At 64.3% G+C, this 113,508-nt stretch carries 111 protein-coding genes (1 of these 111 only partly in view); 61 read left to right on the top strand and 50 right to left on the bottom strand.

The features are described 5' to 3' along the window. A partial coding sequence (locus tag FJ418_RS21985) for a hypothetical protein (RefSeq protein ID WP_140869184.1) occupies positions 1-903 on the bottom strand: 903 nt, incomplete at its 3' end. 500 nt (positions 904-1,403) lie between these two features. Here FJ418_RS21985 and FJ418_RS21990 point away from each other — a divergent pair. Then, positions 1,404-2,147: a DUF1194 domain-containing protein gene (locus FJ418_RS21990; protein WP_181167046.1), complete on the top strand. Its 744-nt coding sequence runs from the start codon at positions 1,404-1,406 to the stop codon at positions 2,145-2,147. 598 nt (positions 2,148-2,745) lie between these two features. Here the strand turns inward: FJ418_RS21990 and FJ418_RS21995 are convergent. Both FJ418_RS21995 and FJ418_RS22000 read right to left on the bottom strand, forming a co-directional pair. Continuing rightward, positions 2,746-3,432: a hypothetical protein gene (locus FJ418_RS21995; protein WP_181167047.1), complete on the bottom strand. Its 687-nt coding sequence runs from the start codon at positions 3,430-3,432 to the stop codon at positions 2,746-2,748. A 134-nt stretch (positions 3,433-3,566) separates the two neighbouring features. Further along, a complete protein-coding gene (locus FJ418_RS22000; protein WP_140708326.1) occupies positions 3,567-4,247 on the bottom strand; it encodes a hypothetical protein in 681 nt (226 codons plus the stop codon). A gap of 207 nt (positions 4,248-4,454) precedes the next feature. On the opposite strand from FJ418_RS22000, the gene FJ418_RS22005 reads away from it, so the two are divergent. Together FJ418_RS22005 and FJ418_RS22010 are read left to right on the top strand one after the other, a co-directional pair. Beyond that, a complete protein-coding gene (locus FJ418_RS22005) occupies positions 4,455-4,958 on the top strand; it encodes a hypothetical protein (protein ID WP_140708328.1) in 504 nt (167 codons plus the stop codon). 10 nt (positions 4,959-4,968) lie between these two features. Further along, positions 4,969-5,490, top strand: coding sequence for a hypothetical protein (locus tag FJ418_RS22010; RefSeq protein ID WP_140708330.1), 522 nt, complete (start codon positions 4,969-4,971; stop codon positions 5,488-5,490). A 496-nt stretch (positions 5,491-5,986) separates the two neighbouring features. Here the strand turns inward: FJ418_RS22010 and FJ418_RS22015 are convergent, their stop codons facing one another. The 4 genes from FJ418_RS22015 to FJ418_RS22030 form a co-directional block, all read right to left on the bottom strand. Further along, the gene (locus FJ418_RS22015; RefSeq protein ID WP_140869190.1) at positions 5,987-7,057 is read right to left on the bottom strand and encodes a restriction endonuclease; all 1,071 of its coding nucleotides are present in this window, start codon (positions 7,055-7,057) and stop codon (positions 5,987-5,989) included. Between the two features lie 209 nt (positions 7,058-7,266). Continuing rightward, positions 7,267-8,028 (bottom strand): SDR family NAD(P)-dependent oxidoreductase, encoded by a 762-nt coding sequence (locus FJ418_RS22020; RefSeq protein WP_140708334.1) that lies wholly within the window; start codon positions 8,026-8,028, stop codon positions 7,267-7,269. Positions 8,029-8,096: 68 nt separating this feature from the next. Further along, entirely contained in the window at positions 8,097-8,867 is a 771-nt protein-coding gene (locus tag FJ418_RS22025; protein WP_140869193.1) for an SDR family oxidoreductase, read from the bottom strand. 95 nt (positions 8,868-8,962) lie between these two features. Further along, complete coding sequence (locus FJ418_RS22030) at positions 8,963-9,796, bottom strand: GNAT family N-acetyltransferase (protein ID WP_140869195.1); 834 nt, start codon at positions 9,794-9,796, stop codon at positions 8,963-8,965. Between the two features lie 338 nt (positions 9,797-10,134). On the opposite strand from FJ418_RS22030, the gene FJ418_RS22035 reads away from it, so the two are divergent. Further along, complete coding sequence (locus FJ418_RS22035) at positions 10,135-11,001, top strand: hypothetical protein (protein ID WP_140859617.1); 867 nt, start codon at positions 10,135-10,137, stop codon at positions 10,999-11,001. An 83-nt stretch (positions 11,002-11,084) separates the two neighbouring features. Further along, positions 11,085-11,978 (top strand): hypothetical protein, encoded by an 894-nt coding sequence (locus FJ418_RS22040; protein ID WP_140869198.1) that lies wholly within the window; start codon positions 11,085-11,087, stop codon positions 11,976-11,978. Positions 11,979-11,984: 6 nt separating this feature from the next. On the opposite strand, the gene FJ418_RS22045 is transcribed toward FJ418_RS22040, so the two are convergent. Beyond that, positions 11,985-13,187 carry an ROK family transcriptional regulator gene (locus FJ418_RS22045; protein WP_140869201.1) on the bottom strand — a complete coding sequence of 401 codons (1,203 nt, stop codon included), beginning with the start codon at positions 13,185-13,187 and terminating at the stop codon, positions 11,985-11,987. 223 nt (positions 13,188-13,410) lie between these two features. Between FJ418_RS22045 and FJ418_RS22050 the strand changes: the two genes are divergently transcribed. The 6 genes from FJ418_RS22050 to ugpC all read left to right on the top strand — a co-directional run bounded on the left by FJ418_RS22050 (position 13,411) and on the right by ugpC (position 19,486). Further along, the gene (locus FJ418_RS22050; protein ID WP_140869204.1) at positions 13,411-14,649 is read left to right on the top strand and encodes an extracellular solute-binding protein; all 1,239 of its coding nucleotides are present in this window, start codon (positions 13,411-13,413) and stop codon (positions 14,647-14,649) included. 87 nt (positions 14,650-14,736) lie between these two features. Beyond that, a complete protein-coding gene (locus tag FJ418_RS22055) occupies positions 14,737-15,621 on the top strand; it encodes a sugar ABC transporter permease (RefSeq protein ID WP_140869207.1) in 885 nt (294 codons plus the stop codon). Continuing rightward, complete coding sequence (locus FJ418_RS22060; protein ID WP_140869210.1) at positions 15,621-16,466, top strand: carbohydrate ABC transporter permease; 846 nt, start codon at positions 15,621-15,623, stop codon at positions 16,464-16,466. The genes FJ418_RS22055 and FJ418_RS22060 overlap by 1 nt, the downstream gene beginning before the upstream one ends. Continuing rightward, the gene (locus FJ418_RS22065) at positions 16,463-17,485 is read left to right on the top strand and encodes an SIS domain-containing protein (RefSeq protein ID WP_181167052.1); all 1,023 of its coding nucleotides are present in this window, start codon (positions 16,463-16,465) and stop codon (positions 17,483-17,485) included. The genes FJ418_RS22060 and FJ418_RS22065 overlap by 4 nt, the downstream gene beginning before the upstream one ends. After that, positions 17,485-18,423 carry a PfkB family carbohydrate kinase gene (locus FJ418_RS22070; protein WP_140653209.1) on the top strand — a complete coding sequence of 313 codons (939 nt, stop codon included), beginning with the start codon at positions 17,485-17,487 and terminating at the stop codon, positions 18,421-18,423. Before FJ418_RS22065 ends, FJ418_RS22070 begins: the two co-directional genes overlap by 1 nt. Further along, complete coding sequence (ugpC, locus tag FJ418_RS22075; RefSeq protein ID WP_140653208.1) at positions 18,410-19,486, top strand: sn-glycerol-3-phosphate ABC transporter ATP-binding protein UgpC; 1,077 nt, start codon at positions 18,410-18,412, stop codon at positions 19,484-19,486. Before FJ418_RS22070 ends, ugpC begins: the two co-directional genes overlap by 14 nt. Positions 19,487-19,572: 86 nt before the next feature. Here the strand turns inward: ugpC and FJ418_RS22080 are convergent, their stop codons facing one another. From FJ418_RS22080 to FJ418_RS22115, 8 genes are all read right to left on the bottom strand, one after another. Then, on the bottom strand, positions 19,573-21,087 hold the full coding sequence (locus FJ418_RS22080; protein ID WP_140653206.1) for an aldehyde dehydrogenase family protein: 1,515 nt from the start codon (positions 21,085-21,087) through the stop codon (positions 19,573-19,575). Between the two features lie 330 nt (positions 21,088-21,417). Continuing rightward, entirely contained in the window at positions 21,418-22,692 is a 1,275-nt protein-coding gene (locus tag FJ418_RS22085) for an RNA polymerase sigma factor (protein WP_140869216.1), read from the bottom strand. Beyond that, positions 22,689-23,063 carry a YciI family protein gene (locus FJ418_RS22090; protein ID WP_140645647.1) on the bottom strand — a complete coding sequence of 125 codons (375 nt, stop codon included), beginning with the start codon at positions 23,061-23,063 and terminating at the stop codon, positions 22,689-22,691. The genes FJ418_RS22085 and FJ418_RS22090 overlap by 4 nt, the downstream gene beginning before the upstream one ends. 110 nt (positions 23,064-23,173) lie before the next feature. Next, positions 23,174-24,265 (bottom strand): DNA topoisomerase IB, encoded by a 1,092-nt coding sequence (locus tag FJ418_RS22095; RefSeq protein ID WP_140645648.1) that lies wholly within the window; start codon positions 24,263-24,265, stop codon positions 23,174-23,176. Positions 24,266-24,355: 90 nt separating this feature from the next. After that, positions 24,356-25,231: a transglutaminase family protein gene (locus FJ418_RS22100; RefSeq protein ID WP_140869219.1), complete on the bottom strand. Its 876-nt coding sequence runs from the start codon at positions 25,229-25,231 to the stop codon at positions 24,356-24,358. Positions 25,232-25,331: 100 nt separating this feature from the next. Further along, positions 25,332-27,743 (bottom strand): circularly permuted type 2 ATP-grasp protein, encoded by a 2,412-nt coding sequence (locus FJ418_RS22105; protein ID WP_140869220.1) that lies wholly within the window; start codon positions 27,741-27,743, stop codon positions 25,332-25,334. 6 nt (positions 27,744-27,749) lie between these two features. Further along, a complete protein-coding gene (locus tag FJ418_RS22110) occupies positions 27,750-31,109 on the bottom strand; it encodes a transglutaminase family protein (RefSeq protein ID WP_140869223.1) in 3,360 nt (1,119 codons plus the stop codon). Positions 31,110-31,214: 105 nt separating this feature from the next. Then, positions 31,215-32,411, bottom strand: coding sequence for an acyl-CoA dehydrogenase (locus FJ418_RS22115; RefSeq protein ID WP_140869225.1), 1,197 nt, complete (start codon positions 32,409-32,411; stop codon positions 31,215-31,217). A 102-nt stretch (positions 32,412-32,513) separates the two neighbouring features. On the opposite strand from FJ418_RS22115, the gene FJ418_RS22120 reads away from it, so the two are divergent. Beyond that, entirely contained in the window at positions 32,514-33,425 is a 912-nt protein-coding gene (locus tag FJ418_RS22120; protein WP_140869228.1) for a LysR family transcriptional regulator, read from the top strand. Here FJ418_RS22120 and FJ418_RS22125 read toward each other — a convergent pair whose 3' ends face one another. From FJ418_RS22125 to FJ418_RS22160, 8 genes are all read right to left on the bottom strand, one after another. Continuing rightward, on the bottom strand, positions 33,426-35,744 hold the full coding sequence (locus tag FJ418_RS22125) for a Tex family protein (protein WP_140869231.1): 2,319 nt from the start codon (positions 35,742-35,744) through the stop codon (positions 33,426-33,428). Between the two features lie 121 nt (positions 35,745-35,865). Next, the gene (locus FJ418_RS22130) at positions 35,866-37,044 is read right to left on the bottom strand and encodes a serine hydrolase (protein WP_140869236.1); all 1,179 of its coding nucleotides are present in this window, start codon (positions 37,042-37,044) and stop codon (positions 35,866-35,868) included. Positions 37,045-37,072: 28 nt separating this feature from the next. Beyond that, a complete protein-coding gene (locus FJ418_RS22135) occupies positions 37,073-38,269 on the bottom strand; it encodes a serine hydrolase (RefSeq protein ID WP_140869239.1) in 1,197 nt (398 codons plus the stop codon). A 67-nt stretch (positions 38,270-38,336) separates the two neighbouring features. Next, positions 38,337-39,365, bottom strand: coding sequence for an extracellular solute-binding protein (locus FJ418_RS22140; protein WP_181167048.1), 1,029 nt, complete (start codon positions 39,363-39,365; stop codon positions 38,337-38,339). 44 nt (positions 39,366-39,409) lie between these two features. Further along, complete coding sequence (locus tag FJ418_RS22145) at positions 39,410-40,222, bottom strand: ABC transporter permease (protein ID WP_140869242.1); 813 nt, start codon at positions 40,220-40,222, stop codon at positions 39,410-39,412. Beyond that, positions 40,215-41,162: an ABC transporter permease gene (locus FJ418_RS22150; protein ID WP_140653182.1), complete on the bottom strand. Its 948-nt coding sequence runs from the start codon at positions 41,160-41,162 to the stop codon at positions 40,215-40,217. The genes FJ418_RS22145 and FJ418_RS22150 overlap by 8 nt, the downstream gene beginning before the upstream one ends. Then, a complete protein-coding gene (locus FJ418_RS22155; RefSeq protein WP_140648102.1) occupies positions 41,162-42,262 on the bottom strand; it encodes an ABC transporter ATP-binding protein in 1,101 nt (366 codons plus the stop codon). The genes FJ418_RS22150 and FJ418_RS22155 overlap by 1 nt, the downstream gene beginning before the upstream one ends. Positions 42,263-42,401: 139 nt before the next feature. Then, a complete protein-coding gene (locus FJ418_RS22160) occupies positions 42,402-44,069 on the bottom strand; it encodes an amidohydrolase (RefSeq protein ID WP_140869245.1) in 1,668 nt (555 codons plus the stop codon). A gap of 250 nt (positions 44,070-44,319) precedes the next feature. Between FJ418_RS22160 and FJ418_RS22165 the strand changes: the two genes are divergently transcribed. The 4 genes from FJ418_RS22165 (at position 44,320) to FJ418_RS22180 (ending at position 48,065) form a co-directional block, all read left to right on the top strand. Continuing rightward, the gene (locus tag FJ418_RS22165; RefSeq protein ID WP_140869248.1) at positions 44,320-44,973 is read left to right on the top strand and encodes a TetR/AcrR family transcriptional regulator; all 654 of its coding nucleotides are present in this window, start codon (positions 44,320-44,322) and stop codon (positions 44,971-44,973) included. A gap of 43 nt (positions 44,974-45,016) precedes the next feature. Continuing rightward, positions 45,017-46,048 carry a histone deacetylase family protein gene (locus FJ418_RS22170; RefSeq protein ID WP_140869251.1) on the top strand — a complete coding sequence of 344 codons (1,032 nt, stop codon included), beginning with the start codon at positions 45,017-45,019 and terminating at the stop codon, positions 46,046-46,048. Between the two features lie 539 nt (positions 46,049-46,587). Next, positions 46,588-47,298, top strand: a complete 711-nt coding sequence (locus FJ418_RS22175) for a helix-turn-helix transcriptional regulator (RefSeq protein ID WP_140642090.1) — start codon at positions 46,588-46,590, stop codon at positions 47,296-47,298. After that, the gene (locus tag FJ418_RS22180; RefSeq protein ID WP_140869254.1) at positions 47,295-48,065 is read left to right on the top strand and encodes a helix-turn-helix transcriptional regulator; all 771 of its coding nucleotides are present in this window, start codon (positions 47,295-47,297) and stop codon (positions 48,063-48,065) included. Before FJ418_RS22175 ends, FJ418_RS22180 begins: the two co-directional genes overlap by 4 nt. 61 nt (positions 48,066-48,126) lie before the next feature. Here FJ418_RS22180 and FJ418_RS22185 read toward each other — a convergent pair whose 3' ends face one another. From FJ418_RS22185 to motA, 6 genes are read right to left on the bottom strand one after another with little or no spacing between them, the layout of a single operon-like run. Next, positions 48,127-48,564 carry a hypothetical protein gene (locus tag FJ418_RS22185; protein WP_140642095.1) on the bottom strand — a complete coding sequence of 146 codons (438 nt, stop codon included), beginning with the start codon at positions 48,562-48,564 and terminating at the stop codon, positions 48,127-48,129. Between the two features lie 17 nt (positions 48,565-48,581). Continuing rightward, positions 48,582-49,664 carry a flagellar biosynthesis protein FlhB gene (flhB, locus tag FJ418_RS22190; RefSeq protein WP_140869257.1) on the bottom strand — a complete coding sequence of 361 codons (1,083 nt, stop codon included), beginning with the start codon at positions 49,662-49,664 and terminating at the stop codon, positions 48,582-48,584. A gap of 24 nt (positions 49,665-49,688) precedes the next feature. Further along, positions 49,689-50,711 carry a flagellar motor switch protein FliG gene (locus tag FJ418_RS22195; protein ID WP_140869260.1) on the bottom strand — a complete coding sequence of 341 codons (1,023 nt, stop codon included), beginning with the start codon at positions 50,709-50,711 and terminating at the stop codon, positions 49,689-49,691. Positions 50,712-50,754: 43 nt separating this feature from the next. Then, positions 50,755-51,147: a flagellar motor switch protein FliN gene (gene fliN, locus FJ418_RS22200; RefSeq protein ID WP_140642101.1), complete on the bottom strand. Its 393-nt coding sequence runs from the start codon at positions 51,145-51,147 to the stop codon at positions 50,755-50,757. Positions 51,148-51,177: 30 nt separating this feature from the next. Beyond that, entirely contained in the window at positions 51,178-52,116 is a 939-nt protein-coding gene (locus tag FJ418_RS22205; RefSeq protein WP_140707031.1) for a FliM/FliN family flagellar motor switch protein, read from the bottom strand. Between the two features lie 34 nt (positions 52,117-52,150). After that, positions 52,151-53,026, bottom strand: a complete 876-nt coding sequence (gene motA / locus FJ418_RS22210) for a flagellar motor stator protein MotA (protein ID WP_140642105.1) — start codon at positions 53,024-53,026, stop codon at positions 52,151-52,153. 146 nt (positions 53,027-53,172) lie between these two features. On the opposite strand from motA, the gene FJ418_RS22215 reads away from it, so the two are divergent. The 32 genes from FJ418_RS22215 (at position 53,173) to FJ418_RS22370 (ending at position 83,802) form a co-directional block, all read left to right on the top strand. Beyond that, on the top strand, positions 53,173-54,294 hold the full coding sequence (locus FJ418_RS22215; RefSeq protein ID WP_140869263.1) for a DUF1217 domain-containing protein: 1,122 nt from the start codon (positions 53,173-53,175) through the stop codon (positions 54,292-54,294). Positions 54,295-54,301: 7 nt separating this feature from the next. Beyond that, positions 54,302-55,024: a flagellar basal-body rod protein FlgF gene (gene flgF, locus FJ418_RS22220; protein ID WP_140707025.1), complete on the top strand. Its 723-nt coding sequence runs from the start codon at positions 54,302-54,304 to the stop codon at positions 55,022-55,024. A gap of 4 nt (positions 55,025-55,028) precedes the next feature. After that, positions 55,029-56,450 (top strand): flagellar protein export ATPase FliI, encoded by a 1,422-nt coding sequence (gene fliI / locus FJ418_RS22225; protein ID WP_140869266.1) that lies wholly within the window; start codon positions 55,029-55,031, stop codon positions 56,448-56,450. Then, entirely contained in the window at positions 56,431-57,210 is a 780-nt protein-coding gene (locus FJ418_RS22230; RefSeq protein ID WP_140869269.1) for a hypothetical protein, read from the top strand. Before fliI ends, FJ418_RS22230 begins: the two co-directional genes overlap by 20 nt. 85 nt (positions 57,211-57,295) lie before the next feature. Beyond that, the gene (gene flgB, locus FJ418_RS22235) at positions 57,296-57,676 is read left to right on the top strand and encodes a flagellar basal body rod protein FlgB (RefSeq protein WP_140827508.1); all 381 of its coding nucleotides are present in this window, start codon (positions 57,296-57,298) and stop codon (positions 57,674-57,676) included. 2 nt (positions 57,677-57,678) lie between these two features. Next, positions 57,679-58,095 (top strand): flagellar basal body rod protein FlgC, encoded by a 417-nt coding sequence (flgC, locus tag FJ418_RS22240; RefSeq protein WP_140642117.1) that lies wholly within the window; start codon positions 57,679-57,681, stop codon positions 58,093-58,095. Then, positions 58,095-58,424, top strand: coding sequence for a flagellar hook-basal body complex protein FliE (locus FJ418_RS22245; protein ID WP_140642120.1), 330 nt, complete (start codon positions 58,095-58,097; stop codon positions 58,422-58,424). Before flgC ends, FJ418_RS22245 begins: the two co-directional genes overlap by 1 nt. A gap of 9 nt (positions 58,425-58,433) precedes the next feature. Beyond that, entirely contained in the window at positions 58,434-59,222 is a 789-nt protein-coding gene (gene flgG / locus FJ418_RS22250) for a flagellar basal-body rod protein FlgG (protein ID WP_140642123.1), read from the top strand. 6 nt (positions 59,223-59,228) lie between these two features. Continuing rightward, a complete protein-coding gene (flgA, locus tag FJ418_RS22255; RefSeq protein ID WP_140869272.1) occupies positions 59,229-59,750 on the top strand; it encodes a flagellar basal body P-ring formation chaperone FlgA in 522 nt (173 codons plus the stop codon). Between the two features lie 149 nt (positions 59,751-59,899). Further along, positions 59,900-60,988, top strand: a complete 1,089-nt coding sequence (locus FJ418_RS22260) for a flagellar basal body P-ring protein FlgI (protein WP_226892228.1) — start codon at positions 59,900-59,902, stop codon at positions 60,986-60,988. Positions 60,989-60,996: 8 nt separating this feature from the next. Then, positions 60,997-61,602, top strand: coding sequence for a MotE family protein (locus FJ418_RS22265; protein WP_246680891.1), 606 nt, complete (start codon positions 60,997-60,999; stop codon positions 61,600-61,602). Then, entirely contained in the window at positions 61,599-62,303 is a 705-nt protein-coding gene (gene flgH / locus FJ418_RS22270; protein ID WP_140869275.1) for a flagellar basal body L-ring protein FlgH, read from the top strand. The genes FJ418_RS22265 and flgH overlap by 4 nt, the downstream gene beginning before the upstream one ends. 17 nt (positions 62,304-62,320) lie before the next feature. After that, entirely contained in the window at positions 62,321-62,815 is a 495-nt protein-coding gene (locus FJ418_RS22275; RefSeq protein WP_140869278.1) for a flagellar basal body-associated FliL family protein, read from the top strand. Then, positions 62,812-63,543 (top strand): flagellar type III secretion system pore protein FliP, encoded by a 732-nt coding sequence (gene fliP / locus FJ418_RS22280; protein WP_140869281.1) that lies wholly within the window; start codon positions 62,812-62,814, stop codon positions 63,541-63,543. The genes FJ418_RS22275 and fliP overlap by 4 nt, the downstream gene beginning before the upstream one ends. A gap of 245 nt (positions 63,544-63,788) precedes the next feature. Beyond that, on the top strand, positions 63,789-64,775 hold the full coding sequence (locus FJ418_RS22285) for a flagellin (protein ID WP_140642134.1): 987 nt from the start codon (positions 63,789-63,791) through the stop codon (positions 64,773-64,775). A gap of 358 nt (positions 64,776-65,133) precedes the next feature. Then, a complete protein-coding gene (locus FJ418_RS22290) occupies positions 65,134-66,204 on the top strand; it encodes a flagellin (RefSeq protein ID WP_140859589.1) in 1,071 nt (356 codons plus the stop codon). 174 nt (positions 66,205-66,378) lie between these two features. Further along, positions 66,379-68,037 carry a flagellar basal-body MS-ring/collar protein FliF gene (fliF, locus tag FJ418_RS22295; RefSeq protein ID WP_140869284.1) on the top strand — a complete coding sequence of 553 codons (1,659 nt, stop codon included), beginning with the start codon at positions 66,379-66,381 and terminating at the stop codon, positions 68,035-68,037. Positions 68,038-68,040: 3 nt separating this feature from the next. After that, a complete protein-coding gene (locus FJ418_RS22300; protein WP_140869288.1) occupies positions 68,041-68,667 on the top strand; it encodes a hypothetical protein in 627 nt (208 codons plus the stop codon). Then, positions 68,664-70,070 (top strand): MotB family protein, encoded by a 1,407-nt coding sequence (locus tag FJ418_RS22305; protein WP_140869291.1) that lies wholly within the window; start codon positions 68,664-68,666, stop codon positions 70,068-70,070. Before FJ418_RS22300 ends, FJ418_RS22305 begins: the two co-directional genes overlap by 4 nt. After that, the gene (locus tag FJ418_RS22310; RefSeq protein WP_140783826.1) at positions 70,067-71,497 is read left to right on the top strand and encodes a chemotaxis protein MotC; all 1,431 of its coding nucleotides are present in this window, start codon (positions 70,067-70,069) and stop codon (positions 71,495-71,497) included. Before FJ418_RS22305 ends, FJ418_RS22310 begins: the two co-directional genes overlap by 4 nt. Then, a complete protein-coding gene (locus FJ418_RS22315) occupies positions 71,494-72,858 on the top strand; it encodes a flagellar hook-length control protein FliK (protein WP_140869294.1) in 1,365 nt (454 codons plus the stop codon). The genes FJ418_RS22310 and FJ418_RS22315 overlap by 4 nt, the downstream gene beginning before the upstream one ends. After that, a complete protein-coding gene (locus FJ418_RS22320; RefSeq protein ID WP_140869297.1) occupies positions 72,788-73,378 on the top strand; it encodes a lytic transglycosylase domain-containing protein in 591 nt (196 codons plus the stop codon). Before FJ418_RS22315 ends, FJ418_RS22320 begins: the two co-directional genes overlap by 71 nt. Positions 73,379-73,599: 221 nt before the next feature. After that, a complete protein-coding gene (locus tag FJ418_RS22325) occupies positions 73,600-74,268 on the top strand; it encodes a response regulator transcription factor (protein ID WP_140869299.1) in 669 nt (222 codons plus the stop codon). A 214-nt stretch (positions 74,269-74,482) separates the two neighbouring features. Then, entirely contained in the window at positions 74,483-75,736 is a 1,254-nt protein-coding gene (locus FJ418_RS22330) for a flagellar hook protein FlgE (RefSeq protein WP_140642151.1), read from the top strand. A 29-nt stretch (positions 75,737-75,765) separates the two neighbouring features. Continuing rightward, positions 75,766-77,217, top strand: coding sequence for a flagellar hook-associated protein FlgK (flgK, locus tag FJ418_RS22335; RefSeq protein ID WP_140869302.1), 1,452 nt, complete (start codon positions 75,766-75,768; stop codon positions 77,215-77,217). A gap of 3 nt (positions 77,218-77,220) precedes the next feature. Next, entirely contained in the window at positions 77,221-78,270 is a 1,050-nt protein-coding gene (locus tag FJ418_RS22340) for a flagellar hook-associated family protein (RefSeq protein ID WP_140869305.1), read from the top strand. Between the two features lie 31 nt (positions 78,271-78,301). Beyond that, on the top strand, positions 78,302-78,649 hold the full coding sequence (gene flaF, locus FJ418_RS22345; protein WP_140642159.1) for a flagellar biosynthesis regulator FlaF: 348 nt from the start codon (positions 78,302-78,304) through the stop codon (positions 78,647-78,649). Continuing rightward, the gene (gene flbT / locus FJ418_RS22350) at positions 78,646-79,083 is read left to right on the top strand and encodes a flagellar biosynthesis repressor FlbT (protein WP_140869308.1); all 438 of its coding nucleotides are present in this window, start codon (positions 78,646-78,648) and stop codon (positions 79,081-79,083) included. The genes flaF and flbT overlap by 4 nt, the downstream gene beginning before the upstream one ends. Position 79,084: 1 nt before the next feature. Then, positions 79,085-79,492 carry a flagellar hook assembly protein FlgD gene (gene flgD, locus FJ418_RS22355; protein ID WP_027165132.1) on the top strand — a complete coding sequence of 136 codons (408 nt, stop codon included), beginning with the start codon at positions 79,085-79,087 and terminating at the stop codon, positions 79,490-79,492. A gap of 228 nt (positions 79,493-79,720) precedes the next feature. After that, complete coding sequence (gene fliQ, locus FJ418_RS22360; protein WP_140869311.1) at positions 79,721-79,987, top strand: flagellar biosynthesis protein FliQ; 267 nt, start codon at positions 79,721-79,723, stop codon at positions 79,985-79,987. Between the two features lie 154 nt (positions 79,988-80,141). Further along, entirely contained in the window at positions 80,142-82,007 is a 1,866-nt protein-coding gene (asnB, locus tag FJ418_RS22365; RefSeq protein WP_140869314.1) for an asparagine synthase (glutamine-hydrolyzing), read from the top strand. 151 nt (positions 82,008-82,158) lie between these two features. Beyond that, positions 82,159-83,802 (top strand): MFS transporter, encoded by a 1,644-nt coding sequence (locus FJ418_RS22370; protein WP_140869317.1) that lies wholly within the window; start codon positions 82,159-82,161, stop codon positions 83,800-83,802. A 56-nt stretch (positions 83,803-83,858) separates the two neighbouring features. On the opposite strand, the gene FJ418_RS22375 is transcribed toward FJ418_RS22370, so the two are convergent. The 10 genes from FJ418_RS22375 to FJ418_RS22420 form a co-directional block, all read right to left on the bottom strand. Beyond that, entirely contained in the window at positions 83,859-84,227 is a 369-nt protein-coding gene (locus FJ418_RS22375) for a cupin domain-containing protein (protein ID WP_140869320.1), read from the bottom strand. 67 nt (positions 84,228-84,294) lie between these two features. After that, positions 84,295-85,680, bottom strand: coding sequence for an FAD-binding oxidoreductase (locus tag FJ418_RS22380; RefSeq protein ID WP_140869323.1), 1,386 nt, complete (start codon positions 85,678-85,680; stop codon positions 84,295-84,297). Between the two features lie 81 nt (positions 85,681-85,761). Then, positions 85,762-86,874, bottom strand: a complete 1,113-nt coding sequence (locus FJ418_RS22385) for an ABC transporter ATP-binding protein (RefSeq protein WP_140869327.1) — start codon at positions 86,872-86,874, stop codon at positions 85,762-85,764. Beyond that, the gene (locus FJ418_RS22390) at positions 86,871-87,668 is read right to left on the bottom strand and encodes an ABC transporter permease (RefSeq protein ID WP_140642175.1); all 798 of its coding nucleotides are present in this window, start codon (positions 87,666-87,668) and stop codon (positions 86,871-86,873) included. The genes FJ418_RS22385 and FJ418_RS22390 overlap by 4 nt, the downstream gene beginning before the upstream one ends. Then, positions 87,668-88,537 carry an ABC transporter permease gene (locus tag FJ418_RS22395; protein ID WP_140642177.1) on the bottom strand — a complete coding sequence of 290 codons (870 nt, stop codon included), beginning with the start codon at positions 88,535-88,537 and terminating at the stop codon, positions 87,668-87,670. Before FJ418_RS22395 ends, FJ418_RS22390 begins: the two co-directional genes overlap by 1 nt. A 19-nt stretch (positions 88,538-88,556) precedes the next feature. Beyond that, entirely contained in the window at positions 88,557-89,630 is a 1,074-nt protein-coding gene (locus FJ418_RS22400) for a PotD/PotF family extracellular solute-binding protein (RefSeq protein ID WP_140642179.1), read from the bottom strand. Between the two features lie 37 nt (positions 89,631-89,667). Next, positions 89,668-90,336 carry an XRE family transcriptional regulator gene (locus FJ418_RS22405; protein WP_140869330.1) on the bottom strand — a complete coding sequence of 223 codons (669 nt, stop codon included), beginning with the start codon at positions 90,334-90,336 and terminating at the stop codon, positions 89,668-89,670. Positions 90,337-90,690: 354 nt separating this feature from the next. After that, on the bottom strand, positions 90,691-92,472 hold the full coding sequence (locus tag FJ418_RS22410) for a chloride channel protein (RefSeq protein ID WP_140869333.1): 1,782 nt from the start codon (positions 92,470-92,472) through the stop codon (positions 90,691-90,693). 158 nt (positions 92,473-92,630) lie between these two features. Next, positions 92,631-93,140 carry a cupin domain-containing protein gene (locus tag FJ418_RS22415; protein ID WP_140869336.1) on the bottom strand — a complete coding sequence of 170 codons (510 nt, stop codon included), beginning with the start codon at positions 93,138-93,140 and terminating at the stop codon, positions 92,631-92,633. 17 nt (positions 93,141-93,157) lie between these two features. Then, positions 93,158-93,886, bottom strand: a complete 729-nt coding sequence (locus FJ418_RS22420; RefSeq protein WP_140869339.1) for an NAD(P)-dependent oxidoreductase — start codon at positions 93,884-93,886, stop codon at positions 93,158-93,160. A gap of 62 nt (positions 93,887-93,948) precedes the next feature. Here FJ418_RS22420 and FJ418_RS22425 point away from each other — a divergent pair, with 62 nt between their 5' ends. Beyond that, entirely contained in the window at positions 93,949-94,422 is a 474-nt protein-coding gene (locus FJ418_RS22425; protein WP_140869342.1) for a MarR family transcriptional regulator, read from the top strand. Positions 94,423-94,435: 13 nt separating this feature from the next. Here the strand turns inward: FJ418_RS22425 and FJ418_RS22430 are convergent, their stop codons facing one another. Beyond that, positions 94,436-94,735 carry a putative quinol monooxygenase gene (locus FJ418_RS22430; protein WP_140642191.1) on the bottom strand — a complete coding sequence of 100 codons (300 nt, stop codon included), beginning with the start codon at positions 94,733-94,735 and terminating at the stop codon, positions 94,436-94,438. Positions 94,736-94,856: 121 nt separating this feature from the next. On the opposite strand from FJ418_RS22430, the gene flhA reads away from it, so the two are divergent. From flhA to FJ418_RS22465, 7 genes are all read left to right on the top strand, one after another. Next, entirely contained in the window at positions 94,857-96,944 is a 2,088-nt protein-coding gene (gene flhA, locus FJ418_RS22435; RefSeq protein WP_140642193.1) for a flagellar biosynthesis protein FlhA, read from the top strand. Continuing rightward, positions 96,941-97,693: a flagellar biosynthetic protein FliR gene (gene fliR, locus FJ418_RS22440; RefSeq protein WP_140783842.1), complete on the top strand. Its 753-nt coding sequence runs from the start codon at positions 96,941-96,943 to the stop codon at positions 97,691-97,693. Before flhA ends, fliR begins: the two co-directional genes overlap by 4 nt. 5 nt (positions 97,694-97,698) lie before the next feature. Continuing rightward, entirely contained in the window at positions 97,699-98,085 is a 387-nt protein-coding gene (locus FJ418_RS22445) for a hypothetical protein (protein WP_140651559.1), read from the top strand. 71 nt (positions 98,086-98,156) lie between these two features. Next, positions 98,157-98,726: a rod-binding protein gene (locus tag FJ418_RS22450; RefSeq protein WP_246680726.1), complete on the top strand. Its 570-nt coding sequence runs from the start codon at positions 98,157-98,159 to the stop codon at positions 98,724-98,726. 8 nt (positions 98,727-98,734) lie between these two features. Further along, on the top strand, positions 98,735-99,154 hold the full coding sequence (locus tag FJ418_RS22455) for a hypothetical protein (protein WP_140651557.1): 420 nt from the start codon (positions 98,735-98,737) through the stop codon (positions 99,152-99,154). A gap of 31 nt (positions 99,155-99,185) precedes the next feature. After that, entirely contained in the window at positions 99,186-99,716 is a 531-nt protein-coding gene (locus FJ418_RS22460; protein WP_140706973.1) for a hypothetical protein, read from the top strand. 192 nt (positions 99,717-99,908) lie between these two features. Next, positions 99,909-100,193 carry an SCP2 sterol-binding domain-containing protein gene (locus FJ418_RS22465; RefSeq protein WP_140856164.1) on the top strand — a complete coding sequence of 95 codons (285 nt, stop codon included), beginning with the start codon at positions 99,909-99,911 and terminating at the stop codon, positions 100,191-100,193. 117 nt (positions 100,194-100,310) lie between these two features. On the opposite strand, the gene FJ418_RS22470 is transcribed toward FJ418_RS22465, so the two are convergent. Both FJ418_RS22470 and odc2 read right to left on the bottom strand, forming a co-directional pair. Then, complete coding sequence (locus FJ418_RS22470; RefSeq protein ID WP_246680732.1) at positions 100,311-100,835, bottom strand: N-acetyltransferase; 525 nt, start codon at positions 100,833-100,835, stop codon at positions 100,311-100,313. A gap of 340 nt (positions 100,836-101,175) precedes the next feature. Beyond that, a complete protein-coding gene (odc2, locus tag FJ418_RS22475) occupies positions 101,176-102,309 on the bottom strand; it encodes an ornithine/lysine decarboxylase (RefSeq protein WP_095817118.1) in 1,134 nt (377 codons plus the stop codon). A 539-nt stretch (positions 102,310-102,848) separates the two neighbouring features. On the opposite strand from odc2, the gene FJ418_RS22480 reads away from it, so the two are divergent. The 4 genes from FJ418_RS22480 to FJ418_RS22495 all read left to right on the top strand — a co-directional run bounded on the left by FJ418_RS22480 (position 102,849) and on the right by FJ418_RS22495 (position 107,029). Next, on the top strand, positions 102,849-104,045 hold the full coding sequence (locus FJ418_RS22480) for an amidase (RefSeq protein WP_140856166.1): 1,197 nt from the start codon (positions 102,849-102,851) through the stop codon (positions 104,043-104,045). Between the two features lie 2 nt (positions 104,046-104,047). After that, entirely contained in the window at positions 104,048-104,947 is a 900-nt protein-coding gene (locus FJ418_RS22485) for a LysR family transcriptional regulator (RefSeq protein WP_140783848.1), read from the top strand. Between the two features lie 122 nt (positions 104,948-105,069). Then, positions 105,070-105,738, top strand: coding sequence for a DUF1007 family protein (locus tag FJ418_RS22490; RefSeq protein WP_140642208.1), 669 nt, complete (start codon positions 105,070-105,072; stop codon positions 105,736-105,738). A 103-nt stretch (positions 105,739-105,841) separates the two neighbouring features. Then, positions 105,842-107,029, top strand: a complete 1,188-nt coding sequence (locus FJ418_RS22495; RefSeq protein ID WP_246680727.1) for a nickel/cobalt transporter — start codon at positions 105,842-105,844, stop codon at positions 107,027-107,029. A 67-nt stretch (positions 107,030-107,096) separates the two neighbouring features. Here the strand turns inward: FJ418_RS22495 and denD are convergent, their stop codons facing one another. The 4 genes from denD to FJ418_RS22515 all read right to left on the bottom strand — a co-directional run bounded on the left by denD (position 107,097) and on the right by FJ418_RS22515 (position 110,084). Beyond that, positions 107,097-108,071, bottom strand: a complete 975-nt coding sequence (gene denD, locus FJ418_RS22500) for a D-erythronate dehydrogenase (RefSeq protein ID WP_140856170.1) — start codon at positions 108,069-108,071, stop codon at positions 107,097-107,099. A 2-nt stretch (positions 108,072-108,073) separates the two neighbouring features. After that, positions 108,074-108,280, bottom strand: coding sequence for a hypothetical protein (locus tag FJ418_RS22505; protein WP_140642214.1), 207 nt, complete (start codon positions 108,278-108,280; stop codon positions 108,074-108,076). A 51-nt stretch (positions 108,281-108,331) separates the two neighbouring features. Next, positions 108,332-109,333 (bottom strand): cation diffusion facilitator family transporter, encoded by a 1,002-nt coding sequence (locus FJ418_RS22510; protein ID WP_181167049.1) that lies wholly within the window; start codon positions 109,331-109,333, stop codon positions 108,332-108,334. Between the two features lie 64 nt (positions 109,334-109,397). Further along, positions 109,398-110,084: a GNAT family protein gene (locus tag FJ418_RS22515; RefSeq protein ID WP_140856173.1), complete on the bottom strand. Its 687-nt coding sequence runs from the start codon at positions 110,082-110,084 to the stop codon at positions 109,398-109,400. 82 nt (positions 110,085-110,166) lie between these two features. On the opposite strand from FJ418_RS22515, the gene FJ418_RS22520 reads away from it, so the two are divergent. Next, positions 110,167-111,351, top strand: a complete 1,185-nt coding sequence (locus tag FJ418_RS22520; RefSeq protein WP_140651542.1) for a pyridoxal phosphate-dependent aminotransferase — start codon at positions 110,167-110,169, stop codon at positions 111,349-111,351. Positions 111,352-111,363: 12 nt separating this feature from the next. Here FJ418_RS22520 and FJ418_RS22525 read toward each other — a convergent pair whose 3' ends face one another. From FJ418_RS22525 to FJ418_RS22535, 3 genes are all read right to left on the bottom strand, one after another. After that, a complete protein-coding gene (locus FJ418_RS22525) occupies positions 111,364-112,125 on the bottom strand; it encodes an SDR family oxidoreductase (protein WP_140856175.1) in 762 nt (253 codons plus the stop codon). A gap of 240 nt (positions 112,126-112,365) precedes the next feature. Continuing rightward, positions 112,366-113,097, bottom strand: a complete 732-nt coding sequence (locus FJ418_RS22530; RefSeq protein WP_140869345.1) for a tellurite resistance TerB family protein — start codon at positions 113,095-113,097, stop codon at positions 112,366-112,368. 123 nt (positions 113,098-113,220) lie between these two features. Then, a protein-coding gene (locus FJ418_RS22535; protein WP_140869348.1) for a rhodanese-related sulfurtransferase crosses the window boundary here: on the bottom strand, positions 113,221-113,508 show its end. 639 nt of this gene lie beyond the right edge of the window; the window shows 288 of its 927 coding nt (coding positions 640-927); its start codon lies beyond the right edge, outside the window — the gene reads right to left on this strand; its stop codon occupies positions 113,221-113,223.

Consider the following 113,508-nt stretch of genomic DNA (forward strand, 5'->3'; position numbering starts at 1 on the left):
CCAGAGTTTCAGTGCCATCATCCATCTCGCTGCCGCCGTCATAAACTCACGATGAATCTCAACAAGCCCTAGTGCAGTCATGGGCATCACCTCCGCTATGAGCCAGGGGGAACCCTGGCGTGCAATGACGACAGGTTTGGACCGAACCGACACAACCGAAACGGCGGCTCTGAGGAAGCCCTGAAGACGGGCGTCACTCGGCTGATCGATCGCGCGGATTCGGCCGTGTCGGACAACGAGGTCGGAGCCGAACAGGGCCGCTGCGCGTTCGTTAAACCGCTTCACGCATCCACGACTGTCTAGCAGCACTGCGCCACAATTGAGCCGATCAAGAGTAACTAGGCTCGGACCGACAGACAGTTCCCCGAACTTCTCTGCTGCACTGATGACCCGGCTCAAGTCCGGCGCCACCCTCAGGAAATGGTCAGCTTCGCTCGGGTAGAACGGTCCGATATGAGCATCGCGGTACAGCGACACACACCATTTGCGGTTGTTCACCACTGTGCCGACGGAGGCCCACCATTCTCGGTGTCCAGGACGGGCGATCTCTCGATAATAAGGCAGAACCTTCCGTTCCTCCGGAGTTGTGATTTCGTCCTCGACGGTGAAACTGACCGGGGGTTTCGCCAGCAGCTGCGGCCTCTCAAGATGTGGACTCGGAGCGTCTCCGATCCGCTCGTGCCAAAGAGCCGAAAATTGAGCATGTTCCGTCGAGTCCGGCACGCGGCCGACTTTATTACGCTGATCGGCCGCAAAAGGGTGCGCTTGTTCGCAGGTGCGGAGAGCGCAGCTACTCGCGCCCAGTGAATCCGCAAGTCCTTGCAGTGCTCCCGGCCACCGCTCAAATTCGAAAGCGGCGTCGTAGCAAGCCTCTATGGCAAGTGCGATTGCGTCGGCAGCCATTCGAACCCACCTTCATTTGGACGAGTTACCACTCACGCGCGACGATATCACAGATGGGTGAAATTCAGTACAGCAAGTCAATCTACGCCGCTTGCGGGACGTAACGAAGAGCGACGATAGGTACGCCTGGCCATCCTGGCCGGGCAGTAGGTAGCTTTGAATCTTTCGTAAAGAGACAATCTTCGGCGGCCGCCCTTCGCGTGCCGGTGCCAAGGGCGTCGTAACAAACTTTCATTGCCTCCTCAGGCATCCACCATCTCCGCGGTTGGACAGGCAGAAATCTCAGCACGTTGGCGCTGGATTCGGCCGACATTATAGCAGAAGCGCAGTCCTAATATTCACCCATACACCCAAACGGGTGATGGCAGACGAAGTCGCCGGCAGCATCTTCCGATCGACCATCGAGTTGACGCGCTGAGATGATGTGCTTCGTTCCACGCCGCGCTGCACAAACAGGACAGGCACGAGGCCGACTGTTCGCTGTCGCGGTAAGCTTAACAATGTCGATGTCGGCCGCGGCGGAGCCGGTTGCCTCGGTGGATCTCGAACTGGTTCTGAGCGTCGACGTATCTTCTTCAATGAGCGAGGCGGAACAACGGCTGCAGCGGCAAGGCTATATCGAAGCGTTCCAGGATGCCAAAGTTTGGCAGTCAATCAAATCCGGCCGGCGCGGCAGAATTGGCATAACCTATGTCGAATGGGCAGGCCCGAACCACCAGAGCGTGCGCATTCCATGGACTATTCTAGAAGGGCCCGAAGATGCCGCCGCCTTCGCCCAGGCGCTGCGGGCCCAACCAATCGTCAGAGGGCTCGGCACATCAATCTCGGGGGCGCTTCTGTTGGCGGGCAAGCTGCTGGCGGGTGGGCCCGCAGGCGATCGCCAAGTCATCGATGTTTCTGGAGACGGGCCCAACAATGCCGGTCTACCTCTGCAACCGGTGCACGACGCGCTCATAGCCGACGGCGTGACCATCAATGGACTGGTGATCTCGCTGCACGCACACGACACGCTCGATAGCTTTGGGCCGGGCTTTGTTGAGTTCTATTATGAGAGCTGTGTTATTGGCGGTTCCGGGACGTTCATTGTCACCGTCGCGAGCACAGCCGACTTTGCAAACGCGATCCGAAGCAAGCTCGTGAATGAAATTGCCGGCTTGCCTGCAAGCGCGCACGTTGCAGCTTATAAGGTTCACTTAGGACCGCTTGTCGATTGCGACACGGTCGGAGAGGCACCTGGACGATAATGAGCCCCTATCGGATATTTCGCAGCCACCCAATTTGTCACGGGCGTAACCAAACGGGAGCCGGAAGGCTTCACCCGTGCGCATACGCCTCGAGTCGGGCCCAAAATCGGCGCTCGCTCCCGACGGGCCGCTGACGATCACACGCCGTAGGTGCGATCCTTCGGCAGGAGAGCAAAGGCTTTGCTCCTCTCTTTCCGTTATCAACCGGTCGCTGAAAATCCGGCCCTTCTCGGACTCTCCGTCGGGAGAGCCCACTGCTCTCCTGACCAATGTGAAAAGGGCGTACAAAGTGGAGGCACCGAAATGTCCGTAAGCGCAAACAAGTCAGTTCGGTGCTGGAGCAGGTTCGTGGCCCTGAGACCGGTTCAACAGGGGCGGCCGAAGGAGCATCAGCATAGCGCCGCCGTAAGGCGGATGCGGGACCGACAGCCCCCGGCGAAGGGCGCCATATGATGACGACCAGTCCGGTTCCAGCGATACTGGTTTCGATGTGATCGATACCAAATGAAACCGGGTGAGAAATGCCGCGGAGTCGTGCGTCGCAAAGCCAATTTCTGGATGCTGATGGCATCTAAAAGCCAAATACGATAGCCTCAACTCACCCATTGCAGCGAAGCCGGAACTGGCAGCTGGATGAGTGGGGGGAAAGGCGGTAGCGCTCTCCCGCTACCATCGTTAACAACACCGAGGCTCCCAAAGCCTTGCGCTCCTTGGCGTCGGTTACCTTGCCCGTGACGTGCCCCTCCCACCTGACGCCAGAGGCGTTTAGCGCCGCGAGGGATGCTCCCAGAAGCGCTCCACGCTCCTTGATGCGGCAAAGGTGCTCGGGAAGGTCTTCGCCTGCCAGAGAGGCCCGTAACTCGGCAAGCTCATGATTGTAACTTACCGAGAGAAACAGGTCATCACTCGCCCTGCATTTCGGGGTAGCACAGAGGCGCTCGACCAGCAGCGATGCCACAACCCATTCCCCGCCAAACCGCTGACGGAAGGTCTTGCCTGCCGTGGCTGCCACGACCAATCTGACCGTCTCGACCGACGCCAGACCCACATCCTCGAAGGCGATGCCCGCCATACGCCGCCATAGCTTCGCCGGATCGGCCTTCAAGAGGGCAGCAGCGGCGCGGGTGGCAAGATCGACATCACCCCGGCGGATACCCTTCTGCATCGCGGACATAGCTACCCATGGCGACGTGTGCAGTGGCTCGATGGTCGGGGCTTTGTGATCGGACGCCAGTATCCGGAAAGTCGGATTGGCTGCGTCAAACAACGGTAGAGGTTGGAACATCTTCGGTCTCCTATTTCGAGGGAGGACCACAACCTGTTTCCCACCATCAGGCATGGCAGATTAATGCCTAGCATACGAACTAAATCGACCGCAGACCTATCGTAACAGACGGGCGCTATCGGCTAGATCGATGTCTAACTGCGGGAGATAACCAGTTCCAAGGCCGCTTTGGCATGCAATTGGTTCATCATTTCACTAAGCGCTGCTCGCTTGTTTGGTCCGGTGGGCAGAGCAAGAAATGGTGAGCCTTTGGAACATTCCAGAATTGCGTCTATATGATCCACCATATCCTCCCGCTTGAGTTTGGCGACGCTGGTCTCGCGTCGCCCGAGTATACTCGACGCCGAAAGTATGCGGACGCCTTCGGGTTCATAAATCCAGACGTAAGCTTCCGGGTTAAGCCGGGTCATTTTTGCACACTGGGTTATAAGCTTTTCCCCTCGCAGTTGATTGGCCTTCTTCGCCTGTATCAGCAAACCCTTGGAAACGTAGTCATCATCAGATATCTCGACGCCAAAATAGAGATCGATCCCGGTCGTTATCTCCTGTGACGACTTCCCCATTGCCACTGCTTCGCATCCGTAGACGGCAAGGGAATATCCCTGAATGTTCAGATCGCCACGTTGCGACATCTCTTCCAGTTTGTTTCTTATTGATGTCGTGATCACCGGCTCATGCATGCCGGAGATGATTTCGTTCGAAACGGTGGCATTGATCGCGCTTGCAATCTTTTGCGCTATCTCACCACGTCGTATTGGGTCCTCTCGAAGGGAACGGCGGCGATGAGATTTTTCCTTGAATGTTGTGTCCGGCATCCAGCCCTCGCCCCTTGTCTAATCGCCCGCTCTCTCGCGAAAGCTGAGCACCCTGAAGGGCGGGGTCATGCATACCGACCAAATTGCTTTCGCCCCGTCAAATTCCCACAAAGACATGCCCGAAAGTCGGTAGTGCATAATCCGGCGTGTGGCTTGTCCTAAACTTCTTCTACAACTAATTTCAAACCCGCTTTGAGGGAGGCGGCAATGCGTTTGCTCCGATTTTTTTACGCCACAGCGCTTGTGCTTGGGTCTTTGAACAGTGCGGTAATCGCCAAGACGTGCAAATGCGACCAGCATGAGGCAGAGGCTGCAGGTGCCGGCAGTTGCTCCCGAAGCGAGAGTGCTGATTATTGCACCATTAATTTCCCGGCATCTGACGCCTCCGGTGATTTCGCCGATCCAAGTAAGTGGCAGGCTGCGGGCTATAAGATTGATTTTGCATCTCCCAAGACAGCTTTCAGCGCGCTCGAAGCGTGGAGCAAAGAACCAGTAACTGCCAGTGTTCTTGCCACCGTGGCCGCCACAGCCGTGCCCCCGGAGCGGTTCAAGGAACTGGCCGACAAATTTGGGGCCATCTTCACGAACTCATTATTCCTCGAAGGCATGGTTCAAAATTTCAACAAGGAGGGCTGTGTTGACGCAGAATTGAACGACTTTCACATTATGATAATCGCGCAAAGCTCCAGTAAAAACGGAACTTGTAAATAGCGGTAGTCCAATGGCACAGATAGTAACTGCACTGGTCAGCTTCGGCATTCCGGGTCTCGCCCTCTACCTGTTTTATCAATACGGCAGCGACAGGCTTGGCTTTTCGTTCTCGCAGATAGGTCCCGTTTTTTCCGGACTTATTGCGGTATTATTTATACTTGTTTTCGGGGGGCTAATTTTCTATGCCTTGTACAAATTTAGCGCGCCAAGTCCGCCACGGTCAGTTTCGCATAGCGGTGAACTGAGGAACTTGGTAGCGCAGCTGGAGAAGGATAAAAACGCACATCTTTCGATACAGCTCCAAGGCTCCGATCAAGACCAAGCCTTGCTTGGGAAGCTGTTCTTTTTGGACACAAGTGCGCCAACCTATGCAGCCTTAATCGACAAGTTGTGCGCCTCGAAATCGCAGTGCATGGAGTGCAAAAAGAGCCAGAACGGCGACATTACCGTCGTCTCAACAACCAAGGTTGGGAACATCGAGCCAAAGTGCTTGGATGAGGGCCAACTGGTCTACTGTTGCACCAGCAGCTAGTCCACAACGGCCAGCAGTGTTGGCTGAGTGATATACTCCCGCGAGCATGTGAAATTGATTTCACGCCGCGACGAGCATCGCATTCGGCATGGCTTTTGTCGTCAGTGTCTCTCCGTCTCCCTGTTTTCGAGGGAGGCCAAAACCAATGCCCCGCTATCAAGGCATGGCGGATTAATGCCTAGCATGCGAACTAAAATCGAGCCGGGATCAAAGCTTCTGCATCAGAGACGTTCATGGCCACTTCCGGGACGTGCTCACGCTTGGAACGTGTCCCTACAGAGGAATGAGTTCTCATTTTCAAGCCGAGGACATGGGTCCGGTTTTACGGACATGAACTCGTCAACTCACTGGCATGCATAGGCTCTTTGACTTTGCGACGAGACCGAGCGTGCGGCTGGTCGAGAGGTCTCCGTTCCGGGTGTGCATTGTCTCGCTACATCCCCGCAACACTCAGTGCAATTCGATCTTCGCCTATCGATTGGGCACTGGCCCTCAGCTACCGAGCCTTCATTTTTGCGAGCCGCCCCTCCAACCGTCGAATGATCGTCTTGTCTGTCAGCGGTATATAGAAAACCGAATGCTTAACGTTCGTTTCCATGATCGCTGCGATCAGCTCGCCGTCCTGAAAGCTCTCAACGAGATACAAGGTAATACGATCTCCGACGACCTCGTCCACGTAGTAGTAGCGAAGGGGATGGTATAGGAAATAGAACTTTCCGGCCTCGAATGACGTCCCGCCAAGCGGCAATGTCGAAAGGTCCGTTTCAAATTTCTGGCCGGTCAACACGTTCTCGTATGAAACCTGCGCGGAAACAGCTGACAACTCCACCCTGACGTCAGCATCCAGCACACGGGCGCGGATACGCACGATCTCCGCCTCGATAGCCGCAACTATCCCGGACCTGACGAAGTAGGTGTCTGGTGAGATGACTGCGCGACCGAGCGCCACCCTACGAATGATCGATGTACCATCGGCAATCGGTTGCGCAGCTTGCGGCTGCACCACATCGAGCAAACTTCCCCCTCCCTCAACCGACGTCTTTTGGAGATAGTAGTTCATCTGCGAAGGCTCACTAGGCAGATTTGTCTTCGAGCCGTCGTCGTATTCGAGCGTAACGCGAACAACCCGATGGGCATCTGTCTCCCCTAGGTCTCGTACCTCGGGTTGTACCATGAATGGTGGCGACCCATCGCCAGCCAACACAGTGATGGGAGGGAGCCTAAAGTCATTGGTCGGGAAGGTGATCTTGAAGAGATCAACATCGTGGCGCTCTGCAACTCGAATTGCACCCTCTTGATAATCGCTGGTACTAACGAAAACCGCCTTATGGACTTTCGCATCCTTGGCCTTGGTTACAAAGGCATCCATCATCTCAACCGAGATTGATCGCTTTTTGTGCTTGACCTCGAACCCGATCAGCACGTGATAAAGTCCTGCCTGAATGGTGGCGAGAACGTCGAACTGCCGACGGTCGATCTTCACATTCCACTGGACCTCGGCGCTCTCCATTGTTAGCCGGTTTATTCCAGCTGTAATGAGTTCGATGAATTTGTCGTCTGAAATCATTGGCGTTTGCCCCAGAGCGCGAAGCGAGAATGCGTTCCTAACCCAAGCGACCGCCTCGCGCCACTCAAGACAACCGTGCTGTTACATCCTGTGCATCGGCCTCTGCTAGGCGGCGGCAAACAATTCGAATGGGATTGTGGGCAGTGTTGAAAGCGGAGAGAACGGTCTCCCGCTACCATTTCCCTACATTTTGGCTTTCGCGCACGCGGTCAGCCCTTGCGTTCCTGCAGGATGTTGCCGCCGTCCACGACGAGAACGGTGCCGTTGACATAACTGGCTGCGTCGGATGCCAGGAACAGCACGGCGGCCGCGACTTCCGCGGGGCTGCCGGCGCGGCCTAGCGGCGTGTTCCGGGCAGCGACAAGTTCCTCCGGCGTCGAGGCGCCCGTCGCGATCCACCCCGGCGCCACGGCATTGACGGTGACGCCGCTGCGGCCGACCTCCAGGGCAAGCGCATGCGTCAGGCCGACCATGCCGGCCTTGGCAGCGGAATAGGCGGCCTCGCCTTCATTGGATACGTAAGGCCCCGTCACCGAGGCCATGTTGACGACGCGCCCATGGCCGCGCTGCACCATGCCGGCCAGAAATCCGCGCGTGCTCAAAAAGGCGGTTTTCAGGCTGACATCGATGCCGCGGTCCCATTCGCTTTCGCTGAGATCGAGAAACCGCCGCTGCAACGCCGGCTGGGCGACGGTGCCCATCCCGGCATTGTTGACGAGGATATCGATTTCGCCGGTTTCGGCACGTAACCGCTCGACATCGCCGGAGAGCGTCAGGTCGGCCATGAAAGCGCGGACATCGAGCCCCTCCCCCCGCAGTTCCGCCGCTCGTTGCTCGACGCGTTTGGACGAAGCGGTGATGGTGACCGAAACACCTGCCTCGCCCAACGCACGCGCGATCGCGATACCGATGCCGTCGGCGGCGCCCGCGCCGGTCACCAGCGCCTTGCGGGATTTGCGAAACACGACCATTTGCCCTCCAGGATAAAGGTGCCGACATGCCGGCGCGGCCAATCACACCCGCGATGAACCGTACCGGTTCAATAACCGGCGGTGACGCCGAAATCGATCGAAAGCGCGGCTCCGGTGATCGGCGCCGCGCCCGGCTGGCAAAGATAGTGAATGAAGGAAGCAATCTCCTCCACCTGGATGAACCTTGCTCTGTCCCCTTGCGGATAGTGCCCGAGAAGCCGGCGCTTGTAGCCGTCGGGGTCGTCTGCGCCATAGGTTTTGGCCTGATATTCGATCATCGGCGTTGCCGTGTCGCCGGGGCAGACCGCATTGACCCTGATGCTGTGCGGGGCGAGCTCCAGCGCAAGAGCCTTGGTCAAAAGCACCAGCCCGCCCTTCGAGGCGCAATAGACGGCCGACCCATTGTTGCCGACGATGCCGGCGTCGGAGGCAATGTTGACGATCACGCCTTGCGCGGCCGACAGATGCGGAATGGCGGCCGAGATCAGGAAGAACGCGCCCTTGAGATTGACGTCCAGCACCAGGTCCCACTGCTCCTCCTCGACCTCGCTTGCCGGACCCTCGAGCCAGACTCCCGCGGCGTTGACGAGGATGTCGATGGCGCCGCCCCATTCCCTGGCCTTGGCCACCGCGTCGCGGCAGGCGGCGACGGAGCGGATGTCGAGCGGCAAACCGATCGCGTCCCCCCCGGTCGCGGCAATCTTCGCCACGGCGGCGTCGAGCTTGGGGCCGGCAAGATCGGCGAGCGCGATCCGCTCGCCGTCAGCGGCGAAGCGCAGTCCGGTCGCCAGACCCATTCCCCCGGCGCCGCCGGCGATGAGGATCGTCCTGCCAGCCATTCGATAACCTCCACGCAACGCAGCCCGGCAAAGGCAACCACGTCATCGGGCCATGTCGCATGGACCAGCCAGGCAAAACAATGATCTCAGCGCGATCATCCCAGTTCGAGCGTCGTGACGCCGAAAACCGTCGAGGGGCCGTTGCCGGGCTTGCCGCCCTTGTACATGCGTGTCGTCGTAAAGCCCGGAACCAAGCCGGCGGCTTGAAGCATGGCGGTGAATTGGACCTGGCCGGCCGGCACGTCGATATGCAATTCCTCGCCGGCCGTTGCGTCCGAGAGGTCCGCCACCATCGCCAGGGCCACGTCCGTCGCGTCGGCGAACAGCGGCCCGACCTTGAAGCCTTCCCGGCACCGGCGCGCCACGCCGAAGCCGGCAATGCCGCTCGATCCGGCTGAGAGCAACGCAATCCGCGGCTGCCGTAGCCACTCGCCAAGGAAGGCCTCGCGCGGCGCCGGGAAGCCCTGGCGATCGTAGGCGAACGTGTCGGCCATGTCGGCAACCGTCACCGGCCGAATGTCGCCACCACCGGGCAAGCCGGCGGGGCGGCCGCTGTGACGGACGGTCTCATAGGCTGGCACGAAGCCCATGCGCTGGTAGTTGGCCCGCTGCTCGGCTACCCCGTCGAGACCGATGATGCGGTTGCCGAGGCGCGCCATACCCGCGTCCCAGACCGCTTTGCCATGGCCTTCTCCACGCCGGTCGGGCCGGCAGATGTAGAGGCCGATGAAGCCGAAGCCCGAGCCGTATGCGACAGCCGAAATGCCGGCCACCATCTCGCCCCCGGTAAAGGCGCCGATGAATCCATCCGGATCGGCCGCCCGAAACGCCGTGGCATCGTCTATGCCCGGATTCCAGCCCTCCCTCGCCGCCCAGTCGACAAGCGTTTCCACTTCGCTGGCGGTCAGGGTCCGGATTGTTCTCGGCATCGTTTCACTCTGTGGCATTGGCTGCGCCATGGCCGGCCATCAACCGTCACGATAGGCCGCCGGCCGCGGGCTGCAAAGGCCGCGCGGTATCGGCCGACGCCAGCCGCCCCCCGCGGCCCCGATGGCGCGGAACCTGTGCCTGCTTGGCGGGACTCGTCGATTCAACGCAGGGCCGCGGCCCGACTATTGTCGGGACGGCTTTCCCGAACCGGTGCAAAGAGTTAGCAAGGAATGCACCACTTATTCGATCGTTGTTCCAATAGGCAACTGGACACAATCGGCGAAGACTGGGAATCTTCATTTGTCGTTGCTTGGAATCGCATGGAGTGCCGCAGGAAATGCCGCTGAGTGCCGCAGAGATCGCCCGTCATCCAGCAGCGCTTCGCGGTGTCCAGGAACAGGCCAAGGCGCTCATCCATATTTACGAAACGAGCCCGCGGCTGGCCGCCGTGTTTGCCACCCAGCAGCGCTGGCTGCTCGGCCATGTCGGCCTGGCGCTGCATTTCCGGCGCGATCCCGAAGACCGCCGCACCGAAATGACGATGGCACGTTTCATCGATGTCGTACGCCGCAATTCGGTGGCCAGCCGCAACACCGCCGAGGCGTTCGTCAAGGAGATGCTGCACTACGACATCGCCGAATATATTTCGGCCAGCGGCGATGGCCGCGCCCACCCCATGCGGGTCACGGCGGGCACCATCGAGACCTTCACCGGCTGGATTTACGCGCATCTGACGACGCTCGACCGCATAGACGGCGGAACCCGGCTGGCGGCCTTCCTCGAGCGGCCCGAAATGCTGCCTGTCTTGCAGCCGCTGATCGCCGACGGATTGCTCGCCAGCGACGGCGTGCGGGAGCCCGGACAGACTTTTTCGTTATTTATCTGGCTGAACAACGGCGGTATCGTCATGGACTGGCTGATGTGCGGCATCGATCCGGAGGACGTCCATCTCGACAAGATACCGACCGGCGTCATCTCGGTCAGCGAATTCGCGCACTGGCTGAAGCTCTCACGCACGCATCTGGCGCGCAAACTCCATGATGCCGAGGCGCTCGGCAGCATCGGCTGGGTCGGCCAGCGCGGTCATTCCGTGATGTGGGTTTCTAGGGCTTTCTTCGACGAGTACATGGCCGTCCAGGCAGCCAAGCTCGCCGTCGTCGACGAGGCGTTCGAAGCCTGTATCTCAGCTCCGCAACGCCGCTGACAGCCGGAGATCGGCGCAACTCGCGCAAAACCGGCCCGCTACTGGCAGGCGCCAGCCAAAACTGCTATCCGCAACTTGCGAGCATGACAGCATCTTTGGGTGGAAGCTGGGAGGGTGCGTTGACCTATGAAGACATTGCCGGTCACCCGGCATTGCCCGCTTGCGTGCGCGCGCAAGCCATGGCGATGCAGCAGGCTTATCAAGGAAACCCGCGAGCCTCCTCGGTCTTTGCCACCCAGCAACGCTGGCTGATGGCGCATATCGGTCTTGCCCTGCATTTCCGCCGGGATCCCAGCGACTATCGAAAGGAACTGACCGCGGCGCGTTTTGCCGACGTCACCGTTCAGCATGCGGTGGCAAGCCGAAACACGGCTCATGCCTTCATCAAGGAAATGCAGCACTATAATTTCCTCGAGACCGGGCCGACGGCCGATGACGGCCGCATTCGCCCCCTGCAACTGCCCGCCATGACCCTGGAGCCGTTGATCGGCTGGATCCAGATGCATCTGAGCACGCTCGATGCCCTTGACGGCGGGAACCGGCTGGAAATGTTCCAGGCAAGGCCGCAGATGCTTGCCAAGCTGCAGCCGCTGATCGCGGACGGTCTGATTTCCTCCGTGCCGGTGCGCGAGCCGCAACAGACTTTCTCGCTGTTCACCTGGCTCAACAATGGCGGCGTCGTCATGGACTGGCTGATCTCCGGCGTCGACCCCCGGAATGCCGGCCAGGAGCGCATCCCGACGGGCGTCCTCTCCATCGGCGACTTCGCCAAATGGCTGAAGCTGTCGCGCACCCACCTTGCGCGCAAGTTGCGCGACGCCGAGGCGCTCGGCAGCGTCGGCTGGCTCGGGCAGCGCGGCCATTCCGTCATGTGGATCTCGAACGAATTCTACGGCGAATACCTCGCCGCGCAGGCGGTCAAGCTCGCCATCATCGACGCGGCTTTCGCCGCCACCGCGACGCAAGGGATGGGTTGACCGCTTCTATCCGGCCTTCAGGATGGCGGAAAAACGCGGATCGAAGGCCCGGCTGATCGGCTCTGCCGCGGCGCCCACCGCGATCGCCCAGGGATCGGTGGTGCCGAGTTGCAGTCGAGGCAGGCGCCGGACGGGACGATCCGCGATCGACGGCAGCAGCGGATGCATGGCCTGAAGCAGGAGCCGGGCCAGCGCCTCGGGCGCGCTGCTGGTGAGGATGACGGTTTGCGGATCGAAGATCGTTTCGATCAGATGCACGCTCCAGCGCAGGTCGGACGCGGCTTTCTCGACCCAGCCCATGATCCGCGGATCCCGCGCAAGCGCCAGCGCGCCGAGCGTCTCGTAGAGACCCCTCTCGGTGGGGTCGAGGCCAAGATGCTGGTAGAGCGAGGCCAGCGATGCACGGTGTTCGAGCGGCGTGGAACCGGGGCCGGCCGGCGCAAGCAACGCCATGCCGATCTCGCCCGCATTGCCGTTGCCGCCGCTATAGAGTTCGCCGTTGAGAATCAGCCCGGCGGCTATGCCGTAACCGACATAAAGGCAGACGGCGTGATCGACGCCATGCGCCGCGCCGACGATCCGCTCCGCAGTCGCGCAGGCCGCCGCGTCGTTCTGCAGGCCGACATTGAGCCCAGTGCCGGTCGCAAGCGCCTGCACCAGGGGAAATTGCTGCCAGGCCGGCATCATCCATTTGTTGTCGGGGTTCTTCAGCCCGAACGGTCCCGGCATGGCGACCCCCAACCCGACCAGCCGCCGCTCGGACTGGGCAAACAAGGAAGCCAGCTCGCACCTGACGCGATCGACAAGGCCGAGGATGATCTTGACGCCCGCCGAAGGCTCGTCGAGCGGCAGCCCCGCCTCGGCGCGCGCGATCACCTTGCCGACGAGGTCGACCACCACGACGCGCGTCAAATGCCGGTCGATCTGCAGCCCGATGGCGAAGGCTCCCTCGGGAACCAGCCGGTAGGGTGTGAAGGGCTGCCCCCTGCCCTTGCGCACGGCATCCAGCGCGACAACCAGCCCGTCGCGCTCGAGATCCTCGATGATGTTGGAAACCGCCTGCTTGGTAAGCTGCGTCGCCCGAGCCAGGTCGGCGCGCGAAAGCGCGCCGTTGAGCCGCAGCGCCTCGATCATGACGCGGCGGTTATGCGCGCTGGTACCCTCCTGGTTGGTGCCGCTTTTGGCACGGATCGGGCTGATGTCGTGCACCGTCGTTTCCCCTCTTGACTCCATTAAAGGATTGATCGACTAATTAAGTCAAGCGAATTGACTTAATAGGTGAGACCCCTGCGGCTCTACAAAAAGACGGCAAAAGCTTTTGGGCTCCGCCGCAGGCCGTTGGGGACGGATCCGGTCAGACGCGATGCGAATTTGGGGAAGCGGCGCAGTCCTGGCCGCCCACTCGCAGTTGTCGAAAATGGGAGAAAGACAAATGCTGAAATCGATCGGTAAGACACTTCTGGGCGCGGTGTTCGTCGGCGGACTGCTCGTCCCGCACGCCTTTGCTGAAACCACCTTGAACGCGCTCTTCATGGCCCAGGCCGCCTATAGCGAGGCCGACGTGCGCTCGATGACGGAGGCCTTCACCAAGGCCAATCCGGACATCAAGGTCAATCTCGAATTCGTCCCCTATGAAGGCCTGCACGACAAGACCGTGCTCGCCCAAGGATCCGGCGGCGGCTACGACGTGGTGCTGTTCGACGTCATCTGGCCGGCCGAATATGCGACCAACAAGGTGCTGGTCGACGTGTCGTCGAAGATCACCGACGACATGAAGAAGGGCGTGCTGCCCGGCGCCTGGACCACCGTCCAGTATGACGGCAAGTACTATGGCATGCCGTGGATCCTCGACACCAAGTATTTGTTCTACAATAAGGAAATCCTCGAAAAGGCCGGCATCAAGGCGCCGCCGAAGACCTGGGAAGAACTCGGCCAGCAGGCCAAGGTCATCCAGGACAAGGGCCTGCTGAAGACGCCGATCGCCTGGAGTTGGTCGCAGGCCGAAGCCGCCGTTTGTGACTACACCACGCTGGTCAGCGCCTATGGCGGCGACTTCCTCAAGGACGGCAAGCCCGACTTCCAGAACGGCGGCGGCCTATCGGCGCTGAAATACATGGTCGACAGCTACAAGTCGGGCCTGACCAATCCGAATTCGAAGGAATTCCTGGAAGAAGACGTCCGCAAGGTGTTCGAGAACGGCGATGCCGCTTTCGCGCTGAACTGGACCTACATGTACAACATGGCCAACGATCCGAAGGACTCCAAGGTCGCGGGCAAGGTCGGCGTGGTGCCGGCGCCGGGCGTTGCCGGCACCAGCGAGGTCTCGGCCGTCAACGGCTCGATGGGCCTTGGCATCACCGCGGTGTCGAAGCACCAGGACGAAGCCTGGAAATACATCGAGTTCATGACCTCGCAGGCGACGCAGAACCAGTATGCCAAGCTCTCGCTGCCGATCTGGGCCTCGTCCTATGACGATCCGGCCGTCACCAAGGGCCAGGAAGAACTGATCGCCGCCGCCAAGCTCGGTCTCGCCGCGATGTATCCGCGCCCGACCACGCCGAAATATCAGCAGCTGTCGACGGCACTGCAGCAGGCGATCCAGGAATCGCTGCTCGGCCAGACGGCGCCGGAAGACGCGCTCAAGACCGCTGCCGAAAACAGCGGCCTCTGATCTGGCGTTCCCCGACGGGCGGGCGGCCTCATACATGAGCGCCGCCCGTGCTATTTCTGACTGGATGAAGGAAGAGAGGCGCCTCCGATGTCAGGCACCTGGATGACGACTCGCGCGTGGCTGTTGATGCTGCCGCTTCTGGTGATCATGGTCGCCGTCATCGGCTGGCCGTTGGCCGATACGGTCAGGCTCTCCTTCACCGACGCCCAGCTGGTCGGCACGGCTGGCAATTACGTCGGCTTCGACAACTACACCAAGATGCTGACGAGCTCGAACTTTAGCCGCACGCTGGTCACAACCACCTGGTTTGCGGTCATCTCGGTCGCCGCCGAGATGGTGATCGGCGTGCTTGCGGCTCTTCTGCTCAATCAGGAATTCCGTGGCCGCGCGGTCTTGCGCGGGCTGATGATCCTGCCATGGGCGCTGCCCACCGTCGTCAACGCGACGCTCTGGCGGCTGATCTACAATCCCGAATATGGCGCGCTGAATGCGGCGCTGACGCAACTCCATCTCCTCGATGACTATCGCTCCTGGCTGGGTGAGCCCGGCACGGCGCTCGCGGCGCTGATTGTCGCCGACTGCTGGAAGAATTTTCCTCTTGTCGCGCTGATCGCGCTCGCCGCCCTGCAAGCGGTGCCGCGCGACATCACCGCCGCGGCGCTTGTCGACGGCGCCGGCCCGTTCAACCGCTTTCGTTTCGTCATCCTGCCCTATCTCGCCGGTCCGCTGATGGTCGCGCTGGTGCTGCGCACCATCGAGGCCTTCAAGGTCTTCGACATCATCTGGGTCATGACCCGCGGCGGCCCGGCCAACAGCACCCGCTCGCTGTCGATCCTCGTCTATCAGGAGGCCTTCTCCTTCCAGCGCGCCGGCTCCGGCGCATCGCTGGCGCTGATCGTCACCTTGCTCGTCACCGTGCTCGCCGTCGCCTATGCGGCGCTGGTCAGGAAGACCGCGGGGAGTGCCGCCTGATGGAACGCAAGAGCCCGGTCTTCACCGCTTTTATCTATGTCTGCGCGATCCTGCTCGCCGCCGTGATCCTGGCGCCGCTTGCCTGGCTCTTCGTCATGAGCATATCGCCGGCCGCCGATCTTGCCGCCAAGCCGCTGCGCTGGTGGCCGCAGGCGGCCGACTTCTCCCGTTACGCGCAGCTTCTGTCGACGGCCGAAAACAGCGCCGGCGCCGCCTTCACCGCCTCGTTGCGCAACAGCCTGGAAGTCGCCGGCATGGCGACGCTTGCCGCTGTTGTCCTTGCCGTACCGGCCGGCTGGGCCGTTTCGCGCACGCCTTCGGTGGGCTGGTCGCTGTCCATGGTGATCGCCACCTATATGCTGCCGCCGGTAGCGCTCTCCGTGCCGCTTTACATGGGCCTGTCTTATCTCGGCCTGCTCAACAACGTCTTTGGCCTTGCGCTGATCTATCTGACGATCCTCGCGCCCTTCACCACTTGGCTGATGAAATCGGGCTTCGATTCCATTCCGCGCGAGATCGAGGCCGCGGCAATGATCGACGGGGCCGGGCTGCTCCAGACGTGGCGCATCATCACCTTGCCGCTGGCGGCGCCCGTCGTGGCGACATCGGCGCTGTTTGCCGTGCTGCTTGCCTGGGACGAGTTCTTCTATGCCCTGCTCTTCACCTCGGACCAGCGGGCAAAGACCCTGACGGTCGCCATCGCCGATCTCGCCGGCGGCCGCGTTTCCGACTACGGACTGATCGCCACCGCCGGCGTGCTCGCGGCCTTGCCGCCGGTGCTGATCGGCCTCGTCATGCAACGCGCGCTGATCTCGGGCCTCACCAGCGGCGGAGTGAAAGGATAATCATGACTGCAGAGAAGAACCGCCCGGCAGGGCTTGTCGCGATCGACCGCGAGATGGCGCGCCAGCATGAGGATGCGCTTGCCTCGTTCGAGAGCAATCGAGAGGCCGCCGCCGAGGTCGCCGCCTCGATCAGGAAGAACGGCAGGCTCGTCCTGCTCGGCATGGGCGCCTCGCATGCCGTCGCGCGCGCCGTCGAGCCGCTCTATCGCGCGCATGGCATCGATGCCATCGCCATGCCGCTCTCGGAGCAACTCGGCCAGCCGCTGCCGCTTACAGGCCGGACCGTGCTCGTCACCTCGCAATCCGGTGAAAGCGCCGAAGTCCTGCGCTGGTTCTCCGAAACGGATCCGCAGGCCGACACCTTCGGCCTGACGCTGGAGGCCGGTTCCTTCCTCGGCCGTACGGTGCCTTGCCTCATCGGCACCGGCGGCACCGAGCTTGCCTTTGCCGCGACCCGCAGCCTGACCGTGACCTTCGCCCTGCACCTCGCCATTCTCGCCGCGCTGGGCGAGGACCCCGCCGCCGCGCTCGCGGTGCTCAAGGCGACGGAGACGGTCGAGATCAATGCCGCGCTCGAGGCGCTGAGCACGGTCGCGACCGTCGTGACCTCCGGCCGCAGGCTGCAGGGCCTCGCCGAGGCGCTGGGGCTCGGCCTGACCGAATTGTCGCGCCTGCCGTGCTTTTCGCTCGAAGGCGGCCAGCTTCGCCACGGGCCGATGGAGATGCTCGGGCCCAAGATCGGCGTCGTCATCTTCCGCGGCGACGACCCGACCGCGGAGCTGATCACCGCCATGGCCGTTTCGGTGGTCGAGACCGGCGCGCCGCTGATCATGTTCGACGCTTCTGGCAAGCCGCCGGTCGCGGGCTCGGTCACGTTCGCCTTCAAGCCCGCCACGGGCTTGGCGGCGATCTTTGCCATGCTGCCGGTTGCGCAACGCCTGATGGTCGCCTTCGCCGATTCCCGCGTCGAGAATGCCGGAACGCCGGTGCGCACCACCAAGATCACCAGGAGCGAGTGATGCTGCCGCTCGCGGTGATCGGCAACGTCAATGTCGACCTGATCGTCGGGCCCGTCGCGCCCTGGCCGAAGGCCGGCACGGAGACCGTCGTCGATCATGACGACCTGCGCGTCGGCGGCCAGGCCGGCAACACCGCGCTTGCCTGGCAGGCGCTGGGCATCGACTTCGAGATCGCCGCCAATATTGGCGACGACCAGTTCGGGCGCTGGCTGCGCGAGGCCTTCGGACGCCGCGCGCAGAATTGGCCGGTTCGTCCCGAAGGCACGACATTGTCGGTCGGCATGACCCATCCCGATGGCGAGCGCACCTTCTTCACCACGCGCGGCCACCTGCCCCGCTTCAGCCTGGCTGACGTGCTCTCCGTGCTGAACGGCAATCGGCTTGCTGGCGGTTACGCGCTGCTCTGCGGCTCTTTCCTCACCGACGACCTGACGCGCGATTACGACGCCTTCTTCGACTGGGCCGAAGCGCATGGCATCGCCGTTGCGCTTGACACAGGCTGGCCGATCGACGGCTGGACGCAAGCGAACTGCACCGCCGCGCGCGGCTGGCTGTCGCGCTGCGCACTGGCCCTCTTCAACGAGGTCGAGACGACTACGCTGGCCGGCCTGGCAAGTCCATCGGAAGCCGCGCGCAAGATCCGCGACGGCATGCGGGACGAAGCGACGGTCGTCGTCAAGCGCGGGCCGGACGGCGCGATCGCCATCGGCGCCGACGGCGAGCTCATTCAAGTGCCGGCACCTCGAGTCGCCGTCATCGACACGATCGGCGCCGGCGATGTCTTCAACGCCGCCTTCCTGGCGGCACTGGCACAGGGGCAATCGTTGGTGAAGTGCCTGTCCGCCGCCATCCTTGTGGCCTCGCGCGCCATTTCAACCTTGCCCCGCGATTATGGCGGGCCGATCCAGTTCGAGGATGCTGTTCATGAGCGCGCTTGAAATTCGCGATGTCCGCAAGAATTACGGCAGCGTCGAAACCCTGAAAGGCATCGACATCGCGCTCGAAAATGGCGAGTTCCTGGTGCTGCTCGGTTCGTCGGGCTGTGGCAAGTCCACTTTGCTCAACATCATCGCCGGTCTCGCCGAGGCAACCAGCGGCGATGTGCTGATCGGCGGCAGGTCGGTGCTTGGCGTGCATCCGAAAAACCGCGACATCGCCATGGTCTTCCAGTCCTACGCGCTCTATCCGAACCTCACCGTCAGCCGCAACATCGGCTTCGGCCTTGAAATGCGCAAAGTCCCCGCCGCCGAGCGCGACAAGGCGGTGCGCGAGGCGGCAAGATTGCTGCAGATCGAGAACCTGCTCGACCGCAAGCCCGGCCAGCTCTCCGGCGGCCAGCGCCAGCGCGTCGCCATCGGCCGCGCTTTGGTGCGCAAGCCGCAGGTCTTCCTGTTCGACGAGCCGCTCTCGAATCTTGACGCCAAGCTGCGGCTGGAAATGCGCACCGAACTGAAGCGCCTGCATGAAATGCTGCGCACCACGGTCGTCTACGTCACCCATGACCAGATCGAGGCGATGACGCTGGCGACCCGCATCGCCGTCATGCGCGACGGCCGCATCGAACAGCTGGGCACGCCGGAAGAGATCTACAACCATCCGGCGACGCTCTATGTCGCGGGCTTCGTCGGCGCGCCGTCGATGAACATGCTGGAAGCGACCGTCGAGGACGGCAAGCTGGCGATTGCAGGCACCGATGCGCGGCTGGCGATTCCGGCTCGCTACGCCGACGCGGCCCGCAACAGTGCATCAGTTGTGGTCGGCATCAGGCCGGAAGCGCTCCGCCTTGGACCGGGCAGCGGCGCTGAACTGTCGCTGCCGGTGGAGATCGACGTCGTCGAACTGACCGGCCCCGAACAGGTCACCACCGCCCGGGTCGGCGCGCAGAACTTGACGGCGACATTGCCGCCGCGCGCCCGTGTCGCCAAGGGTCAGCCATGCGCGTTCGTCTTGGATGCGGACGCGCTCCGCCTCTTCGATCCGGCCACCGGCAAGGCTTTCTGACCAATCGCCCGCCTTCCGCCCTGCATGGCCTGATCGATAGGCGGGCCGGGTCAGCTCGCGGGTGAGGGCTGACCCGTCGCTCGTCCTCAATCGATGTCGAACGACACGCCTTGCGCGAGCGGCAGCGCCTTGGAATAGTTCACCGTGTTGGTGGCGCGGCGCATATAGGCCTTCCAGGCGTCCGAGCCGCTCTCGCGGCCGCCGCCCGTCTCCTTCTCGCCACCGAACGCCCCGCCGATCTCGGCGCCCGACGTGCCGATGTTGACGTTGGCGATGCCGCAGTCAGAGCCGTCGACGCCCAGGAACCGCTCCGATTCCTGCAAGTCGCGCGTGAAGATCGACGACGACAGGCCGGCGCCGACCGCATTGTGCTGCTCCAGCGCCTCGTCGAAATCGGAATATTTCATCACATAGAGGATCGGCGCGAAGGTCTCTTCCGTCACCGGCGAAACCTGCTTCGGCATCTCGACCAGTGCCGGATGCACGTAATAGGCGTCCGGATGGCCGTTCTCGACGCGCGTGCCGCCGGTCACCTTGCCGCCATGCACCTCAGCTTCCTCCAACGCCTTCTGCATGTTGTCGAAGGCGGCCTTGTCGATCAGCGGGCCGACCAGCGCCTTGCCTTCCAGCGGATTGCCGACCGAGACGGACTGATAGGCCTTCTTCAGCCGCGGCAAGAGCGCGTCATAGACGCTGTCATGCACGAACAGGCGTCTGAGCGTCGTGCAGCGCTGGCCGGCCGTGCCCATGGCGCCGAAGGCGATGGCGCGCAGCGCCATGTCGAGATCGGCGGTGGGCGTCACGATGCCGGCATTGTTGCCGCCGAGCTCCAGCACGGCACGGGCAAAACGCTTGGCGAGCCTAGGACCGACCTCCCGGCCCATGCGCGTCGAGCCGGTAGCCGAGACCAGCGGCACCTTGGGATGGTCGACCAGCACCTCGCCGGCGACGCGGTCGCCGACCAGCACCTGCAGCAGCCCTGCCGGCGCATCCTTGCCGAAACGCTTGACGGCGCGCTTGAAGATCGCCTCGCAGGCAAGTGCGGTCAGCGGCGTCTTTTCCGACGGCTTCCACACCACCGCATCGCCGCAGACGAAGGCAAGGGCTGCATTCCACGACCACACCGCGACCGGGAAGTTGAAGGCAGAGATCACGCCGACGACGCCGAGCGGATGCCAGGTCTCCATCATGCGGTGTCCGGGACGCTCGGTGGCGATCGTCAGGCCATAGAGCTGGCGCGAAAGGCCTACGGCGAAGTCGCAGATGTCGATCATTTCCTGCACTTCGCCGAGACCCTCGGACGGGATCTTGCCGACCTCGATCGACACCAGGCGGCCGAGCTCGTCCTTATGCGCGCGCAACTCCTCGCCGAGCAGACGCACCAGTTCGCCCCGCTTCGGCCCCGGCACCAGCCGCCAGTCCTGGAAGGCCTTGTGCGCGGCATCGATGGCCTTGCCGGCATCGGCCGCCGAAATCGACTTCAGCGCCGCGATCTGTTCGCCCGTCACCGGGCTGCGCACGACAAGGTCGCCGCCCGAAAGCGCATCCTTGGCAACGCCGAGTTTCTCAAGAAGTGCGGCCGTTTCCTTCGCTAACGTCATTTCTGTCCCTTTCAGGTTCCGCCTCTCATGGGCAGGAATGGAGCCATGCGCCATCTCTTGGACGTGCGGTCGGGCACGGTCCGGGCGCTTTGATGGCGTGGCATTACTCGTTTCAGGGAAAAACCGCCACCCCGGCATGGTCCAAGGCCGGAGCGCGGAATTGGGCCAGACAGCAAACCAACGGCCAAGGCGTGTTGTGGATTCAGGTCAGGCCGAGCCGGAATCAAAGACGGGCGCTGCCGCGCCACTCACGAGCGCTTCGGCCGGCGAAGTCCGGAAGCGCAGGAACGCGGCATTTGCAGACCGGCATCACCTGAAACTCAATACGCCTCAGTGCGCCTTCTGGACCGAAGGCCTCTGGGTGCTTTCCTTGATCAGCCGGTCGATATGCATGCGGATATGCGCCGCCTCGGCGGCGGTATTGGCCAAAGCGATGGCGCGGTCGAAGGCAACGCGCGCCTCCTCGTTGCGGCCAAGCTGCATCAGCAGCCCGCCTCTGAGGCCGAAGAAATGGAAATAGCCCGAGAGCCGCTCTTCCAGCGGCTCGATCATGGCAAGCGCAGCGCCCGGACCTTTCACTTTGCTGACCGCAACCGCGCGGTTCAGCGTCACAACGGGCGAAGGCTGCATCTGCTCCAGCAGACCGTAGAGCAGGTCGATCTCGGTCCAGTCTGTATCTTCCGCCGTCGCCGCCCGCGCATGCAGCGCCGCGATCGCCGCCTGAACCTGGTAGGGGCCAGGCTTGCGGTGGCGCAGCGCCTTGTCGACCAGCGCCAGGCCCTCGTCGATCATCTTGCGGCTCCATAGCGAGCGGTCCTGGTCCTCGAGCAGGACGATCTCGCCATTCTCATCGAAACGCGCCGGCGCCCGCGCGTGCTGCAGCAGAAGCAGCGCGGTCAGCCCCATGATCTCCGGCTCGGCCTGGAAGAGCCTGAGCAGCAGACGGGCAAGCCGGATCGCCTCCTCGCACAGCGGCGCGCGGGCCGGCGCCTCGCCGCCATTGGTCGAATAGCCTTCGTTGAAGATCAGATAGACCATCGCGGCGACAGCGGCGAGCCGCTCCGAGCGCTCGACCGCGCCCGGCGTTTCGAACGGCACGCCGGCGTCGGCGATGCGCGCCTTGGCGCGGGTGATGCGCTGTTCCATGGCGCTCTCGCCGACGAGGAAGGCGCGCGCGATCTGCTTGACGGTAAGGCCGGAGACGATGCGCAGCGCCACCGCGATCTGCTGCGTCGCCGGCAGATCCGGATGGCAGCAGATGAACAGAAGCCGCAGGATATCGTCGCGGTAATGCGCGCCGTCGAGCCGCTCGGCGATGTCGCTCTCGGCGTCCTCCAGATCGGAGACCTGGTCTTCTTCCGGCATCGGCGCCTGCTTGGCGCGCTTGCGCACGGCGTCGATGCCGCTGTTGCGGCCGACAAAGATCAGCCAGGCGACGGGATCGCGCGGCGGCCCGTTCTTCGGCCAGTTCTTGAGTGCCCTCAGGCAAGCATCCTGGAAAGCCTCTTCCGCGGCGTCGAGGTCGCGGAAGTAGCGCAGCAGCGCGCCCATCGCCTGCGGACGGGCGTTGCCGATCGCCGTGCTTATCCAGGCAAGGTCAGTCATACCGCTACCTTTGTCGGATTGAAGATCGAAACCGGCCGGATCTCGTAGGAGCCGCCGCTCGGATTGACCTCGGAGAGCTCGCGCGCGAATGCGACCGCTTCGTCGAGATCGTTGCATTCGAGCGTGTAGAAGCCGAGGAACTGTTCCTTGGTTTCGGCGAACGGGCCGTCCAGCACGACCGCCTCGCCCCTGACCTTTCTCAGTGTGGTCGCCGCGGTCGTCGGCAAAAGGCGCGCCACGGGTCCGAGCCGGCCCGCCTTGGCGTATTTGTCCTGCACGTTGAGGAGCTTTGCCATGACCTCGTCGTCCTGTTCCTTGCTCCAGGAGCAGACGACGTCTTCGGAAGCGTAGCAGAGGATGGCGTAGAGCATGGTGCGTCCTTTCCGTATCAAAGGACGCGACACTAGGACCCTTCCCGACACGAGGTCGATAAAAAAATTTATCGAAGGATCACGGACTTGGCTGCCTTCGCGCCTGCCTGTCAGGCGCCGCGCGCCTGCAGCCATCTGAGCACCAGCGTTTCTTCCTCGTCGAGGCCGGATATCCGGCGTTTGCGCTTGTTGGCCCCGGCCATTTCGTCAAGCAAGCTCCCTTTGCTCCATGCCTCGAACACCAGCGGATGGATGTAGCATTTGCGGCAGACGGCACGGGTATTGCCCAACCGCTCGGCGACCTTGTCGACGACACTGTTGATCATCCGTTTTTGCTGCGTCTTGCTTTCCGGCAGCTCGGTCCCGGCAAACAGCGACGCCGCATGGATCGTGCCGCCCCAGGTGCGGAAATGCTTTGAGCTGAAATCGGCGCCGGATGCCTCGCGAATGTAGCGGTTGACGTCCTCCGAGCGCACCGGCGACCGGTCGCCATGCTCATCGAGATATTGGAACAGTTTCTGCCCGGGCAGGTCCTGGGCGCCGCGCACGATCTTGGCGATGCGGCGATCGACCAGCTTCAGCTTCCATTCCTTGCCCGACTTGCCCTTGAAGGCGAAGCGCAGGCTGGAGCCCGTGATCTCGACATGGCGGTCGCGCAGCGTGGTCAGCCCGAAACTCTTGTTGTCCCGCGCATAGGCGGCGTTGCCGATGCGAATAAGGGTGTTGTCGAGCAACCAGACCACCGAGGCGACGACGCGCTCCATGGGCAGACCGTGGCGGCGCAGGTCCGCATCGATCTGCAGCCGCAGCGCGGGCAGGCTTTCGGCGAAGGCGACGAGGCTGGAATATTTGACGCCGTCGCGCTCCTCGGTCCATTGCGGGTGATAACGGTACTGTTTGCGGCCGCGCTGATCCCGGCCTGTCGCCTGAATATGGCCGTCCGGATCGGGCGAGATCCACACATCCGTCCAGGCCGGCGGAATGACGATCGCCTTGATGCGGGCAAGGGTCTGCGCGCTGACCGCGCGTCCGTTCGGACCGGCATAGGAAAATCCCTTGCCTTTTCTCAATCGTCGGACGCCGGGATCGGCATCGCTCACATAGCTGAGCGACGCGCGCTCGGCCGAATCTTGCGCACCGTTCCTTCGAGTTTCCTCGTTCCGCGTTGAACGGTCCGAGGACAATTGTGAATGCTGCAACATGCCGGCTCCGCGAATTATCCGTAGATAAAGCCGCTCGCCGATGACTGGTTCCGGATGCAAACCGCGGCGCGCATCATCGACGCCGTCGCGTCAGGCTGCCACCGGGATGACGTCGACCGCCTGCTCGCCGACTTGACCACCGGTCGTTTTCAAGACGCCGACGATCGGCGCCACGTCGGAATAGTCGCGGCCGTAGCCGACGGTGATATGGTCGTTGCTCGCCCGCATGCCGTTGGTCGGGTCGAACTCCTGCCAGCCGGCGTCGCGTCCGCACCAGGCCTTGACCCAGGCATGCATGGCATCCGCGCCTTCAAGCCGCGGCTTGCCCTTCGGCGGGATCGTGCGCAGGAAGCCGCTGACATAGCCGGCCGGGATGCCAAGCCCGCGCAGGCCGGCGATCATGATATGCGAGAAATCCTGACAGACGCCGCGTTTCAGCGCAAAGGCGTCGCTGGCCCGGGTCTGCACGGTCGTCGCCTTGCCGTCATAGGTGAAGTCGCGATGAATGCGGTTGCAGAGATCGGCCGCCGTGGCGACGGTTGACCCCGACAAACTGTCCCGCGCATAGGCCGTGATCGCCGCGTCGATGCCTACATGATCGCTGGCGGCGAGGAAATGATGCGGCGCGGACGGCGAGAGTGACCGCACCAGATCGAGCTCCGACCTCAGCCCGTTTATATCGGGCGAGACATCGAGACCCGGCTCGGGCCGCGAGACCGAAACGCGCGCGCTCATTCGGATGTCGAGCGTCTCATGCGCGTCGCGAAAGGCGATCGATGTGACGTTGTTGCCGAAGAAATCGGAAAAATCAGCACGTTCGGCCGGCGACGGCTGGAAGGACAGCGAGGCCGCGATGACGCGCTGCACGCCGGCGATCGTCTGCGGCATGACGCGCACCTGATGCCGTCCGCCACCGGCGGCGGCGGCATAGTCGTAATGCAGATGGAGTTTGATGTCGTAGAGCATTAAAGCAATTCCAGCAAAAGTGCGCAGCGGTTTTGCGTCCGGAATTGCGCAAAAACAAAGAGATAGAGCATTGGAGGCGATCCTTTTCGCTGGAAATGCTCTAACCGAAATAGCCTCTGGCGAGGCTGTTGTAGAGAGCGCCGATCTGGCCGGCCAAGTCGTCGAGCACCTTGGCGCTCATATCCGACGGCTCCATGACGGCGATCGCCGTGTTGAGCTGCAGGATTTCCTTGGCGGCGGGCGACATATGCCCCTCGCCGCCGATCGAAGGCAGCATGGCGATCTCGGCCTTCAGCCGCTCGAGCTGGAAGAGGATCGAGCGCGGGTTGAGCGGGTCGAGCGCGAGCAGGTCGATCACCGTGCGCCGCCCGGCCTGCACCGGATACTGCCGGCGATGGGTCATGACGCTGTCGCCGATTTCCAGCATCATGTCGAGCGCGCCTTCCGGCGCCCCATTCCTTGTCAGCCGGCTGAGCGTGCCGGCGATCTGGATGCCGCGCTCCAGCCTGCGGCCGATCTCCAGGAAGCGCCAGCCGGTGAAGCGGTACATGTTCTCGTGCAGCAGGCCGGAAAAGCCGGCGAGCTTGCGCAGCATCACCGTCATCGCCCGCGTCGCGTCGTCTCCGGGCGCGACCGTCTCCGCGAATTTGTGGATGGTCTTGGACAGATCCTTCAGCGCCAGCCAGCCATCGGGAGAGAAGCGGTCGCGAATCTGGCCGGCGCTGTAGACCGCGCTGTCCAAAGTGCCGATCAACCCCGGTGGTATCGCCGTTTCGACGTCGATGCCGAACGGTTCCAGATAGTCCCTGATATCGGCAAGCAGCGGCATATCCGGATCGGACGTCTCGGCAAGCCGCACGTGATAGGCGCGCAGCACGCGCACCGTGTCTTCGGAGCGCTCGATATAGCGTCCGAGCCAGGTCAGGTTCTCGGCCGCGCGGCTGGGCAGGCTGCCCGGCATGGTGCGAGTGAAGCCGTCATGCTCCTGCGGCAACAATGTCTCGCGCTCGACCGGCCTGTCGCTGACCACCCAGACATCCGCCGCCTGGCCGCCGCGCTGCATGGCAATCGCCGTCGGGTCGAGCGAAAATCCGACACGGGCGAAGCCGCCGGGCATCACCGTCCAGCCTTCCGGTGTGCGCGCCAGATAGACGCGCAGACTGGCGGGGCGCGGCTCAAGCACACCGCCGACGAACACCGGCGTGGTCGAGAGTGTCACCGCTTCCTGGCCGACAAAGCCGGCGCCGTCGGCTTCGATCCGCGCGACAAGCTCCGCCCGTTCCCCCGCCGAAAGCGCCGAACCGAGGCTGGTCGCGCCATCGTCCTCGAAGGCGAGCCGCGTCGACAGCGCCGGGCCGACCACCATATGGTCGATGTTGGCAAGCACGTGGTCGCGTTCGTTCTGCTGCCCGCACCACCAAGTGGCAACGTTCGGCAACGACAGATCTTCACCTTGCAGTTCCCGCGCGATCCTGGGCAGGAAGGAAAGCAAGGCCCGCGTTTCCACCAGGCCGGAACCCAGCGCATTGACGGCCGAAACGGAGCCGCGCCGGATCGCCTCGACCAGCCCCGGCGTGCCGATCTGCGAGTCCGGCCTGAGCTCCAGCGGATCGGCGAAAGCGGCATCGAGCCTCCGCCACAGGACGCCGATCGGCATCAGGCCGGAAACGGTTCGCACCATCAGCCTGCCGCCGGAAACGGTCAGGTCCTCGCCCTCGAGCAGCATGATGCCCAGATAGCGGGCGATATAGGCGTGCTCGTAATAGGTTTCGTTGAGCGGTCCCGGCGTCAGGATGGCGACGCGGCCGCCCGACTCCCTTGCCATAGCGTTCAGCGCGTCGCGGAAGCGGCGGAAAAAGCCGGCAAGCCGATGCACATGCATCTCGCCATAGATATCCGACAGCGCACGCGTTGTGGCGACGCGGTTCTCCAGCGCGAACCCTGCGCCCGACGGCGCCTGGGTGCGATCGCCCAGCACCCACCAGCGGCCGTCCGGGCCACGGCCGAGCTCGAAGGCGACCATATGCAGAAAATGCCCGTTGGCCGGCCGGACGCCGGCTATCGGGCGCAGATATTCCGGGCTGGCTGCTATCAGGCCGGCCGGCAGAATACCTTTCTCGACCAACCGGTTCGGCCCGTAAATGTCGGACAGGATCGCCTCGAACAGGTCGGCGCGCTGGACGAGGCCGGCGCTGATGTCGGCCCATTCCTTCTCGTCGATCAGCAGCGGGACATGCGCGAGCGGCCACTCCCGCTCATTGGCGCCAGCCTGCTCATACACACGGTAATAGACGCCGGCATCGCGCAGATACTGGTCGGCACGGGCAAACCGCTGCCCGAGCCGATCCGCCCCGAGATCGTCGAGCGCGTCGATGAAGGAGCGCCAGGCCGGGCGCGGGCTGCCGGCCGCGTCGACCATCTCGTCGACGACGCCTTCGATCGGTCGGTAGCGTTCCAGCAGGCTCGGCGCCCGCGGCCTGCCGCCCGCCCGTCTCTGATTCCCCTTGGCCATTGTCGATCAGAATCTCGCCGGCTGCCTGAGGTCAAGGGTCATGGGGAACTCTTCAGCAGCTTCTTCGTCACGCAGCACATAGCCGCCCGGCGTGTGGCCGCGCGGTTCGAACCGGGCAAGCCGTCGCGCCTCGGCCTCGTTGCCGTTGACTGGGAAGGTGTCGTAATTGCGGCCGCCCGGATGCGCGACATGGTAGACGCAGCCGCCGACCGAGCGGGCCGACCAGCGGTCATAGATGTCAAAGGCCAGCGGCGTGTTGACCGGCAGTGCCGGATGCAGGCCGGACGCCGGCTGCCAGGCCTTGAAGCGAACGCCGGCCACCGCGACCTCGCGATTGTCGGTGACCTTCATCGACACGAGGCGGCCGTTGCAGACGATGGCGTGACGCTCCGGATTGAGGCCTTCGGTTCGCACCTGCAGCCGCTCGACCGAGGAATCGACGAAGCGGACCGTGCCGCCGATAGCGCCCTGCTCGCCCATCACATGCCACGGCTCGAGCGCCTGCCTCAACTCCAGCTTGACGCCGGCATGTTGGACCTCGCCGCAGAACGGGAAACGGAATTCGAGCTGGGCCGCGAACCATTCGGGGCGGAAGTCGAAGCCGTTGAGCTTCAGATCCTCCAGCACGTCGAGGAAGTCCGCCCAGACGTAGTGCGGCAGCATGAAACGGTCGTGCAGCGAGGTGCCCCAGCGCACGAAGCGTCCCTCGAGCGGGTTCCTCCAGGCGCGGGCGATGATCGCGCGGACCAGCAATTGCTGCGCGAGCGACATGCGTGCATTGGGCGGCATCTCGAAGCCGCGGAACTCGACCAGGCCGAGCCGGCCGGTCGGGCCATCCGGCGAGAACAATTTGTCGATGCAGATTTCCGAACGGTGCGTGTTGCCGGTCACGTCGGTCAAGAGATTGCGGAACAGCCGGTCGACCAGCCAAGGCAAGGGCGCCGCGCCCTTGTCGGGATACGGCACCTGCGCCAGCGCGATCTCGAGCTCATAGAGCGAATCGTGCCGCGCCTCGTCGATGCGCGGCGCCTGGCTGGTCGGGCCGATGAACAGGCCCGAAAACAGGTAGGACAGGGACGGATGCCGCTGCCATTGCAGCACCAGGCTCTTCAGAAGGTCTGGCCGGCGCAGGAACGGGCTGTCATTGGGCGTCGCGGCGCCGACCACGACATGATTGCCGCCGCCGGTGCCGGTGTGGCGGCCGTCGATCATGAACTTGTCGGTACCGAGCCGCGACTGCCGCGCTTCCTCGTAAATGGCTGTGGTTGTCGTGACACATTCCTGCCAGTTGGCGGCTGGGTGGATGTTGACCTCGATGACGCCTGGGTCGGGCGCGACGCGGATGACGTTGAGGCGCGGATCCTGCGGCGGGGCGTAACCCTCGATATGCACCGGCAGGCCGATGGCCTTGGCCGCGTTCTCGGCCGCCGCCACCAGTTCGAGATAGTCTTCCAGCGCCTCGACCGGCGGCATGAACACGCACAGCCGCCCGTCGCGCGGCTCGACTGAAAGCGCGGTGCGCACCGCGCCACCGATCTCCGTGATCTCCTGCTCGACGCGATCCTGCTGGCCGGTCGCGGCGGTGAAGGACACGGCCTGTTGGCGGCGCGCCATTTCGTCGGCGCCTTCAGGCTCCGCCGTGGCGGCCCCCGGCAAGATTGCCTCGCGCGCCGGCAGCGGCCCACGCGGCAGCGACGGATCGACCGGCACGATATAGGGGAACTGCGCCGGCGGCACGTAAGGCAGCGTGCCGAGCGGCAGGCGGTAGCCGACCGGGGAATCGCCCGGCACCAGGAACAGGCGGCCGCGCCGCGTCTTCCATTTCTCCGAGCGCCAGCGCTGTCCGGCGGCCTGGCTGTTCCAGCGCTGCACCGGCAGCACGTAGCCCGACGGCTTGGTCAGCCCGCGCTCGAAGACGCGCGCCATGCGGCTGCGCTCTTCCGGGTCTTCCAGCTTGGAATTGGACGGATCGACATTGTCCGGCAGCTTGCCTTCCTTGAGCAGCCATTCGCCAGGGTCCTCATAGGCCTCGCTGACCATCGCCCTGTCGATGCCGAGCTCGCCGGCGATCGCCTTGAGCAGGCTCTCGGCCTGCTGCGGCCCGACCTTCGCGTCACTCTTTTCGCGTGCGATCAGCGACGGGTCGCTCCATACCGGCTCACCGTCGGCGCGCCAGTAGAGCGAGAAGGTCCAGCGCGGCAGGCTCTCGCCCGGATACCACTTGCCCTGGCCGTAATGCAGGAAGCCGCCCGGCGCGAAGCGCTCGCGCAGCCGGCGGATGAGCTGGTCCGCCTTGTCGCGTTTGGATGGACCGACGGCCGCCGTGTTCCATTCCGCGGATTCGAAATCGTCGATCGACACCAAGGTCGGCTCGCCGCCCATGGTGAGCCGCACGTCGCCGTCTTTCAGCACCGCGTCAACCTTTTCGCCCAATCGATCGAGCGCCTGCCAGCTTTCGTCCGAGAATGGCTTGGTGATGCGCGGATGCTCGGCGATGCGGTCGACGCGCATGTCGAAGCCGAATTCGACATTGGCGAAGCTCGCCATGCCGGAAATCGGCGCGGCGTTGCGAAAATGCGGCGTCGCCGCCAGCGGCACGTGGCTTTCGCCGGTGAGCAGGCCGGAAGTCGGGTCGAAGCCGATCCAGCCGGCGCCCGGAATATAAACCTCGCACCAGGCATGCAGGTCGGTGAAGTCGACAGCGGTTCCCGGCGGCCCGTCGAGCGAGACGAGATCGGGCTTCAACTGGATCAGATAGCCGGAGACGAAGCGCGCGGCGACGCCCAGATTGCGCAGGATCTGCACCAGGAGCCAGCTCGAATCCCGGCACGAGCCCTTGCCGGCGGCCAACGTCTCCTCGGGCGAATAAACACCCGTCTCCATGCGCACGATATAGGCGATCTCGCGCTGCAGCCTTGCATTGAGGTCGACGAGGAAATTGACGGTGTTTGCCGGGCTGCGGTCGATGCTTTCCAGAAATTTCGACAACAGCGGCCCGGTCGGCTCCGGTTTCCGGTAGATGGCGAGGTCTTCCCTGATCTCTTCCGGATAATCGAACGGAAAGGTCTCGGCGCTCTCCTCGACGAAGAAGTCGAACGGATTGTAGACCGTCATGTCGGCGACGAGGTCGACCTCGATCTTCAGTTCCGTCACCGGCTCCGGAAAGACGAAGCGGGCGAGGAAGTTGCCGTAGGGATCCTGCTGCAAGTTGACGAAGTGGTTTGCCGGCTCGACCTTCAGCGAATGGCTGAGCACCTTGGTGCGCGAATGCGGCGCCGGCTGCAGCCTGATCACCTGGGGACCGAGCACCACCGGCCGGTCATATTTGTAATGGGTCAGGTGATGGACGGCTGCCAGAATTGCCATGGTGCCCCGGAGCTCGGCGTTTCAGTCGCCGAACCCTGGCATAAATGCTGGCCATTCTCCAAGCAGAGATGTTGCGCTGCACCTAATTTAAGCAGCGTTGCCAGCTTAGAAAAACGCCTGGATACCCGTCTGCGCCCTTCCGAGGATCAGCGCATGCACGTCATGCGTGCCCTCATAGGTATTGACCGTCTCCAGGTTCTGCGCGTGGCGCATCACATGGTAGCCGATCTGGATGCCGTTGCCGCCATGCATGTCGCGCGCCTGACGGGCGATATCGAGCGCCTTGCCGCAATTGTTGCGCTTGACGATCGAGATCATCTCCGGCGCCATCTTGCCTTCGTCCATCAGCCGGCCGACGCGCAACGAGCCTTGCAGGCCGAGCGCGATCTCGGTCTGCATGTCGGCGAGTTTCTTCTGGAACAGCTGCGTGCCGGCAAGCGGCTTGCCGAACTGTTTTCTGTCGAGGCCATACTGCCGCGCCCGGTGCCAGCAATCCTCGGCGGCGCCCATCGCGCCCCAGGAGATGCCGTAGCGTGCCCGGTTGAGGCAGCCGAACGGACCGCCGAGGCCCTTGGCGTTGGGCAGCAGCGCTTCCTCGCCGACCTCGACGCCTTCCATCACCACTTCGCCGGTGATCGAGGCGCGGAGGCTGAGTTTGCCGCCGATCTTCGGCGCAGAAAGCCCTTTCAGGCCCTTTTCCAACACGAAGCCGCGGATCTCGTCCTTGCCATTATCGCCCTTAAGCTTCGCCCAGACGACGAACACGTCGGCGATCGGCGCGTTGGATATCCACATCTTGGAGCCGGAGAGCCTGTAGCCATTCGCGGTCTTCTCGGCGCGCGTCTTCATGCCGCCCGGATCGGAGCCGGCATCCGGCTCGGTGAGGCCGAAGCAGCCGATCCATTCGCCCGACGCCAGCTTCGGCAGGTATTTCTTGCGCTGCGCTTCCGAGCCATAGGCATGGATCGGATACATGACCAGCGAGGACTGCACGCTCATCATCGAACGATAACCCGAGTCGACGCGTTCAACTTCCCGCGCGACCAATCCGTAGGTCACGTATCCGGCGCCAAGCCCGCCATACTCTTCCGGAATGGTGATGCCGAGCACGCCCGCCTCGCCCATCTCGCGGAAGATCGACGGATCGGTCTTCTCGTCGGCATAGGCTTCCTCGATGCGCGGCGCCAGCTTGTCGGCGGCGAATGCGGCAGCGCCGTCGCGCACCATGCGCTCGTCCTCGGAAAGCTGGTCCTCGATGAGGAAAGGATCGTTCCACACGAAGGCATTCTTCTCGGCGGCCATGACTCGCTCCCGGTATTTTTTGATGTGCCCGGCTTATCCGCCCGTGCCAGCGAAAAATCAAACAAAATTGCATCACGGATCAATGAGCGTTAGTAATAGATCATGAGTGTCCAGCGCCGTCTTTTGCCGAATACCGCCGCGCTTGCCGCCTTCGAGGCGGTGGCGCGCCTCGGCTCCTTCACGGCAGCCGCCCGCGAACTCGATCTAACGCAAGGTGCCATCAGCCGGCAGATCAGCTTGGTGGAAGAGCAGTTCGGCCGTCGGCTTTTCGAACGCGACAGCCGCAATGTCCGGCTATCGGCCGCGGGCGAGATCTATGCCGAAGCGGTGCGCTCGGCGCTTGGCCAGTTGCGCGACGCAGCACTTGGATTGATGAGCAATCGGCATAGCGGTGTTCTCAATGTCGCGATCCTGCCAACCTTCGGCACACGCTGGCTGATGCCGCTGATTCCGGATTTCGTCGCCCGCCACCCGGACATCACCATCAACTTCGCCACCCGTATCGGGCGGTTCGATTTCGCCCGCGAACGCTTGGACGCCGCCATCCATCACGGCATGCCGGACTGGCCGGAGGCCGACTGCACGCTTTTGGTGCGCGAAACCGTAATGCCTGTGGTTTCGTCCGAATTCCTGGCCAGCCGCGCTATCGCCACGCCGGCCGATATCGGCCGAATGCCGCTGCTGCATATGGCAACGCGCCCCGGCGCCTGGAGCGAATGGTTCGAGCATGAGGGGCTCGATGCGCCGAGCGGTCCCGGCATGCAGTTCGAGCAGTTCGGCACCGTCGCCCAAGCCTGCATGGCCGGGCTCGGCGTCGCGCTGTTGCCGGAAATCCTGATCGCCGGCGAACTGCAGCGCGGCCAGCTGGTGCCGGCGCCAGGTCGGCCGATGCAAAGCCGCAGCGCCTATTATCTCGTCGTGCCGCACGACAAGCGCGGCTATCCGCCCGTCGCCAGCTTTCGCGACTGGTTGTTGGGTCAGATCGGCAAGGAGCCGGCTGTCCTGGCGTGGTAGCTACTTGCGCTTGAGCGCCTCGGCCAATGCCGCGCCGAACGCGCCCTGCGACGGCCGCTCCGGCTGGCGCTGCGGCACCGGCGCACGCGGTGGCGATTTGCCGCCGCCATTGTCGCGTGGGCCTCTCGGCGCTCCGCCCTCGCCCCCATCCTTGCGCATCGATAGCGCGATGCGCTTGCGCTTGATGTCGACATCGACGACGCGCACTTTCACCACGTCGCCAGCCTTGACCACCTCATGCGCGTCCTTGATGAAACGGTCGGCCAATTGCGAGACGTGCACCAGACCGTCCTGGTGCACGCCGATGTCGACGAAGGCGCCGAAGGCCGCGACATTGGTGACGGTGCCTTCCAGCAGCATGCCGGGCTTCAAATCCTTGATGTCGTCGACGCCTTCCGCGAAGGTCGCGGTCTTGAAGCCTGGGCGCGGGTCGCGTCCGGGTTTTTCCAGCTCGGCGATGATATCGCGCACCGTCGGCAAGCCGAAGCGCTCGTCGACGAAGACGCGCGGGTCGAGCGCCTTGAGCGCTGCGCTGTCGCCCATCAGGGCGCGCACGTCGCGGCCGCAGGCGGCAACGATCTTCTTGGCAACCCCATAGGCTTCCGGGTGAACCGATGACGCATCGAGCGGCTCTGTCCCGTTCGGTATGCGCAGGAAGCCGGCACTTTGCTCGAACGCGCGCGGCCCGAGCCGCGCAACCTTGAACAGGTCCTTACGGGTGGCAAACGGCCCGGCCGCGTCGCGATGCGCAACGATCGCCTCGGCGAGCGACGGCCCAAGTCCCGACACGCGTGCCAGCAGCGGCGCCGACGCCGTATTGAGGTCGACGCCGACGGCGTTCACCGCGTCCTCGACCACCGCTTCCAGGGAACGGCCGAGCCGGTATTGGTCGACATCGTGCTGATATTGGCCGACGCCGATCGACTTCGGCTCGATCTTGACCAACTCGGCCAACGGATCCTGCAGGCGCCTGGCGATGGACACCGCGCCGCGCAGCGAGACATCCAGGCCCGGGAATTCCGCCGCTGCCGTGGCCGAAGCGGAATAGACCGAGGCGCCGGCCTCGCTGACGATGACCTTGAGCGGCTTCGGTCCGGCACCGGCCGGCAGGTCCGCCAGCATGTCGGCAACCAGCTTTTCGGTCTCGCGGCTGCCGGTGCCGTTGCCGATCGAGATCAGCTCCACCTTGTGCTGGCGGATGAGGGCGGCAAGTTCGGCCTGCGTGCCGCGCACGTCGTTCTTCGGCGGGAACGGATAGACAGTCGTTGTCGCCACCAGCTTGCCGGTGCCGTCGACAACCGCCACCTTGACCCCGGTGCGGATGCCTGGGTCGAGCCCCATGGTCGGCCGCGAGCCGGCGGGCGCGGCCAGCAGCAGGTCCTTCAGGTTGCGGGCAAAGACATGGATCGCCTCTTCCTCGGCCCGCTCGCGCAGGTCGCGCATCAAATCGAGCGTCAGATGCAGCGACAGTTTTATCCGCCATGTCCAGCCGGCCACGTCCATCAGCCATTTGTCGCCGGGCCGGCTGCCGCCGATCGCATAGGCATTGGCGATCATGCGCTCGACCGGCTTGACCGGCGATTGATCGTCGGCATCGACCTCGATGTCGAGCGACAGCACTTCCTCGCTGCGACCGCGCAGCATCGCCAGGGCGCGGTGGCTTGGCATATTCGCCCAGCGCTCGACATGGTCGAAATAGTCGGAGAATTTAGCGCCCGCTTCCTGCTTGCCGTCGACGACTTTTGCGCGCAGGAAGGCGCGTTCCTTCATATAGGCGCGCAGCTTGCCGACCAGATCGGCATTTTCGGCGAACTGCTCCGACAGGATGTCGCGCGCGCCTTCGAGCGCCGCCTTGGCGTCGGCCACCTCTTCGGTGACATAGGCGAGCGCAAGCTCGGCCGGAACTTTCGAGCGATCGGCAAGGATTGCTTCGGCAAGCGGCCCGAGCCCACGCTCCTTGGCGATCTCGGCCTTGGTGCGTCGCTTCGGCTTGTACGGGAGATAGATATCCTCGAGCTCGGCCTTGGTGCCTGCGGCGGCGATCTTCGCCGCGAGCTCCTCGGTCAGCTTGCCCTGTTCGCGTATCGAGCCGAGGATCGTCTCGCGCCGCGCATCGAGCTCGCGCAGATAGGCGAGACGCTCGGAAAGGGCGCGCAACTGCGTGTCGTCGAGCCCGCCGGTGACTTCCTTGCGGTAACGCGCCACGAACGGCACCGTCGCGCCCTCGTCGAGCAGCCCGATTGCCGCCGCGGCCTGCTCCGGCCGCGCGCCGATCTCGGCCGCGATGATTGCTGCGATGCGCTTGATGTCCGATGCCATGCTGGTTCCTGCAGAAAAGAGCGGCGACCATAGGCCGGGATGCCGGCCGCGCCAACCGCGCCGGCTTCATCCAGCGAGGAAGGTCCACAGGAAAGACGCTGAGCCCGGCCGCCAGGCCGGATCAAGCTATTCGGCTCAACGCCGCGAGGAATGCCACAATGTCCTCGTCCAGCTTGTCGTCCACTGGCTCCGGCTGCGACGACATCTTGGCGATGACCACTTCCGCCTTCGGATTGACATAGAGCCACTGGCCGTGGATGCCGATGCCGCAGAAGGCGCCGCTGTCATTGCCGGTCTGGTACCATTTGTTGCGGTAGCGCCCCTTCGGGAACAGGAACGCCATCGTGCCGCGCTGCCAGGCTTCATGGCTGCCGCCGGTGGCGACCGTGTCGCGCACCCAGGCTTCCGGGACGATGCGGCGGCCGTTCACCGTGCCGCCCTGCCGCATCATCTCGCCGACACGGGCAAGATCGCGCGGCGTCATCGACATGCCGCCGGCGGTGCGCGCCGTGCCTTCCATGTCGACCGTCACCGACATTTCGCTTGCGGCACCGAGCGGCTGCCACAGTTTTTCGCTGAGCAATTGGCTGACGCGCATGCCGGAAGCGCGCTCGACCAGGATGCCGAGCACATCGGAATTGGGTGAGCGGTAGCGATAGGTCTGCCCGTGCGGCTCGGCAAGGCGCTGGATCGTCATCAGGAACGCCGCGAGGCTCTCCGACCCGCCGCCGGGGTTCCACAACGTCGAGCGGCGGTAGCGGGCGAAAGCGCTCTCCGGATCGAGATAGGCTTCCTCGAAATCGAGGCTGACCGTCATGTCGAGCACGTTGCGCACGCTCGCATCGCCATAGGCCGAGCCCCAGGCTTCGGGAATGTATTCTGTAACTGGCGCGCTGGGATCGAATACCCTTTCGCCTTCCAGTATGCCGGCAAGAAGAGCCGTCACCGACTTGCTGATCGAAAAGATGATGTGGCGGGCTCCGAACGGCATATGCGGCGCCGACCAGTCGCCGACCAGCTTGCCCGCCTTGAGGATCGTCAGCCCGTCCGTGTCGGAACGCTTCAGGAAGCTCTCGACGGTTTCGCTGCCGCCGGCGAGCGGTATCTTTTCCTCAAGCAATGCGCCGAGCGATTTCGCCTCCTCCTCGCCGCCCGGCGCCGCCGCGACATGCGCGCTTGGCACCAGTTCGCCGACATTCTGGAAGGACCATCGGTTGAACGGTGCCAGCCGCCAGGTTTCGAGCCGCACATCCTTGCGGGCAAAGCCGTACTGGGCCTCGAACGCGGTCTTGCCGGTCATGACACTCTCCCGGATTTTACTTGCGGTTTCAGGCCAGCGCGGCGGCGATGGCGTGCACCGCCTTCTGCGCCGCCACCGAATAGGCGGAGTTGACGAAATCCGGATAGGTCGAAAGCTTCACCACGACCATCCTGTGTTCCCAGCTCATATGGATCAATTGGCCGAACACGCCGCGGCACATCAGCGAGCGCGAGCGCGAATCCTCGATCCAGAACTGGTTGCGGTAGCTGCCGTCCGGCAGGCTCGGGCTGAAATTCGGCCCGTGCTTGCCGCTGCGCGTCGCTTCGATCCAATCGGCCGGGATCACGCCGCCGCCATTGTCGAGGATCAATTGTCCGAAGCGGCCATAGTCGCGCAGCGTCGCGTTGAAGCCGCCATCGGCCAGCGCGTAGCCGGCGCTGTCGACGGTGAAGCAGGCGCTCTCGTCGGCGCCGAGCTTCTGCCAGAGTTCTTCCGAGACGAGCTGCGCCAGGCGCTTGCCGCTCACCCGTTCCATGATGAAGGCGAGCACGTCGGTCTCGATCGAACGGTATTCGAAGGCCTCGCCATGCGGGCGCACTCTGTCCTTCAGCCGCAGGATCAGCTCGAACAGGTGCGACGGCCAGGCGAAGTCCGGATCGCTGCCCGGCGGGATCGGCTTCCAGCCGGTCGCGACGTCGACCTGGCCGATCTCGGAATAGCGGTCGGTGTATTCCTCGGAAAAGCGCACGCCCGTCGTCATGTCGAGCACGTGCTGCACGGTGGCGCCGCCCCAGCCGGTCTCGCCGAGTTCCGGCAGATAATCGGTGACCAGCTTGCCGGGATCGATCAGGCCGCGCCCGACCAGGATGCCGCACACCGCGCCGGTGACCGATTTCGCCATCGACTGCGACAGATGCAGCGTGCGCTCGTCCATGCCGTTGAAATAGCGCTCATAGGCGATCTTGCCGTCCTTCAGCACCAGGAAACCGTCGGCATAGGTTTCGTCGAGCAAGCCGGCGAGCGTCGTCGGCGCTCCGTTGCTGTCCACGACAGCCAACCCATCGAGGTCGACTTCGTTGCGCTCCAGGCGATGGCGATGGCCGCTGCCGCGCCAGACCTCGACCGTCGGCAGGAATTCGCGGATGTGCTGGAAGGCCCAGCGGTTCCACGGCGGCCGGTCCCAATCGAGCTTCGGCGGCACCAGCTTCGGCGGCGAGCCTTGCATGATCGGCGGCCGCGGCTCGGAGTTGCGATAAGATGTCATAGTGTCCTCCCGGCAGACACAAGAAAGGGAGGCCGGAGCCTCCCCTCCTTCATGCGTTCCGGCAAAATTATTTGCGCAGGTTGGTCCAGATCTTGTTGTAGATCTCCACCACGTCCGGCGAGCATGGCGGCACGAATTCCGGCGTCGGCGAGCCGGCCGGAGGGCTGATTTCCGGCGAGTTGGCGAATTCCGTAGGCAGGAATTTGTGGCTGCCGGCGATGCCATTGTCGTAGCCGGCGAACTCCGAGATCAACGCCGCGTTCTCGGGCGCCATGACGAAGTCCTGGAACAGCTTGGCGTTGTCGAGGTTCTTGGCGCCCTTCAGCACCGCGACATTGTCCATCCAGCCTTCGATGCCTTCCTTCGGATAGGCGTACTTGATCGCCGGTATCTTCTGGCGCGAGCGGTAGCTGGCGCCGTTCCACTGCTCCGACACGATGACGTCGCCGGAGGTGATCTTGGTGATGGTATCGTAGCTGAAGGTCTTCCACGACGGCTTGGCGGCCATCAGTATGTCGTTGACCTTCTTCAGGTTGGCCTTGTCGGCGCCGCAGCGCGGCACGCCGGCGTAGCGCTCGGCCGCGTGCATGACGGTGTTGACGTCGTCGAGCACATTGATCTGGCCCTTGAGCTCGTCCGGCGGGTTGAACAGGATCGCCAGCGTGTTGATGTCGCCCTTGAACTTGTCCATGTTGACCGAGAACGCCGTCGTGCCGAACTGCCACGGCGCGGTGTAGTGCCGGCCGGAGTCCCAATAGACGTCGACGAAGCGCGGATCGATGTTCTTGCCGTTCGGCATCGCGTTGGGCTCGGTCTTTTCGAGCAGGCCCTCTTCGACCATGATCTTCACGGTGTAGTCCGACGGCACGACGATGTCGTAACCGGAATTGCCGGCACGCACCTTGGACAGCATGGTTTCGTTGGAATCGTAGTCGTCCAGCGTCACCTTGACGTTGTACTGCTTCTCGAACTTTTCGATCAGCTTCGGGTTGGTGTAGTCGCCCCAGTTGTAGATATGCAGTTCGCCGTCGGCGAGCGCCGGCACTGCCGATAGCAGAACGGCCGCGGAAACGGCCGCCATCAGTTTTGCAGACATTTTATGTTCTCCTTGCCTTCCCATTGTTGTGTTGGAGCCCGTGGTCATTTTGCGCGCCGTCGCGCGATCAGGAACGAGACCGAGACGAACAGGATCGACACCAGGAGCAGGATGGTGGAGATGGCGTTGATCTCGGGCGTCATCGGTCGTCGGATCTGGTTCCAGATATAGAGGGGCAGCGTCGTCTGGCCGGGGCCGGCGACGAGCTGCGTGATGGTGAAATCGTCGAAGGAAACGATGAAGGCAAGTGCCGCGCCCGACATGATGCCGGGGACCAGCAGCGGTAGCGTGATGCGCCTGAAGGCATTCCACGGCGTCGCATAGAGGTCCGCCGCCGCATATTCCAGCGTCAGGTCCATGTCCTCCAGCCGCGCCCTGATCGGCATATAGGCGAAGGGGATGCAGAACACGGTGTGGGCGAGGATCAGATTGCCGATGCCGAAATTGAGCCCGAGCGTGCCGGCGATCAACGCGAAGAAGGAAAGCGTCGCCACCGCCGTGATGATCTCCGGCACCATCAGCGGCAGGTTGATGACCATGAAAGCGGCCGCCAAGCCGCGCCACGGTTTCACCCGCGTCATGCCGATGGCTGCAAGCGTCGCGCAGATCGTCGAAACGATCGTCGCGGTCACCGAGATGATCAGCGTGTTGCGCGCCGCGCTGTGGAACTCCTCGTTGCGCAGCGCGCTGCCGTACCAGTTGAGCGTGACGCCTTCCCAATGCGTGACCAGCGAGCCGCTGTTGAACGAGAAGATCATCAGGATCAGCACCGGCACGTAGAGCACCAGCAGGCAGATGTTGGCGATCGAGCGGAAGCCCGGCTGGTCCTTGATGTCCATGACGCGGGGCTCAGCCATGCTGCACCTTCCCCGACGTGTTGCGGACATAGAAGAACAGCGCGACCAACACCGCCGCCATCAGGATCAGCGCCTGCGCGCAGCCGAGCGGCCAGTTGCGCCCCGAGCCGAATTGCTGCGCGATGAGATCGCCGATCATCAGGTGGACGCCGCCGCCCAGGATCAGCGGCGTCACATAGGCGCCGAGCGCCGGGATGAAGACGAGCAGGCAGCCGGCGATGATGCCGGGCTTCGACATCGGGATGATCACCCGCCACAGCACCTGCCGGCGCGTCGCGTAAAGATCATACGCGGCTTCGATCAGCCGGAAGTCGAGTTTCTCCAGGCTCGAATAGAGCGGCAGCACCATGAACGGCAGGAAGGCGTAGAGCAGGCCAAGCTGGATGGCGAAATTGGTGTAGAGCATCGTGATCGGCTTATCGATCACGCCGAGCGCCAGCAGCGCGTTGTTGATCAGGCCCTCGTCGCGGATGATGAACATGATCGCCAGCGTGCGGACCAGAAGGTTCGACCAGAACGGGATGGTGATCAGAAGCACCCACCAGTTGCGCTGCGCCGGCGGCCGGGTGGCCATGAAATAGGCGGTCGGGAAACCGAGCAGCAGGCAGATCACCGTCGTCACCACCGCGAACAGGAAGGAGCGCAGGTAGATGATCAGGAAATCCGACGTGAACTGCAGCGTGTCGTCGAAAATGTCGCGTTGGAACAGGAAGTTCAGATAGGCATCGGTCGAGAACTGCCACTGCACGCCGCCATAGGGCGCGGCGACCAGGAACGAATAGACGCAGATGATGAGGAGCGGCAGCACGCCGAATATGCCGATGATGATCAGCGCTGGCAGCGACAGCAGCCGGTTGCGCCGCGCGCTGGTTTTCACCGCCTGGGCTTCGAACAACGCGGCGTTGGAGAGCGTGGTCGGGGAGAGCGTGGCTGTCGTCATCAGTCTTTCAGGACGCGGGCGGCGTCCTCCTCGAACTGGATGCCGACCTTCGCCCCGGTCTCGTAGGTGACCGGCGCCGAGCGGCTGTTCTGGTGGCGCACGATGAAGTTCTCGCCGCCGTCGAGCTTGACGTGATAATGCGTGTCGGTGCCGAAATAGACGATGTTGGAGAGCGTCCCGGCGACCGTGCCTTTGGCCGGATCGGGTACCAGGTCGGCGTGCTCGGGACGCACCACCAGCGTCACCTCGCCGGTCGGATCGAAGCCTTCCGGATAACCCGCGGCGATCGTCGCGTTGCTGGCGAACTTGACCGTCGCTACGCCGGGCTTTTTCGACACCACAGTGCCAGGCAGGAAATTGGTTTCGCCGATGAAGTCGGCAACGAAGCGTTCGGCCGGCCGGTCGTAGATGTCGCGCGGCGTGCCGACCTGCAGGATCTTGCCGGCCGACATGACCGCGATGCGGTCGGACATCGTCAGCGCTTCTTCCTGGTCATGGGTGACGAAGATGAAGGTGATGCCGGTTTCGTTCTGCAGCCGCTTCAATTCGATCTGCATTTCCTTGCGCAGCTTGTAGTCCAGAGCAGAAAGCGGCTCGTCGAGCAAAAGCACCTTCGGCTGCGGCGCCAGCGCCCGGGCCAGCGCCACGCGCTGCTGCTGGCCGCCCGAAATCTGGCTGGTGCGGCGCGCCTTCAGCGCCTCCATCTTGACCAGCTTCAGCATCTGGGCGACGCGCGCTTCGGTCTCTCCTTTCGGCTTGCCGAGCATTTCCAGCCCGAAGCCGATATTCTGCGCCACCGTCATGTGCGGGAAGAGCGCGTAGCTTTGGAAGACAGTGTTGACCGGGCGCTTGAAGGGCGGCAGCGGCGCGATGTCGCGCCCGTGCAGCAGTATCTCGCCGGCGGTCGGGAAATCGAAGCCGGCAATCAATCTCAGCAGCGTCGTCTTTCCGCATCCGGACGGGCCGAGCAAAGTGAAAAACTCGTTTTCGCGGATCGACACCGACACCGTGTCGAGAGCGGCTACCTGGTTTTCGCCGGTGCCAAAGACCTTGCGAACACCGCGAACTTCAATCGCGTTCTTACCCGGTTGTTCCGGCACGATTACCCCATTGAGAGAGCCTGCTCTTGTCGGCAGGTGTGTTCCTGTTTGATTGTCACCACAAGCCGGTCGGCTTGGCAACTGCGGAGCAGTGACTCGATCCGAGTCCCTATTCAATTAAGCAATTCCTATGCCATCGTTAGGCTTGGTAGGTGATCTTGCCCCCGCAGATGGTGGTCACCGGACGCACGGTGTGCAGCGCTTCCGGCGCGGTCGCCTCGATATCAGCCGACAAAACGACGATATCGGCGAGATATCCGGTTTTGAGGCGACCCTTGCGATCTTCCATGAACTCCGCATAGGCGCCCTCGACGGTGTAGCCCTCGATTGCTTCCTGCAGCGAGAAGCTCTGGTCCGGCATGCCTTCTGCCCAAGGCTTGCGCATCACTGCCGCCTGGATGGACAGGATCGGATCGACCGGCGAAACCGGCCAGTCGGATGCGAACACGACGCGCGCGCCGGCATTTTTCAGCGTGCGCCAGGCATAGCTCAGCGCCCACTTGTCGCGGCCGATGCGCGAGATCGTCGGCTCCATCGGGAAGTTCAGCGCGCCCGGCGGATGCGCCGGCTGCATCGACGCCAGAACGCCGAGTTCGGCGAAGCGCGGCACGTCGGAGGCCGTGATCACCTCGATATGCTCGATGCGATGCCGGCTGTCGCGCCTGCCGTTCTTCTTCAGCGCCGCCTGGTAGCCGTCGAGCACCGCCCGCACCGCGCCGTCGCCGATCGAATGCACGGCGATCTGCAGGCCGCGCCTGTCGGTCTCGACCGCCACTTCGGCGAAATGCTCCGGCGAAAACAGTGGTTCGCCGCGCCATCCGGGACGGTCGGCATAGTCGTCGACCATCACCGCCGTCCAGGAATCCAGCACGCCGTCATAGAAGACCTTGACCATACCGGACGACAGCCATTCCGAATTGTAGCTCGCGGCCATCCGCGAGGCTTTTTCCAGCATGTCCAGCGTCATGAAATTCTTGAAGTGGAACGGGATCTTGGTGCGGCAAAGCAGCCGTCCCTCTTTTTCCAGCCCGGCCAGCAGCTCGAGCTGGTAGAGATTGCCGTCCATGTTCTGGATCGAGGTGATGCCATGCTTGGCGCACCATTCAAGGCCGCGATGCATCAGGTCGCGATCGGCCGCCAGTTCCTTCGCCGAAGGATAAGGATCCGGCTCGGCGCCCTCGAGGCCAAGCCGCGTCCGGCTTGCCCCGTAATGGTCGAGGAGCGGCCCGAAGGCCTCGCCTTCGCGCAGCTCGCCCGCGGCAAGTCCGTCGGCGCCCATGACGATCTCGTTGCCCTGTCCGACCTGCCTGCCATGCAGCAGCCCGGCCTCTTCCAGCGCCTTGGTGTTCGCCCACATCGTGTGGTGGTCCGAAGCCGACATGGCGAAGGGACGGTCGGGAATGATGCGGTCGAGATCGTGGCGCGTCACCGGCTCCGGCAGGATCGCGTAATCGACGCCGGCCCCGATCAGGAGCCTGGCGTCGGGGCGCCTGGCGGCGAAATCCTGGATCGCATCGCGCAGCGCGTCGAAGCCGTGCACGCCCGCCAGATGCAGGTTATCGAGCTCGGCCGCGCCGCCGAAGAGATGCATATGCGCTTCGATGAAGCCTGGCAGGACGGAGCCGCCCTGGGCGTCGACAACCTTTGTCGCCGGCCCCTTGAGCTCTTCGATGGAAGCGCGGTCGCCTATGGCAATGATGACGCCGTCCTTGACGGCAACAGCCTCGGCGGCGGGATTGTCATCATCGATGGTCAGCACTCGGCCGTTGACGACCACCAGATCCGCACCACCATCCGCAACCGACATCGCGACTCCACATTTTGCTGAGGGATCGACAACGCCACATCCGACGAGCCGCCGCTCCACCGGGCGACGCAGTGAACAAAAGCCGATGCCGATGCGCCGTCTTCGAAATTCCCCTTGTTATCGTGGAAGACAGCGTGGATAAAGAATGCGACTGTTTATTCGCGTTTGTCAACAGCCGGAATCTGGAATGTATAGTGGACTGCACCGCGCGCCGATGGTGAGGCCGAGCGGGGAACGGGGGCAACGAGCAGTGAAGCGCAGTCTCGACCGCAAGACCAAGATAGCGCTCGAACCGCGCAAGCAGCCGCGGCAGCAACGGTCAAGCAAGGTGGTCGACAGGATTCTCGACGCGGCGCTGATCCTGACGCGCGAGCAAGGAACCAGAACGCCGACGACGCTCGCCATCGCGCAGCGCGCGGGCTTGTCGGTCGGTTCGGTTTATCAGTACTTTCCCAACAAGGAGGCCATTCTTCTGGACCTGGCCCGGCGCTGGCTGTCGTCTTTTCCTGAGGTCATCCAAAAGCGCATCGACGTCCCCCGGCCAACCGACCGCGAGGAATTTCGGCGCGAAGTGCGCAAGCTCTTCATCGACACGTCCAGGCTCTATCTCGACAACGCCACGTTGATGCCGGTGATCGAGGCCATATCCGGCAATGCCGACCTGAGGCCGATCCAGGACGAATATGACAAGGAGATCATCGCCCTCTACGCCGCCTGGCTGCAGCATGTGAATCCGGCTCTCGAAGACAAGATCGCCAGCCGGCTCGGCGTGCTGATGATGGAAGTCGGCCATGTCTGCCGGCTTGTCGGGCTGAAGAAGGACCGCAGGACATTCGACCTCATCGAGGACGATGTGGAAGCCATGTGGCTCGCTCTGGTGACCCCCCATCTCAATCTCGACTGAATTTCGCACCTCCAACTGATTTCGCACTTCCAGGGGAATTTCTATGAAAACTGTCTATTCGCCGCTTCATGCCGGCCATTCAGGCCAGATGGAACTGGTCACATCGGCGATCGTGCCGGGTTTCGAGAAGCCGTCGCGGGCCGAATTCATCAGGGCGCGGGTGGAGAGCGAGAAGCTCGGGCCGATCATCGGACCGACCGAGCACGACCTCGCCGCCGCCAAACGCGTGCATGAAGCCCATTACATCGATTTCCTGCCGACGGTATGGCCGGAATGGGTTGCCGCCGGCTTCAAGGGCTCGGCCATGGGCTTCACCTGGCCGACGCGCGGCCTGCGCGGCGACGTGCCGCCGAAGCGCGTCGATGCCTTGCTCGGCTATTATTCCTTCGACGCCGGCGCCACCTTCGTCGAAGGCACCTGGGCTGCGATCAAGTCCTCCTATGACGTCGCGCTGACCGCCGCCGCACTGGTCAAGGGCGGCGAGCGCACCGCCTTCGCGCTCTGCCGCCCGCCCGGCCATCACGCCGGCGCCGCCTTTATGGGCGGCTACTGCTTCATCAACAACGCCGCCGTCGTCGCGCAGTGGTATCGCGACCAGGGCGCCAAACGCGTCTCGATCCTCGATGTCGACTACCATCACGGCAACGGCACGCAGGAGATCTTCTACCGCCGCGGCGACATCCAGGTCCTCAACCTGCATGGCGACCCGATGGTCGAGTATCCCTTCTTCCTCGGTCATGCCGACGAGCGCGGCGAAGGCGAAGGCGAAGGTTTCAACGTCAATTACCCGATGCCCTTCGGCACCAACTGGGACGGCTGGAGCGCGTCGCTGGAGGACGCCTGCGCCAGGCTCGCGGCCTACGCCCCCGATGTCGTCATCGTCTCGCTCGGCGTCGACACTTTCGAGAAGGATCCGATCAGCCAGTTCAAGCTGAAGAGCGAGGACTATCCCAAGATCGGCCGCCGCATCGCCAGGCTCGGCCTGCCCACGCTGTTCGTCATGGAGGGCGGCTACGCCGTCGAAGAGATCGGCATCAACGCCGTCGGCGTGCTGACCGGCTTCGAGGATCGCTAATGCGTGTCGCACAAAAGTGTGCAACGGTTTTGCGCTAACGACATGCATGAAAACAAAGCCTTAAAGCGCGTCGCCTGAATCCGCTTCAGCGCGACGCGCTTTAAGCCAATCCCCTTGAAGGAGATACGCCCTTGGATGCAACCGGGGGCGTGTTTTTGTGACCCCGCCGCGAAATCATCGGCTCAATTCGACTGTGAAATCACCGCCAAGTAACGCGAAGACCGGCTGCTGAGTCGCAAAGCGAGTCCACCGGATTCGATTTTGTCAAATCGCGTTTGATGTCGGATTCATCTGCGGGTAGATTAGACCCGAATCAGCCGGTCCATGGGGGGCGCGGCGACCACCCAAAGTCTCGAGTTCCGGCGCCAGGCCGGTACCAGACGCGGACGGTTTCGCGTTCCCTAGAGGGATTCGGCGCGGTTGGGCGCCGTTCGCGCCCGTGGGTGTGTCTTCGTAAACGTGACGCGTTTCGGGTCCGGCCGCTGGTTTTGCCAGCACCGGGCACAAGGATCGATTCCGGCAAGAATCCAAGAATTAAAATGAGCAGTTCCGCCGCGCTTCTCCAACCCGACGCTTCAGGCTCGCGCCTGACATCGCGCGGCGATCTCACCAGTTTCTTCATGCAGCTTGCCGCCGATATCGGCGCCGACAGCTACATGCTGGTCGCCATCGTGCACGACCAGGACCGCAACGATGCGCGCATCGTCTCCTCGAACTGGATCTTCGACGGCATAGAGCTGATCGGCAAAAGGCTGATTGCCAACCTGGCGCTGGGCCCCTTGACCGTGGCGCCGGGCGTACGCCCGAAGCCGCTGGTGGCGGCGCACGCGCCCGACGCCGGCGCATTGCTGACCGGCGAGGAAGCCCGCCTGCTCGACGTGCTCGGCCACGCCGAAATCTATTCGTTGCGGCTCAATGTCGGCCGGCAGCGCCTGTTCGTGCTGTTCTCAGCCGCCGAGGCGGGCAAGATCGACCTGGCCGCCCTGATGAAGGCGCAGATCAAATGCTGCTACGCGCTTTCCAGCATTCCGCAGCTGATCGCCGCGGCGTCCATGCAGGATCCGCTGTCGGACCGCGAGCGCGAATGCCTGTTCTGGGTTTCGGAAGGCAAGACCACCGACGAGGTGGCCGTCATCCTCGGTGTCTCGTCGAACACCGTCAACAGCTACATCACGCACGCCATCCAGAAGTTCGCGGCCAGCAACCGCGCGATGGCGATCGCGACCGCGATCAGGAGCGGCATCATTTGAAGCACGCACAGGTCAAAGAGGCCGCCGCGGCCCTTTTCAACGATCAATGCAATCCGTTCGGCGCCTTCTCGCTCGGCTCGGAGACCCATCACGCGGTCACCATTCCGGATGCCGTGCGTCGCAGCCGCTGGATCGCCGTCGATATCAACGCCTCGGCCTTCGGCCTCTATTTCGTCAGCCCGTCGCCCGAGCGCGCGCGTCTCGTGGCGTGTTTCGATTCCGACTATCCCGGCACCGCGGTCGCGACCAAATTCATCTCCGGCGCCAATGGCGAGGATATGGTGCGCCACAGCCGCATCTCGACGGCGCCGCGCTGGTGGGCCGACGACGGCTCCGCCGGATCGCGGCACGCCTTTCAGCCGCTCGCCTGGGCCGAGCCGACCGCGCCGCTGGCGCCCGGCACCAACGGCATCGCCTTTCCGGTGCATGCCGATCGCGGCCAATGCGGGCTGGTCGTCTTCCTGGGCTCGGAGATCGCGCTGTCCGACGACATGCTGTGCGAGATCCATGCCCGCTCCTTCGCGCTTTTCGCGGCGGTCGCCCGCATCCGCCCCGGCGACACCGGCAGGACGCGCTCGATCTCCAAGCGCGAGCTCGAATGCCTGAAGCTGACCGCCAACGGCAACACCAGCGAAGAGATCGCCAAGCTCCTCAAGCTCTCGGTGCATACCGCCAACCAGTACCTCACTCAGTCGACGCAGAAGCTCAACGCGGTCAACCGCAACCAGGCGGTCGCCAAGGCGTTGCGGCTCGGCCTGATCGAATAGCTACACAACTGCGGCGCTGTAAACGCGCTGCAGCGAGATTGGCACGGCTGCAATCAAATCGTCAGGGGAATGCGAGCGGCTCGGTCCTGCGGATGCGAGCCTCTTCGATCGCGTCCTCGAGCAAGGCCGTGTTGTGCTCGGGCGTCTCGCCGGGCTTCTCGAACGACACGTAGTTGACCACCACGGACGCCTCGTGCTCGGTCAGCGTCAGCTGGAAATAGACCGTCACGCCGCGCGGGCGCAGCTCGAGATCGAGCACGATGCGCGGGCTGCCGCTCCAGTCGACATGCGCCTCGCCCCCATGGCCGAGCCGCAGCTTGCCCGGCCGGAAGTAAAGCTCGGCCGCCGAGTCCACCAGGTCCGAGAGGCAGGCGAAATGCTCGAGCCGGATGAAGGCGATATAGTCGGCAACGTCGATGAGCCTCAATTCGCCCACCACGGGCTCGATGGCGCTGGCGACGATCAGCTCGCGGGAGTTGGCGTGTGGTTGCCGGTCCATGGATTAGCGGCGTCCGTTCATTGGGTTGCTTTGCGCGTGGCCTTCTTCGAGTAGACGATCCGCACCAACTCGGCGACGGCCTGGTAGAATTGCGACGGGATCACGCTATCAACCGAAACTTGCTTGTACATGGAGCGCGCGAGCGCCACGTCCTCGAAGATCGGGATGTCGTTCTCCCTGGCGATCTCGCGGATCTTGAGCGCCACCAGGTCCTGCCCCTTGGCCAGCACGATCGGCGCGGAATCTTCCTCCCGCACATATTTCAGCGCGATCGAATAGTGCGTCGGGTTGGCGATCACCAGCGTCGCGCGCGGCACGGCCGTCATCATGCGCTTGCGCGCCCGGTCGCGCGCCAGCGAGCGCAGCCGCGACTTGACGATCGGATCGCCTTCCGACTGCTTCATCTCGTCCTTGACTTCCTGCTTGGTCATGCGCAGGTCGCTTCGCCAGTGGAAACGCGACCAGACGATGTCGACCACCGCGATCAGCCCCATGACGAAGACGATCGCCACCAATATGTCGACGAAGATGCCGCGTATGACAAGACCGAACGAGACCGGATTGGTGATCATGCCGGCGAGCAGCTTGCGATGATCTTCCGAGAGCGTGAAGGTCAACACCGCGATAGCGAAGCCGAGCTTGGCCAGCGACTTCAGGAATTCGACCCACCCCTGCACGCCGAACATCCGGCTCCAGCCCTTGGCGATCGAGATGCGCGACAGCTGTGGCCTGATCCGTTCGCCGACGATTTGCGGCATGTTCTGGAACACCGAGGCGCCGATGCCGGCAACCGTCAGCAGCACCAGCAGGCTGACGACGGCGCCGCCGATCTCGACCATGACCTGCTTGTAGAGCGAAATGACGTCGGTCTCGGTGTCCATCGGCCAGGCTTCCGGCTTTTCCAGGAACGTCGACAGGAACATGCCGAGATCGACGATCGCGTCCTTGGCATAGAAGACGGCGAAAACCAGTATGGCGAGGAAGGACGCAAAGATCGCGGTCTCACGCGAATGGGGCAGCTTGCCCTGTTCGATCGTGTCGCGGATCTTCTTTTCTGTGGCTTCCTCTGTTTTGGAATCCTTGTCGACCGCTTCAGCCATGGCGCTCTGACCGGGTGATTATCGTCAAGCGGCTTCGGCGGCGGCGGTCTGCGTCGAGGGCAGCTCGAAGGCTCCTTCGCGCGACAGCCGGATGGCGGCGACCGATATGCTCTTGCGCGCCGCCATGATGTCGGCAAGCGCAATGCCTTCCGATCCCTGTCCGAGTTCGGATTCGATCATGCGGCGAGAGCGCGCGCCGATCGCCGAGAGCGCCGATTCGGCGAGTTCCGGCGCCGCGCCGCGCAGCGCCAGCGTGACGAGCTCGGTCGATAGCCCGTCGAACAACAAAACCCGGGCTTTCTGCGGAAGCAGCGGCAGATCGTCGAAGGCGAACAGCCGCGACCTGACGCCGGCGAGATCGGGCGTGCCGACGTCCTCCAGGTCCTGCATGAGGTCGTCCAGTTCCGGCTTCGCCATTTCGTTGAGCATGCTGGCGACGCGTTCCTGGCCGGCGGACGTGTCCCTGCTGGCCTTCTGCGACAGCACGCTCACGCGCAGCTGGTTTTCGACGATCCTGGACGCCGCGTCCGGAACATTAGCCATTGTCACCATGCGCTTGATGATCTGACTGCGCATCGGTTTTTCCATGGTGAGCAGCACGTTGGCGGCCGTCTGCGGCGCGAGCTTCGAAAGCACCATGGCCGACGTCTGCGGATGCTCGCCGGCAAGGAAGCCGCCAAGCCGCGCCGGCTCGAGCTTCTCGAGGTCCGGCCATATCGGCGGCGGTCCTTCCGGAACCGGCTCGAACTTCTTTTCGCCCATGATGGCGCTCATCTCCTCGGGCGACAGCGATTCGTTCAGGATCGTATCCATCCGGTCGGCGGAATCGAGCAGGCCGGCGCCCTCGGTGAACTCGGCTTCGAACTCGGCGACGATGCGCTCCAGGTCGGCCTGTGGAATGGTGCGTAAGAGACGCGCGCCCTCGATCAGCGCCTTCAACTCGTCCTGTTTGAAGAATTTGAGCAGGCGGCTGGCCGCGGGCTTGCCCATGGCCACCAATATGGCCGCCGCCTTTTGCGGACGTGTGAGCGCCAATGCCGTCGTCATGCGTGCTGTCCTCGCTGCCGATTGGTCCGCTCGCCCGCCATTCTCAGGCGCTCTTCGTCGCGGCGATGATTTCGGTGAGCCGGATGCCGAAACGCGTCGGATCGCTTTCCAGCACCGTGATCTCGCCGCGCGCTATTCTGCGGCCGTTGACCACCACGTCGACCGGCTCGCCGATGCGGCGATTGAGCGCGACGGTGGAACCCTTCTGCAGCGCCATCAACTCCGACACGGGCATCTCCGTGCTGCCGAGGATGATCTGCACGTCTACCGGAATGGTCATGATGATCGAGGAATTGGCGCCAGACCGAAGCGCAGCGTCCGGACGACCCTCCTCTTCACGGAGCACGCCGCGCAGTTCTTCGATAGCGCGATCAAGCTGCTCGTTAGGTTGGCCGGTTTCCGTTTCGGCCTCGGCTTCCACATTTGTCGCTGCCATGCTTCGTCTCCATGAATCCCGGGCCTGGCGTCAGCCCGGCATCAGTCCGTCGATGAAATCCTGCCCGGCATCATGCGGATGACTGATGCGGACGGTGTAATTCTGCCCCAGCTTGCCGAACTCGCAGACAAACAGTGTCTTGTCGCGGGCGCTGAGCCTGGCGTTGAGCTGCGCGTTCTCCTCGAATTCGATCACCTGGCCGGGTTCGAACGCGGCGAGGTCGCCGAGCGTCAGCCGGGCGAGCGGCATCGTCGCTTCGAGCCGGACGGTCGAGCGCATCACCTCTTCGGAGAAGCGGGCCCGCCAGTCGAATTCCGTGGTCTCGCCGTCCTCGCCCGTGGCGACGTCGCCGCTGCGCGAGGAAAGCAGCAGGCGCTGCGGGATCATCACCGTGAGCGTGCCGCTGTCGGACGGCGTCGACAGGCCATAGACGATGCGCACGGCGGCGCCGTCGCGCAGCACCCGCCGCCTCGCATCGTTGCCGGATATTGCTTTCGGCACCGGCAGGCGCAGCTCGAGCGAACGTTTGCCGGATCCGTTGAGTGCCGTCGCGACCTCCTGGAACACGCTGGTCGCGACGTCGGCCTCGATCTGCGACAGGTCGCGCTCGATCGGCGCCACCGGCTGGTCGGGATCGCCGCCGAACAGCGCGCTCACCATGACGGCGACCGCTTGCGCATCCATCACCAGCGTCATGGCATCGGCCGAGGCCGGCGAGGCAACAACGGTCAGCGCAAAGGCATCGCCGGCGCGCGAACGCGCCTCGGGAACGCGGCCGACCTCCACCACTTGCAGATCGACGATCACTGGCGCGCCGAGCTCGCCCGCAAGCGCCTTCTGCAACACCGGCAGCGCCCGCTCGGCCATGCCGCGGCCGACGCCGATCACCTGCGCCGCCTCGCCGCTGTCGCCGACGAGCCGCTCGATGATCAACTCACGGGTTTGCGAAGGACTGCCCGGACTTGTCATGACGGCAGGCGGCCCGGTCTCGGATGCAGCATGCTCAGGCCGCCTTCTTCTCGGCGGAGCCGGCGTTCATGGTGCTCTGCTCCACCGCGTCGATCGTCGGACGCTCGTAGGAGGATATGGTCTTGCGGCCGAATTCGATCGCCACCTGCGGCAAGGCGCCGTTCATATACGCAAGCAGCGTCTGCTTGACGATGATGTAGAGGCGATTCTTCTTTTCGCGCACCGTCTTGATCTTGGTGGCGACCGGACCGACCACCGCATAGGACAGGAAGATACCGAGGAAGGTCCCGACGAGTGCCGCGCCGATCAGGCCGCCGAGGATTTCCGGCGACTGGTCTAGCGCGCCCATCGCCTTCACCACGCCGAGCACAGCCGCCACGATGCCCAGCGCCGGCAGGCCGTCGCCGACCGCGACCATCGCGTGATAGGCTTTCAGCTTGTCGGTGCGGATCGTCTGGATCTCTTCGTCCATCAGCGCTTCGATCTCATGCGAGCGGGCATTGCCGATGATGATGATGCGGCAATAGTCGCAGATGAAATTCGTCAGGTCGTGGTTCTTCAGCACGGTCGGAAAAGCCTGGAAGATGGCCGACTCCTCCGGGTTGTCGATATGCGCCTCGACTTCGCTGCGCGATTTCGAGCGCAGTTCGCGCATCAGGCTGTGCAGGACGCCCAGCGTCTCGAGGTAGTCGCGCTCCTTCGGCACCGCCTGCTTGAAGGCTTCGAGAATACCCTTGCCGGTGTCCTTGACCGTCTTCATCGGATTGGCGACGAGGAAGGTGCCGAGCGCGGCGCCGCAGATGACCACCGCTTCCCATGGCTGCATCAGCACATGCAGATGCCCGCCCATGGCCATGAAGCCGCCGAGGACGCAGCCGAGCGTCACCACAAGTCCGATCAGAATGCCCACGACAGGTCCTTCCGCATGTCACGTCGTGATCAGGGATAGTCCTCGTGCCTTGTGTGAGGCTTGAATCGAAGGCCGCGAACGCGATTCAGCTTCGCGCAAGGAAGTGACGTTATTGTGCAGGGATAGCTTCGGCCGGAGGCGTATCCTTGCTCAGTACCTACACCAGCTACCAGTTGATCGCGAAAGACATCAACAAATCGATCGTCCAGGTTGAGAAACAGCCGACGGTCGATCGCGATACGCAGTATTATCTGGCCAATATCGGCAAGGTTACATCGATCGACGATTTCGTAAACAATGATCGCCTGTTCAAATATGCCATGAAGGCTTACGGGCTGGAGGACATGGACTATGCCAAGGCCTTCATGGTCAAGGCGCTGAAGGAAGGCATCTCCGACGCCGACAGCTTCGCCAACAAGCTGACCGACAAGCGCTACGCCCAGTTCGTCGCTGCCTTCAACTTCGCGGCCGATGGCACCAGTGCGACGATCTACAACCCGACACAGCAGCAGGTTACGGCGAACTACGCCACACAGGCCGAGATCGCCGGCCTTGATCCGGATTCGGACTATGTGAAAGGCGAGACGACCTACTATCTCGCCAATATCACAAAGGTGAAGTCGATCGACGATCTGATGTCGAACGACCGGCTCTACACTTACGCGCTGGCCGCGTTCGGCCTGGATTCGGCCACCGAGGACAAGGACCTCATCAAGTCCGTCCTGCAAGGCGGCGTGAAGGATCCCGACAGCGTCGCCAACCAGCAAGCCAACAAGGCCTATGCCGGGCTCGCCGCCGCCTTCAACTTCGCACAGTACGGCGACACGACCACCACTCGCGTTGCGGCGCAGCAGCCGACCGTCGACATGTATCTGCGCCAGACATTGGAAGAGAATGCCGGCCAGACCAACGAAGGCGTGCGGCTGGCGCTTTATTTCCAGCGCAAGGCGCCGGACATCACCAGCTGGTACGACGTGCTCGCCGACACCGCTTTAGCCAGCGTGGTCCGCGCAGCGCTCGGCCTGCCCGATTCCTTTGCCACCGCCGACATCGACAAGCAGGCGCAGCTCTTCGAGCAGAAGCTCGACATCTCGGACTTCACCGACCCGGACAAGCTCAGCAAGTTCCTGACCCGCTTCACCAGCATGTACGAGATCAACCACCCGACCTCGACGGCGGTGACGTCTGTCAGCGTGCTCTTCGCGCAGCCGACCAGTGTCGGCATCTCCACCGATCTGATGATGGCCATGCAGCAGTTGAAGTTCTGAGAAGATCATGCAGGACAGTCTTTACGTCGCCCTTTCCTCGCAGATCGCGCTCGAGCGCCGTCTCGACACCATCGCCGACAACGTCGCCAACGCCTCGACCATCGGCTTTCGCGCCACCGGCGTGAAGTTCGAGGACGTGGTCTCGGGCACCGGGCCGAGGTCGGTCTCCTTCGCCTCCTCCGGCAAGACCTATCTTTCCGGCGCGCATGGCGCGCTGACCGAAACAGGCAATCCGTTCGACTTCGCCATCCAGGGCGACGCCTGGTTCGCCATCGAGACGCCCGCCGGCACGGTGATGACGCGCGACGGCCGCTTCTCCATGAACGAGAACGGCGAACTGATGTCGATCGAAGGCTACCCGGTGCTGGACAGCGGTGGTGCTCCGATCCAGCTCGATCCGCGCAACGGCCCGCCCAAGGCGGGCGCCGACGGCTCGCTCAGGCAGAACGACCAGCTGGTCGGCGCCATCGGTCTCTACAATTTCGACCCCGGCGAGAATTTCGTCCGCTATGGCAATTCGGGCATCGTTCCGGCACGCACGCCCGAACCCGTCACCGATCGCTCGGACGTCGGCGTCGCTCAAGGGTTTCTGGAGGAGTCGAACGTCAATCCGGTTCTGGAAATGACCCGGCTGATCCAGGTGCAGCGCGCTTTCGAGAACACGGCGGCGCTGATGCGGCAGACCGATTCCTCCACCGACGACGCGATCAAGACGCTCGGCTCGAAGTGACGGCATGACGACCGGCTCGTCCCTGTTGCGCGCTTCCGAGGGCCCGGCGGATACCGGACGGACCGACAGGCTGGCCGCGCTCGAACGCGTCTGGCGGCGGTTCGACGATCCGCAGGCGCTGCTTGCGCGCGGCGGCCGCGTCGCCGAGATTTCGCCGACGCATTACAAGGTTCGCGGCCTGTCCGGAATTGCCAGGCTCGGCGACATCGTCGAGCAGCGCGGCAAGGCCGGCGCACGCCGCGGCGAGATCGTCAAGATCGGCAGCGACGAGGTGGTGGTCGCGCCGTTCGAGCGCAGCACCGATGCCGGCATCGGCGATGCCGTCTTTCGCCGCGGTCCGCTCGCGGTCACGCCGCATGTCTCCTGGCGCGGGCGCGCGATCGACGCCTTGACCCGCGTCATTGACGGCGGTCCGCCGCTGATCAGGCCGAATGCAGCCGATGCCGCGCATAGCGCGACGCCTGGCGCCCTGGCGCGCCAGCGCGTCGGCACCGGCTTCCTCACCGGCGTCAGGGTGATCGACATCTTCACGCCGCTCTGCTTCGGCCAGCGGCTTGGCATCTTCGCCGGTTCCGGCGTCGGCAAGTCGACGCTGCTTGCGATGCTGGCCGGCGCCGAGGCCTTCGATACGGTGGTCGTGGCGCTGATCGGCGAGCGCGGCCGCGAGGTGCGCGAATTCCTCGAGGATACGATCGGCGCCCAGAGCATGGCCAAGACCGTCGCCGTCGTCGCCACCAGCGACGAAAGCGCCATGATGCGCCGGCGCGCGCCCGACACGGCCATGTGCGTGGCCGAGCATTTCCGCGACCAGGGCCATCGCGTGCTGCTGGTGCTGGACTCCATCACGCGCTTCGCGCATGCGCTGCGTGAGGTGGCGACCGGAACGGGCGAGCCGCCGGTCGCGCGCGGCTATCCGGCCTCAGTCTTCACCGACCTGCCGAAGTTGCTCGAACGCGCTGGGCCGGGGGCCGAAGGCCCCGGGGTTAAAGGTAAGGGTTCGATCACCGCCATCATTTCCGTGCTGGTCGACGGCGACGACCACAATGATCCGGTCGCCGACTCGGTGCGCGGCATCCTCGACGGCCATGTCGTGCTCGACCGCGCGCTCGCCGAGCAGGGTCGTTATCCGCCGGTCAATCCGCTGTCGTCGATCTCGCGCCTTGCCGACAAGGCCTGGAGCGCCGAGCAGCGCATGCTGGTGACAAGGCTGAAATCGATGATCGCGCGCTTCGAGGATACACGCGACATCCGTCTGCTGGGCGCTTACCAGAGCGGCGCCGATGCCGAGCTCGACAACGCGGTGCGCCAGGTGCCGCTGATTTACGAGGCGCTCACGCAATCGCCGAGGGACCGCGCATCGGCCGATCCGTTCGCCGACCTCGCCCGCCATCTCAAGGGGAAGCTGAATGGCGATCAAGGAGACTGAATTCCAATACACCGAGCGCATGTTGCGCGACATGCTTGCCGAGGCCGAGGCCGCGGAACGGGCTGAGGCCGACGCGGCAAGAACTGCCAAGCAGAAGGCCGCGCTCGCCAGGACGGAGAAGGCAACGGCGCTTCCGACCAGAGCCGACAAGCCGCATCCGCCGCGGACATCCACTGCCGACATGGCACAGGCCAGCCGCGATTCGTTGCTCGATGGCCTTTTTCCCCGCACCCAATGGCCCGAGCCGCCGAAAGCCCAGTTCCCGCGCCTCACCGACAAGAGCGCCGACCGCCGCAGCGATTTAGTCATCGCCGCGCTCGGCATCACGCTCGGCCTGATCTGCGCGCTGTTCCCCTGGTATATCTTCTTCAACCAGGAGCAGTTCGGCGTTCAGGCCATCAAGTTCGGCGGCAGCGGCAGCAACTCCGGACGCGCCGGCGGCGGCATCGTGGCCGAACGCAGCGGACCGCTGACGGCCAAGGACGTTCCCAATGCCGATATCGACCTGTTCGCCACCGGAACGGTGCAGGACGATCCCGCGCCACCGCCGGGCGACCAGCCCTTCCCCGCCGCCGCTTCGGAATTCAAGATGGTGCATGTCGCCAACGGCCGCGCCATGATCGAGGACGATACTGGTCTGTGGATCGTCCAGCGCGGCTCGGTTCTGCCCGATTCCAGCCGCGTCGCCTCGATCGAGCAGCGCGGCGGCAAGTGGGTGATCGTCACCAGCACCGACAAGGTGATCCAGCTCTCCAAGTAAGAACCCGGGCCTTACAGCTCGTCCCGCGCAAGGTCCGCGCAAGACTGGCCGCCTAGTCTTGTGCGTACTTGCCCGGGAGATTCCCATGGAACCCGTAAATCTTTTCGATCTTGCCACGCGGCAGTCGCAATGGCTGGCCGTGCGCCAGTCGGCGATTGCCTCGAATATCGCCAATGCCAACACGCCGGGCTACACGGCCAATGACGTCGAGCCCTTCGAAAAGGTCCTCGACCGCACCGCAGTGACGCTTGCCGCCACGCAGGCTGGCCACCTTGGCGCCGAAACGGCCCATGCCGGCTTCAACGTCAAGCCGGAAGACGCTGACGGCGCGATCATGCCGTCGAAGAACACCGTGGTCCTCGAGCAGGAACTGATGAAGGCCGGCGAGGTGCGCCGCTCCTTCGAGCTCAACACGGCGATCGTCAAGGCCTTCCATTCGATGATGACGATGGTGGTGAAGAGCTGATCATGGATGCGCTGACTGCAGCCCTCAAAGTCGCGGCTTCCGGTCTTGGCGCCCAGTCGGAGCGCCTGCGCGTGGTCTCGGAAAACCTAGCCAACGCCCAATCGACCGGCAGCACGCCGGGCGCCGAGCCCTATCGTCGCAAGACGATCACCTTTCAGTCCGAGGTCGACCGCGCAACCGGCGGCTCGCTGGTGGAAGTCAGCGCGATCTCCCGCGATCCTTCGGACTTCCCGATCGAATTCCAGCCCGGCAACGAAGCCGCCGACGACAAGGGGTACGTCAAGATGCCCAACGTCAACACGTTGGTCGAAATGGCCGACATGAGCGAGGCGAACCGCTCCTATGAAGCCAACCTGCAGGTGATCAAGCAGGCTCGCGATCTGATTTCCATGACCATCGACCTGATGAGGAACCAGTAATGATCGGCGGTATCGGGGCAATACAATTCAAAACGGCGGTCGATGGAGCGGAACAGGCTTCCCCGGGTCTGCTGCAGGGCGGTGTCGGAACGCAGGCCGGCGAAAGCGTCGGCAGCACCTTCGCCGAAGTCCTCGGCCAGGCGGCGACGAAGACCGTCAACACGCTGCAGGGCGCAGAGCAGATGTCGATACAGGCGCTCAAGGGCGATGCCGACACGCGCCAGGTCGTCGATGCGGTCCTGAGCGCCCAGCAGGCGCTGCAGACCACCATCGCGATCCGCGACAAGGTCGTCTCGGCCTATCTCGAAATCAGTCGCATGAGTATCTAGGAGCGCGTCATGAAAGCCCTTGCGATCGCCGCCACAGGCATGAACGCCCAGCAGACCAACCTGGAAGTCATCGCCAACAACATCGCCAACATCAACACCACCGGCTACAAGCGGGCGCGGGCCGAATTCTCCGACCTGCTCTACCAGGTCGACCGCACGCAGGGCGTGCCCAACCGCTCCAACACCTCGCTGGTGCCGGAAGGCGTCTCGATCGGTCTTGGCGTCAAGACCACGGCGGTGCGCAACGTCCATACGCAAGGTGAATTGGCCAGCACCGGCAACAGCTTCGACCTGGCGTTGACCGGCAGGGGCTGGTTCCAGATCGAGGGTGCCGACGGCGGCACGCTCTATACCCGCGCCGGCGCCTTCAACACCAATGCCACCGGGCAGCTCGTGACTGCCGACGGCGCCAACGTCATCCCCGCCATCACCGTGCCGACGGACGCCGTCGAGGTGATCGTCAACAAAACCGGCCAGGTCTTTGCCCGCATCGACGGCCAGACCGACCTGCAGCTGCTCGGCCAGCTTCAGATCGTCAACTTCGCCAATGAGGCGGGCCTGGCGCCGCTCGGCGACAACCTTTTCCAGGAAACGGCTGCCTCCGGCCCGGCCAATGTCGGCGTTCCCGGCGATCCGGGCTTCGCCACGATCCAGCAGGGTTATCTCGAGTCTTCCAACGTCGATCCAGTCAAGGAGATCACCGAGCTGATCTCTGCCCAGCGCGCCTACGAAATGAATTCCAAGGTCATTCAGGCCGCCGACGACATGGCCTCGGTGGTCTCCAAGAACATCAGGTAACGGATAATGGCCGGGCCGATCTCCTCCGCACTCCGTCGCGTCGCGCTGGCCACCGCCCTGGTGGCCGCCGGCATGCCGGCTTTCGCGCAGGACGCGACCGGCCAGTCGGCAAACCAGATCGCCGCCGGCCAGGCGGTCGGCGAGGCCGTGCTGATCCCCAACCGGGTCATCTATCCCGGCGAGACCATTGAGCCCGCCTCGCTCAAGCAGGTGACGCTCATCCCCGGCAAGCACAAGCCGGACGGCATGGCGACGCGCTCCGAGGAACTCCAGGGCAAGGTCGCCAAGCGCACGCTTCTGCCCGGCCGGTATATCCCGGTCAGCGCCATCCGCGACGCCTGGCTGGTCGAGCAGGGCGCTTCCGTACAGGTCTATTTCACCGCCGGCGCGCTCACCATTTCGGCCGCCGGCGTCACGCTGCAGCCAGGTGCTGCCGGCGACCAGATCAAGATCCGCAACATCGACAGCGGCAAGATCATCTCGGGCACGGTGATGGCCGACGGCACCGTCAAGGTCGGCGCTTCGTGATGCGCGTCCTTCTCCTTTTGCTGAGCGCTGCCATCGGCCTGCAGCCGGCATTGGCGGATGGGCTGACGCCCAAGGCCAAGCGCGAGCTCGCGCAGAAGAACGGCGGCGTCTACGACGATCCGGAATACGATCCGGCCACCACCACGCGCATGTTCCGGGTCTCGACCGGGCCGAGCACGCTGCCGCCCGGCCAGGTCGCCGCGCGCATCAAGGACATCGCCCAGCTGCAGAGCGCGCGCGACAACCAGCTCGTCGGCTACGGCCTGGTCATCGGCCTCGCCGGAACCGGCGACAGCCTGCGCAACTCGCCCTTCACCGAACAGTCGATCCGCGCCATGCTGGAGAATCTCGGCATCGCCACCGAAGGCGGCAGCGCGCGCGCCAAGAACGTGGCCGCCGTCATCGTCACCGCCAACATGCCGCCCTTCGTCCAGTCGGGCAGCCGCATCGACATCGATGTCTCCTCGATGGGCGACGCCACCTCGCTCGCCGGCGGCACGCTGGTGATGACGCCGCTGAAGGCAGCCGATGGTGAAATCTATGCCGTCGGGCAGGGCTCGGTGATCGTCGGCGGCTTCACCGCCCAGGGCCAGGCCGAGCAGTTGACGCAAGGCGTACCGACCGCCGGCCGCGTGCCGAACGGCGCCATCGTCGAGCGCTCGGTGCCGGCCGAATTCGACGACCAGGGCGTATTGACGCTGCAATTGCGCAATCCCGATTTCTCCACCGCCATCCGCATCGCCGACGCCATCAACGATTACACCTCGCAGCGCTTCGGCATGCGGGTCGCCGCGGAACGCGACGCCCGCACGGTGCAGATCAGGCGGCCGAAGAACGTCTCCGCCGCGCGTTTTTATGCCGAGATCGAAAATCTGGTCGTCGAATCCGACGCCCCTGCCCGCGTCGTCATCGACGAACGCACCGGCACCATCGTCATCGGCAGCAATGTCAGGATCTCGCGCGTGGCGATCAGCCATGGCACGCTTACGGTGCGCATCACCGAAGCGCCGAAGGTGGTCCAGCCGGAACCCTTCTCCAGGGGCGAGACCGCGGTCGAGCCTTTCACCGCCATCGAGGCAAGCCGGCCCGACGCGCGCGTTGCCGTGCTCGACGGTCCCGATCTCGAAACGCTTGTATCCGGCCTCAATCGCCTCGGCGTGAAGCCCGACGGCATCATCGCCATCCTGCAAGGCATCAAATCGGCCGGCGCCTTGCAGGCCGACCTGGTTCTCCAATAGGCACGCCGATGACCGCGCTTTCCTCCCCAACACCCCGCCGTCACCTGAGCTTCTGCGCCATCGGAGCAGTGGTCGCTCTGCTTGGCGGGACGGCCTCCCATGCAGACGAGGTACGACAGGTGTTGCCGGGCGGTCAGGCGCCGGTTCAGCCGGCCCAGCTCACACACGAAAGCGCGCCGCTTCAGCCGGCTGCGCTCGCGGCCGGCAAGGCGCCTGACGAAAGCGAGGTCCAGCGCTTCTGCTCCAACATCGCCGACGCCGCGCGCGACCGCCGCTACGCGCTTCAGGCCGAGGAATTGAAGCAGCTGCAGGCCGGCATCGACGAACGCATGAAAGCGCTCGAGGCAAAGCGGGCCGAATACGAGGAATGGTTGAAGCGCCGCGAAGTGTTCCTGGCGCGCGCCGAGGACGGCGTCGTCAAGATCTATGCCGGCATGAAGCCCGACGCCGCCGCCGAACGGCTGGCGATGGTCAATGCCGAGCTCGCGGCGGCCATCCTGATGAAGCTCGATTCGCGCAAGGCCGGCGTCATCTTGAACGAAATGGACCAGAAGGCGGCAGCGACGCTCACCGGCATCATGGCCAGCGCGGCGCGAAGGGTTGATCCGTCATGAAGTTGAAATTCTTTGTCCTCGTTGCGGTTGCGGCATTGTCCGGCTGCGGCACCAATTTCAAGGAGATCGGCCGGGAGCCCGCTCTGTCGCCGGTCGGTTCCGGCATCGGTGAGGGCGGTTCCGGCCCCTACAGCTACCCCGAGCCGCCTGCCTCGCGGCCGAAGAAATTCTCGCTGTGGGACGATCGCCAGAGCCGGCTCTTCACCGATCCGCGCGCGCTGCGCGCCGGCGACATCCTTACCGTCAACATCAAGCTCAACGACAAGGCCAATTTCAAGAACCAGAACGACCGCAGCCGCACCGCCGCGCGCAAGCTCGGCTACGACGTCAACCTCGGCTGGGAAAAGGCAAGCACCAGCGGCAAGGGCGACGCCGGCCTGAGCTCCAGCACCGAGACCAATGCCGACGGCGAGATCAAGCGCTCGGAGGACATCGCCCTCAACGTCGCCGCCGTCGTTACCGAGGTGCTGCCCAACGGCAATCTGATGATCAGGGGCTCGCAGGAGGTCCGCGTCAACTACGAGCTTCGGGTGCTGACCATCGCCGGCATGGTTCGTCCGTCCGACATCGGCGCGGAGAACACCATCCCCTACGAGCGCATCGCCGAGGCGCGCATTTCCTATGGCGGCCGAGGCCGTGTGAGCGAGGTCCAGCAGCCGGCCTATGGCCAGCAGGTCCTCGACCAGGTTCTTCCCTTCTAGGACCGGAGAGCGCTGCCGTGGCCAATGTCGAGCAGGTCCCGCCCAAGAAGGGACCTTCCCTGGCGATCCAGCTCGCCATGCTGTTGGTCATAACGGGCGCGGCGGTCGGCATGGGCTGGCTTTCCGGCGGCTATCTCAAGCAAGGCGAAACGCCGGCACCGGTGCCCGCGGCACCGGAAAACGCCGGCACCGCGGAAAAACCCGCCGAAGGCGGCAAGGCGGCCGCCGGGCCGGCGCTGGTTCAGCTGGCGCCGATCACCACCAATCTCGCCTCGCCGTCGGACGTCTGGATCCGGCTGGAGGCGTCGCTGCTCTACGATGCTCCCCAGCCGCCGGAAATGGCCGAGCAGATCCACCAGGACCTGCTCGCCTATGTGCGCACGCTCAAGCTGCACCAGATCGAAGGCGCCAGCGGCTACCAGCATCTCAAGGCCGATCTCGAAGAGCGCGCGGCGCTGCGCAGCGGCGGCCACGTCAAACAGGTTCTCGTCAGGACGATGCTGCTCGAATGAGAAAGTTCCTCATAGCCACGGCGCTCATCGTCGTCACCACTTCCGTCGCCGCGGCCCAGCAGTTCGATCTTGGCGGCATCGGCAAGGCCGACGGTACGACGGTCGGCTATCTGATCCAGATGTTCGGCCTGCTCACGGTGCTTTCGGTGGCGCCGGGCCTCCTGATTATGGTGACGAGCTTCACCCGCTTCGTCATCGCCTTCTCGATCCTGCGCGCCGGCATCGGCCTGCAATCGACGCCGGCCAACCTGATCCTGATCTCGCTCTCGCTGTTCATGACCTTCTATGTCATGGCGCCGACCTTCGACCAGGCCTGGAACACCGGCGTCAAGCCGCTGATGGACAACCAGATCACGCAGGCCGAGGCGTTCGAGAAGATTTCCGGCCCGTTCCGCGACTTCATGCTGCACAATGTGCGCGAGAAGGACTTCGATCTCTTCGCCGACCTCGCCCGCGAACGCGGCCAAACCGTCTCGCGCGAGAGCGTCGACCTGCGCATCCTGGTGCCGGCCTTCATGATCTCGGAGATCCGGCGCGGCTTCGAGATCGGCTTCCTCATCGTCCTGCCCTTCCTCGTCATCGACCTCATCGTCGCCACGGTCACCATGGCCATGGGCATGATGATGCTGCCGCCGACGGTGGTATCGCTGCCGTTCAAGATCCTGTTCTTCGTGCTGATCGACGGCTGGAACCTTCTGGTCGGCAGCCTGGTGCGATCCTTCACCTGATCGTTCCCGCCGGACCACGCAAGCGTGCCGGGTCAAGTCTCGACGGCTTGAGGAAAGTGCGCGCATGCCTTCCAACATTATTTTCGATTAACCGTCCGATTTAGGTCTTTGGTAGCAACTTGCCGCCATAGTCGCCTGCAGATGGCGGGTGATCGGGTTCACAGATCATTGGCATGATGCCGCACCGTCATACCGGACATGCCGGTATGTCAAAAAAATCCGTGTAAAAACAAGGTACGTGTACCATGGCCAGTATCATGACCAACGCCTCGGCGTTGACCGCTCTGCAGAGCTTGAACGCCACCCAGAAGAACCTCGACACCACCCAGGCCCGCATCTCGACGGGCTATCGCGTTTCCCAGGCTTCCGACAACGCCGCTTACTGGTCGATCGCCACCACGATGCGCTCCGACAACCAGGCCATGTCCACCGTTTCGGACGCTCTCGGCCTCGGCGCCTCGAAGGTCGACACCGCCTACACCGGCATGGACAGCGCGATCTCGACCATCAACCAGATCCAGCAGAAGCTCACCGCTTCGTACGGCCAGACCGATGCTTCCAAGGAAAAGACCCAGGTCGAAATCGCCGCTCTTCAGAAGCAGTTGAAGGCCTATGCCGATGGCGCCACCTTCTCCGGCACCAACATGCTGTCGGTATCGACGGCTTCGGGCACGGCGGCGGACGTCAAGATCGTATCGGCCTTCAACCGCGGCGCCACCGGCTCGGTTTCGATCTCGACGATCGACGTCAACGTGGAAAGCATCAAGCTCTATGACGCAGGCGCTGCCCCGACCGCGAAGGGCATCCTCGACACAGAGCGTCTCGGCACCACCGGCGCCGCTGTCGCCGCGGCCTCGGCCCCGACCCTGGGCGCTGCTGCCGCTGCCACCGACACTTATTCGGTCGCCGGCCTGAAGATCTTCTCCGGCACCACCGCTGCAAGCGACACTCAGATCCAGGCGATGATGAACGTCGTCGACGCCGCGCTGAAGGACATGACGAACGCCGCCACCAAGCTCGGCGCCGCCAAGAGCTCGATCGACCTGCAGAAGACCTTCACCTCGAGCCTGATGGACTCCATCGATCGCGGCGTCGGCCAGCTCGTCGATGCCGACATGAACAAGGAATCGACTCGCCTCCAGGCGCTGCAGGTTCAGCAGCAGCTCGGTGTCCAGGCGCTGTCGATCGCCAACGGCTCGTCGCAGTCGATCCTGTCGCTCTTCCGCGGCTGATCACTCCTAAAACGGTTATATCGGACAATCGGGCCGCGCCAAAAGCGCGGCCCGATTTGCGTTGGAGCATTCCTGTCTCGAACAAACGGCAAAGGCTCCCTCTCCTTGCTTTGAAGCAACTTCGGGCGGAAAGACCCGTCGCGAACTCTTCTTCGAATTGCTCTTGCTCAAGGCTCGCGCAATCCTCGTTTCCTAACCTCTCGCAAGCCTGTTTTTAACAGGCCATTAACCATATCGGGCTAGGTATGGTTAACCAATCACTTAGTCGTCGAATCGGCCCGACCGGCACGTTCGCGACCGATGGGCAGGCCGGACCCGGCCTGTGTGGCATGCCGGCCTTTGAGAAGGAGCGAGTTTCTTGGCGAGCATCATGACGAACGCTGCGGCGTTGACTGCACTTCAAAGCCTCAACGCCACCAACAAATCGCTCGAGCAGACGCAGGCCCGGATCTCGACCGGCTACCGGGTCTCCGAGGCCTCCGACAACGCCGCCTACTGGTCGATCGCCACCACCATGCGTTCCGACAACTCGGCGCTGTCGACCGTGCAAGACGCGCTCGGCCTCGGCGCCTCGAAGGTCGACACCGCCTATACCGGCATGAACAACGTCCTTTCGACGATCGGCCAGATCAAGACCAAGCTTTTGTCGGCTGTGGGCCAGTCGGGTGCCAACAAGGCCAAGACGCAGACCGAAATCACCACGCTGCAGGCGCAGATGAAATCCTTCGCGGACGCCGCCACCTTCTCGGGCTCGAATTATCTTTCGGTGACGTCTACGCAGGTCGCGGCCGCCAATGACGGCGTCCAGGCCGACGCCAAGATCGTCTCCTCGTTCAACCGCTCGTCGTCCGGCGCCATCTCGCTCGGAACGATCGACATCGATGTCGAGAGCACCAAGCTGTTCGATTCCGGCCTCGCGACGGCGGTCAAGAACCAGGGCATTCTTGATCGCAAGACTTCGATCTATTCCACCGCCGCGGACCAGTCGGCATATGACGCCGCCTATGCGGCCTCGATCGCCGGCGGCGCCACCGACATCGCCGCCAACACCGCCGGTCAGGCCGCTGTGACGGGCACGCCCGTCAAGATCGACAACGTCTCCGCCTTCAATCTCGACATCACGGCAACGGGCGTGACCGACGACATCATCACGCAGATGGTCACCAAGATCGACAACGTCATGAGTCAGCTTACTGACGCCGCTACCGTGCTCGGCGCCGCCAAGAGCTCGATCGACCTGCAGAAGACCTTCACCCAGAGCCTGATGGACTCCATCGACCGCGGCGTCGGCCAGCTCGTCGATGCCGACATGAACAAGGAATCGACCCGCCTCCAGGCGCTGCAGGTTCAGCAGCAGCTCGGCATCCAATCCCTGTCGATCGCCAACAGTTCCTCGCAGTCGATCCTGCAGTTGTTCAAGAACGGCTAAGCCGCGGGATTATTCCCACCAGAAAAAGGCCGCGCCCGAGGCGCGGCCTTTTTCGTTGCTCGATAAGACGCCGGTTCGACGCTTTGCGGGCTCTTCGGCGGCACGCCTATCATCCTCGCACAAGCTTCGCGGTCTAGTCTTCCGGCGGACAGTCATGCTGGGAGCGGTTGAATCGTGCCGGAACAGATCCAGAGCGTCATCGCGAATTTGAAGAGCTTCGGCGTGCGGCGTCTGGCGCTTATGGGCGGCATCGCGGCCCTGGTCATGGCCGTCATCGGCATCGCTTCCGTCTATCTCAACCGACCGGCCTATGAGACGCTCTATGTCGGCCTCGAGCGTTCCGACGTCAACCAGATCGGCCTGGTGCTGGCCGATGCCGGCATCGGCTTCGATGTCGGCTCCGACGGCACCTCCGTTCTGGTGCCGGCCGGCACCACTGCGCAGGCGCGCATGCTGCTTGCCGAGAAAGGCCTGCCGACCAGCGCCAATGCCGGCTACGAGCTGTTCGACAATGTCGGCTCGCTCGGCCTCACCTCCTTCATGCAGCAGATCACCCGCGTGCGCGCGCTGGAAGGCGAGATCGCGCGCACCATCCAGTCGATTTCCGGCGTCAAGGCGGCGCGCGTCCACATCGTCATGTCCGAGCGCGCCAATTTCCGCCGCGACGAGCAGCAGCCCTCCGCCTCGGTGGTCATCCGCTATGCCGGCAACGATGCCGAGAAGAGCGCCATGTCGATCCGCCACCTCGTCGCCGCGGCTGTTCCCGGCCTCTCGGCCGACAAGGTCACCGTGCTCGATTCCAACGGCAACCTTCTGGCCGCCGGCGACGACCCGTCCAACACGAGCGCCGCGCGTACGCTCGGCGTCGAGCAGACGGTCGAGGCGCAGATCGGCGACAACATCCGCCGCGCGCTCACTCCTTATCTCGGCCCAGATAATTTCCGCGCCAGCGTCAAGGCCGACGTCAACACCGACACGCGCCAGACCGAGGAGACGATCTTCGATCCGAACTCGCGCGTCGAGCGTTCGGTGCAGTCGGTGAAGACCAACGAGGCCAGCAACCAGAAACAGGCTTCGACCCCGACCAGCGTCGAGCAGAACCTGCCCGAGACGCAAACCACCAGCACCGAAGGACCGCAATCCACCTCGCAGAACGACCGTAAGGAAGAGATCACCAACTACGAGATCAACTCCAAGAAGATCGCCACCGTCTCCAACGGCTACACGGTCAACAAGATGTCGATCGCGGTCGTCGTCAACCAGGATCGCCTGAAGACCATCCTCGGCAAGGACGCCACGCCCGACCAGATCGCCAAGCGCGTCGCCGATATCCAGAAGATGGTGGCCTCGGCGACCGGCTTCGACGACAAGCGCGGCGATGTCATCGACGTCTCAGCAGTCGAGTTCATCAACGGCCTCGACGGCGAGCCGATCGATCAGCCCGGCATCCTCGCCTCGATCGGCACCTATACCGGCACGCTGATCAATGCCGGCGCCTTCATCGTTGTCGTTTTCCTGGTGGCCTTCTTCGGCCTGAAGCCGATGGCCGCCGCGCTGACGGCGTCGGCGAAGCCTGCGGCCATTGCCGGCCCGAGCTTCGACGACGTACAGCGTTCCTTGCCGACGCCGGACGCGCCCGTCGCCGCAGTCACCGCCGAGACCCCTGCCGGCGCCCTGCCCGGCGCGCGCGCCGGCGCAACCCCGCTCGACGACCTGCGTCAGAAAATCCGGCCGGCGCCGCAGGAGCGGCTGGCTCGCATGGTCGACCTCAACGAGGAGCGGACCGCGCAGATCCTGCGCAAATGGGCTGCCGCCCCGGAAGCCGTGGGTTAGGCCATGGCCTCGGCGCTCTTCGATCTCCTGCCCGATTTTGGTTCGCGGACCCCGCGTGCCAGCCAGCCGCCGTCCGCGCGCGCCGCCGAGCATATGCCTGCCGCCGCACCGCCGCCGCAGGCCGATATCGGCGCGCTGATCGCCGAGGCGGTTGCCGATGCGGAGGCGTCGCTCGAGGCACGCCTTGCGCTTGCCCATCGGGCCGCGCTCGACGCCGAGCGTCAGGCCAGCGACGATGCGGCGAAAGCTTTCCTTGAGAGCTTCGGCGGCGATCTCGGCGCTGTCGTCGCCACGCGCATCGAGGCCATGGAGCAGCGCGTTGCCGAGCTTGCCGGCGCGACCGTCGCGCGTATCCTCGGCGGCCTTCTCAGCGACGACCTGCAGCAGCGTTCGCTCCTGGCCCTTTCGCGCGTGATCGGCGCCGCGGTCGCCGACGGCGAGGCCGTGCGTATCGGCGTCCGGGGGCCGCTCTCGCTGTTCGAGCCGCTGAAGGCGACGCTTGGATCCCGCGCCGCCAATCTCGACTTCACCGAGGCGTCCGGCTTCGACCTGACCGTCACCATCGACGAAACGGTGTTCGAAACGCGTATCGCCGAGTGGTCGGCGTCCTTGTCGGAGGTCCTGTCATGAGCGCCGTCGACCATGCCGACCCCCGGCACGAGATCATCATCGTCAAGCGCAATCACGACGGTCATGACGACGCTCCCCATGGTGGCGTGTGGAAGATCGCCTTCGCCGACTTCATGACGGCGATGATGTGCTTCTTCCTCGTCATGTGGCTGATCAACGCCGCCAACGAGCAGACCAAGGCAGCCGTCGCCAGCTATTTCAATCCGGTCGAGCTGATCGACCGCAATTCCAGTCGCAAGGGCCTGGAGGACCTCGGCGATGGCCCGAGCAAGGTCGGGCTGACCGCGGACAACCCGCAGCAGGGCGCGACCAAGGCGGGCGATAACGGCAAGGGCGGCGCCGGTTCCTCCGAGCGCCGGCAGACCAAGGACGGGGCGCAGGATGCCCAGCTCTCCGATGAGAAGCTGTTCGCCGATCCCTATGCGGTGCTGGCGGAGATCGCCGCCGATACGGGCGTGATGCAGAACGTCAGCGCCAAGGGTGAAGGCGGCGCCCAGACGGCCGGTCCGGCAACCGGGGCCTCCGGCGGCGAATCCTATCGCGATCCGTTCGCGCCGGATTTCTGGTCGCAGCAGGTGGCGGCGCCTGACGCGGAGGCAACAGCCGAGCGCGCCAAGATCGATGGCGATCCGGTCGTCAAGCCTGGCGACAAGGTCGCCACCGTCGCGGTGCCGAAGGTGAAGGCCGTTCCGGCCGCCCCTCCGCTGACGGCCGCGCCGCTGGAACCGCTGGCGGCTCCGGAAGGCACCGACGCCAAGGGCGAGCAAAAAGCCGCGCAAAGCAAGGCCGGAAAGCTGTCGAGCGAAGGGAAGAAGAGCGAGAAAGCCGACGCCGACAAGCGCGAGATTGCGGACACCGATACGAAGGCTGAAGCGGCCAAGGCGGAAAAGACCGAATCCGAGCAGGCCGCCGACAAAGGTGACAAGGCGCCGAGCAAAGCCGCCCTTCAGCAAGCGGCGGATATCAAGAAGGAACTCGCCAAGGCATTCCTGCCGGGCGAAAAGCTCGCCGACGGCGTCTCGGTCGAAGCCACCGACAAGGGTGTCGTCATTTCGATCACCGACCAGCTCGATTTCGGTATGTTCGAGATCGGCTCGGCCATGCCGCGCCGCGATCTGGTGCTGGCGATGGAAAAGATCGGCCGCATCATCAACGAGAAGACGGGCACCATCACCATCAGCGGCCACACCGATGCGCGGCCGTTCCGCAGCGACGCTTACGACAACTGGCGGCTGTCCACCGCGCGCGCCCATTCGGCCTACTATATGCTGGTGCGCGGCGGCGTCGACGAAAGCCGCATCACCGAGGTCGCGGGCTTCGCCGACCGGCAGCCCAAGATCGCCTCCGATCCGATGGCTGCCGCGAACCGGCGCATCGAAATCCTGATGGCGGCCGGCGGATGAGGGCCAGGACCGTCATCGGCGGCGCGATAGCGCTGCTGCTGTTAGGCGCGGGGTCGTCACCGGCGGCTTTCGCGCAGGATGCGCTGCAGCCCTATCAACTGGTGCGTTCGCTGCAGCTGGTCCAGGATCGCATTGCCGGCGGCGATCACGCCGCGCTGCCGATGCAGGCAAAACTCCTCGAAATGATCGACGCCCGGATGCGCGACGCGAACGCCGAGGATTTCAAGGAGCCGAAGAACTTCCGCGCCTTGCTCGTCTATGGCATGAGCGGCGGCAATCCGGTGACGGTCGCGGCGGCGGCCTCGCGCGCGGTAACCGACCCGCAAAGCCTGGCCATCGCCAAAGGCGTCGTCGCCTATCTGAGCGGGCAGCCGGCCCAGGCGATCGAAATGCTGAAGCCGATCGATCCGATGAGCGTGCCCGCCGATCTCGGCGCCTTCCTGGCGCTGGTCAAGGGCTCGCTGCTTGCAGCCGACGACCCGTCGGCAGCGCTTGCGCTGCTCGACGAAGCACGCCTGCTCAGCCCCGGCACACTGGTCGAGGAGGCTGCGCTTCGCCGCTCGGTGGGCATCGCGGCCGCGCAGGGCGACGCCGCCCGTTTCGCGCTGGCTTCGACCCAGTATGTCGCGTCCTTTCTTTATTCGCCCTACGCCAGCCAGTTCGCCGATGCCTTTGTTTCCGGCGTCATCACGCTGCACATGGCGATCAGCCAGGACAAGATCGCCGACATCACCTCGATGATGGATCCCGAGCGCGAGAAAGTGATCTACCTGCGCATCGCGCGCCGTGCCGCGATCGACGGGATGACGGAGCTCTCGGCTTTCGCCTCGGCCAAGGCCGAACTGGGCCGCAACGGCGACGGCAACCGGGATGATCCGCGCACCCAGCTCTATTCGAGCCTCTCCACCATGACATCGGCCAATGTCGATGAAGTACGCGCCAAGTTGGGCAAGATCGATCGCGGCAAGCTTTCGCAAGGCGACCGCGACCTGCTCGACGCCGCGCAAGCTGTCGCGGGCGAAGTGATGGCGCCGGTGAAAGCGGCCGCAAATGCTGGACCTAAGCCGGCAACCGTTGCGAAAAGTGACGAGGCGAAATCGGCGACGGAGGCCTCGGCCGATCCGGCCAATGCGGACTTGCCGCCGGTGGAAGGAGCGATGCCCGACAAGCCAGCGGTCGCGGCGAGCGATCCGCCGGTCGCGGCAAGCGATCAGGCGAAAGACACGCCTTCGCCGCCCGCTGTCCCGCTACCGGCGCAAGCATCGGCTGGAACGCCGGCATCCACTCCGGCACCGATCGACGCCGCGCCGGTGGTACAGGCATCGGCGCCGACGCCCGATGCGCAAGACCCAATCGATGCGGCGGTGACCAGCACGCGGCGTCAGCTAGACCAGATCGACCAGTTACTCGGAGCAGCCCCCAGATGACCAGCGTCAACCAGACCCTGCCGGGCTTTGCTTCGACCCAGCCCCGGCAGCACTCGACCGGCGGCGAGGACAAGGATCAGAATTTCGGTGACCTGGTGCATGGGCCCGAGAAGACCGACCGGCCACAGGACAAGCACGCGACCGGACCGGTGATGCCGGACGCGCATCCGGCAAGGCGCTCGGCGGCCAATGCCGGCAAACAGGAGCCGGACGAGGGCCCGCAGGAGGGGAAGACCGGCTCGCAGAAAGCAACCACGGGAAAGTCCGGGAAGACCACCGCCCAGGCCGATCAGGCAAAGCCGACGGCGGACAAGGATTCCACGGCGCAAACCGACGAGTCCGCGCCGCTGCAGGATCGCCTGCCATTGCTGATGGCGCTGAGCGACATGAAACATTTCGCGCAATCGTCGGGCACGGGCGGCAAGGGTTCCGCCGACGGTGAAGAGGCCGCGAGCGACGGAGCATCGTTGGAATTGCGGCTGCGCCCAGGCAAGCGCACGGCGGTCGACAGTTCCGCCGAGCCGCGGTCGCGATCCGCTCGTTCGACGGCGGCTGAAGAGCCCGGGCCTGACTTCGGGCAGAAGCCGGTGAAGGCGGACATGGCTCTCGACATATCGGGCCGCAGCGATACCAAGATCTTGCCGAAGCAAGGGAATGAACCGCAGGCCGACAACCCGGTACCGCAAGGTTGGCGGCCGGCTTCCGCCTCCAAGGCCTCGCAGCTATCGCAATCGACCACGCAGCAGACACCGGCCAAGCCGTCTTCTTCCGCCACACGCATGGACGTCGTCAGCCAGCAGAGCTTCCCGGCGCCGGCACAAAACCCGATCGGCCAGACGGCATCGGCGCTGGTTGAGGCGCTTGCCTCCGACAACGGCGTCCAGCAGGCCTTCGCAAGCGCCTCGGCAGGCTCGCAGACGACCAATTCTGTTGCCGTTCCGACACATGTGCTGAAGATCGAGCTCCACCCCTCGGAACTCGGGTCGGTTATCGCCAGCCTGCGGCTCTCGGGAGAGCAACTTTCGATTGAGATGAAGCCCGAGACACACGAGGCATACCGCCGCCTCACCGCCGACAGCGACGCCATCGTCAAGTCCATGCGCAGCCTCGGTTTCGACGTCGACAAGATTACCGTCCTGCAACCCTCGATAGCAGCGCATGCGGCCAGCCGCGCCGACGCAACCAGCGCCATGCCGATGTCGACGGGCCGCGACCAGCCTTCGTTCCAGCCCGGGAACTCGGGCGGCAACAACGAGGGCGGCGGCCGGCAACCGGGAAGGAACGATGGCAATGGCGCACAGGAATTCGGTCGTGCCGCTTCGCCTCTTCGCGAGCGCGCTGACGACGATATGTATATCTAGTTTTGCTGCCGGCACGGCCAGCGCCGCCGCCAATTCCTGCGAGCCGGAGATCCTGCGCGCCGCCGATCGCTACGGCGTGCCTGCCGGGATCCTCTACGCCGTCGGCCTGACCGAGACCGGAAAGAAGGGCAGCCTTCAGCCTAATGCTTTGAATATAGAAGGAAAAGCTGTTTTCCCTCGCAGCCGCGGCGAAGCGCTCGCCGCATTCGAGGACGCGCGTCGCGAGGGCAAGACGCTGATCGATCTCGGCTGCATGCAGATCAACCATCGCTATCACGGCGATCGTTTCCGCAGCGTCGAGGACATGCTCGATCCGCATCAGAATGTCGACTACGCGGCGCGCTTCCTGGCGAGCCTGCATGCCCGGCATATGACCTGGTCGATGGCCGTCGCCCGCTACCATGCCGGTCCCGACAACGACCCGGCACAGAAGGTCTATGTCTGCCGCGTCATCGCCAATATGGTCGCCACCGGCTTCGGCAAATGGACGCCGAATGCCAGCATCTTCTGCAATCAGTAGTTGTCAAGCTTCGGATCCAGCCGACCTTCGCCAGCCTATCCGCCGGCGCCAATGTTCGTCTGCCAACAGTCGGCGCGAGCACACCCGCACAACCGCTTTTATTACGGCTCCCAAAAAAACTCCCAAGAAAATAGCTACAAGAAATGATGGTTTTTCAGGATTCGTCGAGCCGGGTAGCCCTTTCCGCACGGGGCAAGTGAAATGATTCGGAGGGCGGGCCGATGATCGTGATCGTTGACGAGCGAGAGCTCGTGACAGAGGGCTACTCTTCACTTTTCGATCGCGAGGGCGTGGCCACGGCCGGCTTCGCACCAGGCGAATTCGGCGAGTGGGTGAGTTCCGCCGCCGACACCGATCTCAGATGCGTCAGGGCTTTTCTCATCGGCGACTGCCGCGATGGCGCGATATCGCCGCGTCAGATCCGCGACCGCACCGGCGCGCCGGTGATCGCACTCAGCGAACATCACTCGCTGGAACATACGCTGCGGCTATTCGAAAGCGGCGTCGACGACGTCGTCCGCAAGCCAGTGCACATCCGCGAGATCCTCGCCCGCATCACAGCCATCCGCCGCCGCGGCTCCGAAGAGGCCGCCTATACCGAAGTCGGGGCGATGCGTATCTTCATGGACGGTCGCGATCCGGAGATCAACGGCGAGCCGCTGCCGCTGCCGCGGCGCGAGCGGCGCATCCTGGAATATCTGGCCAGCAACCGCGGCCGGCGCGTGACCAAGACCCAGGTCTTCAACGCCATCTACGGCATCTTCGACGAAGAGGTCGAGGAGAACGTGGTGGAGAGTCACATCTCAAAGCTGCGCAAGAAGCTGCGTGAGAAGCTCGGCCACGACCCGATCGATTCCAAGAGATTCCTCGGCTACCGGCTGGTGTTTTGATGGCCGCCCTCAAGCATGATCCCGAACCGAAGGTCAGCGAAAGCAAAAAGTGGGAACCGGTTTTCGGACAAAGGTCATGCTCCAACAAAGAGTTAGAGCGTGATGGCGATTCAACGAAGCGCCATCACGCTCTAGGCACATCCCGCACCAGCCTCGCGCAAGACACGAGGCATAATTTTATGGCCTCCTACCCAGGCACTGCGGAGATCGATCGATGAGCCTCTACGGAATGATGCGGACCGGCGTTTCCGGTATGAACGCGCAGGCCAATCGCCTCTCCGCGGTGGCCGACAACATCGCCAACTCGGACACCACGGGCTACAAGCGCTCTTCGGCCGAGTTCTCGACACTGATCATGCCCGGCACCGGGGGCGCCTATAATTCCGGTGGCGTGACCACGACGATCCGCTCGGCCGTCGGCACACAAGGCGTCATGACCTACACCACCTCGGTGTCCGACCTTGCCGTCAACGGCGACGGCTTCTTCGTCGTCCAGGATGCCAGCGGCACCCCCTATCTCACCCGCGCCGGCTCCTTCGTTCCGGACGCGCAAGGCCGGTTGGTCAATGCCGCGGGTTACCAGCTCATGGCCTACAGCTACGCCAATGGCGACCCGGCCGCGACCGCCAACGGCTTCGAAGGCCTCGTGCCGGTGCAGATCTCCGACCAGCAGATGACGGCGACGCCGAGCACCGAGGGCCTGTTCTCCGGCAACCTGCCGGCGGGAGCGACGCCGCCCTCCGGCCCGCTGCCGTCCACCAACGACCCTAACGCGGAATACACGTCGAAAACCTCGCTGGTTGCCTATGACAATCTCGGCAACAAGAAGCTGCTCGACGTCTACTTCACCAACACCGGCGCCGGCACCTGGCAGGTCTCGGTCTTCGACCAGTCGAAGGCGACCGCGGGCACCTCTTTCCCCTATACGGGCGGCGCTCTGGGATCGGCCAACCTCACCTTCGACACCACGACAGGCAAGCTTACCGGCGCGACGGACAGCGTCTCGTTCACGGTACCGGGCGGCTCGACGCTGGACCTCGATCTCTCCCAGCTGACGCAGCTCGGCACCGGCTTCACCGTTGCCGACGCCAAGGTCAACGGCAACGCGCCGAGCTCCATCCAGAAGGTCCAGATCGGCCAGGACGGCATCATCTACGCGCAGTTCGAGGACGGCTCGACCAAAGCGCTTTACAAGATCCCGCTGGCCGACGTTCAGAGCCCCGACAACCTCACCGCAATGCCCGGCAACGTCTATGTGCAGAGCACCGACTCCGGCGCCGTCCACATCGGCTTTGCCAATGAAGGCAAGCTCGGCTCCATCGTCTCCGGAGCGCTTGAAAACTCCAACGTCGATATCGCCGAGGAACTGACCAACATGATTGCGGCGCAGCGCAGCTACACCGCCAATTCCAAGGTCTTCCAGACCGGCTCGGACCTGATGGATGTCCTCGTCAACCTGAAGAGATAAACGACGGGCGCCGCCCGTGAAAGATCAGCATGTCGCTTTCCTCCGCACTAAGCATTGCCCAATCGGCGCTCCTGGCCACGTCCAAGCAGACCAGCGTCGTATCGCGCAATGTGGCCGACGCGTCGAACCCGGACTACACACGCCGCATCGCCGTGGTGACCAGCACGGCGCCCGGCGCCCGGGCGGTGGAAATCCAACGCGCCGCCAATGATCTCCTGTTCCGCCAGAACCTTTCGGCGCTGTCGGCATGGAGCGGCCAGAGCGCGCTTTACAACGGCATGGATCAGCTCGATCTGTCGGTCAACGGGGTCGACAACGCGTCGTCCCCCTCGACGGCGATCGCCAACCTGCAGCAGTCCCTGCAGCTTTACGCTACGACGCCATCGAACCAGAACCTCGGCACCAGCGTCGTCGACGCCGCCAAGCAAGTGGTGAATTCACTGAACAGCGGCACCAAGGCGATCCAGGACTTCCGCACCCAGGCCGACAGCCAGATCGCCACCGCCGTCGACGATCTCAACTCGCTGCTCAGCCAGTTCCAGGACGCCAACAAGGCGGTCATCTCGGGCACTCGCTCCGGCACCGACGTGTCCGACGCGCTCGATCAGCGCGACGCCATCCTGAAGAAGATATCGGAATACGTTCCGGTCTCCACCTTCACGCGCGGCGACAACGACATGGTCATCACCACCAAGGACGGCGCGACGCTGTTCGAGACCGTGCCGCGTTCGGTGACCTTCGCGCCGTCGTCCGGCTATTCGGCCGGCACGCCCGGCAACGCCGTCTATATCGACAACGTGCCGATCTCTGCCGGCACCGGCGACAACACCACCGCCGACGGCAAGCTTGCAGGCCTTCTGAAGCTGCGCGACGGCGTCGCCTCGACCATGCAGAGTCAGCTCGACGAAATCGCGCGCGGCCTTGTCACGGCATTTGCCGAAACCTCGTCGTCGCAGCCCAATGCTGCGGGCCTGTTCACATGGTCGGGCGCCCCGGCAATTCCGGCCGCCGGCACCCTGGTCGACGGCCTCGCCGGCACGATCAGCGTCAACGCCGCCTTCGATCCGAGCGCCGGCGGCAACCCCGCGCTGTTGCGCGACGGCGGCGCCAACGGCGCGGCCTATGTCGTCAACACCGGTGGCGCATCCTATTCGGACCTGCTGATCGGCTACGGCAACAAGCTCGATCAGCCGATGGCCTTCGACAGCTCGGCCGGCATCACCGTCAGCTCGGGCGTGTCCGACTACGCGGCCAATGCCATCGGCTGGTTCGAAGGCGTGCGCCAGCAGGCCTCCACCAATGCCGACAGCAAGCAGGCGCTGGCGGCGCGCACGGCCGAGGCGCTGTCCAACGACACCGGGGTCAATGTCGACCAGGAGATGTCCCTGCTCCTCGACCTCGAGCACACCTATCAGGCCTCGGCGCATATGATGAAGACGGTCAGCGACATGCTGGACTCGCTGATGGCCGCGGTAGGATAATCCATGAAAGCGACAGGCGTTTCCTCAGCTGCCATTTCCAACGCGCTGCGTTACCAGCAGGCGAAGATGCAGGCCGACCTCATCAAGGCGACCAAGGAATCGCAGACCGGCACCGTCGCCGATGTCGGCCTGGCGCTTGGCAGCCGCACGACCCAGGCCGTCACCTTCCAGCGCGACCTCGACCGGCTGAACGGCATCGTCGATTCCAACGCGCTCGTCTCAGCGCGCCTGACATCGACCCAGGATTCGCTCGGCCAGATCGCCGGTGCCGCGCAGAGCTTCCTGTCGGCCCTGACCAGCGGCGTGTCGGGCGACTCCTCGACCAGCATCCTGCAGACCGCCGGCGCCTCGGCGCTGCAGCAGATGACAGGTATTCTGAACACCAGTGTCAACGGCGAATATCTGTTTGCCGGCACCAACACCGACGTCAAGCCGGTCGACGATTTCAACGCTGGCGGCTCGCCGGCCAAGGCTGCGTTCGATGCCGCCTTTTCGAGCTATTTCGGCTTTACCCAGACAGATCCGGCGGCGGCCAACATCACCGCCGCGCAGATGGACGACTTCATCACCACCCAGGTCGAGCCGCAATTCCTGGGCGCCGGCTGGCAGGCCAACTGGTCGAGCGCCACGGACGACCAGATCACCAGCCGCATTTCGCTCAACGAGACCACCCAGACCTCGGTCAGCGCCAACGAGCAAGGCATCCGCAAGCTCGCCATGGCGGCTACCATGGTCAGCAGCATGCTCACCGGCAGCATCAGCGAGGCAGCCCAGAACGCCATCGTCAGCCGCGCGCAGGCGCTGGTCGGCGATGCCATCGGCGGCATCACTCAGATACGGGCCGAGACAGGCATTGCCCAGCAACGCGTGTCCGACGCCAGCGACCGCATGAAGACGCAGGTCGACCTCTTCGAGAAGCATATCGTCGACCTCGAAGGCGTCGATCCGGCCGAAGCCGCCACCCGCGTCGCCGACCTGACGCAGCATATCGAGACCTCCTTCGCCTTGACCGCGCGTCTGCAGCAGCTCAGCCTGCTGAACTATCTGACTTGAACACATAAACCGGAACGCCAGAGCGCCGACGATGTATCAATTCTCCTACGCCGACATCCAGACCGACTCCGTCGCCGATGCCAAGGACCGGGAGCGGCAGTTGCTCACCCGTTCGATCGACATGCTGGCCGCCGCGGCAGCCGTCGGCACCGAGTCGATGGAAGCGGTCGAGGCGCTGCACTTCACCAACCGCATCTGGACCACCTTCGTCCAGGATCTCGGCTCCAGCGACAACGCCCTGCCCAAGGAGCTGCGCGCCAACCTGATCTCCATCGGCCTGTGGCTGCTGCGCGAGACGGAAGACATCCGCCAGGGCCGCACCAACAATTTCGAAGGACTGATCGAGGTCTCCCAGATCATCCGAGACGGCATCCAATGACCAACACGCTGAAGATCTCGCTGAAGCCCAACGAGAAGATCTATGTCAACGGCGCGGTCATCCGCGTCGACCGCAAGGTCACCATCGAGCTGATGAACGACGTGCAGTTCCTGCTCGAAAGCCATGTCATCCAGGCCGACCAGGCGTCGACGCCTCTCAGGCAGCTCTATTTCATCGTGCAGATCATGCTGATCAACCCGATCGGCGCCTCCGAGGCGCGCGACATGTTCCGCCGCTCGCTGCCGATGCTGATCGCAAGCTTCGACAACCAGGACATCTGCAAGGGCCTGAAGCAGATCGACCGGATGGTCGGCGAGGATGATATCTATGAGGCGCTGAAAGCGATCCGCGCCCTCTATCCGCTCGAGCGCAGGGCGCTCGAAGACAATGACGACATTCCCGAAACGCCGCGCGCATTGGCTGTAGGAGCATAAGATGGCCGTGGACATGACGACAACGATCCCGGTTGGCGCCAACCAGGCCAGCCAGCAGACCTCGAAGACGGCGGTGGATTACCAGTCGTTCCTGAAGCTCCTGATCGCCGAGATGAAGAACCAGGATCCGACCAAGCCGATGGATTCGACGCAGTATGTCGCGCAGCTCGCCACCTTCTCCCAAGTCGAGCAGTCGGTGCAGACCAACACCAAGCTCGACCAGATCATGCAGTCCTCGGCCTTGTCGCAGGCCGACGCGCTGATCGGCCGCTCGATCACCTCGGCCGACGGCAAAACCACCGGCACGGTGGCGTCGGTGACGCTCTCCAGCAGCGGCCTTATCGCCGTGCTGCAGGACGGCACCCAGGTCCCGGTCGGCGCGGGTGTGTCGATCAAGCCGGCCGCCTAATGCATGTCGCGCAAAAGTGGCCTCGGTTTTGCGACAACGACATGCATCAAGCAACGACCTAAAGCGCGTCGCGTGAATCCGTTTCGACGCGACGTGCTTTAAGCAGGTCTTCCGAAAGGGGGGCCGGTTTCGGGATAAAGACATGCTTAAAATCAAAAAAGCTAAAGCAGGTCGCGTGAAACCTTTTTCACGCGACCTGCTTTAGCCGGCTTCGCACAGGGGCAGCCCATGAACGAGGCCGACGCCCTCGATATCGTCCAGTACGCCGTGTGGACGGTGCTTACCGCTTCCGCCCCCGTGGTGCTGGTGGCGATGATAGTCGGCATCGGCATCGCGCTCATCCAGGCGCTGACCCAGATCCAGGAAATCACGCTCACCTTCGTGCCGAAGATCGTCGCCATCATGCTCGTGGTGGCGCTGACCGGCCCGTTCATCGGCAGCCAGATCTCGGCCTTCACCAACGTCATCTTCGAGCGCATCGAACACGGCTTCTGACGCGAAGCCGCAGCGAGCGTCTGGCGGCCTGTTCGCAAGCCGCGAGATCGCTTGCGGCGGCGTTTCTTGCAGCTAGATTGTAGGCGCGACGGCGTCGGCCGACGTCTCAGGCGATTCAGGAAGCGATGCATCAGTCAAGAACGGCCGGCGGGCCATGTGCGGAATAGCCGGCGTCTGGCGAAAGCGCGATCCGATCGGCAGCGGCGATCGTCGCGACGTCGCGCGCATGATGCAGGCATTGGCGCATCGCGGTCCCGACGATCACGGCAACTGGAATAACGCCCGCCTGGCGCTCGGCCACCGCCGGCTGACCATCATCGATCCATCGCCCGCCGCGCGCGAGCCGATGCTGACCGCGTCCGGCGACGGCGTGCTGTGCTACAATGGCGAGGTCTATAATTTTCGCGCGCTGCGCAAGACGCTGAAGGCGGAAGGCCTGACGTTCCAATCGGTCTCCGACACCGAGGTGGTGCTTCAGGCCCTGCATCACTGGGGTCCGCAAAAAGCGGTGCCACTGTTCGACGGTATGTTCTCCTTCGCCTATTTCGATGCCCGCGACGGCGCCCTGTGGCTTGCCAGGGACAGGCTGGGCATCAAGCCGATGTCGGTCGCCGAAATCGGCGACCGCGTGCTGTTCGCCTCCGAGGACAAGGCGATCCTCGCCTGCCACGACTTTGCGCGCCGGATCGACACGCGCGAGCTGACGCTGCGGCTTGCCTGGCAGAGCCGCGATTCGAGCTACAGCGTTTTTGACGGCATCGAGCGGCTCCCACCGGCAAGCCTTTGGAGGATCACCGGAGACGGCATCGACAGGCGCCGCTTCTGGCACGTCCTCGATGTTCTCGATACCACGCGCATCGCCGGCGACAGGACGTCCGACGCCGAACATATGTCGACGCTCGAGAGGCTGCTCGAGGAAAGTGTCGAGCTGCATTGCATCGCCGATGCCAGCCTTGCAACCGCCTGCAGCAGCGGCGTCGATTCCGGGCTGATCACCGCGCTTGCCAAGCGCTTCAGGCCAGAGATGCACGGCTACGTCATCGACCAGAAGCTCGGCCACAGCGAAGCGCCGGACGCCGAGCGCACCGGTCGCCATGTCGGCGTCAGCCTGCGCCGGGTGCCTTTCGACAAGGACCGGTTCCTCGAGCTCTGGCCGCGCGCGGTCTGGCACCTTGAAACCGACGGCTGGCATGCCAGCCACGCCGCGTTGCTGGCGCTTGCCGAGCAGTGCCGCGCCGATGGCCTCAAGGTGCTGCTCACCGGCGAGGGCTCCGACGAGCTCTTCGGCGGCTACAAATGGCAAGCATCGACGATCAGGGTCTGGCGCCAATCCTGGCTGCAGCGCCTGTTCCGCTCGAAGGCCAGGCAGGACCGCAAATTCGCCGAATTGCGCCGCGCGCCGTTTCGAAACTCGATCGGTCGCGGCTCGCCGACTGACCGCATCATGGCGCTCAGAGCCCTGTCGCCCGAGCTGAACTTCCTGCAGACAAAGCTGTTCGACAGGCTGGAAGGCGTCGCGCCGGCCAGCGACCGCGCCTTCCTGGCAAGCTGCTTCTACGACCTCTACTCGCATCTGCAGGACCTGCTGCACCGGCACGACCGGTTGAGCATGGCGGCGTCCGTCGAGCTCAGGGTGCCGTTCCTCGAGAACCGGCTGATCGACTTTGCCCTTCACCTGCCGCGCAAGCAGAAATACCGCGACGGAACCGGCAAGTGGCTGCTGAAAAAGGCCGCCGAGCGCCATCTGCCGCGCGAAAACATTCGCGCCGCGAAGAACGGCTTCGAGATGGATGCCGCTTTTTCAGCCGGAACGCAGGGCCTGCTGCGCGGCGGTGTGCTGCGCGACGCGATGAAATGGTCTGCTTCCGAATTGGACGACCTGATCGACATGGCAAGAAGCCAGGAAACGTCGCGCCTGCGTCTCGTCGGCATGGAAATGCTGCTCAGGCTTTACATGAATGGCGAGACGGCAGGCGGCCTGACCGAGGCCCTGCATGCCGAGGCGAGAAACGCGAAATAGCCAAAAGTTGGTCCAGACCGGCCAGATGCTTGGTTTAAAGCTTCGCCGACGCATTTTCGCCTTTGCCTTCCTGTTGTTGGGCCGCACTCTTTGGCGAGTCGCCTGCCCTTCCGGGTGCGGCGAGCCCTCTACAGCGGACGAAGGCGCAACCATGATCGACGACGAGCCGGAAAGCGAACGCGTCTCCGCGCTGGCGCCGTTCCGGCACGGTATCTTCCGCGCCGTCTGGTCGGCCAGCCTGGTGTCGAATTTCGGCGGCCTGATCCAGGGCGTCGGCGCCGCCTGGATGATGACCACGATCGCCACCTCGCCCTACCAGGTGGCGCTGGTCCAGGCCTCGACCACCTTGCCGATCATGCTGTTCGCGCTCGTTGCTGGCGCCATCGCCGACAGCTTCAACCGCCGCAAGGTGATGCTGGTGGCGCAGACCTTCATGCTGGTCGTCTCGGCGCTGCTGACCTTGTTCACCTGGCAAGGCTGGATGACGCCATGGACGCTGCTTGCTTTTACCTTCCTGATTGACAGCGGTACGGCGCTGAACAGCCCGTCATGGCAGGCCTCGGTCGGCGATATGGTGCCGCGCGCCAAGGTGCCGGCGGCCGTCGCGCTTAATTCGCTGGGCTTCAACATCACCCGCAGCGTCGGCCCGGCCATCGGCGGCGTCATCGTCGCCGCAGCAGGTGCGGCGGCCGCCTTCGCCGCCAACGCCGTCAGCTATATCGGCCTGATCGTCGTGCTCGCCCGCTGGAAGCCGGCGCTGCCCGAGCAGACCCTGCCGCGCGAGTCGCTGGGCGCGGCGATGGGCGCCGGCCTGCGCTATGTCGCCATGTCGCCCAACATCGCCAAGGTGCTGGTCCGCGGTCTGGCCTTCGGCTTCAGCGCCGGCGCGGTGCTGGCGCTTCTTCCCCTGGTGGCGCGCGACGTCGTCAAGGGCGACGCGCTGACCTACGGCATCATGCTCGGCGCCTTCGGCATCGGCGCGGTCGGCGGCGCGCTGATCAGCGTGCGGCTCAGGCAGCTGCTGTCGAGCGAGGTGATGGTGCGCATGGCCTTTTGCGGTTTCGCCCTATGCGCCCTCAACGCCGCCGTCAGCCACAATGGCTGGCAGACGTCGGTGGGCCTGCTCATTGGCGGCGCCTGCTGGGTGATCGCGCTCTCGCATTTCAACGTCACGGTGCAGATGTCGACGCCGCGCTGGGTGGTCGGCCGCGTGCTGTCGATCTACCAGACGGCGACCTTTGGCGGCATCGCGCTGGGCAGCTGGATCTGGGGCGTCGTCGCCGACGCGCATGGCGCCGAGACCGCGCTGATCGCGGCGGCGGTCGCGATGCTCGCCGGCAGCGCCATTGGCTTCGCCCTGCCGCTGCCGCGGCAGATGGTGCTCAACCTCGATCCGCTCAACCGTTTCAAGGAGCCGATGCTGGCGCTCGATCTCAAGCCGCGCAGCGGCCCCATCGCCATCATGATCGAGTACGTCATCCGCGAGGACGACGTGCCGGAATTCCTTGCGACCATGGCCGAGCGCGGCCGTATCCGCCGCCGCGACGGCGCCCGCAACTGGACGCTCGCGCGGGATCTGGAAAATCCGTCGGTTTGGATCGAGCACTACCACACGCCGACCTGGGTCGAGTATATCCGCCACAACCGGCGCGCCACCCATGCCGACGCCGTGGTCGGCGAACGCATCCGCGCGCTGCACAGCGGCGAGAACCCGCCGCGCGTGCGCCGCATGATCGAGCGCCCGACCACCGCCGGCACGACGCTCGTCTCGCCGAAAGGCCCGATCGATCACTGACGGCACGTCGTTCGAAGCACGCTTCCGGCAAACGACATGCGCCGAAGGATCAGGGATCAATCGGCGCTCTGGATCATGTAGAGCTTGCGGGTGGTCTCGTGGATGCGCCACTCGCCCTTCCATCCCTGCGGCAGGACGAGAAGGTCGCCCGGCCCCAGCTCGCGCATCTCGCCATCGGCGCGGCTCACCTCGGCGCGGCCGCAGATGATGTGGCAGATCTCCGACGAGTTCGTGCGGTCGGCGGTGAACCGTCCGGGCGTGCATTCCCAGATGCCGATATCGATGGTTCCGTCCGGCGATTGGAAGAACGACCGTGCGGCCTCCATCTGATCCCCTTCGAAAGAGGTCGGCTTCGGTGAAAAAGCGCCGATGTCGGCCTTGGCGAGGTCGTGGAAAGTCGAGAGATCGATCAAGCTGGTCTCCATGAGTCAGGGCAATTCCAGCGGTCTGGAACTGCGCGAAAACGAACGATTGGGCGGACGCCGAACCGCCCTAGTGGCCAGTCAAGCTGTCGGCCAGGGCGGCCAGCTTCGAGGTATGCGAAAGCCCGGCGGCCTCGCGGTTATCGGCGATGCGGTAGAGCTGGTACATCGAATGGACGCCCAGCCAACGGAACGGCTCCGGCTCCCATGGCCGCACCTTGCGGTTGACCCAGGGCAGCCGCGTCAGTTCGGTGCTCTCGCCGAGCACGAGATCGCTCAGCGTGCGCCCCGACAAGTTGGAGCTGGACACGCCGAGCCCGACATAGCCGCCGGCCCAGCCGGTGCGCGTCGCGGGATCGAGGCCGACCGTCGTGCACCAGTCGCGCGGCACGCCGAGCACGCCGCACCAGGCATGATCGATGCGGCATCCCGCCGTCTGCGGCAGCAGCGTCGTCAGGATCGTGTGCAGCTGGTCGATCGTCGCCTGCTGCGTCTGCCCGTTGACGTCGGTGCGCGACCCGTAGCGGTAGGGCACGCCGCGCCCGCCCATGGTGATGCGCCCCTCGCGCGTGCGCTGGGCATAGCAATAGGCATGCGCGGCATTGCCGAGCAGCTCGTGCCCCTCCCAGCCGATCTTGCGCCAAAGTTCCTCCGACAGCGGCTCGGTGACGATCTGCGCGCTGTTGAGCGCCAGCCAGGTCCGCTCCTCTCCTGGAATGCCGGCCGTGAACCCTTCCGTGGCGCGAATGACGGTTTCGGCCCGCACCGTGCCCCGGTCCGTTGTCACAACGCCCTTGGCGATCGCCGTCACCGTCGTCGTTTCGTAGATCGAAACACCGAGACGCTCGACCGCCGCCGCCAGCCCGCGCACCAGCTTGGCCGGCTGCACGCGCGCCTGGCCATGGATGACGAAGCCGCCGAGTACATTGTGGATGTTGATGCGCGCGCGGGTCGCAGCCTGGTCTAGCAGTTCGATGCGTTCGGGGTCGGCATCCCAGGAGCGGATCGTCTCGAATTCCTCGCGCACCCGCTCCAGCTGCGCCGGATTGGTGGCAACCGTCAGATTGTCGACGCGACGGATGTCGGCATCGATGCCTTCTTCCGTCGCCACCCGGATCACCTCGTCGACACAGCCGGCCATCGCCTTCTGCATGGCGGTGACGCCTTGCCGTGTCGACGTCTTCAAATACTTCTCGCGCGACCAGCCGAAGCCGCCCGACAGCCAGCCGCCATTGCGCCCCGAGGCGCCGAAGCCGGCAAACTCGCGCTCGACGAGCACGATGCGCAGCGATGGCTTCGCCTTCTTCAGATAGTAGGCTGTCCAAAGCCCGGTATAGCCGGCGCCGACGATCGCGACATCGGCCTCGATGTCGCCGGGCAAAGGCGGTCTCGGCGCCGGGATATGACCCATATCCGCATACCAGAACGAGATGTCGCCGTTGCGCTTGACTTGCATGGGATGGCTTCCGCTAGAGCAATTCCGGGAAAAGTGTGAAACGGTTTTCCGTCCGGGATTGCGTTAAACCAAAGAGATGGATCAGGTGAGCGTTGTGTCGGCCGTGCTGTCGTCGGGCAGGAGTTTGGCATCGGCGCCGTCGAAGCAGAGCTCGACCTTCTCGCCGAGGCCAAAACTCTCGCCGGCGAGCGGCGATCGCACGATCGCGGTCGAGCCGTCTGCGAGCTTCACTTCATATTTCGACCCCGAGCCGAGATAGATCGCCTCGGCGATCGTCCCCGACAACCGGTTCGTGCCGGCGGCATCCTGGCCCGATCGGCGGATGGCAAGCTTCTCCGGCCGCAGCAGCATGACCGGATTGGCTTCGCCGGCCAGCCGACGGGGCGCGGTGACCGTCTCGCCGGCGACACTCAGAGCCGTCCCGGTGCCGTCGCTTTTCGCCTCGCCGCGCAACACGGTGGAATCGCCGATGAAGCGGCCGACGAAGAGCGTCGCCGGTTCGTCATAGAGCTGGCGGCCGGTGCCGACCTGCTCGATGCGCCCGCGATTGAAGACGGCGATGCGGTCCGACAGCACCAGGGCCTCTTCCTGGTCGTGCGTGACATAGACGAAGGTGGTGCCGAGCTCGCGATGGATGCGCTTGATCTCGAGCTGCAGCCATTCGCGCAGCTTCTTGTCGAGCGCGCCGAGCGGCTCGTCCATCAGGAGCAGCGGCGGATCGAAGACGATGGCGCGTGCAAGCGCGACGCGCTGCTGCTGGCCGCCGGACAATTCGCTCGGATAGCGATGCGCGAAGTCGCCCATCTTGACCATGTCGAGCGCTCTCGCGACGCGCTTCTTGCGCTCGTCCTGCTTGATGCCGCGCAATGTCAGCGGATAGGCGACGTTGCGGCCGACCGTCATGTGCGGGAACAGCGCGTAGTGCTGGAACACGACGCCGATGTTGCGCTTGTGGGCCGGCACGCCGACGACGCTCTTTCCCCCGACCAGAAGCTTGCCGCTGGTCACGTCGGTGAAGCCGGCGACGACGTTGAGCGTCGTCGTCTTGCCCGAGCCGCTCGGCCCCAGCAGCGTCATGAACTCGCCTGGCTCGATCCTGAGCGAGACACCGTCCAGCGCCTTGAAGGACCCGTAGGCCTTGCTGACCATGTCGAGGTCGATCGCGGCGCCGCGATTTTCCGCTCTCGGGTTCATAGGCGTCCCTTCCGTTCGCGGCCGAGGAGGAGCATGCCGCCGCCGATCAGGATCGTGGTGGCGAACAACAGAATGGTGCCGACGGCCGCGACCGTCGGGTCGGCATCGCGCGTGATCGAGGAAAATATCTGCACCGGCAACGTCTTGAGATAGGGGTTGGTGATGAAGAGCGACACCACGATCTCGTCGAAGGACGTGGCGAAGGCGAACAGCAACCCCGACAGGATGCCGGGCAGGATCAGCGGCAGCGTCACCGTGCGGAACGTGGTCAGCGCGCCAGCGCCGAGACTTGCCGCCGCGGTCTCAAGCCGCCTGTCGAACACTTCGAGATTGGCCGAAACCGCGATCAGCACGAAGGGCAGCGCCAGGATCGTATGCGCAAGCACGAAACCGGTCAGCGTGCCCACGAGCTGCGCATCGAGATAGACAGCATAGATGCCGATGGCCAGAACCACGCCCGGCACGACCATCGGCGTCAGCATCAGCATGCGCAAGAGATTGGCCGGTCGCGCCTTCATGCGGTCGAGGCCGAAGGCGGCGAGCGTGCCGAGCACCGTCGCCAGCACCGCCACCAGCGAGGCGACCTTGAGCGAGTTGAGGAAGCTGGAAGACCAATCCGGGTTGGTGGCGAAATTCAGGTACCACTGCCAGGAAAAGCCCTGCGGCGGAAAGGCGAGCGACTTGTTCTCGTTGAACGACATCGGCACCACGACCAGTGTCGGCGCCACCAGCCATATCGCCACCAGCAGGCAGACAAGCCCGAGGATGACGCGCGTGAGCGGCTTCATCTCCATCAGCGTCGCCCTGCTTCCCGATGCCTCGACCGCATCACCGGCGCCGCAAGCGCGAGCAGCACGAAGGTCGCGACCAGCAGCACCACGCCCATGGCGCCACCGCGTCCCCATTGCAGCAGGCTGAGCACCTGCGTCTGCACCAGCGTCGACAGCATGGTCGAGCGCGGTCCGCCGAGCAGCGCCGGCGTGATGTAGAAGCCCAGCGCCAGGATGAAGACGATGATCGCGCCGGCATAGACGCCTGGCAGCGACAGCGGCAGGTAGACGGTGAAGAACGCGCGCGACGGTCGCGCTCCGAGACTCCGTGCCGCCTGCACCAGCCTGAGATCGATCCCCTTCATCACCGAATAGAGCGGCAGGATCATGAACGGCAGGAGCACCTGCGCCATGCCGATGACCACGCCCGTCTGGGTGCGGATCAGGCGGATGCCGTCGAAACCGGCCGATCTCAGCAGCGAGTTGATGACGCCGGAATCCTGCAGCAGGATCACCCAGGAAAGCGTGCGCACCACGCCGCTCACCCAGAAAGGGATCAAGACGCACAGCACAAGGACGAGCCGCGCGCGTGGCCCGACGGCGGTCATCAGATAGGCGTAAGGGTAAGCGCAGAGCACGCAGACCACAGTTACCCAGGCCGAGATCGTAAAGGTGCGCTGGAGCACCGTCAGATTGACGGGTGCGCCGAAGAACCAGGCATAGTTCTGCAGGCCCCATTGCGGCTCCGACAGGCTGCGCAGCACGATCGTGATCAGCGGATAGCCGATCACCGCGGCCAGCAGCACCAGCGCCGGCAGCGTGAGCGCGAACGGCCGCCATGCCCAGCCCGCCCGTTGCGGGGCGGAAGGCGTCGTCGGTTCGAGCGCGCTCACGGACCTCTCCTTCAGCCGGTCAGTTGCCGGCCATCAACGCCGACCACTTCTCCTGCGCCACCGCGAAGTTCGGGACCCAGAACTTGAAGTTCTGCTTGTAGCCCTGCTTCTGGCGCTCAGGCGTGTTGGTCAGGAAGGCGGCGACGGAGGCGTCGACCTTGGGCTGCGCGTCGCTGTTGATCGGCGTGTAGGACGTCTTCTCCGCCAGTATCTCCTGCGACTGCTTGCCGAGATAGGCGTTGAGCAGCGCGTAAGCGGCATCCGTGTCCTTGACGCCGACCGGGATCGTCATCTGGTCCATCACCACCAGCCAGTCCTGCCACGCGGGCGCATATTTGGCGCCGTTCTTGACCGCGGTCATGGCGCGGCCGGTCCACATCATCAGCATGTCGGCTTCGCCGGACTCCGCCAATTGCTGCGATTCAGCGCCCGTCTTCCAGAAGATGGTGTCGGGACCGAGCTTGCGGACCACGTCGATGGCCTTGTCGATGTCGGCCACCGTCATCGCCTTCGGGTCGCCGCCGGCGACCTTGAAGGCCTGTTCCAGCAGCCCGCCGGTCGGGCTGCCGGAGCCGTCGATCCCGCGCACGCCCGGGAACTTTTCCGTGTCGAAGAAGTCGGCCCAGCTCTTGGGCGGATTATCCTTGTACTTCTCCTTGTTGTACATCAGCACGACGCCGTAGTTCATCGCCGGCACGGAGCATTCGCCGACCTGGCCTTCCGGGATTTTCGAGACGTCGAGCTTAGTCAGGTCGAGCTTCTGGAACAGCTTGCCGCAATAGACGTAAGGCGGCAGGTCGTCGGTATCGACGACGTCCCAGGTGACATTGCCGGATTCGACCTGCGCCTGCAGCTTGGCGATCTCGGTCGGACCGTCATTGAGCAGCTTGACGCCGGACTTGTCGACGAACTCCTTCAGCGCCGCCGCCTGTCCGTCCTGGTAGATGCCGCCATAGGAGACGAGCGTCAGGGTCTTGCCTTTCAGCGACCCCTCCTTGACCTCGCCCGCCACAGGCTTGTCCTGCGCAAAGGCGGCGCCGGTCAGAACGCCGAGCGCCAGAACGGCGCCGATGCCATATCTCGATTTCAACATAACGATAACTCTCCCATTCATGCCCGCGTTTGATCAGCTACCTGGCGGCGGGCGGTTTCCAGGTCGTGTATTGGTCGAGCTCGGCGCGCGCCGAGGTCGGCGGCGCGATGATCCACATCACCTCGGCCCGGCCGCTGCCGATGTTCTCCGTGCGATGCGGGGTGGACGTGGTGTATTCGACGCTGTCGCCCTCCTCGAGGACATGGCGTGCCTCGCCGAGCGACACCTCGACGATGCCGCGCAGGACGATCAACATCTCATGCGCGTCGCCATGCGTGTATTGGTCGGATCCCGTCGAGCCGCCGATCTCGAACTCCCCGACATAGACTTCCATGTCGCTCAACGGGGGCCGCGACAAGAGCATCTTGCGGCACCCGTCGCTGGGCGGCAGGCTGGGCCGCTCGCTGCGCCGCAGCACGCCGTGGTGATTTTGAGCCGTGCTTTCGGCAAACAGCAGCGCGACGCTGACTCCGAGCGCCGAAGCCATCTGGTTGAGCGATGCCGTGCTGGCGCCGGTCAGGCCGCGCTCCAATTGGCTGATGAAGCTGGCGCTGGTGCCGGTCGCCTCGGCGAGGTCGCGCAAGGAAAGGCGGCGGGCAAGGCGCAGGCTCTTGAGCCGCATGCCGAGCACCTCTTGCGCGGCCGTTGCGACCGAACCGTTCCTGTTCCCGGTTGAAGCCTGGCCCTTAATGGTGGCCTTGGGCATCTCGTTTGTTCTCCACTGAACATTTTGTACAGTGAGACTGTACAAAGCGCAAGCAGCAAGAATCCGTCGCTGCAGGCGGCTTCATGGATGGGAGCGAACCGATACTCACCCTTCTGGAATTGAGATCAATTTACCGGCTTGGAATTGACAGGCTGCGGACCTGCCGGCGGCCAAGATCTCGCGGTTCCCCCGTAACCCGTCTGGTTGAGCCCTTCCAACGTCGTCATCCTCGGGTCTGCGCGTCCGCTTCGCTCCCGCTCCGCCTGTGGATGACGAAGTTTAGACGTCTCGGCTAATCTCCGGGGCTGCGATGTGCCGGGGTAGAATGCAGCGGCAAGATTCCTGTGTTGAAAACTAGCCCTCGCCGGCCAGGTCGCGGCGCGCCTTGTCGAGCTCTTCGGCGTAGCGGCGCATCAGATGGCTCTCGGTGAGCAAGCCGAGGACGATGCGCTCGTCGAAATCCTCGACCACCGCCAGTTCTTCGGCCCCGGTGCGCTGGAAGGTCTCGGCGGCGGTCTGGACATTCATCGATGGCACCAGCACCGCATCCTTGAACTGGGCGAGCGCGCTCACCGGCGTCTCGCCATCGGAGGGATCGCTGTGCAGTTCCGGCACAAGCAGCATGCCGACATACTGGTCGGCCTGTTCGACGGCGATAACGCGCTGGCCGGAGCCGAGCGGGATCTCCTTGCGGAATTCGGCGAGCGGGGTCGAGGCGGGAATGGTGCGGACGTCCTTGCGCATCATCGAGCCGACGGTGAGGCTGCGCATCCAGCCGACGTCATGGGCGCTGCGGATCGTCTCGCCGCGCAGATGGAAACGCCAGGTCGAGAAGGAGTAGCCGAAGGTCTCGCGCACCAGGATCGCCGACATGATCGAGGCCGCCAGCACCACGCCGGTGAGCGTCAGGTCGCGGGTGGATTCCAGCGCCAGGAACGTCATCGTCAGCGGGCCGCCGACGACGCCCACCGCAAGCGAGGTCATGCCGACGACGGCGGCGACCGCCGGGTCGATGCCGACAGACGGCGCGGTCAGCGCCATGACGCCGGCGAAGACCTTGCCGAGCAGCGCTCCCAGGAACAGCGAAGCGAAGAACAGGCCGCCGCGGAAGCCCGAGCCGAGCGAGATGGCGGAGGCCGCCAGCTTCATCACGAAGACGCTCGCCACCACCGGCAGCGTATAATTCATGGCGAACTCGCGATGCAGCGCGCCATGGCCGCTGGAGAGCACCTGCGGCGTGACCAGCCCGAGCAGGCCGACGAAGATGCCGCCGATGAACGGCCGGACCGACGCATCGATCGACAGCCGCACGAAGAGACGCTCGACGATGCTCACCAGATGCATGATGGCGATCGAGGCTGCCCCGCCGAGCAGTCCGAGCAGCAGGAACGGCACATACTCGCTGGCGGTCAAATTCGGCAAACCTGACAGCTCCAGCGGGAACGGCACACCGCCGAACATTTCCGCCGTCAGCGAGGCGGCGATCGCCGCCGTCATAACCGGCGCCACATTGACGACGGAATAGATGCCGATGACCAGCTCGAAACCGTAGAAGGCCCCGGTCAGCGGCGCGTCGAAGGCGGCGGCAATCGCGCCGGCCGCGCCGCAGCCGACCAGAATGCGGACGTCGTTGCGGCGCAGCCGGAACGCGCGCGCAAGTCGGGAAGCTATGCCGGAGCCGATCTGCGTATAGCCGGCTTCCAATCCCACCGAGGCGCCGAAGCCGCTGGAGATCATCGTCTGCGCCACGATGATGAAAGTGTCGGTGAGCGACATGCGCCCGCCATAGAGCGCGTTGGCCTCGATCGGGTCGACCGGAGTGCGGAACTTGCGCTTTCTCAGCCAGATGACGGAAAGGCCGAGCAGCAGGCCGCCGATCGCCGGGAACATCGCCTGCACCGGGTCGGCGAGCGAGAACATCGCCGAAAGGCGGCCGCCCGGTTGCACGTCGAACAGCAGCCAATGCATGCCTTGCACCAGCGCGCTCATGCCGGTGACCAGCGCGCCCGCGATGGCGCCGACCATGCCGGCCATCAGCACGATCGCAATGCCGCGCGCCTCGAGCACGGGGATCGAACTGATCAGCACCGCGCGAAGCCGGCGGGCATAGACTTGTGGGGCGTTTCTGGCAGGCAACGGAACGGCTCGCCGATATGCGAAAGATAAACAACTGCCGTGCCTGATACGCGCGGCGGCCTTGCGTGGCAACCGCAATGCCGACCGCTTGTGGCGCCATTTTGGCGTTGCGCGAATTAGCGTTAAGAACGCTTGCCGCCGCGATAAAGGCGATAGATTTAGTTGGGTAACGGAATGGTCAGCGGGCCGCAGTCGTCCTCCGCGACGAAGATCGCCAGCAGTTCCGCCGGCTCGGTGGCGCTGGCATTCTCGGCGAAAGAATGGATCGCGCCTGGCGCTTCGAACCAGGTCTGGCCTTGAGTGTAAGTAACAGCCGGTCCGCCTTCCATCTGCGAACGCAGCGCTCCCTTGATGACGAAGGCCGTGACGGAACCGGGATGGCGATGTCGCGGCGTATAGGCATTGGGCGGAAACTCGACCAGCGCCGTGGTGATCGAATGCCCAGTCACATTCGGCAGCTTTTCGCAGGAGAGCGGCTTCACCGTGGTGGTCGGACGCGCCGTCGCCCCCTCCCCGGCATCAGCCCCCGTCATGTGGACATGCGCGCCCATTCCGTCAGCGGCGGTGGATGCCCTGTTGCTCTGGACTACGGCCATGCCAAGCAACCCCGCAGCGATGGCGGCGACGCCGACCAGTGCAAGGCCGCGTGAAGAAATGTCTTCGATCATGACGGCAACTCCCTCGCTTACTCGGCCAGGCGAAAGCCGGCGCGCCAGCCGAGCTCGGCGACAGCCTTGTCGGTCGTGATATGGCCGTTCGGCTCCGCGACATTGAAGGCGCCCTGCGTTCCCCGCTCGACGGCAAGCAGAGCCGCGTTGGCGGCGGCATCGACATGCACCGCCGGATCCGCGGCGGCTGCCGCGCCGGTGCCTGGCCCGTAGAGATGACCGTAGCGCAGCACGATGCCGGCGATCGGCGAGGCGCCGAGCACGTGCTTCTCCAGCGCAATGACGCCGCCGACGCTGACGGCCCGGCCGCCCTCCGCGCCACTGTCCAAAGGATCGGTTTCGTCGTGTGGCTCGGGTCCCGGCGCGTAGGCCCAGGCGATGCTTTGCGCGATCAGCCGCTTCGCACCGGCAGCCTTCGCCGCTTCGACGAGGTTGCGGGTTCCTTCATCGCGGATGCGGGCGTTCCGAGCGATTGCCTCGGCCATCTTCGATGGATCGAGCCCGGCCGGAAGGTCCGTGAGCTGGTGGATGACGATCTCCGGCTTTGCCGCCAAGACAGCCGCGCGTAACCCGCTCGCATCGAACACGTCGACCACCACCGGATCGGCGCCGAGCGCTCGAATATCTTCTGATTTTGCCGCCTGACGCGTCGTCGCCGTCACTCCATGCCCGGCCGCCACCAGCTGCGGCACCAACCGGCGGCCGATCGCGCCCGAGGCGCCCGCAAGAAAAATGCGATGGCCCATCGTCTTTCGCTCCTTGACGCGATAATATCAGAATGCGAACAACATATAAGAGCTATGATATTATGCGCAAGGGGATTCCATCCATTCCGTCCGCCGGTGAAGGCAAGCGCGGCGAGCAAGGCTATCTGGGCTATCTGCTGCGCCAGGCGGCTGGCGCCTACCGCTTGAAGGTGGAGCGAGCGCTGGATGAATTCGGCGTGACACAGGCGCAGTTCGCGGCCCTCACCATGATCTCGGCCTATCCTGGCCTATCCAATGCCGATCTGGCCCGGCTCGCGGTGCTGACGCCGCAGACGGTGAGCGTGATTGTCGGCAATCTGGAAAAGGCCGGTTCCCTCCTCCGCCGACCCCATGCCGTCCACGGCCGTATCCAGCATCTCGACCTTTCGGACAGCGGCCGCGCCTTGCTGAAGAAATGCCGTGAGCGGGTTTACAGATTGGAAGGCGAGCTCACCGCCGGCCTCTCCGCCGAGGAGGAGCGCGCCGTGCGGCGCTGGCTGGTCGCCGTCGCGACCGCGGATGCGGCACAGCCGTAAATGCCTCTGACGATCAGGTCGGCGCGCCGCCGTCCGTTTCATAAAGCGTGAGCTTGCGGTCGCCGATGCCGAGTTCCGCCCAGCTCGCGCGCCATTCGGCGATATGCGCCGATTTGAAATGCGCCTCGAGCGCTGCGCGGTCGCTCCAGGCCTCCGAGACATGGATGAGCCCGGCATCCAGCACGTCCTGCGCGTAGGAATAGCCGAGGCAGCCCGGTTCGGCACGGCTCGCCAGGATCATGCGTTGCATGGCTGGCTTTGCCTGGTCGAGCCTGTCGGCTGGCAGCCGGATCGTGCCGGTGATCAGGAGCATCTGCCATCCTTTCGCAAGATCGTGGCCAGGTCCCGTAGCCACTCTCCCACCTTCGCGCAAGCTTGGAGAGTTACGGTCAAGGGCCTGCCCTGTGCGTGGCGGCCCTGGATTTGAGGACGATATGGCGATCAGCGAAACACTCCCGTCCGGCCTGGCGGTCAAGAACGGCCGCGACATCTTCTTCGCGCTGGGCATCGTCTTCATCCTGGCGGTGCTGTTCCTGCCGATCCCGGCCTTCCTCATCGATATCGGCCTTGCCTTCTCGATCGCGCTTTCGGTGCTGATCCTGATGGTGGCGCTGTGGATCCAGCGGCCGCTAGACTTCTCGTCCTTCCCGACCGTGCTGCTGATCGCCACCATGCTGCGCCTGTCGCTCAACATCGCCACCACCCGCATGATCCTGTCGCACGGCAACGAGGGCACGCATGCCGCCGGCTACGTCATCTCGGGCTTCTCCAAGCTGGTGATGTCGAGCGACTTCGTCATCGGCCTCATCGTCTTCATGATCTTGATCGTGGTGAACTTCATCGTCATCACCAAGGGCGCCACCCGTATCGCCGAAGTCGGCGCGCGTTTCACGCTCGACGCCATCCCCGGCAAGCAGATGTCGATCGACGCCGACCTTTCCGCCGGCATGATCGACGAGAAGACGGCGCAGCTGCGCCGCCGCGAACTGGAGGAGGAATCCTCCTTCTTCGGCTCGATGGACGGTGCCTCGAAATTCGTGCGCGGCGACGCCATCGCCGGCCTGATCATCACTGCCATCAATATCGTCGGCGGCATCGCCATCGGCTATCTGCGCCACGGCATGGGTCTTGGCCAGGCGGCCGACGTTTTCATCAAGCTGTCGGTCGGCGACGGCCTCGTCACCCAGATCCCGGCGCTCATCGTCTCGCTCGCCGCCGGTATGCTTGTCTCCAAGGGCGGCACGCGCGGCTCAACCAACCAGGCGGTGTTCGGTCAGCTCGGCGCGCATCCGCGCGCGCTTTACGTCGCGGCCTCGCTGCTGGTCATCCTCGGCCTGATGCCCGGCCTTCCGCTGTTCCCCTTCTTCGCGCTTGCCGGCGGCATGGCCGGCCTCGGTTACATCATCCCGCTGCGCCAGGGCCGCGAACGCGCCGCCGCCGAAGCCTTGAAGACGCAGGAGAAGGCGAACAAGGTCGAGGAGGAGAAGAACTCGGTCAAGGCCTCGCTGGTCACCGCCGAGATCGAGCTTCTGATCGGCAAGCAGCTTTCGACCAGGCTGATGGTGGCGCATCAGGAACTGGTGTTCCGCATGTCGAAGATGCGCAAGAAATTCGCCCAGCAATATGGCTTCGTGGTGCCGGAGGTGCGCGTCGCCGACGACTTCGCCATCCCGCCGAAGAGCTATCAGATCAAGGTGCACGGCACTGTGGTCGCCGAATACCAGATGCGCGTCGGCGAGATCATGGTGCTGCTCGGCACGCGCGGCGTGCCGGAGATCCCCGGCGAGGAAATCCGCGAGCCGGCCTTCGGCATGCGTGCCTATTCCGTGCTCGAAACCTTCGCCGAGGACCTGAAGCGCGAGAACTTCACCTTCGCCGACAACATGTCGGTGCTGCTCACCCATCTTTCGGAAGTCATCCGCAACAACCTGCCGCAGCTTCTGTCCTACAAGGACATGAAGGCGTTGCTGGAGCGGCTCGATCCGGAATACCGCAAACTTGCCGACGAGATCTGCACCTCGCACATCTCCTATCCCGGCCTGCAGGCGGTGCTGAAGCTGCTGCTCGCCGAGCGCGTCTCGATCCGCAACCTGCATCTGATCATCGAGGCGATCGCCGAGATCGCGCCGCATGTGCGCCGCACCGAGCAGATCGTCGAGCATGTGCGCATCCGCATGGCGCAGCAGATCTGCGGCGACCTCTCCGAAGGCGGCACGCTCAAGGTGCTGCGCCTCGGCAATCGCTGGGATCTCGCCTTCCATCAGAGCCTCAAGCGCGACGCCAAGGGCGAGGTGCGCGAGTTCGACATCGATCCGCGTCAGCTCGAGGAATTCGGCCAGGACGCCACCAAGGCGATCCGCAAGCATCTCGAGGCCGGCGAGCGCTTCGTGCTCGTCACCGCGCCCGACGCGCGTCCCTATGTGCGCATGATCATCGAGCGGCTGTTCACGACGCTTCCCGTTCTCAGCCATGTCGAGATCGCCAAGGGCGTCGAGATCAAGGTGCTCGGGACCATCTCGTGAACGCGCTCTCGCAAGGCGTCGTCATCGCCGCCTTCCTCGCCTTCTGCCGTATCGGCGCCTGCTTCATGCTGATGCCGGGCCTGTCGAGCGCCCGCGTGCCGGTCCAGATCCGGCTCTTCGTGTCGATCGCCGCCACCGGCGGCCTGCTCGCTTTCCTGTGGGACCGCATCTACCCGTTCGTCGATCCGCGCCCGCAGGTCCTGGCGCCCATGATCGTCTCCGAGTTGCTGGTCGGCGGGCTGATCGGCGCCATGACCAGGCTCTACATGGAGGCACTGCGCTTCATGGGTTCGGCCATCGCCATGCTGATCGGCTATGGCGGCTCGGGTGGGCCGGCGATCGAGGAGCCGGAACCGCAGGCGGCGCTCGCCGCCATCATCTCGTTCTCGGCGCTGCTCCTGCTCTTCGTCTTCGACTTCGACCACGAGATCGTCAAGGCGCTCGTCGCCTCCTATCAGGTCGCTCCGGTCAACGTGTTCTTCAACCCGCAGGCGGCGCTGGTCGACGTCACCGACACTGTGTCGGACGCCTTCTTCCTGGTCATTCGGCTCGGCAGCCCTTTCGTCGCCTATGCCATCCTGGTCAATCTGACGATCGGCTTCGTCAACAAGCTGACGCCGCAGATCCCGGTCTATTTCATCTCGCTGCCCTTCGTCATCGCCGGCGGCATGATCATCTTCTATTTCGCCGTCGGCACCTTGCTGTCGCTGTTCGTCGACGGCTTCGTCGACCTCACGCTGGCGAGATAGGCTCAATGACCGCGCGAAAGGACCGCCTGAAGAAACTGGTCAAGGTGCAGCAGCAGTTGAAGGCGCTGCACGAAACCCGCCATGCCGGCTTCCTCGCCGCCGCCGTCAAGGCCGAAGCTGAGGCCAGGGACCTGATCGAGCGTTTCGACACCGGCGCCTCGCTGGGCGCTCTCTTTCCGGAAATCTATCATCGCCGCATCACCGGCGCGCTCGAGCGCCAGAAAAAGAACCTGGAAGACGCCCGCCAGGAAGCCGCGTTGATCGCCACCGCGACGGCGCGCACCAATATGGTCGAGCGTGCCTACAAGGACGTGCGCCGCCGCGACGAGCGCGAGCGCTCCGACCGCGAGCGGCTCGATCTCATCACGCAGAAGCGAGTGGACGAAGGCTGACCTCCCGCAAGCCTGCCACAAGCTTGTTCAGTCATTGTGCGGATGACAAAACCGGCAAAGGGCGGACTTTCTTGGCCATTTCCCCACCCAGCGACATCGTCATGGACGTCGCCCGCGCAGCGGAACCGGCCGATGTCGAGGCCGCGCGCGCGACGCTTGCCAGACGAGCGAATGGCGCCTCGGCACCGTTCGCTCTCGATCCATCGGCGACGGTCGATGCCGGCTCCATCCTCTCGCGCGCGGCGGCCGACAAGGCGGAAGCCGCCAATCCGGCGAAGAAGTTCCAGCGCTTCGAGGCGATGGTGCTGACGACCTTCATCCAGAACATGATGCCCAAGGACACCGAGGGCGTTTACGGCAAGGGCCTGGCCGGCGACATGTGGAAGTCGCAGCTGGCCGAAAAGGTGGCCGATGTCATGGCCGCGCATGGCGGCATCGGCATCGCCAAATCGATGCTCGCCGACCATTATCTCGATGGCAAGCACAAGGTGCCGGTTGGCCCTGTTGCCGGGGGGCAGCAGAAAACCGAGATCGACCAGCAGACCCGGCTTTCGACCTCGATGATCGAGGAGCTTGAGCGCAAAGCCGCACGGTCGATGACCGGCGACGACACAACCATAAAAACGGACATCAAGATCTAGGGACCTACATGGCCGACCAAACGGACCTTTCCAACCTTCCCGCACGCACCAACGCAATGGAGGCGCCCGCCGCCGCACGACCCGGCAACCTCGCCGCCATCATCGGCCGTATCGAGGAAGTCGTGGACGAGGAGACCGCCGGCATCCGCAGCGGAACGGCCTATGACCTCAAGGCCTCGAACGCGCGCAAGAGCCGATACCTCTACGAGCTGAACCGCGCCTTGAAGGGCGCCAACGAGATCGAATTCCTCGAGCAGCATCGCGAAGGCCTGCTGCGGCTACGCCAGAAGCTGGCCAGGAACGAGGCGGCGATCCTCGCCCATCTCAACGCGGTCAACGAGGTCGCCACGCTTCTGAGGAACGCCATCCAGCGCGCCGATGCCGACGGCACCTATTCGGCCGGCGAGTTCGGAATGGCGCGAGCCTGACAAAGATGATCAAGGCGCAAGGACAGACCCGGTGATAAAGTTCATCGCCGCCGCGCTGTGGATCTGCGCCGTGACGCTCGGCGCGGTCTTCTATTCCTTCCAGGCGGCCGGCCAGCGCGGCACGGCCGAACCGCCGAAGCCGATGCTGGGCGGCCTCGACTACGTCAAGACCGACATGATCTCGGTGCCGTTGCTGCGCGACGGCACGATCGACGGCTATTTCCTCACCAAGCTGGTCTACACGGTGGAGCCGGAACAGATAAAGAAGCTGTCGGTCCCGGCGCAGGCGCTGATGACCGACCAAGTCTATTCCTATCTCTATTCCAACCCGCAGATCGATTTCACCAAGAAGGAATCGATCGATCTCGACGTCTTCCGCAAGTCGATCCGAGACACCATCAACAGCCGGGTCGGCGTCGAGCTGGTGCACGAGGTGCTGATCGACCAGGTCAATTTTCTCTCCAAGGACGATATCCGCGACAACGCGCTTCGCCGCCGCAGGAATGCCGGCGAAACCGCGGCGGCGATGACCAAGCCCTTCCAGGCAGCGCCGGAGCATTGACCGCCTGGCCGCCGTCCGGCGGCGATGGGCATGGCCCAGCTCCCCTACGCGATATGACGCAAGGTGACCGCGTTGACGTTAACGTCAACTCGAAGCTATATGCGCCTGTGGTCGCGCTGGAGCGCGGCGCGTCTACCTCGCCCAGCGGCCAAGCGCCGGTGCGCGTCAACGCAACCAACGAGGAGAACCGCCATGGGCGTTCAGGAGATTGCCGACAAGATCAGGTCGCGCGTGGCAAGCGCCGGCTTCGAGCATTCCGTCAAGTTCGACACTGGCAGCGACGGCGTCATCGTCATCGACGGCGCGACCGTCTCGACCACCGACGCGCCGGCCGACTGCACGATCAAGCTGTCGCTCGACGATCTGGATTCGCTGATTGCCGGCGACCTCAACCCGACCATGGCCTTCATGGCCGGCAAGCTGAAGGTCGAAGGCGACATGACCGTCGCCATGGCGCTCAGCCAGTTGCTCGGCTAACCTTCGCAAAAAGCAAAACGCCGCCCGATGGGCGGCGTTCTTGTTTTGTCGGACCTAGAGCAATTCCAGGAAAAGTGCGTAACGGTTTTCCGTCCGGAATTGCGTGAAAACAAAGACTCAAGCGACAAAGCCCGGCACCTGTTCCTTGATCTTGCGGCCGGCGGCCTTGATCGTGCCCGTGGCGCCGTCCAGCGCGCCTTCCTTCAGCTCCAGCGCCAGAAGCCGGTGCCGCTCATAGGGGCCGGGCATGGCAAGCGCTCCGGTGCGGTCGGCCGAGAAGCCGAACCGTCCGTAATAGGGCGCGTCGCCGACGAGCAGGATCGCGCCATGGCCAAGCCGCGCGGCTTCGGCGAGCGCATGCCGCATCAGCGCCGAGCCGATGCCGCCGCTCTTCAATCCCGGCTCGACCGCGAGCGGGCCAAGCAGGAGCGCCGACGGACCGCCCTCGCCCAGCCTCACATCCCACAGCCGCACCGTGCCGACGACCGCGCCCGAGGGATCGCGGGCGACAAAGGCCAGGCCTTCCGAGGGCCGGCGGCCGCGCCGCAGCTTCTCGGATGACTTCTTCCTGCGCTTCGGCCCCATGGCGCGGTCGAGCAGCGTTTCGCGCGCCGCGACGTCGCCCGCGCCTTCGCCAAGGATGACGAAGGCAGGCGCCTGGGCGGCCCCCTCGTCCGGCGCGCCGCGCGAGCCAGCCTGTGCCCGGAGGGCCAGGGAGGACGCCAACGCATTTTCAGGCGAAGTGGAAACCGGTTCGCCGTAAGAAAATGCGCCAAGAAGCACTGCCGTCGAGCCATTCTCCCCTGCGGAGAAAAGCTCAGCCGACGGTCCGGACGAGGGGGCAATTTCAGTGGCCGCGAAGGCCGATTTGGTCAGGTATTCCATGTCCGCGATCCTTCACGAGCGGAGATCTGTTCCACAAGCGAGCCCGGGTGGGCGACGGCGCCCACCTGGGATGATCTGAGCGGCCTTTGCGAGCCGCTCAGATCACGTAGGATCGGAGGGGCTCGAAGCCGTTGAAGGCAACCGCCGAGTAGGTGGTCGTGTAGGCTCCGGTGCCTTCGATCAGCACCTCGTCGCCGATGGTCAGCGACAAGGGCAGCGGATAAGGCGTCTTCTCGTACATCACGTCGGCCGAATCGCAGGTCGGGCCGGCGAGCACGCAAGGCGCGGTCTCCGAGCCGTCATGGCGGGTGACCAGCGGATAGCGGATCGCCTCGTCCATCGTCTCGGCGAGACCGCCGAACTTGCCGATGTCGAGGAACACCCAGCGCACATTGTCGTTGTCGGCCTTCTTCGAGATCAGCACGACTTCCGACTTGATGACGCCGGCATTGCCGACCATGCCCCGGCCCGGCTCGATGATCGTTTCGGGCAGCGCGTTGCCGAAATGCTTGCGCAGCGCCGAGAAGATCGCCTGGCCATAGGCCTGGGCCACCGGCACGTCCTTCAGGTAACGGGTCGGGAAACCGCCGCCCATGTTGACCATCTTGAGCACGATGCCTTCCTCGGCGAGCGTCGCGAACACCTTCTTGGCGTCGCCCAGCGCGCGATCCCAGGCCGTCAGGTCGGTCTGCTGCGAGCCGACATGGAACGACACGCCATAGGCGTCGAGGCCGAGACCCTTGGCATGGCGCAGCACGTCGACGGCCATCGCCGGCACGCAGCCGAACTTGCGCGACAACGGCCACTCGGCGCCTTCACCGTCGGTCAGCACGCGGCAGAACACGCGCGAGCCGGGGGCGACGCGGGCGATCTTCTCGACCTCCTCGACGCAGTCCACGGCGAACAGGCGGATGCCGAGCTGGTAGGCGCGTGCGATGTCGCGCTCCTTCTTGATGGTGTTGCCGAAGGAAATGCGGTCCGCCGGCGCGCCGGCATCCATCGCCATCTCGACCTCGGCAACCGATGCGGTGTCGAAGGACGAGCCCATCGCAGCAAGCAGGCGCAGGATTTCCGGCGCCGGGTTTGCTTTCACCGCATAGTAGATCTTGGAATCGGGCAAGGCCTTCTCGAAAGCGCGGAAATTGTCGCGCACGACATCGAGGTCGACGACGAGGCAGGGGCCGTTCGGACGTCGGGTGGCGAGGAAATCAAGGATGCGCTGGGTGGCCATCGGGGTCTCTCCATAACGCCTTTCGGCGCGCAATAAGGCTGCGGGACGCGGGCTGTCGGCCTCGCGAACACGCGGTGGACAAAGGCGGGACGGAAATCCATGGAACCAGCCGGTGGAGACCCCGGAACCATGAAACGCCGTCTCGCGGCGGTGAACCTTGGCCTTGCCCGGCCTCGGTTCGCTTTGTCTGCCTTGGCTTGGATGGGAAACCCGTCCGCACTGCCGGCAATGAAGGTGTGCCTCTTTAGTAACCCCGGTCTTTGGACAACCGGAAGAGAACCAGAAAGGCCCGCACCGTCGTTGCTTCAAGGTGTCCTCGGTCTTGTGGTTGGCCACTGACCGACTGGAGGGGTTGGCTCCAGTTACCTTACCGATTGCCCTCACCATTCGAGGATCGGCGGACACCCACAGGCACGTGCGACTTTGGGCAAGCGCGATATAGGAGCGAAGGGTTTCACAATCAATAAAAATCGTAAGCGCAGGTTGTAAAATTTCTGGCATCGAACAATGTTTGTCGCACTGTATCCGGAAATCGAACGATGCCAGGAACTCAAGGACCGCTGAACGCCTTCCTCGATCTGCGCCAAATGCCTGTGGCGAATGCGGAATTGGGCCCGCTCGCCGGCCTGCGCCTGGCCGTCAAGGATATCTATGACGTCGCCGGCTACCGCACCGGCTGCGGCAACCCGCAGAGATTCGCGGAGGCCCATGCCGCCTCGCGCACGGCGCAAGCGGTACAGACGATCCTCGATGCTGGCGCGCGATTCGTCGGCAAGACCCAGACCGACGAGCTGGCCTTCTCGCTGTTCGGCCAGAACGCGCATTTCCCTTACCCGGTCAATCCCGCCGCGCCCGAGCGCGTCACCGGCGGCTCCTCCTCCGGCTCGGCGGCCGCGGTTGCCGGCGGCCTGGCGAACATCGCCACCGGCTCCGATACCGGCGGCTCGATCCGCGCGCCGGCGAGCTTCTGCGGCCTGATCGGGCTGCGCACCACCCATGGCCGCATCCCGCTCGACGGCGCGATGAAGCTGGCGTCGAGCTTCGACACCTTCGGCTGGTTCGCCGACGACATCGAAACCTATGAGACGGTCGGCAAGCTTTTGCTCGGCCGCGATTCGCACCAGCATCCACTCAACCGCCCGCTGTCGATCCGCTGGCTGGATGCCTTCGTCATGGGGCCGGTGGAAGCCGCCGAATATGCACGCATGAAGGCGCTGGCCGCCGGCGTCATCGGCCAGCCCGTGGAGACCGAATACACCTTTGCCTCGTTCCCCGACGAGCTTTACTGGTGCTTTCGCCGCTTGCAGGCCTTCGAGGCCTGGCGCGAGCATGGTCCCTGGATCTCGGCCGGCGGCCGCCTGAGCCCCGGCGTCGAGGAGCGTTTCGGCTTCGGCCGCACCATCGACGCCAGGGCCGCCGCGGCCGAAGCCGCGCGCCGGCTGGCGTTCCGGGCCGAGTTCGGCGCGCTGCTCGGCAACAACGGCTTCCTCGTCCTGCCCACCGTTCCCGGCGCGGCGCCGCTCGCCGCGGGCACGCCGGAACAGTTCCAGGCCTATCGCGAAAGGGCGCTGCATCTTTTGTGCCTTTCCGGTCTTTCGGGCTTTCCGCAGATCACCTTGCCGATCGGCTCCGTCGACGGCGCACCCTTCGGCCTGTCACTGCTCGGGCCTTCCGGCAGCGACGTTGCCCTGATACGGCTCGGCCGCAAGATTCTCGACGCGGCACGAAAGGTCTGACCATGGATACATTGACGCGCATGCGCGCCTTCATCGACGTGGTCGAGGCGGAAGGCTTTTCGGCCGCCGCGCGCAAGATCGGCCGCTCCAAGGCGCTCTTGTCGAAATATGTGCGCGAGCTGGAGGACGAGCTCGGCGCGCTGCTGCTCAACCGCACCACGCGCCAGTTCTCGCTGACCGAAGCCGGCCACACCTATTATCAGCGCGCCTCCGAAATCGTGCGCGAGGTCGACAACCTGGCCGAGGCGGTGCGCCAATCTTCCGGCGACGTTCGCGGCAGGATCAAGCTGTCGGCCGCCCGCACCTTCGCCGACGCGCCGATCGGTCAGTCGCTGGTCGACTTCGCCAAGCAGCACCCCGACATCGTGCTCGACATCCATCTCGACGACCGCTTCGTCGACCTTGTCGAGGAAGGTTTCGACCTTGCCGTGCGCATCTCGCGGCTGGAGAATTCCTCGCTCATCGCCAGGCGGCTGGCGCCGTTTTCGGTCAGGCTTTGCGCGTCGCCGGAACTAATCGCCAAACATGGCAAGCCGACACGTCCGCAGGATCTCGCCAACATGCCCTGCATCGTCGACACCAACGGCCGCTCGCTGGCCAACTGGCGCTTCAAGGGCGAGGGCGAGGACTCTATCAGCGTCGCCGTTTCGGGCCCGATCGAGGTCAACAGCCCGATCGTGGCGAGAGCCGCCGCGCTCTCCGGTCTTGGCTTTGCCATGCTGCCGGATTTCATCGCCGCCCCCGACGTCGCGTCCGGCAAGCTGGTCACCGCGCTCGACGACCGTATACCGGCCGGCACCGGCATCTTCGCCGTCTACCCGCACCGCCGCTATCTGCCGGCCAAGGTGCGTGTCTTCGTCGATTTCCTGGTGCAGTGGTTCAAGACGCGCGACACCGTCTGATGCATGTCTCCCGGACGCATGCAACGGCGCGCGTCGAAAAGAAGCTGAGGCGCGTCCCAATTTCGCCCGCTTTCTGTCAACTCTGGGGCTCGCTCCCGAAATCGATGGAATCGCGGCCCGGAATGCATCTGAAACGGCAAGCAACCATGCTGGCTTCGGTCGTGGCGGCGACATTCGCAGCGGTCGAGCCGGCCGAGGTGCACCCGCATGTCTTCGCCGAGGCCCGCCTCGACGTCATCCTCAGCCAGGATCACCAAAGTGTGACGGCGCTGCGCCACCTTTGGCGCTTCGATGACCTGTTTTCGAGTACAGTGATGATGGAGTTCGACAAGAACTCCGATCTGAAGCTTGACGACAAAGAGCTCAAGGAAGTGGCCGACACCGTCCATTCCTCGCTGGCCGAGTTCAACTACTTCCAGCTCGTCACCCAGAACGGCAAGGACGTGCCGATGGTCCCGCCGCCGCATCTGATGGCGAACTTCGACAACGACCAGCTGATCATCCTGTTCGAGTCGCAGCCGAAGACGCCGATCAAGCTCGCCGGCAAGATCGACATCGGCGTCTACGATCCGACCTTCTATACGGCGATCGACTTCACCGACGACACCAACCTCACCGTCGAAGGCCTGCCCTCGACCTGTACCAAGAAGGTCATCCGGCCGGATCCGGACGAGGCGATCAAGGAAAACCAGAAGACCCTGACGGACGCGTTCTTCAACGATCCGACAGGCACCGACATGAGCAAGATCTTCGCTACCAAGCTCGAATTGGACTGCCCGCCGGAAGGATGATTTGGTGATGAAACCATCGCTGCGCGCAAGCAGGCTCCGCAAAAGTGCCCTACGGTTTTGCGATCGGAACCTGCGACAAACAAGGGACTCTAGGCGGATATTCGTGGGGCATCCCACGAATATCCGCTTAGCGCTCGGCCTGCTGGCCCTGGTGATCGCCCATTTGCCCGTCGTCGCGCATGCGCAAAGCTCGCTCGGCATCGGCACCAATGACGGCATGGCGCCAACCACCACGGGGCCGTTCGCCCATATCCTGATGTGGATCAATCTCCAGCAGCAGGGATTCTACCATTCGCTCGCCGCCGCCATGAAGGCGATGCGCCAGGACGGCAGCAAGCTCTGGCTGCTGATCGGCCTGTCCTTCGCCTACGGCATCTTCCATGCCGCCGGCCCCGGCCACGGCAAGGCGGTGATCTCCTCCTATATGATCGCCAACGAAGTCGCGCTCCGGCGCGGCATCCTGCTTTCCTTCGTCTCGGCGCTGCTGCAGGGCCTGACGGCGGTGGTCGTCATGATGCTTGCCTATTTCGTGCTGCGCGGCACCGCGATCTCGATGACCGACGCCGCCTGGTTCCTGGAAATCTCCAGCTTTGTGCTGGTCACCTTGTTCGGCGCTTGGCTGCTGTGGCGCAAGCTCGGTCCGTCGGTGCTGCGCCTGTTCGGCAGAGCGCCCGCCTACAGCCTGTCGGCGGCTCATGCCGGCCATTCGCATGGCGGGCAGTCCCATGCGGGGCACGCCCATTCGCATGCGGCCCATTCCCACGCACATGCGCACGCCGCGCATTCCCGTACCATGCACGTGCATGACGATCATGATCATCATGACCATTCGCATGCGCACGCCCATGATCACGGCCACCATCACGCCGCGCATGACCACGCCCATCACGACCACGGCCCGGGCGAAGTCTGCGAGACCTGCGGCCATTCGCATGCGCCGGATCCGGCAATGCTGTCGGGCGACCGCTTCGACTGGCGCACGGCCTGGTCGGCGGTCGCCGCCGTCGGCATCCGCCCCTGCTCCGGCGCGCTGATCGTGCTGAGCTTCGCGCTGCTCAACGGGCTTTGGCTCGGTGGCCTGCTGTCCGTGCTGGCGATGTCGATCGGCACTGCGATCACCGTCTCGGCGCTGGCGACGATCGCCGTGCTGGCCAAGAACTGGGCGGTCTATTTCGCCGGCGACGGACGCATCGGCAACCGCATCCATTCGATCGTCGAGATCGGCGGCGCCGCCTTCATCTTCCTGGCCGGACTGCTGCTTCTGTCGGCCAGCCTGTCGGGCGGCGTCTGATCAAAAGCAGTGGCCGAAGCCGGGTTGATCTGCGGATCAGCTCAGCATCACCTGGTATCGACAGACATCAGGCGATCTTCCCGCCCAGCTCATCCTCGATATGCGCGCGAATAATTTCGTCGAAATTCTTCTCGGCGGCAAAGCCGAGTTCCCTCGCCCGCCTGGCTTCGAACCGTGTCGGCCAGCCTTTGACGATCGCCCAGACGATCTCGTCGGGCTGCTCGCGGATCCGCTTCACGACCTCGGCGCCGGCGATGCGCTCAAGCGCCTCGATCTGCTCGCCGACGGTGACGGCGACGCCCGGCATTGTGAGGTTGCGGCGCGGTCCGACCTTGTCGCCGTCGATTTCGGCAGCATGGATGAGGAAATTCACCGCCGAGCGCGGGCTGGCATGGGTGTGCAGCACCGAGCGCGGCACCGGCAGGATTGCCTCCTGGCCAGCGAGCGGCTCGCGGATGATGCCGGAGAAGAAACTCGACGCCGCCTTGTTCGGCTTGCCGGGGCGGACGCAGATCGTCGGCAGCCGGATGCCGATGCCGTCGAAGAAGCCGCGCCGCGTATAGTCGGCAAGCAGCGCTTCGCTCATCTGCTTCTGCGTGCCGTATGAAGTGAGCGGCGTCGGATGGAATTCGTCCGGAATGACTTCCGGGAACGGCGCGCCGAACACGGCGATCGACGAGGTGAAGACAAGGCGCGGCGCAAACGCCGCCAGCCGCACGGCGTCGAACAACGCGCGCGTGCCGTCGAGATTGACGCGGTAGCCGAGGTCGAAATTGGCCTCCGCCTCGCCCGACACGATGCCGGCCAGATGGAAGATCACATCCGGGCGGGGAGCCACGAGAGCGGCCATGGCGCCGGGCGCGGAAAGATCGCCGGTGTGGATCGAGACATCCACGCCCACGAGCGCCGGCGCCTGCGGCGCCACGATGTCGTGCAGGTCGAGCGCCGTGATTTTTCGCCCGCGCAAGGCGCCGTCCCTGGCCAGGCGCGCGATAAGCTTGCGGCCCACCATGCCGGCGGCGCCCGTGATCAGTATTCTCATCTTCAGAGACCTTTCTTGCGCTGGCTGCGTCCGCGCAGCCACAGGACGACGAACAGTCCGACCATGAAGACCACGGCGATAACGGCCGCCAGCACCGTCGATACCTTGCCAGCGGCCAGCATGATGACCGGCAGGAAATAGGCGGCGAGGCCGAACACAACCAGTATCACCGCCGCGGCGGCCGCGGCGTTGCGGGTGTCACGATCCATCAGCGGGCGTTCTTCATGTCGAGGCTGCTCGGTTTTGTCATCAGGCCGCGGTCAGTGATAGTGCCGGCGATCGCGCGGCGCATCATGTGCATGGTCGTGATCATGATGATGATCGTGCTCGTCATGGCTGTCCGCGCATTGGCCGAATTCGGGTTCGACGGTGGCATGCTCGATACCGTGCTTGGCCGCAAGCCGTTTCTTGATGGCGCTCACCGCTACATGCGCATCGACGCCGTCGTTCAGGCAAGCGTGCAGCGTCGCCATGTTGGAGGTGCCGTCGAGCGACCAGACGTGCATGTGATGCACCTCGCGCACGCCCTTGACCGCGCCTTCGATGTCCCTGGCGATCACGTCGCGGTCGAGCCTGGCCGGCACGCCTTCGAGCAGGACGTGGGCCGCCTCGCGCATCAGCGACCATGCCGTCGACAGGATGAGCAGCGACACCAGCACCGACAGGATCGGATCGATCGGCGTCCAGCCCGTCGCCAGGATGATGATGGCGGCGACGATGGCCGCGGCCGAGCCCAGCAGATCGCCCAGCACATGCAGGATGGCGCCACGCATGTTGAGGCTCTCGCGATCACCGCCATGCAGCACGAAGAAGGAGGCGATGTTGACCAGGAGGCCTGCCACCGCGACCACCAGCATCGGCCCGCCCAGCACTGGCGCCGGGTGCATCAGCCGGCCCCAGGCCTCGTAGACGATCCAAAGCGCGATGACGAAGATGGCGATGCCATTGGTGTAAGCGACCAGCGTCTTCACCCGTGCGAAGCCATAGGTGAGACGGCCGGTGGCAGGACGCCCGGCGAGATGAAAAGCATACCAGGCAAGGGCGAGCGCGATGGCGTCAGCCAGCATGTGCCCGGCATCGGCGACCAGCGCCAGCGACCCGGTAAGCCAGCCGCCCAGCGCCTCGGCGACCATGAAGCAGGCGGTCAAACAGGTAGCGATCAGCACCCGCTTCTTGTCGGTTGAGCCATGCACATGCCCGGCGCCATGGCTGTGGCTATGACCGGCCGGGCCGTGGTCGTGCGAAGCATGGTCATGCGCCATCGCCAAACTCCTGTCTGCCGACCATGGTCCTGAAAACCGGTTTCCCGGCTCTCAGGATCATGATCTACGCGCCGAACTCGGCGCGGAAATCTTCAAGCCGCCGTTTCTGGCTTCCCTGGGCATCGAAATTTGCCGGATCGAGCCAGGCCTCATAGGCTTTTCGGAGTGTCGGCCACTCCTTGTCGACGACCGAATACCACGCCGTATCGCGGTTTTCACCCTTGACCACGAAATGCTGGCGGAAGATGCCCTCGAACTTGAAGCCGAACCGCTCGGCCGCGCGCTTCGACGGCTCGTTGCGGTTGTTGCACTTCCACTCGTAACGGCGATAGCCGAGCTCGTCGAAGACGTATTTCATGAACAGGAACTGCGCTTCGGTCGCCGCCGGCTTGCGCGAGATCAACGGTCCCCAATAGATGTTGCCGATCTCGATGACGCCGTTGTTGGCATCGATGCGCATCAGCGTCTGTCGTCCGGCGACCTCGCCGCTTGCCTTGTCGATGACGGTGAAGAACAGCGGATCCTCAAGCGCCTCGGCCTTGTCGAGCCATGGCTGGAAGGCAGCGCGGCTTTTCGGCGGATAGTCCGGCAGCCATGCGAAGCGCCCATCGATATCGGCGACGGACGAGGTTTCATAGAGGCCATCGCCATGCTTTGCCGCGCTGAACGGCTCAAGGCGCACATAACGGCCTTCGAACACCTTGCGTTCCGGCCGCGGACGCGGCTGCCAATTCTTCAGATCTTCCGACACCGGCCACTCCAATCCGTTGACTTTTACCTGCGGACCGTCACAAAAACGCTCGCTCACAGAAAGAACCACAGGGACGGGAAAAATGCTCCACACGATCGCGGCCTTCGACCGTCTCGGCGAGGAAAATGCCTTCGCGGTGCTGGCGAGGGCCACCGCGCTCGCCCATCAGGGACGCGACATCGTCAACCTCGGCATCGGCCAGCCCGACTTCAAGACGCCGCAGCACATCGTCGAGGCGGCGATCAAGGCGCTGCGTGACGGCCACCATGGCTACACGCCTGCCAACGGCCTTTTAGCCACCCGCGAGGCGGTCGTGCGCCGCACGCTGACCACCACTGGCGTCGAGGTGTCGCCCGAGAATGTGATGATCCTGCCGGGCGGCAAGCCGACGATGTTTGCCGCGATCCTGATGTTCGGCGAGGCGGGCGCCGAGATCCTCTACCCCGATCCCGGCTTTCCGATCTACCGCTCGATGATAGAGTTCACCGGCGCCACGCCGGTGCCGGTGCCGATCCGCGAGGAAAACGGCTTTGCCTTCTCGGCGGAAGAGACGCTGGCGCTGATCACGCCGAAGACCAGGCTGCTCATCCTCAACTCGCCCGCCAATCCGACCGGTGGCGTCACTCCGCGGGCCGAGATCGAGAAGCTGGTCAAGGGCCTGGAGAAGCACCCCCAGGTCGCTATCATGTCGGACGAGATCTACGACGTCATGACCTATGACGGCGAGACTCACTGCTCGCTGCTGAACTTCCCCGAAATTCGTGATCGGCTGATCGTGCTCAACGGCTGGTCGAAGACCTGGGCGATGACCGGCTGGCGCATGGGCTGGTCGATCTGGCCGAATGGCGACAAGGGCGCGCATCTCTACGACAAGGTGCGCAAGCTGGCGGTCAACTGCTGGTCCTGCGTCAACGCGCCGAGCCAGTTCGCCGGCATCGCGGCGATCGACGGCCCGCAGGACGATGTCGAGAAGATGATGCGCGCCTTCGACAACCGCAGGAAGATCGTGGTCGAGGGGCTGAACGCGCTCCCGGGCATTTCCTGCATCACGCCGAAGGGCGCCTTCTATGCCTTCCCCAACGTCTCGAAAACCGGCTGGAAGGCCAAGAAGCTCGCTTCGGCGCTGTTGGAGGATGCCGGCGTGGCGTTGATCGGCGGCCCCGATTTCGGCGTTCTCGGCGAAGGCTATATCCGGCTTTCCTATGCCAATTCCGAGGAGAACATCCTGCGCGCGCTGGAACGGATCGAGGCTTTTCTGAAAAAGTGACCCGTCGGGCGTTCACCCGCGCCCGACAAACGGCATCTTCGTCGCCATCACCGTCATGAACAGCACGTTGGCATCGAGCGGCAGGCTCGCCATGTGCAGCACCGCATCGGCCACGCGCTCGACATCCATCACCGCTTCGGCGGCGATCGAGCCATTGGCCTGCGGCACGCCGACCGTCATCGGCTGCGCCATCTCGGTCAGCGCATTGCCGATGTCGATCTGGCCGCAGGCGATGTCGAAAGGCCGGCCGTCGAGTGCCAGCGTCTTGGTGAGCCCGGTGATCGCATGCTTGGTCGCCGTATAGGGCGCGGAGCCGGGGCGCGGCGCATAGGCCGACACCGAGCCGTTGTTGATGATACGGCCCCCCATCGGCTTCTGCCGGCGCATGGCGCCGAAGGCTGCGCGGGCGCATAGGAACGAGCCTGTGAGGTTGACGCCGACGACGTCGTTCCAGACCTCGACCGGGATTTCGTCGATCAGCGTCGACTTGTAACCCATGCCGGCATTGTTGAAGAGCAGGTCGACGCGGCCGAAGGCCTCGAGCACGGTCTCGAACATGTCATCCACCTCGTCGGCCTTGCTGATGTCGCAGGCGACGGCCAATGCCTTGGCTTGCGTCTTCCCCGCCTCGGCGATCGCCTCCTCCAGCACTTTCTTGCGGCGGCCGCAGAACACCGTGTTCCAGCCTGCCTTGAGCAGCGCCGTCGCGACGCTCTTGCCGATGCCGGTGCCGGCGCCGGTAACGATGGCGGTCTTCTGTGCTATGGCTGTCATCGTCGTCCTCCCGGTCATGGATGGAAGAACGTGGCATCGCAAATGCCATGGGTCATGGCAAGCAGCTGTTGGTGATAAAGAAGAGGTCAACAAAAAGGGCGGCCATTAGCGACCGCCCCGATCTGAACCGCGCTTGGGAGGAGGAAAAGCCGGTCCGACTGGTTAGAATGATGCGCTTGCTGGGTTAACGAGAAGTTAACGGACGGCAAGGCGTCCCCGAAGGACGTTTACCACGCCGAATCACCACGGTGAATTGGGCGCCGTTCCCGCCGGCACCTTGGCAGCCGAAACCGTGGCCTCGACATGATCGACCAGGGCGTCCGGCAGGCCGAGGCGGCCGGCGAGCAGGTCGAGGTAACCGCGCTCGGCGCGCGTGTCGGGATCGATGGTCAGCCGCGAGGCGGTGTAGAGCTCGAGCTTCTGCGCATCGGTCTTGGCGCCGGCGACCAGCGTGTCGAGATCGAGCGGGCTTTCGAGCTCGGCGAGCAGGAATTTTTCCGCTTCGGCGCCGATGCCGGCGAGCTTGAGCTTGTCGGCGATCTTCCTGCGCTCGTCGTCATCGACATGGCCGTCGGCCTTCGCCGCCGAGATCATCGCCCTGACCAGCGTCAGCGTGAACTCGGCTTCGCCTTGCGGCGCCTGCGAGGGATCGAAGGCGGTATCGGCGGGCGGCGGCAGCAACTCCGGCTCGCTGGCGGCCGGCGCCTGCGCCGGCTCCTTGCCGGCCTTGTAGTTCTGGTAGGCCTTGTAGGCGAGGCCTCCGATCGCCGCCAGGCCGCCGAGCTTGATGGCCGCGCCCGTCACCTGCCGGCCGGTGCCGGTGCCGAGCAGCACGGCGGCAAGCGCGCCGGCGGCGAGCGGATTGTCCTTCGCCATCTGCACCGCCTGCCCCGCCTTGTCGCGGACGGTCGATCCGGTGCCGGGAATTTGCGAGCCGAGAAGGTCGTCGAGCAGCTTCTTGGGATCGAGCATCAATGCCTCCAGAATTGGCCCGGCCGAAATGCGCGCGGGCACGGTTTCGGACCGGCAAGAGGTAGGCCCCGCGCATTGACATTACAATGACGAGGCGAGTTTTACGCGCAAGAGCGTGTGGCTCTAGCTTCCGATATGGCGCTTGCCGCCGCGCGCTTGCGCAAGTTCGACCTGACGGTGGCGTTCGGCGTAGCGCTCGCGATCCGCATCGGACCGCATTTCGAAGCAATGCGGGCATGAAACGCCGATCGCGTATTTCGGCGACAACCTGTCCTCGACCGTCAGCGGGTGCCGACAGGCGCGGCAGAGTTCGGCTTCGCCCTCCGCGAGACCGTGCGAGACGGACACCCGTTCGTCAAACACGAAACATTCGCCTTGCCAGAGGCTCTCCTCGGCCGGGACGTCTTCCAG

The sequence above is a fragment of the Mesorhizobium sp. B2-8-3 genome, assembly GCF_006440815.1.
Taxonomy (GTDB): domain Bacteria; phylum Pseudomonadota; class Alphaproteobacteria; order Rhizobiales; family Rhizobiaceae; genus Mesorhizobium.

Excerpts from the sequence above, each read along its gene's own strand:
- FJ418_RS21990 (WP_181167046.1), top strand. The coding sequence starts at position 1,404 with ATGTCGATGTCGGCCGCGGCGGAGCCGGTTGCCTCGGTGGATCTCGAA.
- FJ418_RS21995 (WP_181167047.1), bottom strand. The coding sequence starts at position 3,432 with ATGTTCCAACCTCTACCGTTGTTTGACGCAGCCAATCCGACTTTCCGG.
- FJ418_RS22000 (WP_140708326.1), bottom strand. The coding sequence starts at position 4,247 with ATGCCGGACACAACATTCAAGGAAAAATCTCATCGCCGCCGTTCCCTT.
- FJ418_RS22005 (WP_140708328.1), top strand. The coding sequence starts at position 4,455 with ATGCGTTTGCTCCGATTTTTTTACGCCACAGCGCTTGTGCTTGGGTCT.
- FJ418_RS22010 (WP_140708330.1), top strand. The coding sequence starts at position 4,969 with ATGGCACAGATAGTAACTGCACTGGTCAGCTTCGGCATTCCGGGTCTC.
- FJ418_RS22015 (WP_140869190.1), bottom strand. The coding sequence starts at position 7,057 with ATGATTTCAGACGACAAATTCATCGAACTCATTACAGCTGGAATAAAC.
- FJ418_RS22020 (WP_140708334.1), bottom strand. The coding sequence starts at position 8,028 with ATGGTCGTGTTTCGCAAATCCCGCAAGGCGCTGGTGACCGGCGCGGGC.
- FJ418_RS22025 (WP_140869193.1), bottom strand. The coding sequence starts at position 8,867 with ATGGCTGGCAGGACGATCCTCATCGCCGGCGGCGCCGGGGGAATGGGT.
- FJ418_RS22030 (WP_140869195.1), bottom strand. The coding sequence starts at position 9,796 with ATGCCGAGAACAATCCGGACCCTGACCGCCAGCGAAGTGGAAACGCTT.
- FJ418_RS22035 (WP_140859617.1), top strand. The coding sequence starts at position 10,135 with ATGCCGCTGAGTGCCGCAGAGATCGCCCGTCATCCAGCAGCGCTTCGC.
- FJ418_RS22040 (WP_140869198.1), top strand. The coding sequence starts at position 11,085 with ATGACAGCATCTTTGGGTGGAAGCTGGGAGGGTGCGTTGACCTATGAA.
- FJ418_RS22050 (WP_140869204.1), top strand. The coding sequence starts at position 13,411 with ATGCTGAAATCGATCGGTAAGACACTTCTGGGCGCGGTGTTCGTCGGC.
- FJ418_RS22055 (WP_140869207.1), top strand. The coding sequence starts at position 14,737 with ATGTCAGGCACCTGGATGACGACTCGCGCGTGGCTGTTGATGCTGCCG.
- FJ418_RS22060 (WP_140869210.1), top strand. The coding sequence starts at position 15,621 with ATGGAACGCAAGAGCCCGGTCTTCACCGCTTTTATCTATGTCTGCGCG.
- FJ418_RS22070 (WP_140653209.1), top strand. The coding sequence starts at position 17,485 with ATGCTGCCGCTCGCGGTGATCGGCAACGTCAATGTCGACCTGATCGTC.
- ugpC (WP_140653208.1), top strand. The coding sequence starts at position 18,410 with ATGAGCGCGCTTGAAATTCGCGATGTCCGCAAGAATTACGGCAGCGTC.
- FJ418_RS22080 (WP_140653206.1), bottom strand. The coding sequence starts at position 21,087 with ATGACGTTAGCGAAGGAAACGGCCGCACTTCTTGAGAAACTCGGCGTT.
- FJ418_RS22085 (WP_140869216.1), bottom strand. The coding sequence starts at position 22,692 with ATGACTGACCTTGCCTGGATAAGCACGGCGATCGGCAACGCCCGTCCG.
- FJ418_RS22090 (WP_140645647.1), bottom strand. The coding sequence starts at position 23,063 with ATGCTCTACGCCATCCTCTGCTACGCTTCCGAAGACGTCGTCTGCTCC.
- FJ418_RS22095 (WP_140645648.1), bottom strand. The coding sequence starts at position 24,265 with ATGTTGCAGCATTCACAATTGTCCTCGGACCGTTCAACGCGGAACGAG.
- FJ418_RS22100 (WP_140869219.1), bottom strand. The coding sequence starts at position 25,231 with ATGCTCTACGACATCAAACTCCATCTGCATTACGACTATGCCGCCGCC.
- FJ418_RS22105 (WP_140869220.1), bottom strand. The coding sequence starts at position 27,743 with ATGGCCAAGGGGAATCAGAGACGGGCGGGCGGCAGGCCGCGGGCGCCG.
- FJ418_RS22110 (WP_140869223.1), bottom strand. The coding sequence starts at position 31,109 with ATGGCAATTCTGGCAGCCGTCCATCACCTGACCCATTACAAATATGAC.
- FJ418_RS22115 (WP_140869225.1), bottom strand. The coding sequence starts at position 32,411 with ATGGCCGCCGAGAAGAATGCCTTCGTGTGGAACGATCCTTTCCTCATC.
- FJ418_RS22120 (WP_140869228.1), top strand. The coding sequence starts at position 32,514 with ATGAGTGTCCAGCGCCGTCTTTTGCCGAATACCGCCGCGCTTGCCGCC.
- FJ418_RS22125 (WP_140869231.1), bottom strand. The coding sequence starts at position 35,744 with ATGGCATCGGACATCAAGCGCATCGCAGCAATCATCGCGGCCGAGATC.
- FJ418_RS22130 (WP_140869236.1), bottom strand. The coding sequence starts at position 37,044 with ATGACCGGCAAGACCGCGTTCGAGGCCCAGTACGGCTTTGCCCGCAAG.
- FJ418_RS22135 (WP_140869239.1), bottom strand. The coding sequence starts at position 38,269 with ATGACATCTTATCGCAACTCCGAGCCGCGGCCGCCGATCATGCAAGGC.
- FJ418_RS22140 (WP_181167048.1), bottom strand. The coding sequence starts at position 39,365 with ATGTCTGCAAAACTGATGGCGGCCGTTTCCGCGGCCGTTCTGCTATCG.
- FJ418_RS22145 (WP_140869242.1), bottom strand. The coding sequence starts at position 40,222 with ATGGCTGAGCCCCGCGTCATGGACATCAAGGACCAGCCGGGCTTCCGC.
- FJ418_RS22150 (WP_140653182.1), bottom strand. The coding sequence starts at position 41,162 with ATGACGACAGCCACGCTCTCCCCGACCACGCTCTCCAACGCCGCGTTG.
- FJ418_RS22160 (WP_140869245.1), bottom strand. The coding sequence starts at position 44,069 with ATGTCGGTTGCGGATGGTGGTGCGGATCTGGTGGTCGTCAACGGCCGA.
- FJ418_RS22170 (WP_140869251.1), top strand. The coding sequence starts at position 45,017 with ATGAAAACTGTCTATTCGCCGCTTCATGCCGGCCATTCAGGCCAGATG.
- FJ418_RS22175 (WP_140642090.1), top strand. The coding sequence starts at position 46,588 with ATGAGCAGTTCCGCCGCGCTTCTCCAACCCGACGCTTCAGGCTCGCGC.
- FJ418_RS22185 (WP_140642095.1), bottom strand. The coding sequence starts at position 48,564 with ATGGACCGGCAACCACACGCCAACTCCCGCGAGCTGATCGTCGCCAGC.
- flhB (WP_140869257.1), bottom strand. The coding sequence starts at position 49,664 with ATGGCTGAAGCGGTCGACAAGGATTCCAAAACAGAGGAAGCCACAGAA.
- FJ418_RS22195 (WP_140869260.1), bottom strand. The coding sequence starts at position 50,711 with ATGACGACGGCATTGGCGCTCACACGTCCGCAAAAGGCGGCGGCCATA.
- fliN (WP_140642101.1), bottom strand. The coding sequence starts at position 51,147 with ATGGCAGCGACAAATGTGGAAGCCGAGGCCGAAACGGAAACCGGCCAA.
- FJ418_RS22205 (WP_140707031.1), bottom strand. The coding sequence starts at position 52,116 with ATGACAAGTCCGGGCAGTCCTTCGCAAACCCGTGAGTTGATCATCGAG.
- flgF (WP_140707025.1), top strand. The coding sequence starts at position 54,302 with ATGCAGGACAGTCTTTACGTCGCCCTTTCCTCGCAGATCGCGCTCGAG.
- fliI (WP_140869266.1), top strand. The coding sequence starts at position 55,029 with ATGACGACCGGCTCGTCCCTGTTGCGCGCTTCCGAGGGCCCGGCGGAT.
- FJ418_RS22230 (WP_140869269.1), top strand. The coding sequence starts at position 56,431 with ATGGCGATCAAGGAGACTGAATTCCAATACACCGAGCGCATGTTGCGC.
- flgB (WP_140827508.1), top strand. The coding sequence starts at position 57,296 with ATGGAACCCGTAAATCTTTTCGATCTTGCCACGCGGCAGTCGCAATGG.
- flgC (WP_140642117.1), top strand. The coding sequence starts at position 57,679 with ATGGATGCGCTGACTGCAGCCCTCAAAGTCGCGGCTTCCGGTCTTGGC.
- FJ418_RS22245 (WP_140642120.1), top strand. The coding sequence starts at position 58,095 with ATGATCGGCGGTATCGGGGCAATACAATTCAAAACGGCGGTCGATGGA.
- flgG (WP_140642123.1), top strand. The coding sequence starts at position 58,434 with ATGAAAGCCCTTGCGATCGCCGCCACAGGCATGAACGCCCAGCAGACC.
- flgA (WP_140869272.1), top strand. The coding sequence starts at position 59,229 with ATGGCCGGGCCGATCTCCTCCGCACTCCGTCGCGTCGCGCTGGCCACC.
- FJ418_RS22260 (WP_226892228.1), top strand. The coding sequence starts at position 59,900 with ATGTTCCGGGTCTCGACCGGGCCGAGCACGCTGCCGCCCGGCCAGGTC.
- FJ418_RS22265 (WP_246680891.1), top strand. The coding sequence starts at position 60,997 with ATGACCGCGCTTTCCTCCCCAACACCCCGCCGTCACCTGAGCTTCTGC.
- flgH (WP_140869275.1), top strand. The coding sequence starts at position 61,599 with ATGAAGTTGAAATTCTTTGTCCTCGTTGCGGTTGCGGCATTGTCCGGC.
- fliP (WP_140869281.1), top strand. The coding sequence starts at position 62,812 with ATGAGAAAGTTCCTCATAGCCACGGCGCTCATCGTCGTCACCACTTCC.
- FJ418_RS22285 (WP_140642134.1), top strand. The coding sequence starts at position 63,789 with ATGGCCAGTATCATGACCAACGCCTCGGCGTTGACCGCTCTGCAGAGC.
- FJ418_RS22300 (WP_140869288.1), top strand. The coding sequence starts at position 68,041 with ATGGCCTCGGCGCTCTTCGATCTCCTGCCCGATTTTGGTTCGCGGACC.
- FJ418_RS22305 (WP_140869291.1), top strand. The coding sequence starts at position 68,664 with ATGAGCGCCGTCGACCATGCCGACCCCCGGCACGAGATCATCATCGTC.
- FJ418_RS22310 (WP_140783826.1), top strand. The coding sequence starts at position 70,067 with ATGAGGGCCAGGACCGTCATCGGCGGCGCGATAGCGCTGCTGCTGTTA.
- FJ418_RS22315 (WP_140869294.1), top strand. The coding sequence starts at position 71,494 with ATGACCAGCGTCAACCAGACCCTGCCGGGCTTTGCTTCGACCCAGCCC.
- FJ418_RS22320 (WP_140869297.1), top strand. The coding sequence starts at position 72,788 with ATGGCGCACAGGAATTCGGTCGTGCCGCTTCGCCTCTTCGCGAGCGCG.
- FJ418_RS22325 (WP_140869299.1), top strand. The coding sequence starts at position 73,600 with ATGATCGTGATCGTTGACGAGCGAGAGCTCGTGACAGAGGGCTACTCT.
- FJ418_RS22330 (WP_140642151.1), top strand. The coding sequence starts at position 74,483 with ATGAGCCTCTACGGAATGATGCGGACCGGCGTTTCCGGTATGAACGCG.
- flgK (WP_140869302.1), top strand. The coding sequence starts at position 75,766 with ATGTCGCTTTCCTCCGCACTAAGCATTGCCCAATCGGCGCTCCTGGCC.
- FJ418_RS22340 (WP_140869305.1), top strand. The coding sequence starts at position 77,221 with ATGAAAGCGACAGGCGTTTCCTCAGCTGCCATTTCCAACGCGCTGCGT.
- flaF (WP_140642159.1), top strand. The coding sequence starts at position 78,302 with ATGTATCAATTCTCCTACGCCGACATCCAGACCGACTCCGTCGCCGAT.
- flbT (WP_140869308.1), top strand. The coding sequence starts at position 78,646 with ATGACCAACACGCTGAAGATCTCGCTGAAGCCCAACGAGAAGATCTAT.
- flgD (WP_027165132.1), top strand. The coding sequence starts at position 79,085 with ATGGCCGTGGACATGACGACAACGATCCCGGTTGGCGCCAACCAGGCC.
- fliQ (WP_140869311.1), top strand. The coding sequence starts at position 79,721 with ATGAACGAGGCCGACGCCCTCGATATCGTCCAGTACGCCGTGTGGACG.
- asnB (WP_140869314.1), top strand. The coding sequence starts at position 80,142 with ATGTGCGGAATAGCCGGCGTCTGGCGAAAGCGCGATCCGATCGGCAGC.
- FJ418_RS22370 (WP_140869317.1), top strand. The coding sequence starts at position 82,159 with ATGATCGACGACGAGCCGGAAAGCGAACGCGTCTCCGCGCTGGCGCCG.
- FJ418_RS22375 (WP_140869320.1), bottom strand. The coding sequence starts at position 84,227 with ATGGAGACCAGCTTGATCGATCTCTCGACTTTCCACGACCTCGCCAAG.
- FJ418_RS22380 (WP_140869323.1), bottom strand. The coding sequence starts at position 85,680 with ATGCAAGTCAAGCGCAACGGCGACATCTCGTTCTGGTATGCGGATATG.
- FJ418_RS22385 (WP_140869327.1), bottom strand. The coding sequence starts at position 86,874 with ATGAACCCGAGAGCGGAAAATCGCGGCGCCGCGATCGACCTCGACATG.
- FJ418_RS22390 (WP_140642175.1), bottom strand. The coding sequence starts at position 87,668 with ATGGAGATGAAGCCGCTCACGCGCGTCATCCTCGGGCTTGTCTGCCTG.
- FJ418_RS22400 (WP_140642179.1), bottom strand. The coding sequence starts at position 89,630 with ATGTTGAAATCGAGATATGGCATCGGCGCCGTTCTGGCGCTCGGCGTT.
- FJ418_RS22405 (WP_140869330.1), bottom strand. The coding sequence starts at position 90,336 with ATGCCCAAGGCCACCATTAAGGGCCAGGCTTCAACCGGGAACAGGAAC.
- FJ418_RS22415 (WP_140869336.1), bottom strand. The coding sequence starts at position 93,140 with ATGATCGAAGACATTTCTTCACGCGGCCTTGCACTGGTCGGCGTCGCC.
- FJ418_RS22420 (WP_140869339.1), bottom strand. The coding sequence starts at position 93,886 with ATGGGCCATCGCATTTTTCTTGCGGGCGCCTCGGGCGCGATCGGCCGC.
- FJ418_RS22425 (WP_140869342.1), top strand. The coding sequence starts at position 93,949 with ATGCGCAAGGGGATTCCATCCATTCCGTCCGCCGGTGAAGGCAAGCGC.
- FJ418_RS22430 (WP_140642191.1), bottom strand. The coding sequence starts at position 94,735 with ATGCTCCTGATCACCGGCACGATCCGGCTGCCAGCCGACAGGCTCGAC.
- flhA (WP_140642193.1), top strand. The coding sequence starts at position 94,857 with ATGGCGATCAGCGAAACACTCCCGTCCGGCCTGGCGGTCAAGAACGGC.
- FJ418_RS22445 (WP_140651559.1), top strand. The coding sequence starts at position 97,699 with ATGACCGCGCGAAAGGACCGCCTGAAGAAACTGGTCAAGGTGCAGCAG.
- FJ418_RS22455 (WP_140651557.1), top strand. The coding sequence starts at position 98,735 with ATGGCCGACCAAACGGACCTTTCCAACCTTCCCGCACGCACCAACGCA.
- FJ418_RS22465 (WP_140856164.1), top strand. The coding sequence starts at position 99,909 with ATGGGCGTTCAGGAGATTGCCGACAAGATCAGGTCGCGCGTGGCAAGC.
- odc2 (WP_095817118.1), bottom strand. The coding sequence starts at position 102,309 with ATGGCCACCCAGCGCATCCTTGATTTCCTCGCCACCCGACGTCCGAAC.
- FJ418_RS22480 (WP_140856166.1), top strand. The coding sequence starts at position 102,849 with ATGCCAGGAACTCAAGGACCGCTGAACGCCTTCCTCGATCTGCGCCAA.
- FJ418_RS22485 (WP_140783848.1), top strand. The coding sequence starts at position 104,048 with ATGGATACATTGACGCGCATGCGCGCCTTCATCGACGTGGTCGAGGCG.
- FJ418_RS22490 (WP_140642208.1), top strand. The coding sequence starts at position 105,070 with ATGCATCTGAAACGGCAAGCAACCATGCTGGCTTCGGTCGTGGCGGCG.
- denD (WP_140856170.1), bottom strand. The coding sequence starts at position 108,071 with ATGAGAATACTGATCACGGGCGCCGCCGGCATGGTGGGCCGCAAGCTT.
- FJ418_RS22505 (WP_140642214.1), bottom strand. The coding sequence starts at position 108,280 with ATGGATCGTGACACCCGCAACGCCGCGGCCGCCGCGGCGGTGATACTG.
- FJ418_RS22510 (WP_181167049.1), bottom strand. The coding sequence starts at position 109,333 with ATGGCGCATGACCATGCTTCGCACGACCACGGCCCGGCCGGTCATAGC.
- FJ418_RS22520 (WP_140651542.1), top strand. The coding sequence starts at position 110,167 with ATGCTCCACACGATCGCGGCCTTCGACCGTCTCGGCGAGGAAAATGCC.
- FJ418_RS22525 (WP_140856175.1), bottom strand. The coding sequence starts at position 112,125 with ATGACAGCCATAGCACAGAAGACCGCCATCGTTACCGGCGCCGGCACC.
- FJ418_RS22530 (WP_140869345.1), bottom strand. The coding sequence starts at position 113,097 with ATGCTCGATCCCAAGAAGCTGCTCGACGACCTTCTCGGCTCGCAAATT.